This window comes from Streptomyces winkii (assembly GCF_032248595.1).
Taxonomy (GTDB): Bacteria; Actinomycetota; Actinomycetes; order Streptomycetales; family Streptomycetaceae; genus Streptomyces; species Streptomyces winkii.
The window spans coordinates 398967-511454 of record NZ_JASTTH010000001.1 but is presented as its reverse complement, the minus strand read 5'-3'; the positions used below and the strand labels follow the sequence as shown (position 1 = coordinate 511454).

Below are 112488 nucleotides of genomic sequence, written 5' to 3'. Positions count from 1 at the left end.
CACGGTGTTGCGGTCGACCGACAGGGCCTCCGCCAGCTCGGCCGCCGGAGGAAGCTGCTCGCCGACCGCCAGCTCCCCCGAAGCCACGTCCTGACGGACGCAACCGGCGATCTGGTGCTGAAGCAGCTCCCGCGACGAATGATCGATTACCCACCTCATGGTGCTAGCACTATTAGCACCATGAGGTCTCGGGTCAACCCCCCGGACCAGACCGGCGACAATCCCGCCTGGACAAGATCTGACCGGGTACGGCGTGTGGACGTCCGGGACACGACGTCAGAGCTTGTCCATTCCCGTGTACGGGCTGACGATCCGGGCCTGGAGAGAGCCGAAGTTGACAAGCATGGCGAGCCCCTCCTCGACGCCGATGATCGTGCCGAGGCCGTACCGGTCATGTGAGACGCGGTCTCCCAGCGCGAAGTCCTTGACCAACGGCTCGACCGGAGCTTTGAAGGGGCTTGTGGGCAGATGGCGCCGAGGCGCGGGTGGCTTCGTCATCGTGAGTTCAGTATGCGCCGCCCCAGCCCAAAGTGGTCAGGCGGGACAGCAGGGGAGGCGGGATTCGATGGCTGTTTCTCCCTCGGTCCTGGTGGACGGTCTTGAGAAGGAGGCGGTCGTCCCCTGGACGGGCCGGGCTGGAAAGCCCCCGCCTCAAGGCGGAGACGGGGCGGCGCCGGCCGTGCCTCGATCGCAACAACGCGGGCCACGGCGGATTCGGCCACCGCCATTAGCATCAGCGCATGGCAGATCAGCCATCGCAGAAGCCTCGACTGCTGTCGGGCGGCAACCCCCAGATCCCGAAGGGCGACGGGGAGGGGCCCGTGCAGGCCTACCTCGACGCGATGCCGGGCTGGAAAGGCGATGCCGGCCGGCGCCTGGATGACGTCATCGTGCGTACCGTGCCCGGCGTGCGCAAAGCCGTTCGCTGGAACTCGCCCTTCTACGGCACCGAGGGCAACGGGTGGTTCCTCAGTTTCCACTGCTTCACGAGGTACGTGAGGGTGACCTGGCACAACGGCTCGTCGCTGGATCCGCTGCCCCCGGGCGACTCCAAGCACGAGCACGTGCGCTACCTCGACATCCACGAGGGCGACGAACCCGAGGAGAGGCTCCTTGCGGGCTGGATCCGGCAGGCCGCCGGCATGCCCGGCGAGTACCTCTTCTGAGCAGACCGATGCGCCGCCGCGGGGCCCGTACGAACCCGCCCTCCCGGCTTCGTCAAGGAGGCCTCGCCCGTGTCACCGCTAGCGATCGATGCCGTCGTGTTCGACGTGCTCGGCACACTCGTCGACGAACCCGCCGGTCTCCGCGCGGGCATTCGCGAACTCGACGCGTCGCTCGACGAGTCCGGGACCGAGCGGCTGTTGTCGCTGTGGCAGCAGCACATCGAACGCGAACAGCGCCGCGTTCTCGACGGCGGCCGGCCCTACCTCCCCAGCAACGAACTCGACCTGGAAGCCGCCCGGGTCGTCGCCGACGCCGCGGGAGTGAGCGACCCCGCCACATTGGCCGAACTGGCCCTGGCGGGGCGGCGGCTCCCGCCGTGGCCCGACACCGCGACAGGCCTGGCCCGAGTCGCCGAGCGGTTCCCGCTGATCGGGCTCTCCAACGCGAGCCGGACCGCACTGCTGGAACTCAACGCCCACGCCGGACTGCGCTGGCACCAAGCGCTGTCCGCCGAGGACGCGCGGACCTACAAGCCGGACCCGGCGGTGTACCAGCTGGCCGTCACCGCCTCCGGACGGCCGCCGGAGCGACTGCTGATGGTCGCCACCCACTCCTGGGACCTGCGCGCGGCGCAACGTGCCGGCCTGCGCACCGCCTACGTCGAGCGCCCCGTCACCGACCCGCCCCTCTCGTCGGACCACTTCGACCTGCACGCGGACGGCCTGGCCGGCCTGGCGGACCGGCTCGGGGCCTGAAGTCGTCCTGGCGGACCATGGCAGCATGCCGCACATGGACGCTCCGGACGCGACAGCCGCAGCCCGCGAGGTACGCCGCCGGTGGCGTGCTCGTGAGGCGCCCGACGGGGACTTCGTCATGTTCGGCGACGGGTCTCTCCGCGTGATGGACCTCTTGCGTCTCCGCTCGCCGGGTCAGGTCGAGGAGCCACAAGCCGAACACTGGCAGTGGATCGAGCTCCTGCGAGCGACCGAGTGGAGTGCTGTCAACTGGGTGGACGTCGACGCTGTGCTCGCTTCGCACGCTCATGCCGGAAGCCGCGCCGTAGCGGGAGAGTCAGCCGCGCACGGAAGCATCGGCTATGTCGCCTTGACCCGGGACGACGACGAAGACGACCTGGAATGGGTCGCGATCTCCAGGTGGTCGAACCCGTTCTGCGGGGTGACGGTGGACGAGACCAGCGTGACCGCCGTCAGCACGGCAGGCCGGATCTGGACCTTCTCCCGGAACGCGCCCCAGCAAGTGGTGATCACCGAAGATCCCGACAACCCCTGGCGTCTCTGATCACGGTGTCCTCTCGTGGCGGACGCTCAGACGCTGAACCAGCACGGTTCGGAGTTGGAGCACTGCCGTATCTGCACCGTGTCGCCGCGGTATTCGGCCCGCGCGAACTCCAGCGGCCGCTCGCCGTCGCGCGTGCCGACGTGCTCCGTGGCTTGGACCAGGAAGACGCCCGAGCGGTGCGGGATGCCGAAGCGGTCGGCCTCGAACTGACCGCAGTGGCTCGTCTCGATCGAGACATGGGAGGACGACAGGGTGAGGCCGTGCTGCGCGAGCGTCAGCTCGGGGTCGATGTGGCGGCCTGTGTGCGCGTGCTCGTCGAGCCACGTGGCGTCCTGGTCGCGGAGGAACGAGTAGGTGATCGCCACCGGCTTGTCGCGGAACGACAGTTGCCCTCTTGCCGGGCCGGCCGATGCGGCGTAGGTGTGGATCGGCCACTCCGGGCGAACTCGATGGAACGCCTGCCCGGGACGACCGGCGCTGACCAGCACGTCGGTTGAACCAGACACGTCGGTCCAAGGAGCCCGGACGGCAGGACGACAAGAGAGAAGGAGCTGGCGCACGCCATATGTACCGACTGACCGTCCTCTACGGACATCCCGAGGACCCCGCGGCCTTCGACGAGTACTACGCCAACACGCACATCCCGCTGGCCAACAAGATGCAGGGGCTCACCGGCTGGACGATCGGCCACTGCGAGGCCACCGAGGACGGCGAGAAGGCGCCGTACTACATGATCGTCGGCCTCTACGCGGAGTCCCGCGAAGCGCTCGAGGCGGTCCTGGCCAGCCCGGAGGGTCAGGCGACCGTCGCCGACGTGCCCAACTTCGCCACCGGAGGCGCATGGTTCTTCTTCGACGACGAGCGGGCGATCATCCCGGTCAGCCTGGCCTGAACCTCGTCCGAACCTCTCCCCGCCTGCTCCGGCCGTGGGTTGTCGCCCGGGCGGGTCCGGGCCGTCCCACGGGGGTATGCAGCCCGGAGGAGCACACCGGCTCTCCACCGGCACCGCGCCGCATAAGGCGCCGACGACGGAGGCCCCATGCTGGACGACTTCACCGCACGGCTGCCCACTCCCGAGGAGGCGCTGCCCGGGCGCACCGAGCCGATGTTCTCCGTGCCGGAGGTGCACGCCGTGCTCGGGACGCGCCTGACGGGGCCGTACCCGGAGGGCTGCGAGATCGCCGACTTCGCGCTCGGCTGCTTCTGGGGAGCCGAGCGCCGCTTCTGGCGGACGCCCGGCGTGTGGACCACCCTGGTCGGCTTTCAGGGAGGCAGCACCCCCAACCCCATCTCCGAGGAGGTCGCCGACGGCAGGACCGGTCACGCCGAGACGGTACGTGCCGTCTTCGACCCGTCGCGGGTCTCGTACGACGCGCTGCTCCGGCTCTTCTGGGAGTCGCACGACCCGACGCAGGGCTTCCGTCAGGGCAACGACATCGGGACCCACTGCCGGTCGCTGGTCTTCTGCCACTCCCCCGCACAGCGAGCCCGCGCCGAGGAGACCCGCGACGCCTACCAGAAGGCCCTCCGCGAGGCCCGCTACGGCGACATCACCACCGAGATCCTCCCCGCCTCGGCCTTCCCCTTCTACCCGGCCGAGGCCCGCCACCAGCAGTACCTGGACAGGAACCCGGCGGGCTACTGCGGTCTCGGCGGGACGGGGGTGAGCTGCCCGACCGGGGCCGCGCACTCGGACGGCTGACGTCAGGTCAGGCGGCTGACCTGTGCCGATCAGGGGTGGCGGCCCGCAAGGACGCAGAACTCGTTCCCCTCCGGGTCGGCGAGGCAGACCCAGGTCTCGTCGCCGGTCTGGCCGACCTCGGCACGCCGGGCCCCCAGGTCGATCAGGCGGCGGACCTCGTCGTCCTGCTCCCTGTCGGTCGGGTTGACGTCGACGTGGAGCCTGTTCTTGGCGCTCTTGCCCTCGGGAACGCGCGTGAACGTCAGCGTCGGCGGCACAGGGCCGAGACGGACCTTGCCTTCCGGCACCGAGGGGGAGCCGATCGTGACGAGCCCGTCGTCCTCGTCCTGCACCTCGTAGCCGAGTACCGAGCACCAGAACCCGGCGAGACCGCCGGGATCGGCGCAGTCGATCGCAAGCTCGGTGAACTTACTGGTCATGTCAGGACCTCCCGGTCGCGTAGCGGGCCCACCGAAGGCCACACGCTAAATCGCGGGGTCCGGCAGCGAGGCGAGGCGCGGGTGCTGGTGCTGGTGCTGGTGCTGGTGCTGGTGGCCACGGCGTGAGAGCGGGCCCCGCTTCTCGCCCTTCGTGGCTGCCTGTCGTGCCTACTCGCCGTGCTTCCTGCGCACCATCTCGGTGATCCAGGCGGGCGCGTACGGAGACGTACAGCCCGGAGACGTCGGATAGTCCTTGAGCACTTCCAGGCGCTCACCGATGCCGAGCGCACGCGTGCGGTGCTCGGGGTGCTCGATCCCGATCTGGGCCAGGCAGTGGTTCATCGCCCACTGGAGGCGGTCCGGGGCGTCCTTCATCTCCGCCTCGATCGTGCCGAGCAGCCCGGCGAGGTCGAGACCCTCGGGCTTCTTGGCCACGCGTTCGGTGGTCAGCGCCCAGCCGGCGCTCGCGACCACCGGATCCGGATCGGCGGACCAGGCCACACGCAGCTCTTCGGCGTGCGGGCTCTTCTTCACCACGTAGTTCACGAGCCAGTCGTGGACCTTGGGTGCGCGCGCCTGGCGCAGCATGGCGTCCAGCTCGTCACGCTCGTACGCCTTCGGGCGGCAGATCAGAAGCGCCAGCAGTCTCGCCGCGGTGTCGTCCGTCTCCCAGAGCCGGCGCGCGAGTTCCTGCTGCGTCTTCAGCCGCTTCGCGATCGCGCGCAGCTTGCTGAGGTTCACACCGTGGTCGTCGCCGTGCTTCTCGTTCACCGCGCGTGCCTTCGGGTCCTCGAGCCCGGCCAGCTCGGCCATGACCTCGGACACCGTCGTCTCGGTCAGCGTCGTCTCGGACACCTCGGCCTCCTGTCCATCGCGCGGGAGATTCAGCGTACGACGGAAACCGGCCTCCACGACCGGCGAGAGGATGCCGCACCTCCCGGGATGCCGCTCCTCCCGGGATGCCGCTCGTTCCCGCGAGGTCCGGTCCGTATGAACCGGGTGGACCCGTGGCCGGGCGACCGGGAGGCCGGACGGGCCAACCGCGCATGCGGCGACCACGGGCTTCCTATACAGCTCTGAGTGTCGGTCCGTGCCGCCCAGGCGAAGGCCGCTCGGTGACTGGGCGTCACGAGGTCCCGTCCTTCCTGTCCGTCCGTCCCCCACACGCAAGGGAAGCCGCATGACTGACACGTTCAGACGCGTAACCGTCACCGCCGTCACGGGCCTCGGCCTGTGCCTGACCCTTCTGCCCGCCGGACAAGCGCAAGCCCAGGCGCCGACTCGTGTGCCGTGCAACGACATCGCCGCCCTCAAGGCGGCCATCAACGACGCGAACACCGGCGGCGGCAGCATCCTCCTCGCGCCCCGATGCGTCTACACCCTCAGGACGGCCGACAACGAGGGCGACGGCCTTCCGGAGATCACCGGTGACGTGCGCATCTCCGGTGACGACACCTCCATCGAGCGCAGCTCCACCGCGGCCTTCCGCATCTTCCACGTTCGCCAGAGCGGCAGTCTCAGCCTGAACGGGATCACCGTTCGCTACGGCGCGACCAGTGCCGCGGACAGCGACGGCGGGGGCATCAAGAACGACCGCGGCAGGCTCGCCCTGACCGACTCGACGGTCCGGAACAACATCGCCGGAACCGGCGGCGGGATCTGGAACCAGCGGGGAACGCTCACCCTGAAGAACTCCACGGTCAACAACAACCGGAGCGGGTTCGGCGGCGGCATCGCCACCAACGGCACGACGACGATGCGGGGCGGCTCCCTCCGCGACAACACCGGCGGCAGCTGGGGAGGCGGCCTCGCCAACGCGGGCGACACCAAGCTGAACCACGTGGAGGTCGACGGCAACGACGCCGGCGAGTACGGGGGCGGCATCGTCACCCTGGCCATCAACAACGAGACCGGGCCGCTCCGCCTCAACTCGACCGACGTCAGGGGCAACATCGCCCGGACCAACGGCGGCGGCATCATGACCGGATCGGACGAGCCGACGACTCTCTACCGCAGCACCGTCAGCCACAACACGTCCAACGGCGGACCCACCACGGGCGGCGGCATCGGGAACCCCGGCATCGACCTCGGCCTCTTCATCGGTACGGACGGCAGCACCCAGCACAAGGTGACCAAGGGCACCTCGGCCAAGCAGCAGCCGACACCGCACAAGGTCAACCTCATCGAGAGCCGCGTCTTCAAGAACCGGCCCACCAACTGCGCGCCGCCCAACAGCGTCCCGCGCTGTGACGCGGTCGGCTCCGCGCCGGCCACGACCACACCGGAGCCCGGCAGGAGCTGAGACCGCGGGAGTGTCCGCGGGACAACTCGGCCCCCGGCCAGGGAAGCCGGCCGGGGGCCACCTCGGCTCTCGGTTCCGGCTTCCGGCCTCCGTTTCCGGCTTCCGGCTTCCGGCTTCCGGCTTCCGGCTTCCGGCTTCCGGCGGCTCAGCGCTTCTTCTGCTCTTCGGCGGCCTTCTTGCGCTCCTCTTCCCGCTGCTTGCGCTCTTCTTCGGCCGCCCTCCGGGCCTCCTCGGCCTCCTTCTCGGCCTGCTTCCGGGCCTCCTTGCTCTGCTCGGTGCTCGTCTCCGAGGGCTCGCGCCGGTCCTTGCCGTCCCGTGGTCCTCCCGGTGCCCGCTCCTTGCCGCCGGGCGGCGCGGTGGTGGAAGGGGTGTCCGGTGACGGAGAGCGTGGTCCGGACTCGGACGGCTTGGTGGCCGGAGGCGCGTCGTCGTGGGAGGCGTTGAGCTGGAACCCGACGACGCAGGCGAGAAGGAACACCGCCGCCAGCGCCACGGACGCGAGGACCACCGAGCGGCGGGACCTTCTCCTCCCGCGGGCCACGGGCAGGCGGCGGGTGGTCTGAGAGGCGTCGGCTTCCTCCGCCGTCGCGAAGGCGCCCGCACCGGCGCGGGCGGGCTCGGTGTCCTCGGTGAGGAAGCGGGCCGCCTCCCCCGCGGTCGGCCGGGCGGCCGGGTCCTTGGCCAGCATCCCCAGAACCGACGCCGCCAGCGCGGCGGGCACGTCGGGGCGGAGTTCGGCCGGGTGCTGCGGCGGCTGGTCGACGTGCTGGTACACCACTGCCGCCGGGTCACCGGTGAACGGCGGACGGCCGCAGAGCATCTCGTACAGCACGCAGCCCAGCGCGTAGACGTCGCTCGCGGGTTCGGCGTCACGGCCCATGCCGCGCTCCGGAGCGAGGTAGTTGCCGGTGCCCAGCACGGCGCCGGTGGTGGTCATCGAGGAGCCGGCCTCCATGGCCGCACGTGCGATGCCGAAGTCCGCCACCTTCACGGTGCCGTCGGCGGTCAGCAGCAGATTGCCGGGCTTGACGTCCCGGTGGACGACTCCATGGGCGTGGGCGGCGGCCAGACCGGCGGCCGCCTGTGCGCCGGTACGGCGCACCTCGTCGATGTCGAGGGCCCCGCGTGCGGCGAGTTCGTGCCGCAGGCTGCGCCCCGGGACGAGTTCCATCACCAGGTAGGCGCGGCCGTCCTCCTCGTCGAAGTCGTACACCGCGACGACGTTGGGATGGTTCAGCCGGGCAGCCGTCTGTGCCTCGTGCCGGAACCGTTCGGCGGCGTTGTCCATCGCCACCTGCTCAAGGAGGAGCTTGACGGCGACCTCGCGTCCGAGCGCGGTGTCCTCGGCCCGCCACACCTCGCCCATGGCGCCGCGCCCCAGCAGTTCCAGCGTCCGGTACCGCTTCGCGACCAGCACGCCCTCACCTCCTTCAGTGCCGGCTTCAACACCGGCGGGCGGGCCGCAGCCCGACGCGACGGGACGGCGCACCGGGCTGCGACTCGGCCGCCCACGGCACGGGCGGGGTGCAGACCAGGGCCCCTGGGTCCCCTGAACCGCCCGCGCCGTGGGCACGGAGCAGGAAGGCGGGGGTCGCCCCTCCGCTCCGCATACGACCGGAACGACCGGCCGTGCTCTGTTCTGCGCCACAAGAGGGTGACTCCGTCACACCATTCCTGTGAACGAATCGTGGAATTCCCGCAACTAACTCGCAGGTCAGGCATAGGCGTCCCCGTAACGCTTTGAAGGCGTTCCCCGCAGAGTGCGGTGCGGAGAGGACACAGCCCACAACTGATCACGGCGAAGGCGGCCCCCCAGAAACCTCCGAAGCGTACGGGCACGCTCGCCGTGGTCCGCCTCCGTCCTTACTCCTGCCGTCAGGAAATTCGCACCACGGATTGGACCGTCATGAGCTACACCCCCGAGCCGGCCGCCACGCGTCATTCCCCTACGGACTCCCGCGGCGAACCGGCGTCGCAGCGGACAGCGCTGATCATCCACACGATCGCCGACATCGCGGCGGCGATACTCGGCCTCTGGATCGTGCTCTATCTCCTCAAGGCCAACCAGGCCAATATCTTCGTCCAGTTCGTCCAGGACATGGCCAACTGGCTGGCCGGATGGTCGCAGGACATCTTCACCATGGAGAACGAGCACGTGCGCTTCGCGCTCAACTACGGCCTTCCCGCGCTCGTTTACCTCTTCATCGGCCACGGAATCGCCGCGAAAGTCCGTCGCGGCTGACCGGATCCCCGTCGAGTTCCGCTCAGGAGCCGTACCTGCACGACGACGAGCAGGTACGGGAACGGCCGGCAGAGCCGCGGCGGCACCCTGCCCTTGCCCCTGCCCTGCCAGACCCATGCGCCCGGAGGTCATCCGGCCCTGTCCGCGCGCCGCAGAGATTGGAACGTCATGAGTCGCGAAGGCGAAACCGCGCCCGCAAGCCATCGATATGTCGAGCCCCGGGATGAATCGGCGTCGAAATGGACCGCTTTCGCGGTCCACACGGTCACCGACATCGCAGCCGCTTTCGTGGGCCTCTGGATCGTCTTCTATCTGCTTGAGGCCGACGAAGCCAACCTGTTCGTCCGCTACATACGCGACATGGCGTACTGGCTCGCGGGCTGGTCCGAGAAGCTTTTCACCGTGGGGAACGGCTATGCGCGGCTCGCCCTCAACTACGCGCTGCCCGCACTCGTCTATCTCCTCATCGGGCACGGCGCAGCGGCGAAGATCCGGCGCACGTGACGAATCCACCGGAGCCCGGACTCGTGCGAGTTCCGTGAACGTGCGGCGACATCCGCCTTCACCGGACGGGCACTTACCCGTCGACCGTCGTCACACCCGATCACCGAGTCCGGCGCGAATGCGGCGGGACGGAGGCCGCAGGGACCACGACAGGGCCGTGAGGGCGGTGAGGACGACCAGAAACGCGACCTCGCCGGTGCCGTAGCCCACGACGAGGTGGGAGGCGACGGCCCCGGTGTCGGCGAAGACCACGCCCGCGTACGCCCATTCCTTGAGCACCGGGAACCGCGGGGCGAGCAGCGCGGCCGCTCCGAGCAGCTTCCAGACGCCGAGGATGACGAGGAAGTACGGCGGATAGCCGAGGTGGCCGACGACTCCGCTGACTTGGGGGACGCGCAGCACGTCCCAGGCCCCGCCCACGACCAGTTCGGCCGAGACGAGCAGGGTGGCGGCCCAGTAGCCGAACTGCCTTCTTCTGGCTCTGACGCTGGTGAGATCCGTCATGGCGATCACCTCCGGGCCGATTCCGTCATCTCTATGACGAACCTCGGCGGGGCGATGTGACCGCAGCCCGGGAATCGTCGGCCCGCGGACGGAACGGAGGAGAGGACCGGGTACCCGTCGGTCAGGCCAGGACAGTCGGCGCCGCGGTGCGCGTGGCCGTAACGGCGACCGTGGTGTAGCGCACCGTGATGCTGCCGCCCAACTCGTCGACGGCGGCGCCGGCTCCCGCCAGCAGCTCCTCCAACTCGGCCGGTGTGAGCCTGCTGTTGGCCCCGTGCGTCGGCAACTGGTCGAGCCACTCCTCGCGTGTGTACGAGTGCTCCCAGTCGTATCGCCACTGCTCAGGGCCGGAGAACGTGCCTGCCTGCCGTATGCCGTCGGAGGCCTTGGTGAACATCTCGGCGTACACGTCGAGCGCGGGCTTCGCCCACAGATCGCCCGGCACCTCGGGCATGACCCGGCGGTAGACCGCGGACAGGGCCTCACCCACCTCGGGCGGGAGCTGGAAGACGTTCCAGAACACCGCCAACAGCCCGCCGGGACGGAGCACTCGGGCGGCGGCGGCCGCCCCCGCGACCGGGTGGATCCAGTGCCAGGCCTGGCCCGCGACGACCGCGTCGAATCTCCGGCCGCCGGGATCCCGGGCTTCGAACCTCTCCACGTCGACGTCGACCCCGAACTGCCGCGCCACCTCGGCCATCCGCTCGTCGGGCTCGACCCCCAGCACCCGGCAGCCGGCCGCCTGGAACTGCCGGGCGGCGATTCCCGTGCCGCAGCCGACGTCGAGGAGTTCGGGACCAGGACCGGGACCGGGAGCGGCGGCGACGATTCGCCGCACCAGGGCCTCGGGGTAGCGGGGCCGGGCGCGGTCGTAGCGTGCGGCGTCCGTACCGAAGGACTCGGCCATCTCCCGGTGCCGGTGAGGCTCGTTCCCGGACGGCGATAGAGTGGGCATGCGCCCACTATGAGTGGGCACGTGCCCACTCGTCAATCGGGAAGGCCTTACGAGGACGAACGGGCCCCGCGAGGACGGGAGAAGCGGGACGAGGAAGGAACGGAAAGCGGAAGAGGAAGGTACGGAGGGGAGCCGCATGCCGACAGGTGTGGCCATGCGCGACGTACGTCAGCAGCTGTTCGACGCCGCCGAGCGCGTCCTGCTCCGCGAGGGGCCGAACGCACTGACCAGCCGTGCCGTCACCGCGGAGGCCGGGTGCGCGAAGGGCGTACTGCACCGGCACTTCGCGGACTTCGACGCCTTTCTCGCCGAGCTCGTACTGGACCGCGCGGGACGGGTCGAGGCGCAGGCCGCCGCTCTGCGCTCCGCGGCGGGCACCGGCACCGTCGCCGGGAACGTCGCCGAGGCGCTGACGGAGCTCTTCGGCTCGGTCGCGGTGGCCGTCGTCGGCCTCATCACCTTCCGGGACGGCCTCCGCGCCCGGCTGCGGCAGCGCAGGCCGGTCGGCATCCCGGTGCTCGCGGAGGCCTCGGACATGGTCGCCTCGTATCTCACCGCCGAGCGGGAGTTGGGCCGCGTCGCGGCCGACGCCGACGTCGGGACGCTCGCACTCTCGCTCATCGGAACCGGGCATCTGCTCTTCGCCGGGCGGGGAGACGACCCGCCGGACACCGGCACCGTGAACAAGACGGTGGCCTCCGTCATCGCCGGAGTCGTACGGCGGCCGCCCGCATGAACCGCGGAGCGGGGCCCGCCGTTCACATGTCGCCGGCGCCGCCCGCCGTCTCCCCCGCGTAACCCAGCCGCTCGGAGAGCCGGCCCGCCGCCTCGCGGGCCTGGGGGACCAGCCGGAGCAGATCGTCGCGTCCGGCCCGTACGGAGGGGATCGAGATGCTCAGCGCCGCGGCGACCGCACCGCGGTGGTCGCGCACCGGAACAGCCATGGCCACGACGCCGGGCACGCGTTCCTGCAAGGACAGCGCGTAACCGTCCTCCCGGATCGACTCCAGCTCGGACGCGAGGTCCCCGGCGTCGAGTTCGGCGCTTCCGTCCGAGGTCGGCAACGGACCGTCCACCACGCGCCGCCGCAGCTCTTCGTCCGAGAAGGCGAGCAGCAGCTTCCCCGGCGCCCCCAAGAACGGGGGACGGGGTGCGCCGAGGCTCGGCGAGCGCGGCTTCACCGCACCGGAACAGCCGCTCGAAGGCCGCCGGGGTCTCCTCGCCCTGTTCGCGCCGACGGCCGAAGCCCCGGATCCGGTACGCGAGTTGGGGACGCGGTGGTGCGCCGAGGAGGTCCTCCAGGACACCCGCGGACAGGACACAGCGGACCGGCGCTCTGCCGTGGGCAGATCTGCCGCAGGGCGAGATCTGTGACGCGGGCGGCGGCACGGGCCAAGGGTGGGGTGAGCGCGGCGAACTGCGCCGCGGCACACCACCGTCAGGAGGACCGATGTCGCCACTCGCCATCCCCCGGGAAGAGGCGTCGCCCCCGCGAGCCGAGGAGGGTGACACCCTTCCGTCGCGGTTCGACGACCACCTCGCCGCCCAGCTCCTCACGCAGCGCATCGTCTTCCTCGGCAGCCAGGTCGACGACGTCTCCGCGAACCGCGTCTGCGCGCAGCTGCTCCTGCTCTCCGCCGAGGACTCCCGTACCGACATCAGCCTGTGCGTCAACAGCCCGGGCGGCTCGGTCACGGCGGGTCTCGCGATCTACGACACGATGCGGCTGATCCCCAACGACGTCTCCACGCTCGCCATGGGCTTCGCCGCGAGCATGGGGCAGTTCCTCGTCACCGTGGGAGCGGAGGGGAAGCGCTACGCGCTGCCCAACTCGCGGATCATGATGCACCAGCCCTCCGCGGGCATCGGCGGCCCCGCTGCGGACATCGCGATCCAGGCCGAGAACCTCGAGTACATGAAGAAGGCCATCGAGCGGATCACGGCCGAGCACACCGGCCAGAGCGAGGAGACGATCTCGCGGGACGGCGACCGCGACCGCTGGTTCACGGCCGAACAGGCCCTGGAGTACGGGATGGTCGACCGGGTCGTGAGCTCCCTCGACGACGTACGCCCGGCGGCCTCGAAGCGGAGGGTGGGTCTCTGAGATGAGCCAGTACACGATTCCGACCGTCGTCGAGCGCACTTCGCACGGGGAGCGCGCGTACGACATCTACAGCCGTCTGCTCTCCGAGCGCGTCATCTTCCTCGGGACGGAGATCGACGACGGCGTGGCCAACGTCGTCATCGCCCAGCTGCTCCACCTGGAGTCCTCGGCGCCCGAACGCGAGATCGCGATCTACCTCAACTCCCCCGGCGGCTCCTACACTTCGCTCACCGCGATCTACGACACGATGACGTTCGTCGGCGCCCCGATCTCGACGTTCTGCGTCGGCCAGGCGGCCTCGACCGCCGCCGTGCTGCTGGCGGGCGGCGATCCGGGGCGCCGCTTCGTGCTCGACCACTCGCGCGTACTGCTGGGGCAGCCCGCCAGCGGCGGCAGCCGGGGCACCGTCTCGGACCTGAGCCTCCAGGCCAAGGAGATGCTCCGGATCCGCTCCGAGGTGGAGGAGATCCTCTCCCGGCACACCGGGCACGACGTCGCGGAGCTGCGTGCCGACATGGACCGCGACAAGGTCTTCACCGCGCGCGAGGCGGTGGCCTACGGGCTGGCCGACGAGGTGCTGAGCCGCCGGCAGCCGGCGGCCGCCGCGGCTTGACCCGTGTCATGAGGCGCCTCGCGGCTCACGCTGCGAGGCGCACCTCGCCCTGGTACGGGGCCGCGGGCCGCGTACCGGTGCGGCGCGTGCCCAGCGAGGACACGGGCCTCGCCGTGCCGTCGCCGCCCTGCGGGACGGTGGCGGCACGGCCGTGGCGCACACGCGTGGGCGCGGCGAGACGGGTCAACTCGCTCTGGACCAGCGTCAGTACGTCGGTCAGTCCCAGCCCGAGGGCCTGGGCGGCAGCGGCGAGAACCTCCGAGGAGGCTTCCTTGCGCCCGCGCTCGACCTCGGAGAGATAGGGCATCGAGATCCGGGCCGCGTCGGCGACGTCCTTGAGCGTGCGCTCCTGTGCGAGGCGCTCGGCGCGCAGCACTCCGCCCACGACGTGCCGCCACAGCGGCTCCTTCGCGGAGGACGCGGACGGAGCGGCGGAGGGCACCGGCGCTCCGGGGCCCTGCGGCGCCTCGGGAGTCGGCGCCTCGGCGGCCGGTGCACCGGCGGCCGGACGCAGGGGAATGACGCGGGCTCGATCGGACGCGTGGCTGCTCACCACTTCAGATTAGAAGCGCGACCGCGCACGGGAAGGGGGCGGCGTCCACTTCCGCCACCGGCGAAACCCAGGGGGCACCGAGGCACCCGGCGCAACCCACCGCCCGCCCCCGGCCCGGCGCTCGACGCGCTGCGGGACCGGCCCGCGCCGGTCGGCGGATCGGGAGCCTGACTCCGGAGTCCGGAACCTGGCTCCGGCTGACGGCGGACAGCGGACGGCAGACGGCACCGGTGGCCCCGGTGCCGTCTGCCGTGGAGCGGGCTGCGGCCTGCGCACCTGGATCTGGACGTGGATCAGGACGCCGACAGGACGGCCGCTCGCCTCGTTCCGCATAGGGGAGCTCTGCTGCTCCCGCGGCCCTCGCATTCCTTGCGCGGCCCGTTCAGGACCGCCTCACACCCCGTGCCGGAGCCGAAATCGGCCCGGACCGTCAGCTGTTGGCAGCTGTGTCGATCATCTCCCGGGCCTTGGCCTCGCTCTGGTCGTAGCGGTCGGGGAAGGCCGAACGCTGGACGCTCTGCGCGAGCTGACCGGCGGTCATGCTCGGGTCTTCCTGGTCGTTCGGGATGGCCTGGTCGAGGAACGCGTTGGTGGCGTAGACCGGGTCCATGATCTGCTCGGGCGTGCCCCAACCGGCGCTCGGCCGCTGCTGGAAGACGCCGAGCGAGTCGCTGTCGCCACAGTTGAGGTTGTTCATGTGGGACTCGACCCAGCCGGCCTCGAAGGCGGCGAGCATCACCTTGTCGTTGACACCACGCTGGGTCGCCACGTCGTGCACGGTGTTGATGATCGCCGCGTCGAAGTCCGGCGGCACTGCGCACTTCTCGTCCAGGATCTCGGCGTTGGCGCGGTGGTCCTTGGCCTTGGGCTCACCGGCGCTGGCCTGAACCGCCAGGCCGCCCGCGACGAGCACGCCCGCGGCCAGAGCCGTGGCGCTGCGCATCACCGTCTTGCGTCTGATCTTCGCGGTAAACGTCATTGGGTCTTTCCTTCCAGGTGGGGACAGGAACGCGCGTAGATACGCATCCCTGCTGGCGCGGAACCCAGTAACCCCTCGCCACTCCCCCGGCCCTTGGGTGACCTGCGGAAGTGCGAGCAATCGATTTCGTTGCGGGACCGTACAAGTCTGACCGTGTCCCGTCAACGGACACTGGTTTTCACGCTTCGCGCACAAGGAGCAGATCCGAAAATGGCCCCAGGAAGCGGAAAATCAGGTGTCAACAAGCCACTGTCCCGGCGCGGAAATCGCAGGTCGCTGATCGCGATCTTCACGGAATCGATTTCTTGGACAGCCTTCGCGGGCAGACCGGTCTTGATCAACTCCCGCCCCACGACGGCACGATCGTGACACCTGTCATTTGTCTAGTTGTATCGGCCATCGATATTCTTACGTGCGGCGTACACCGAACTGAGTGGCGCCGAGCAGCCGCAACCGAGCAACGCCGGGAGCGGTTCCGCACCAAGCCGAAGGGACGCCCCTGACATGAACGGGCCTGACATAGCCGCGCCCGAAGCGACCGAGGCAGACGACGGGCCGACCCGCACCCACGACGGCGACGGCCGTCCGCCCTCCCCCGACGGCGCGAGTTCCGGAGCCACGCCGCCACCCGCTCCCCACGCCCCGCACCCGCCCGCCGAGAGCCCGTTCCGCCAGCCCAAGGCCGTCTGGGCCGTGGCTTTCGCCTGCGTGATCTCGTTCATGGGCATCGGGCTCGTCGACCCGATCCTGCCCGCGCTCTCAAGCCAGTTGGACGCGACTCCCAGTCAGGTCACGCTGCTCTTCACCAGCTATCTGGTGGTGACCGCCGTGGCGATGCTCGTCACCGGATGGGTCTCCAGCCGGCTCGGGGCCAAGCGGACCCTCGTGGTCGGCCTCGTCCTCATCGTCGTCTTCTCCGCGCTCGCCGGGGCCACGGGCAGCATCGACGGGATCATCGGATTCCGCGCGGGCTGGGGCCTGGGGAACGCCCTGTTCATCGCGACGTCCCTCGCGGTCATCGTCGGATCGGCCAGCGGCGGATTCGCGGGCGCGATCGTCCTGTACGAGACGGCGCTGGGCGTCGGCATCGCCACCGGGCCGCTGCTGGGCGGTCTGCTGGGGAACGTCAGCTGGCGCGGGCCGTTCTTCGGCGTGGCCGCGCTCATGGCCGTCGCGCTCGCCGCCACGTCCGTCCTTCTCCCCTCCACCAAGGCCACCGAGCGCCGCGAGTCCCTCATCGAACCGCTCGCGGCGCTGCGCCACCGCGCACTCGCGACCACGAGCGTCACCGGGCTCCTCTACAACTGGGGCTTCTTCACGATGCTCGGCTACGCGCCGTTCCTGATGAACCTCTCCGCGATCCAGCTCGGCTGGGTCTTCTTCGCGTGGGGCCTGCTCGTGGCCGTCTTCGCGGTGTTCGGAGCCCCGGCGCTGCGCGGCCGGTTCGGCACGCCCCGCACCCTCTACGGCAATCTGCTCTTCATGGCCGCCGATCTGGCCGTGATCGGCGCGTTCCCGGACGAGCGCTGGGTCGTGATCGGTGCGGTGATCGCTGCGGGCGCCTTCATCGGGGTCAACAACACCCTTGTCACCACTGCCGTGATGAGCATCGCGCCCGTTCCGCGGCCCGTGGCCTCCGCGACGTACGGCTTCGTCCGCTTCATCGGCGGCGGGCTCGCGCCCTTCGCGGCGGGCAAGCTCGTCGAGCACTACAACGCCCATGTGCCGTTCGTGCTCGGCGCGGTGAGCGTCACCGCCGGGGCCGTGCTGCTCGCGACGGTGCACCGCTCTCTCGACGAGGCGGACAAGACGGCCTGACCGGCGGGTTCACGCTGGCCGCTGCCTCCTGCCCGCTGCCGGGCAGAGGCGGGGGACACCGGCATGACATGCGAGACGGCGGGGACCCGTACTTCGCAACTGGAGTCCCTGTCGCGCCGTGCGCGCGGCTCGGAAGGAAGTGGCCAGAATGCGCATCGCCTTTCTCATGGCCCCGGAAGGGGTCGAGCAGGTCGAGCTGACGGAGCCGTGGAAGGCCGTGAAGGACGCCGGGCACACACCGCGGCTGATCTCCACGACGGCGGGCCGCATCCAGGCGTTCAACCACCTCGACAAGGGCGACACCTTCCAGGTGGACCAGACCGTCGACGAGGCGTCGGCCGAGGAGTACGACGCCCTGGTCCTGCCCGGCGGGGTGGCGAACCCGGACGCGCTGCGCCTCGACGACGACGCCGTGCGACTGGTGAAGACGTTCTGTGAGGCGGGCAAGCTCGTCGCGGCGATCTGCCACGCACCGTGGACGCTGATCGAGGCGGACGTCGTACGGGACCGCACGCTCACCTCATGGCCGAGCCTGGAGACGGATCTGCGCAACGCCGGCGCCCACTGGGTCGACGAGCAGGTCGTCGTCGACGAGGGCACGTACACGCTCGTCACCAGCCGGAAGCCGGACGACCTCAAGGCGTTCAACGACGCCGTCGTGGTCCAACTCGGCGGCTGACACGGAGACTTGAGGAGACGTGAGACCCCCGCCGGAGGGTGGAGGAAAGAAGGGCGGCGCACGGGCCCGAGAGCCCGTGCACCGCCCTTCTTCTCACTGCGCTGTCGCGGTGGGTGTCAGACGGCCGAGCCGGCCTTCCACTGCGCCCAGCTCATGTTCCAGCCGTTGAGGCCGTTGTCCGGCTGGACCGTCTTGTCCGGGGAGCCCTTGACCTCGACGACGTCGCCGACGATCGAGTTCGAGTAGAACCAGGCACCGTCGGTGCTGTTGTCGTGCGCACCACGTGTGTCCTTCAGGCCGATGCAGCCGTGGCTGGTGTTGCCCGAACCGAAGGGCGCGCCCCAGTAGTTGCCGTGGATGAAGGTGCCGGACGTCGACAGGCGCATCGCGTGCGGGACGTCCTTGATGTCGTAGCCCTCTTCGCCCTTGCGGCCGAAGCCGACGGTGTCGCCGTCCATCCGCGTCTCCTTGTGCTTCTCGGAGATCACCATCTTGCCGTTGTACGTCGGGTTCTTCTCGCTGCCGGCCGAGATGGGGATGGTCTTGAGCTGCTTGCCGTCGCGCACGACGCTCAGCTGGTGGCTGTTCACGTCCACCGTGCTGACCTGCGAACGCCCGATGTTGTAGGTGACCGTCTTGTTCTGCACGCCGGTCATGTTCGGGCCGCCCTTCACACCGTCGAGCTTGAGGGCGAGGGTGACCTTGGAGCCGGGCTTCCAGTACTCCTGCGGGCGGAAGTCGAGGCGGGTGTCGTTGAACCAGTGCCCCACGACCTCCTGGCCGCTCGTCGAATTGACCTTGATCGCGGACTGGACGGCCTTCTTGTTCGCGATCGCCTTATCGAAGTTGATCGACACGGGCATGCCGACGCCGACGGTCTGGCCGTCCTCACCGGCGTAGGTGCCGATGAAGCTGTTGTCGGGCGAGACCGTGGTGAAGGTCGAGTTCTCGACGGCCTTGCGGCCTCCCGAGTCCTTCGCCGTCGCCGTGATCTTGTACTGCGTGGCCCGCTCCAGCTGTTCGTTCGGCTTCCACGACTTGCCGTTGCCGGCCATGGTGCCGGCGACGGCAGATCCGCCTTCCACGGCGGTCAGCTTGACGGCGGTCAGCTTGCCGTCGGCCACCACGACATTGCCGCCGGTGTTGATGCTCGCGCCCTCAGAGCCGTCCTTGGAAGCGATCTTTATTCGCGCTTCCGAACTCTTCTTGCCGTGCGCCTCCGAGTTGGCGTTCTTCGCGTCGTCGCCGTTCGCGCCGGACGAGCCGCACGCTCCCAGGGCGAGTACACCGCCGAGCACCAGAGCCGTGGCCGATGCGGCCTTGCGGTGCTTACCCAGCGTCGTCACAGGCTTCTCCATATACGTCAGAATCCCAAGCTCCCCGATTTCGCCGCGTACACCCCCAGCCGGACCAACCCGGACATGTGTGGACCCAGCTCTAGGGGTTGGAACGCTCCCGGGCAGGTGACCGGTTCCACAAGTTGCAAAACTGTGTTCCAGGACACGTACCCGTGAGGAATGCGGCCGGAGAGCGTCTCTGACCTGGAGATACGAGGGTCAGCGGCGGGCGCCGTCCATGCCGTGCAGGCTCGCGTGGACGTCCTCGCCGATCTCCTCCGGAAAGTCCTCGTGCGCCTCCGCCATGAGGTCCCCGGCTGGATCTTCCTGGTCGTCGTCGAAGCCGTCCGCGGCGTCCGCGCCGTCAAGGAACGAGAACGCGTCCAGATCGTCGGAGTCCATCTCCTCGCTGCCCCAACTCGCGTGCGCGAGTTCGACTCCCGGCAGCTCCCTGACGAGATCGAACGGGTCGACGAGACACGCGAGGGCCTCCCCCGCGTCGCCCCGGATGATCTCCTCGGCGTGCGCGCGCTCCTCGTCCGGCATCAGCTCGTCACGGGCCACGTGCTCCAGTGCGGACCTGGTCAGGGCGTCCGCGTCGGCGATCTCCACGACGAGGTCGACGCGGAGCCGGATGTGCGGCGAGGGCTGTGCGGCGGAGTCGGACGGTTCGGGACGCGGTGTCTCGTCAGCAGCCATGTCCGGAGCGTAGGACGGAACGGAGGCGCGGCTTCCGTACGACCCGCGGCTGTCTATAACATCGGCCGACGTGCCGCCAGTTCATGGTGCGCCCGTCGCACCGCAGCGCTTGGAAGGGGCTTGCTCCGTGCCCGCAGCCGGACGATCAGGCATCTCCGCCCACCGCCGCTCGATGGTGACGGCCACCGCGGCGGGAGCGGTGCTGTGCGCGCTCTGGTTCGTGCCCTCCGCGAAGGCGACGCCGGACGCGGCGGGGGCGGGCGGCGGCGCGCGCCACGCGGTGACGTCGTCATCGAGCCCGGACTCCGCCTCGTACCCGGAGTCGTATTCCGGCTCGTCGTCCGATTCGGGCCCCGCGTCGTCGGGTCCCGGCTCCTCGGCCTCCGGCGAGGAGCGCGCGGCCGTCGCCGCCGAGCGCTCCGGCGAGGACGGCCTCACCTCGCCGTTCATCCTGAGCGCGCTCGGGCTCGCGGGGACGGCCGGCGTTCTGATCGTCCGCGCCCGGCGCAGGGCCTCCGCCGCGGCGGAGGCCGGGTCCCCGGGTGCTGTCTCTCAGGCGCGCTCTCAGGGGACCTCTCAGGCGAGTTCGCCCGTCACGGACTGAGCCGCACGCACGAGCGCGCCCGTACGCACGAATCCCTCGGCCACGGCCAGGTCCGGCGAGAGGAAGCGGTCGGGGCCCGGCCCGTCCACTCCGGCCTCGCGCAGCGCGTCAACGACGGCGCGCGAGGCGGCGGCGGGCGTCAGCCTGCCGCTCTCGGCGCGCAGTTGGACGGCGCGCGCCGCCGCGTACAGCTCGACGGCGACGACCCGGGTGAGGGCGTCGACAGCACTCCGCAGCTTGCGGGCGGCGGACCAGCCCATCGAGACGTGGTCCTCCTGCATCGCCGAGGACGGGATCGAGTCGACGGAGGACGGAACGGCCAGCCGCTTCATCTCGCTGACCAGCGCGGCCTGCGTGTACTGGGCGATCATCAGCCCGGAGTCGACGCCGGCGTCGTGGGCGAGGAACGGCGGCAGCCCGTGCGAGCGGTTCTTGTCGAGGAGGCGGTCGGTCCGGCGCTCCGCGATCGACGCGAGGTCGGCGGCGGCGACGGCGAGGAAGTCGAGTACGTAGGCGACGGGCGCCCCGTGGAAGTTGCCGTTGGACTCGACACGTCCGTCCGGCAGCACGACCGGGTTGTCGACGGCGGAGGCCAGCTCGCGCTGCGCGACGGTGAGAGCGTGCGCGAGCGTGTCGCGGCCGGCGCCCGCGACCTGCGGGGCGCAGCGCACCGAGTAGGCGTCCTGGACGCGGGGCGCGTCGTCCTGGTGGTGGCCGGTGAGTCCCGAACCGGCAAGCACCTTCAGCATGTTGGCGGCCGACGCGGCCTGGCCGGGGTGCGGGCGGATGGCGTGCAGTTCCGGCGCGAGGACCTTGTCGGTGCCGAGCAGCGCCTCCAGCGTCAGCGCGGCGGTGATGTCGGCTGAGGTGAAGAGGCGGGCGAGGTCGGCGCACGCGAGCAGGAGCATGCCGAGCATGCCGTCCGTGCCGTTGAGGAGGGCGAGCCCCTCCTTCTCGCGCAGCTCCACGGGTTCGATGCCGTGCGCGGCGAGGAGTTCCGCGGCCGGTGCCACGGTCCCGTCCGGGCCCTCGGCCTCGCCCTCGCCCATCAGCGTCAGCGCGCAGTGGGAGAGCGGCGCGAGGTCGCCGGAGCAGCCGAGGGAGCCGTACTCGTGGACGACGGGGGTGATTCCGGCGTTGAGAAGCGCCGCGATCGAGCGCGCCACCTCGGCTCGTACGCCCGTGTGTCCGGACGCGAGGGTCTTCAGACGCAGGAACATCAGCGCGCGCACCACCTCGCGCTCGACGTGGGGGCCCATCCCCGCCGCGTGCGAGCGGACGATGTTGCGCTGGAGCTGGGCGCGCAGCCCGGGGCTGATGTGGCGTACGGCGAGGGCGCCGAAGCCGGTGGAGACGCCGTACACCGGCTCGGGCTTCGCCGCCAGTTCCTCGATGTGGCGCCGCGAGGCGTCGAGGGCCGCGACCGCCTGTGCGGACAGCTCGACGCGGGCGCCGTCCCGGGCGACGGCGATGACGTCATCGGGGGTCGTGCCGGAGTCGCCCAGCACCACGGTGTGCATACTCATATTCAGGCACCCTAAAGAGTGAATCGATTCCTGTCACGGCCGGGGTCCGCACGAAGGGGACGCGAGGGTGCGAGAGGGCGGAACCAGGGGATCACGCGCAGGCGTTCACCGCCGAGAGGTTCGCTGCTCAGAGGTTCACGGCTCGGTGGTTCAGGGCTCAGTCGTTCACGGCTCAGTCGTTCACGGCTCAGTCGTTCACGGCTCAGGGCCACCTCACAGCCCGGGGCTGCGGACGCGGCGGCCGGGGCGCTCCGGGTCGCCGTGCGCGTGCCGGTGCTCGTCGGCCGGGGGCCGCCCCTCCGGGTCGGGATGCCCCTTCGGCGGGTCCTGCACATCCGGCCCGTCATGCGCGTCCGGCTCGTCATGCGCGTCCGGCTCGTCATGCGCGTACTGCCCGTTCGGGTCCGGCGCTCCCGCCTCGTCCGGCTTCGCGACGTGCCCGCGGAAGTGACGGCGGTCGCCCACCGGCGCCGACGGCGCGGCCTCCTCCGCCTCGGAGGCGTCCGCGAGGCGCACCACCGGGTCCTCGGTGCCGCCCTCCAGGCCCGCGACCACCGGCCTGAGCGCCCGCGCCGCCTTCGCCCGGTACTGCGCGGCGTCCGCGAGCCTGAGGAGCCGGGCGGCCGAACGTACGAGCCCGATCGGATGCCCCGTGGAGGCCACCCCGCACGAGACGCCGTCCCCGCCGCGGAGTCCGAGCGCCATGCGGCAGACCTCCTCCGCCGCCCGTACGACCTGATCGGCGGGCGGCCCCACCGTCAGCAGGCAGAACTCGTCGCCGCCCAGCCGGGCCGCCAGCGCGCCCGGCAACTTCGCGCCCGCGAGCGACAGCACCATCCCGAACCGCTCCAGCAGCCGGTCTCCCGCGGCATGGCCGTACTCGTCGTTGACGCGCTTGAGGCCGTTGACGTCGCAGACGACGAGGCTCACCACCGTGCCGTCCTCGCGGTACCGCTCCAGCCCGTCGTCGAGCTCGCCCTCGATGGCCCGCCGGTTGGCCAGGCCCGTCAGCTGGTCGGTGAAGGCGAGTCTGCGCACCTCTTCCAGCTGCTCGTTCTGCGCGATGCCCGCAGCGATGATCTCGGCAAGTATCGTCGCGAAGTGCGCGTCCGACCGGTCGAAGACCGGCTCCCCGGGGGCGCGGGCCACATACAGCTCGCCCCAGGCGCGTCCGCGCAGCACTATCGGCGCGACGACGCAGCAGCCCCGGCCACGGTGACGCAGAGCGGCGACGCGGGCGTTGCGGGGAGCGTCTCCGGCGGCGTCGCCCGCAGGAGCCCCGGCCTCTGAGCCGAGGCCGTCGGGACCCGGGGCCGCAGCGCCGGCGCCGTCGGCGGTCTCGATCCAGGCCAGGGGCTCGTCGTCGCCGTCCGCCGCCCACCGTTCGGGCAGCGGCCCGGTGATCTCGGGGAAGTCGTGCACCGGATACGACTCGTGCTCGGGGAACTCGGCCTCGCCGGGGGCGAGTTTGCCGACGTTGACCAGTACGTCCAGCCTTCCGCGTGCGCGGTCCCAGGCGGAGAGGGAGGCGAAGGCGCCGTCCATCGCGGCGCATGCCCGTACGGCCGCGGCGTGCGCGACCTCGCGGTGTGCGGGGTGGCGGGGGTGCGCCTCGCAGAAGCGCTGCGCGCCGGCCATGGCCTGTGCCAGCTCCACCACGGCCCGCAGGCGTATGTCCTCTCCCATGAGAGCCAGGCTAGGACCGGTCCGGACAATCTTCTCGTGTCGGCTGCTCCCTCCAGGCCTCCGCGGCGGCCGTGCCGGCCGCGCGGCTGCGGCCGTACAGGCGGGCGCGAGAAGCCTCCGGCCGGAGCTGCCGTACGGGTTACCCGGGCGGCCGGAGCGGTCCGCCCGGGGAGGCGGACGGCCGCTCTCGGGCCGGCTCCGTCAGCGCCTCACTCGCCCGGCCACTGCGGCTTCCGCTTCTCGTTGAAGGCGGCCACGCCCTCCGTCCGGTCGCCCGAGAAGGCGACGGTGCGCCAGGCCGCGTCCTCGACCTCCAGGCCCGCCCGCAGGTCCAGCCCCCAGCCCGTGCGCAGCGCGCGCTTGGCGGCCCGCAGGCCCACCGGGGAGTTCCCGGCGATGCGCGCCGCCAGCTCGAAGGCTTCGGCACGGTCCTGCCCGGCCTCCACCAGGTGGTCGACGAGGCCGAGTTCGCGTGCCTCGGCGGCCTCGACCCTGCGCGCGGAGAAGATCAGCTCGGCGGCGCGGGCCGCGCCGACCCTGCGGGGCAGCAGCTGCGTACCGCCGCCGGCGGGGATCACGCCGACCGAGACCTCGGGCAGCCCGACGACGGCGCTGGGATCGGCGACGATCAGATCGCAGGAGAGGGCCAGTTCGAACCCGCCGCCGAGCGCGAATCCGTGCACCGCGGCGATCGTCGGCATCGGAAGCTCCAGCACGCCGGTGTAGGCGGCGCGGGCGACGGGCCGCTGGCGGCCGAGGTCGGCGTCGCTGAGGGAGTTGCGCTCCTTGAGGTCGGCGCCCACGCAGAACGCGCGGTCGTTGCTGGAGGTCAGCACCGTGGCGCGTACGTCCCGGTCCGCGGCGAGGGCGGCGCAGGCCTCGGCGAGGCGGGCGGCGAGCTCCGCGGAGACGGCGTTCAGGGCCTTCGGCCGGTCCAGTACGAGCTCGGCGACGTGGGTGGCGGCGTCCCTGCGGACCGCGATCCACTCGCCGTAACGCTCTTCGCTCACCGTGCTCATGAGGTCCTCCGGGATCGACGCTCGGGATCGACGCGGATCACCCTACGGTCCGCCTCCGGGACGGCCGGGCCCCGGTGCGGTCCCGGACGGGGAGAACCGCAGCAGTGTCAACTCACCTGTCGCAGGCGGCAGTCAGCGGCGGCCCAGCATCCAGGGCTCGACGACGCCCAGCCCGCGCACCGGCCGCTGGTACAGCGGCTGAAGCGCGTACCGGTACTCCGAGAGGTCCTCGGTCTCCTTCTCCGACTCCGGTGCGTCGCCCGAGGCGACGAGCTCCGCGCGGAAGTCTCCGTCCACGAGCACCCGGTCCTTGGGCGCTATCGACGTCAGCCTGCTCGCGAGGTTGACCGTGTTCCCGAAGACGTCGCCCATGCGCGTCGTCATGGTGCCGAAGGCGATCCCGACGCGCAGCTCCGGCATCGTCGGGTCGTTCGCCATGGTCTCGATGAGCCGCAGCCCGATCTCCGCGGCGGTGCCCGCGTCCTCCGCGACGTAGAGGATCTCGTCGCCCAGTGCCTTGATCAGGCGGCCGCCGTTCGCCGCGACCAGATCTGCGGCCGTGGTCTCGAACGCCTCGACCAGCTCGCCGAGTTCGTCGTCCTCCAGACGGCGCGTCAGCCGCGTGAAGCCCACGAGGTCGGCGAAGGCGATCGCCTGCCGCCGGGCGACGGTGTCCTCGTCGTCCAGCGCCTGTACGACACGGCCCGTGGCCGCGGCGAGCTGGCGCCGCCACACGTACACCAGGAACTCCTCCAGCTCGGGGAGGAGCAGCTGCACCAGCGGATAGGTGACCTCGTTGCGCGTCATGCCCGGCTCGGGCGGCTCCGTCAGCCCCATCAAAAAGGAGTCGATCTGCCAGTCGGCCAGCCGCGACGTGGTCTGCCCGGTCGAGCGGGCGACCTGCACGGCCGTCGTCTCGCTCAGCAGACCCGCCTCGACGAGGCCCGCGAGCCGGCGCAGCGCCAGTACGTCGGCCTCGGTGAGCGCCCTTGCCTGCCCCACGTCGGCGAAGCCCATCGCGCGCCAGAAGCGGGAGGCCAGCTCCATGGAGACGCCTGCCGCTCGGGCCGCCTGGAAGGGGGTGTACTGCCGCTTCGAACCGAGGATCAGCTGCTCGATGCGGAGGGCGCTCGGGTCGTCCTCGTCGTCCTCCGGGAGGGCCGGGAGATCCGCGGCGTCCGAGGCGGCCGGGGTGTCCTCGGCGCCCGCGCCCTCAGAGCCCTCAGAGCCCTCCCGGGCCTCCGGACCTTCCGGCCGCTCTTCGCGCTCCGGCTCCGGCGCCGACTGCGACCCGGACCTGCGCGCGGGAATGTCCGGTTCATCGTCGGCCACTGTCCGCCCCTCGCCAGGTCCGGTCGTCCCTGCGCACTGCCCTTCCGTTCTCTTGCTGATCCCTTGCTGAGATCGTCCGGGGAGCACCGGGACGCGTCACATCCGTGTCCCCTCCGCCGCGTGCCAACAATACGGCAGCAGTGCGCTGAACTGGTCCCTCTGCGAACGGGGCATCAGAACCGGACCACCGGCTCGGCGGAACAACGGTGTTGTGCGCACCAGGCTCCGCGCCGGGACCCGTACCGCCGCGCATTGCGGTGCCGGGCGCCGCCCCGCGGTCACATCTCCGCGCCGTCGCCGCCCGCCCGGCCGCCGTGGCCCCCGTGCCCGCCGTGCCCTCGCAGATGGACGATGTCGCCCGCGGCCACCGGCCGCTGCACCCCCGACTCCGTGGCGATGACGAGCCGTCCGTCGCTGTCGACCGCCACCGCCTCGCCGACGAGCTCCTCGCCGCCGGGCAGCTCCGCCCGTACCTCTCGGCCCAGCGTCGCGCACCCGGCGGCGTACGCCTCCAGCACGCCCGCGGCCAGCGGGTCGCCGCCGACGGCGACCCAGCGCCCGTACCAGTCCTCGAAGGAGCGAAGCACCGCACGCAGCAGCGGATCGCGGTCCGCGGCGCGCGCGCCCGCGAGGACGAGGGAGCCCGCGGAGGGGACGGGCAGTTCCGCTTCGCGCAGCGAGACGTTGAGCCCGATGCCGAGGACGATCCCGGCACGGCTCCCCTTGCCGTTCGTGCCGCTCGCGCCTCCCCCGCTGTCCGCGCCTCTCGCGCCGTCCGCCTTGCCGCTTCCCGCGACCGGCGCCACGTCCGTACGTTCCGCGAGGATGCCGCCGGTCTTGCGTTCCTCTCCGCCGACGTCCACCAGGACGTCGTTGGGCCACTTCAGCTTCGTGTCGACCCCCGCCGTGCGGGCCAGCGCGCTCGCCGTCGCGACCCCCGCGATGAGCGGCACCCATCCCCAGCGCTCCTGCGGCACCGGCGGCACGACCAGCATCGACACGAAGACACCGGAGCGTGCCGGTGCGCTCCAGCCCCGCTCCAGCCGGCCGCGGCCCGCGGTCTGTTCCTCGGCGACGAGCACGGCGCCCTCCCCCGCGCTTCCGTCGCGTGCGCGGCGGACGAGGTCGGAGTTGGTCGAGCCGGTGCGCTCCAGCACGTCCAGGGACGTCCACATGCTGTCGTGGCCGGTCAGCCCGCGGCGCAGCGAGGCGGCGTCGAGCGGAGGCCGCCCCAGGTCGGACCAGCGGCTGCCCGGATCGTCGGACGGGTTCGGGGTCATGCCGCCAGCGTAGGCCGCGGCCGGAGGCGCCGCCCGCGCGGCCGGCGAGAGCGCGTACGACGAGTGTGTTCAACGCCGCACCGACGAAAGGGCTCTTCGCGGATAGCCTACGAACCGGTAGCCGCACGCTGACGAGTAGGAGCCGCACGCTGATGTCCGAGCAGGAGAGCCCAGACATCCACACGACCGCGGGAAAGATCGCGGACTTCGAGCGCCGCGCTGCGGAGGCGACGCACGCGGGCTCCCAGCGCGCGGTGGAGAAGCAGCACGCCAAGGGGAAGCTGACCGCCCGCGAGCGGGTCGATCTGCTGCTCGACGAGGGGAGTTTCACGGAGCTGGACGAGTTCGCCCGGCACCGCTCCACCAACTTCGGCCTGGAGAAGAACCGTCCGTACGGCGACGGGGTCGTGACCGGATACGGAACCGTCGACGGCCGCCCCGTATGCGTCTATTCGCAGGACTTCACCATCTTCGGCGGCTCGCTCGGCGAGGTGTACGGCGAGAAGATCGTCAAGGTCATGGACTTCGCGCTGAAGAACGGCTGCCCGATCATCGGGATCAACGACGGCGGCGGCGCGCGGATTCAGGAAGGGGTCGTGGCGCTGGGGCTGTTCGCGGAGATCTTCCGCAGGAACGTGCACGCCTCGGGCGTCGTACCGCAGATCAGCCTCATCGTCGGCCCGTGCGCGGGCGGCGCCGTCTACTCCCCCGCGATCACCGACTTCACGGTGATGGTGGATCAGACCTCGCACATGTTCATCACCGGGCCGGACGTCATCAAGACCGTGACCGGCGAGGACGTCGGCTTCGAGGAGCTGGGCGGCGCCCGCACGCACAACACCACCTCCGGCGTCGCGCACCACATGTCGGGCGACGAGAAGGACGCCGTCGAGTACGTCAAGGCGCTGCTGTCCTACCTGCCGTCCAACAACCTCTCCGAACCGCCCGTCTTCCCCGAGGAGGCGGACCTGGAGACCTCGGACGAGGACCGCGAGCTGGACACGCTCATCCCCGACTCCGCGAACCAGCCGTACGACATGCACTCCGCGATCGAGCACGTGCTGGACGACGGTGAATTCCTGGAGACGCAGGCGCTGTTCGCGCCGAACATCATCACGGGCTTCGGGCGGGTCGAGGGCCAGTCGGTCGGCGTCGTCGCCAACCAGCCGCTCCAGTTCGCCGGTTGTCTCAACATCGACGCCAGCGAGAAGGCCGCGCGCTTCGTGCGCACCTGCGACGCCTTCAACGTGCCGGTCATCACCTTCGTCGACGTTCCGGGCTTCCTGCCCGGCACCGACCAGGAGTACGACGGCATCATCCGGCGCGGCGCCAAGCTCATCTACGCCTACGCCGAGGCGACCGTGCCGCTGGTCACCGTGATCACGCGGAAGGCCTTCGGCGGCGCGTACGACGTCATGGGCTCCAAGCACCTGGGCGCCGACCTCAACTTCGCCTGGCCGACCGCGCAGATCGCCGTCATGGGCGCTCAGGGCGCCGTCAACATCCTGTACCGCAGGCGGCTCGCGGAGGTCGGGGACGACGGTGAACGCGAGGAGCTGCGTGCGGAGTTGACGCAGGAGTACGAGGACGCGCTGCTGAATCCGTATGCCGCGGCCGAGCGCGGGTATGTGGACGCTGTGATCATGCCGTCCGAGACCCGCCGCCACATCACGCGGGGCCTGCGCACCCTCCGCTCCAAGCGCGAGCAGCTGCCCCCGAAGAAGCACGGCAACATCCCGCTGTGAGGAGGCCGTTCGCCATGCTCGACCCGACGACGTCAGAGGAGCACGGGGAGCGCCCGCCGTTCCCGCCGATCAAGGTGGTGCGGGGCAACCCGACGCCGGAGGAGCTGGCCGCCGCGCTCGCGGTGGTCAGGGCGCGGGCGTCGGCGGTGGTGTCCCAGGCGCCGGCGTCCCGGTCCGCGCAGGAGTGGTCGGACCCGGCACGCACGGTCCCGCGGCGGGTACCGCACCCGGGCCCGAAGGCGTGGCGGACGACGTACTGGCCGGCCTGACGAGCGGGCCCGGCCGGGCCGCCTGACCGGCCTGCCCGGCCCGCCTGACTGGTCGGGTCGAGGGGCGCGAGGCGCGGGCCCGAAGTGCGCGCGCCCGCGCGGGAATGAGTACGCGTACTCAGGCGCGGTCCGCCATGCCGCAGCAGCATGGAACCCATGCTGTGGTCCGACCCCAGAGACGAGCCTCCGAAGGAGATGCGCGCGACCCTCGCGATGCTTCGGCGCCTGTGCTGGCTGCTGCCGGTCATCGTGATCGGCTCCCTCGTCCTGGCCAACGTCCGGCCGGACGCGTAGGGCCTCCCGGCCCGACCGTCGTGGGCGAGCGGGGTCCGGCATTCGGCTGCGGGTGCGCGAAGTCGCCGCGCCGCGCGGTCTCTACGATTGCCCGCATGGCCTCCCAGACACCGCAGCAGCAGCCGCAGCCGCCTCAGCCCGCGCCGGACGCGCCCGTGCGCCGGCTCGTCCTCGCCTCCGCGTCGCCCGCACGGCTCGGGCTGCTGCGGCAGGCCGGCTTCGACCCCGAGGTGATCGTCAGCGGCGTGGACGAGGACGGGCTGTCGGCGCCGACTCCGGGCGAGCTCGCGCGCGTGCTCGCGGAGGCGAAGGCCCGGGCGGTCGCGGCCCTCCCGCACGCCGCGGACTCCCTCGTCGTCGGCTGCGACTCGGTCCTGGATCTGGACGGGGAGCCGCTGGGCAAGCCCGCGGACGCCGAGGAGGCGACGGCGCGCTGGAAGGCGATGCGCGGCCGCTCCGGCGTGCTTCAGACGGGCCACTGCGTGCTCGACACCCGTGACGGCACGGGCACTTCGGCCACAGCGGCCACCACGGTGCACTTCGGCGAGCCCAGCGACGAGGAGATCGCCGCGTACGTGGCTACGGGCGAACCCGTGCACGTCGCGGGCGCGTTCACGCTGGACGGCCGCTCGGCGCCCTTCGTCAGGGGCATCGAGGGCGACCACGGAACGGTGATCGGGCTGTCGCTGCCGCTGCTGCGCGATCTCCTCGCCCGACTGGGCGTCCGCATCACCGACTTGTGGTCCTCCTGAGGGGACCGCGACCGGGACCGTCAGAAGCGGCCCGCGCCGGTTCAGCCTGCCGAGGGCTCCGGGTGGGGACCGCCGGAGGACGGCCCGGAGGAGCCGGAAGAAGGCGGGGTGTCCGCGGCCGTCTCCGAAGTCCCGTCCGCGGACGGCTCTTCGACGCCGTACGACAGCAGCGACCAGACGATCAGCCCCAGCACCACCATCATGAACAGGAACGCCACCCAGCCGACCAGCCCGACGGACGCCGCGCCCAGCAGCCCGTGCACCACGGCCGCGCTGATGAGGACGATGCGCAGCAGGCCGACGGGAGAGGTGTCGCGGATGGCCGTACGGGCCAACACCAGTGCGCACAGCAGCAGATAGGCGCCGAAGAGCGCCCCCGCGACGACGGCCGACAGGGACATCGAGCGAGGCTCGAGGCCCGCCATAGACATCTGCTGCTCGTCCACGACCATGCCGAGAAAGATGTTCAGCAGAACGATGCCGACCGCCTCGACCACAAGTATCAGTGCCGCAGCCGCGGCCACCCATCGTCGGAGCCCCACCCCGCCCACCTACTTCCGCGTTTCACCGGCCATGGCCGATGTAGTTCGTTACCTGGAGTACGCGCCATGGCACCGTTGAACGCTACTTACGGGTATCACAGTGGGCAAGAGGCCCGGCGCGAAGCAAAGTTTCCGCTCGCGATTCATAGGAACCCCACAAAGACCGGCGCCTCCTCCACGCCGTGCCGCACGGAGACCTTGACCACATCCGGAGATCCCCGGGCTTCGCCGGAAACCCGGCGTACCTTGGGATGCCGGGGAGTACGGAGGGCTGTGACGGCCGCACGTCACAGTCCGTGTGGGAAAGCTCACGCCTGTGGGCGACTCGGCCAGTGGTGTCGCCAGTACCTAAACTCTCACCACACTCACCACTACAAATCCTCTTGCGGCGCAGCGCCAAGTAGGGAGTCATCGTGCGCAAGGTGCTTATCGCGAATCGCGGAGAGATCGCAGTTCGCGTTGCGCGTGCCTGCCGGGACGCGGGGATCGGCAGTGTCGCGGTCTATGCCGAGCCGGATCGGGACGCGGTGCACGTCCGGGTGGCTGATGAGGCGTTCGCGTTGGGCGGTGACACCCCGGCGGCCAGCTATCTGGACATGGACAAGGTGCTGAAGGCCGCGGCCGATTCCGGTGCCGACGCCGTGCATCCGGGCTATGGGTTCCTCTCGGAGAACGCCGAGTTCGCGCAGGCCGTCATGGACGCGGGCCTGACCTGGATCGGGCCGCCGCCGGAGGCGATCCGCGCGCTGGGCGACAAGGTCGCCGCCCGCCACATCGCCCAACGCGCCGGGGCACCCCTGGTCGCCGGCACCACCGACCCGGTCTCCGGTGCCGCCGAAGTCGTCGCCTTCGCCGAGGAGCACGGGCTGCCCATCGCCATCAAGGCCGCCTTCGGCGGCGGCGGACGCGGGCTGAAGGTCGCCCGCTCCCTGGATGAGGTCGAGGAGCTGTATGACTCCGCGGTCCGCGAGGCGGTGGCCGCCTTCGGCCGCGGAGAGTGCTTCGTGGAACGCTATTTGGACCGTCCGCGGCATGTGGAGACCCAGTGCCTGGCCGACCAGCACGGCAACGTCGTGGTCGTCTCCACCCGCGACTGCTCCCTCCAGCGCCGCCACCAGAAACTCGTGGAGGAAGCCCCGGCGCCGTTCCTGACCGACGCGCAGGTCGCCGAGCTCTACCGGGCGTCGAAGGCCATCCTCAGCGAGGCCGGCTATGTCGGGGCGGGCACCTGCGAGTTCCTCGTCGGGCAGGACGGCACCATCTCCTTCCTGGAGGTCAACACCCGCCTCCAGGTCGAGCACCCGGTCACCGAGGAAGTCACCGGCATCGACCTGGTACGGGAGATGTTCCGCATCGCCGACGGCGAGTCGCTGGACTACCACGACCCTCAACTGCGCGGTCACTCCTTCGAGTTCCGCATCAACGGTGAGGACCCCGGCCGTAACTTCCTGCCCGCGCCCGGCACCGTCACCACCTTCACCCCACCCACCGGCCCCGGCATCCGCCTGGACGCGGGTGTGGAGTCCGGGTCGGTGATCGGCCCGGCATGGGACTCACTGCTGGCCAAACTCATCGTCACCGGCGCCACCCGCCAGCAGGCCCTCCAGCGCGCCGCCCGCGCCCTGGAGGAGTTCACCGTCGAGGGCATGGCCACCGCCATCCCCTTCCACCGCACCGTCGTCACCGACCCCGCCTTCGCCCCCGAGGTCACCGGACGCGACGGCGAGCCCTTCACCGTCCACACCCGCTGGATCGAAACCGAATTCGTCAACACCATCACCCCGTTCACCCCGCCCGAGGCCGGCAACGAGGCCGAGGAAGACGAGGCCGCACGCGAGACCGTCGTCGTCGAGGTCGGCGGCAAACGCCTGGAAGTCTCCCTGCCCTCATCCCTCGGCATCACCACGCCCACCGCCGCGGGCAGCAAGAAGCCCAAGCGCAAGGCCGCCAAGAAGACCGGCAGCGCCGCCTCCGGCGACGCCCTGGCCTCGCCCATGCAGGGCACCATCGTCAAGGTCGCCGTGGAGGAGGGCCAGCACGTCGAGGAAGGCGAACTCGTCGTCGTGCTGGAGGCGATGAAGATGGAGCAGCCTCTCAACGCCCACCGCACCGGCACCGTCAAGGACCTCCACGCCGAGATCGGCGCCTCCCTCTCCGCCGGCACCGTCATCTGCGAAATCAAGGACTGAACAGCGGCGTACGCGATCGCCCGCCGTCCCCGGCATCAGGGGGCGGCGGGCGATCGCGTACGGAACAGACCGCGCTCAGCGGCGCCTGGGAGCCAGATCGGCCACACGCCCCGCCACGGGCGACTGTTCGGGCAGCGCCGGAGCGCTGCGCAGCTGCGGTGCCGGTGAACCGCCGCCGCCCGGCGGGAGGTTGCGCCGCTGGCCCGGCATCGGCACGTCCCTGCGGCCGCGGCCCTTCTCACCGGAGCCGCCGCGCGCGCCGCCCGCGCCCTGCACGGGAGCCGGCGCCTCGGCGGCGCCCGCCGGGGTCATCCCCGCCACGGTGATCTGCACGCCCTGATCGGCCAGCGCCTGCAACTCCGTGCCCGCGCGGTCCTCGTGGGGCGGTGGCTTGTCCGTCACCAGGCGCGTCATGACGTCCGTCGGGACCGTCTGGAACATCGTGTCCGTGCCGAGCTTGGTGTGGTCGGCGAGGACGACGACCTCCGCCGCCGCCTGCACCAGCGCCCTGTCGACGCTGGCCGAGAGCATGTTGGACGTGGAGAGGCCCCGCTCGGCCGTCAGCCCGCTTCCGGAGAGGAACGCTCGGGAGACGCGCAGCCCTTGCAGGGACTGCTCGGCACCGCTGCCGACCAGCGCGTAGTTCGAGCCGCGCAGCGTGCCTCCCGTCATCACCACTTCGACGCGGTTGGCGTGCGCCAACGCCTGTGCGACGAGGAGGGAGTTGGTCACGACCGTCAGGCCCGGCACCCGCGCGAGTCTGCGGGCGAGCTCCTGCGTGGTCGTGCCCGCGCCCACGACGATGGCCTCGCCCTCCTCGACGAGGCCGGCGGCGAGATCGGCGATGGCCGTCTTCTCCGCCGTCGCCGTGTGGGGCTTCTGCGGGAACCCGGTCTCACGGGTGAATCCACCCGGCAGGACCGCACCGCCGTGCCGGCGGTCGAGCAGCCCTTCTGCCTCCAGCGCCCGTACGTCTCGGCGCACGGTCACTTCGGAGGTCTGGACGACGCGGGCGAGCTCACGGAGCGACACCGCTCCGTTGGCGCGCACCATTTCCAGGATCAGTTGGCGACGTTCTGCAGCGAACACGGGACTGACAGTAACCCCAACGACCGTCTGCTTTCAGCAGTTTTCGTCGATTTTTGGAAGTTGTCCATAGCTGCACTTGCCGCGTGATATAGACACAACCGGACGAACCGGCAGGCTTGTTCAGCTCTCCTCGGCCGTCTTCCGCGTGTGCAGCTGCCGCGCGACCTCGCCGATCGAGCCGGTCAACGACGGGTACACGGTGAAGGTGTTCGCGATCTGGCCCACCGTCAGGTTGTTGTCGACCGCGACCGACAGCGGGTGGATCAACTCGCTCGCGCGCGGGGCCACGACGACGCCACCGACCACGATGCCCGTGCCCGGCCGGCAGAACAGCTTCACGAAGCCGTCCCTGATGCCCTGCATCTTGGCGCGCGGATTGCGCAGCAGCGGCAGCTTGACGCACCAGGCGTCCATGCGGCCGCTGTCCACGTCGGCCTGGCTGTAGCCGACGGTGGCGATCTCGGGGTCGGTGAAGACGTTCGCCGAGACCGCCTTGAGGTTCAGCGGGGTGACCGTCTCGCCGAGGAAGTGGTACATCGCGATCCGTCCCTGCATCGCCGCGACCGACGCGAGCGCGAAGACGCCGGTGCAGTCGCCCGCCGCGTAGACGCCCGGCGCGGACGTACGGGAGACCTTGTCGGTCCAGATGTGCCCCGAGTCCTTCAGCCGCACCCCGGCCTCCTCCAGGCCCATCTCGGCGGTGTTGGGCACGGCGCCGACGGCCACCAGGCAGTGGCTTCCGGTGATCGTGCGGCCGTCCTGGAGCTCCACCTCGACCTTGTCGCCCACGCGCTTCGCGGAGGCCGCGCGGGAGCGTGCCATCACGTTCATCCCGCGGCGCCTGAAGACGTCCTCCAGCACGGCCGCGGCGTCCGGGTCCTCACCGGGAAGCACCCGGTCACGGGACGAGACGAGCGTGACGTGCGAGCCCAACGCGCGGTAGGCGCCCGCGAATTCGGCGCCCGTGACGCCCGAGCCGACCACGATCAGCTCCTCCGGCAGCTCGTCCAGGTCGTACAGCTGCTTCCAGTTGAGGATCCGCTCGCCGTCCGGCTGCGCGTCCGGGATCTCACGCGGGTGCCCCCCGGTCGCGACCAGTACGGCGTCGGCGGCGAGCCGCTCCTCGTCCTCGCCGGCGGCCTCGCCGGTCGGCGTGACGACGACCTCGCGCGAGCCGTCCGCTGCCTGCGACGGCTCAAGGCGCCCCCGGCCGCGCAGCACCCGTACGCCCGCACGCGTCACGGACGCGACGATGTCGTGGGACTGCGCGAGCGCGAGCCGCTTCACGCGGCGGTTGACCTTGCCGAGGTCGACGCCGACGACACGGGCGGGGTCGTCCGGGTCGTGAGTGCTGTCCTCGACGCGGATGCCGAGCTCCTCGTACGAGGAGTCGAAGTTCGTCATGACCTCGGCCGTGGCGATGAGGGTCTTGGAGGGCACGCAGTCGGTCAGCACCGACGCTCCTCCCAGGCCGTCGCAGTCCACGACGGTCACTTCGGCGCCGAGTTGCGCCGCCACGAGGGCGGCCTCGTAGCCGCCGGGTCCGCCACCAATGATCACGATCCGAGTCACATGGACCATTGTCCCGCACATCCGTGCGGGCTCATCCCGGGCCCCCGCACGGGATGAGCACCCTGCGGCGGCCCCGGTCCGAGCGCCGAGGCGGGGAGAGAGCCCGAGGGGTGTGAGGGCAGCGCGAGCGGGGGCCGACGCCGCGTCACCATCGTGTGACCCCCGTGCGGCCGGGCCACCCTTGCGCCACCCCCGCCCCGGCGATGGACTCCCGTACCCTCATCGTCATGTCCCTCTACGCCGCTTACGCCGCGAACCTCGACGCGCGGCTGATGTCGCGCCGAGCCCCGCACTCCCCGCTGCGCGGCACCGGATGGGTCACCGACTGGCGGCTGACGTTCGGCGGCGAGCAGATGGGCTGGGAGGGCGCGCTGGCGACCGTCGTCGAGGCGCCCGTGGCGCAGGTCTTCGTGGCCCTGTACGACATCGCGCCCATGGACGAGGAGGCCCTCGACCGCTGGGAGGGCGTCGGCATGGACATCTACCGGCGCACCAAGCTGCGCGTCCACACGCTGGACGGCGAGGTGACGGCCTGGTGCTACGTCCTCAACGGCTATGAGGGCGGCCTGCCCTCGGCCCGCTACCTGGGGGACATCGCCGACGCCGCCGAATCGGCGGGCGCACCGCACGACTATGTCATGGAGATCCGCAAGCGCCCCTGCTAGGGCGTTCCGCGGGGTCCATCGACGGGCCCCCTGGCCCCCTGGCCACGGCTCCACCGCAGCGGTCCCCCCTCGGCCCGGAAGGCCCCTCGCGTCACATACGGGACGCAGCCCGAACTCCCCCCAACCGCGGGCTCCCTCTACGCGCGTAGGCTCGAAACCGCTACGCTCATCGCGTGAACGAATCAGCCTCGAACACCGCCGACGATCCGTACCGTTCAGCCGATTCGGCCGCCACGCGGCTGCGAGAGCTGACCGGGACGGACAGCCACGACGTCGTTCTCGTGATGGGCTCCGGATGGGTGCCCGCCGCGGACGCGCTCGGGGTCCCCCAGTCCGAGTTCCCGGTGACGGAGCTGCCCGGATTCCCCGCACCGGCCGCCGAGGGCCACGCGGGCACCGTGCGCTCCCATGAGCTGGGCGACAAGCGGGTGCTCGTCTTCCTGGGCCGCACCCACTTCTACGAGGGGCGTGGTGTCGCCGCCGTCACGCACGGCGTCCGTACGGCCGTCGCCGCGGGCTGCAAGACCGTCGTACTGACGAACGGCTGCGGCGGCCTGCGCGGCGACATGGTCCCGGGCCAGCCCGTGCTCATCAAGGACCACATCAACCTCACGGGCACCTCCCCGATCGTCGGGGCCAACTTCGTCGACCTCACCGATCTGTACTCTCCGCGGCTGCGCGCCCTCTGCCAGGAGGTCGAGCCGTCACTCGAAGAGGGCGTCTACGTGCAGTTCCCGGGCCCCCACTACGAGACCCCCGCCGAGATCGGCATGGTCCGGGCGATCGGCGGGGACCTCGTCGGCATGTCCACCGTGCTGGAGGCGATCGCGGCCCGCGAGGCGGGCGCGGAAGTGCTCGGCATCTCTCTCGTCACCAATCTCGCAGCGGGAATGACGGGTGAACCCCTCAACCATGAGGAAGTGCTTCAGGCGGGCCGTGAATCGGCCGCCCGTATGGGTTCGCTTCTCGCACAGGTGCTGAGCCGCATGTGAGCGGCGGGCCCCGGGCCGCAGGCAGTGACCGGGCCGCCCCACCGCCCGGCCGGACGGCCGCCCCGCGAGGGCCCACTCGCGTCCCCGCACGCGGGACGCTGAAGAGAGAGGCAGAGCTGTGCACGACGACCTGACCGAGCTGGTGGCCCGCGCCCGGGCCTGGCAGGCCGAGGACCCCGACCCGGAGACGCGTGAGGAGCTGGCCAAGCTCATCGAGGTCGACGGCGGCACCGACCGGGCCGCGGGCTCCGGGGGAGGCAACGAGCTGGCCGCCCGCTTCTCCGGCACCCTTCAGTTCGGCACTGCCGGGCTCCGCGGCGAACTGGGCGCCGGGCCCATGCGGATGAACCGTTCGGTCGTGATCCGTGCCGCGGCCGGGCTCGCCGCGTACCTGCGCGACCAGCGCTCCGAGGCCGGCGGCCAGGAGGGCGGGGAGCCCGATCTGGTCGTCATCGGCTACGACGCCCGTTACAAGAGCCACGACTTCGCCCGCGATACGGCCTCCGTGATGACGGGCGCGGGCCTGAGGGCCGCCGTGCTACCCCGCCCGCTGCCCACGCCGGTGCTGGCGTTCGCCGTGCGCCGGCTGCGGGCCGCCGCGGGCGTGATGGTCACCGCGAGCCACAACCCGCCCCGCGACAACGGCTACAAGGTCTATCTGGGCGGAGGCTCGCAGATCGTCCCGCCCGACGACGCCGCGATCGCCGCGAGGATCGAGGCGGTCGGGCCGCTCGCGGGCGTCCCCCGGCCGGAGTCGGGCTGGGAGGAGCTCGGCGAGGAGATCGTCGAGAGCTATCTGGCCCGCACGGGGTCGGTGCTGACGGAGGGCACGCCCCGTGACGTACGCATCGTGCACACCGCGATGCACGGCGTCGGCTCGGACACCCTGCTCGCCGCCTTCCGGCGCGCGGGCTTCCCGGAGCCGGTGCCGGTGCATCAACAGGCCGCTCCCGACCCGGACTTCCCCACCGTCTCCTTCCCCAATCCGGAGGAGCCGGGAGCCATGGACCTCGCCTTCGCCACGGCGCGCGGGACGGCCGCCGCGTCCGGCCCCGTCGATCTCATCGTCGCCAACGACCCGGACGCCGACCGCTGCGCCGTCGCCGTTCCCGACCCCGCGGCCGACGGCGGCTGGCGCATGCTGCACGGCGACGACGTCGGCGCGCTGCTCGCGACGCATCTGGTGCACAAGCGGGCGCGCGGCACGTTCGCCACGTCGATCGTCTCCTCGTCGCTGGTCTCGCGGATCGCGCACGCCGCGGACCTGCCGTACGAGGAGACGCTGACCGGCTTCAAGTGGCTCGCCCGCGTGGACGGTCTGCGGTACGCCTTCGAGGAGGCCCTGGGCTACTGCGTCGATCCCGAGGGCGTGCGCGACAAGGACGGCATCACGGCCGCCCTCCTCGTCGCCGAGCTCGCCGCCGAACTCAAGCAGGCGGACCGCTCGTTGACGGATCTCCTGGACGACCTGGCCGTCGAGTACGGGCTGCACGCGACCGATCAGCTCTCGGTGCGCGTCGACGACTTGTCGCACATCGCCTCGGCGATGGAGCGGCTGCGGGCCGCTCCGCCGGTCAGGCTCGCGGGCCTCGCGGTCGTCTCCGCGGAGGACCTGAGCGAGGGCTCCGATCTGCTTCCGCCCACGGACGGCCTCCGCTACGGGCTGGCAGGCGATCCCGGGGCGGGGGTGGAGAAGGCCCGCGTGGTGGTCCGGCCCAGCGGTACGGAGCCGAAGCTCAAGTGCTATCTGGAGGTCGTGGTGCCGGTCCGCGACCAGGCGGCGCTGGCGGCGGCCCGTACGGACGCGGAGACCGTACTGGCGAAGCTCAAGGCCGATCTGGCGGCCGCGGCCGGCGTCTGACGCGGACCCGTGCGGACCGTCGCGGGACCGGCACCGTATGTGATCGCCCGCTGACCAGTTGTCGTCTTCACTGGGCGCACGATATTGTGCGTCCAGTGAAGACTTCGCCTCGCTTGCTGCCGCTGCTGCGCTCCCAGTTGCAGGGAGAACTGCTGGCCCTGGTCCTGCTGCACCCCGAGCGGGAGTACAGCCTGACCGAGATCGCCCGTGAGCTCGGTGCGTCGCACACCGCGGTCCTGCGGGAGGTCAACCGTCTCGGAGAGGCCGAGATCCTCGCCTCACGGCACGTCGGCCGGACCCGGCTGGTGTCCGTGCGTTCGGACACGCCCCTGGTGCGTCCCCTCACGGAGCTGATCGCGGTCTCGTTCGGCCCCGTCCCGCTGCTGACCGAGAACCTGCGCGAAGTCAGCGGTGTGGAACGGGCGTTCATCTACGGTTCTTGGGCGGCGCGCTACCGCGGCGAGCCGGGGCAGCAGCCGGGCGACGTCGACGTGCTCGTGGTCGGCCGTCCCGATCCCGACGAACTCTTCGACGCGGCCGAGCGCTCGGAGCGCCGCCTCGGACGCGAGGTGAACATCCACCGCGTCTCGGCCTCGTCGTGGGACTCGGATACGAGTGACCCGTTCCTCACCAGTGTCCGCGAGCGCCCGCTGGTCGAACTTCAACTGGGCAAGCCGGGCAAGGGGGAAACGGCATGAGCCGATGGAATCAGGGCCGGTCGACGGTGGACGAGATGATCTCGCGGCGCGAACTGGAGCGCGTACCCCCGTCCCGGCAGTCCGCGGAGGCCGAACTGGAACGCAGCCGCACCCACGCCGGCTCCGCGCGAGAACTCATGGAGTCGGACCCCGAGGGCGCCTACACGCTCGCGTACGACGCGGCGCGCAGGGCGCTGGCGGCGGTCCTTCAGAACCAGGGTCTGCGCGCGACCAGCCGCGGCGGCCACAGGGCGGTCTACGAGACCGCGCGGGCGCAGCTCGACCCTCCGCTGGGCTCGGTCATCCGGCCGTTCAACCGCATGCGCGTCCGGCGGAACGAGGTCGAATACCGCTCGTCCGAGGCGCCGTCGGTGACCCCCGAGGAGGTCGCCGCGGATCTGCCGAAGGTCGAGGCGCTGATCGATCTCGCCGAGAAGACGATCCCGCAGATGTCGCAGTTCTGACCGTGTCGAGCTCGCCGTCGTCGCCGCCCGGCACGGCGAAGGCCCGCTGAGGGCTTCGGTCGAAGTCCTCAGCGGGCCGATGGAGCCGGGCTCAGGTGCGCCGGTTCAGCGGCCGTACGCGCCGCCGCGCACCGCGCGGGTGCCGGCGGGGCAGTGGACGGCCACGCGCTTCGTGCCGTACAGCGCCGGCGTGACGTAGCGGTTGTCGTCGGTGCAGTCGGTGAAGACGCGCCAGTACGTCCCGGAGCACGAGACGGCGAACGTCCGGCCCGAGATGTAGGGGTTCCAGCAGCGCAGGGACGAGGCGGAGTACGGCGGATCCACGGCGTCTCCGCCCGGCGACGCGTAGGCCGTCCCGGTGCGCACGGCACCGGTCCGCAGGTCGGACTGCGTGTAGCTGGCGTCGCCCCAGACCGGGGTGTGTGCTTGGGCAGAAGGCGCCATCACTCCGCCGAACCCGAGCGCCAGCGCAGCGCCCGCACCCAGCACTGCCAGAGATTTTCTGATCTTCACTTCTGTCTCTCGCTTTCTCATTGCTCGGCCGGCTTGGCCGAAAGCCCCGGTGAAGGGGTGCGCTCAGATTCCCCACCGAATGGCAACGAAACAAGAGAACTCGATTCTGCTGACGATATGCATTCGCATCGCCGGATCTGGATTTTCCTTTACGGCCAACTAGAGAACCGATTCGCCAGTTGGGCGCCGCCGATCGTGATTTCACCCGTACGAGCCATGTACGCGGCCGTGGCGCGACGCGCGACGGCCGCGGCCCCAACGCGCAGGCCACGGAGGCCTCCTGAGGAAGTGGACGCCGAATTCACGGCGCTGTGCGGTGAGTCGGGCACCGAAACGGACGCCCGGCCGAACACCGGACCGAACACCGTGCTCATTCCTCGTTCTTGGGGCTCGACGCGGGCGGCTCCGAGACGTCGTGAGCTCCGTGGTCCTCAATCGGCGGCACCCCGGCGGGAATTCGCCAGGCGGCTTCCCGGGGAGACAGTCCGGGGCGGCCGGAATCCGAGCGCGTCTCAGCCCATCGCGAGAAGGACCGCGAGGGCGACGGCTCCGGCGAGGGCGGGGGCGGCGATCTCGTAGGCCCAGCGGACGGTGACCTCGCCCTGGGCGGCCGGGTCCTTGCCGTTGTCGGCGGCGAGGCCGCGCAGCTCGTCGATGGCCTGGTCCGACGGCGCGCGGCGCTCCCCGACGTCGTCCCCGCCGGGCACGCCGCCCAGCCCGAACAGGCCCATGGGCCGGGCCGGGGCGGCGGCCACGGCGGCGCCTCCGCGGGCCGCGGCACGCTCGGCGCGTTCGGTCCGCCGTGCTGCGCGCTTGCGGGCGCGCAGCGACACCGGGATCGACCACAGCTGGTACTTGGTGCCGTCGGCGACGACCTCGCTGGAGTAGCCCGCTCGTACGGCCTCGACCGACCCCCATGGGACCGTGATCGTGCGGAAGGGGTTCCGCACGCGCATCCGCTGCCGCCCGGCGTACACGGCGGGCCGGAGCGTGAAGGCGACCACGAGCGGCACGGCGAGGACGAGCCCGAAGACGGCGGTCAGGCGCGTGTGATTGTCGCCGTTGATGAGCGCGTCCGTGCCGAGCCAGAGGCCGAGGAGGAGCAGCAGTACGCCGCCGGCGAGAGCGCCGGGCGAGCGGTAGCAGCGGTCGGCGTACACGGGCGCCTCGGGCTGCGGCGACGGGTCCGGTGCGGAGTCTGGTGCTGCCTCCGGGCCGGGCTCGGGCCCGGGCGCCGATTCGGGCTTCCGCTCGGCGTCCGGCTCGGACTCGGACCCGGACTCGGGCTCGGCGGGCTCGCGTTCCGCCTCGGGCGCGGTCGCCTGTGCGTCGGCGCCGGTGCCGGGCGGGGGCTGCTCCTCCGGCCCGTTCCGGGGTTCGCGTTCGCGCTCGCGCTCGGGTCGGGACTCGCTACTCATGGGGCCTGATTCTGCCGGACCGTCCGTATGGCGGACATTGCGGCTCGGCATCGATCCGCCCGCACCCGCCTCGATCGCCGCATCCCGTATGCGATGGCCCCTACCGGCGGCGCTACGCGTGTAGATATGCTCCTCTGGTGACCATGTCTTCAGCGTCCACAGCCACAGCGGCCCCCACCTCCGCATCCGCATCCGCGCTCGCGGACGTGACCGCGTCCGACGCAGCGCTGCGCCGCTATCTGCACGGCCTGCCGGGCGTCGACGCGGTCGGGCTCGAGGCCCGTGCCGCGACCCTCGGCACGCGCTCGATCAAGACGACGGCCAAGGCGTACGCCCTCGACCTCGCGATCTCGATGATCGACCTGACGACCCTCGAAGGGGCCGACACCCCCGGCAAGGTGCGGTCCCTGTGCGCCAAGGGCGCCAGCCCCGACCCGAGCGACCGCACCACGCCCCAAGTCGCGGCGATCTGCGTCTACTCGGACATGGCGGCCATCGCGAAGCGGGCCCTCGCGGCGGGCGGCGGCGAGGGGATCAAGGTCGCCTCCGTCGCGACCGCCTTCCCGTCCGGCCGCGCCGCGCTCTCCGTGAAGCTCGCCGACACCCGTGAGGCCGTCGCCGCGGGCGCCGACGAGATCGACATGGTGATCGACCGCGGCGCCTTCCTCGCCGGCGACTACGGCAAGGTCTTCGAGGAGATCCAGGCCGTGAAGCAGGCGTGCGAGCGGCCCGGAGGAGCAGAGCCCGCCCATCTGAAGGTGATCTTCGAGAACGGCGAGCTGTCGACGTACGACAACATCCGCCGCGCGTCCTGGCTGGCGATGCTCGCGGGCGCCGACTTCATCAAGACCTCGACCGGCAAGGTCGCCGTGAACGCCACGCTCCCGAACACGCTCCTCATGCTGGAGGCCGTGCGCGACTTCCACGCCGCGACCGGCACCCGGATCGGGGTGAAGCCCGCAGGCGGCATCCGCACCGCCAAGGACGCCGTCCGGTACCTGGTCGTGGTCAACGAGACGGCCGGACCGGACTGGCTGAGCCCCGACTGGTTCCGCTTCGGCGCCTCCAGCCTCCTCAACGACCTGCTGATGCAGCGCCAGAAGCTGAGCACCGGCCGCTACTCCGGTCCCGACTACGTGACGGTGGACTGAGGCAGAGATGACAGAGCAGATCTTCCAGTACGCACCCGCGCCCGAATCCCGCGCGATCGTCGACATCGCCCCGTCCTACGGGCTGTTCATCGACGGCGAGTTCCGCGAGGCGGCAGGCGGCAAGGTCTTCAAGACCGTCTCGCCCGCCACCGAGGAGGTCCTCTCCGAGGTCGCGCAGGCGGGCGCCGAGGACGTCGACGCCGCGGTACGCGCGGCGCGTTCGGCCTTCTCCGGCTGGTCGGCGCTGCCGGGCGCCGAGCGCGCGAAGTACATCTTCCGCATCGCCCGCGTCCTTCAGGAACGCTCCCGTGAGCTGGCCGTCCTGGAGACGCTGGACAACGGCAAGCCGATCCGCGAGACGCGCGACGCCGATCTGCCGCTCGTCGCCGCGCACTTCTTCTACTACGCGGGCTGGGCCGACAAGCTCGCACACGCGGGCCTGGGCCACGACCCGAGGCCGCTCGGCGTCGCCGGGCAGGTCATCCCGTGGAACTTCCCGCTGCTGATGCTGGCCTGGAAGATCGCCCCGGCGCTGGCCACGGGCAACACCGTGGTGCTCAAGCCCGCCGAGACGACGCCGCTCTCCGCGCTCTTCTTCGCCGACGTCTGCCGCCAGGCGGGCCTGCCGAAGGGCGTCGTCAACATCGTGACCGGGGACGGCTCGACGGGCGCCGAGCTCGTCGCGCACCCGGGCATCGACAAGGTCGCCTTCACCGGTTCGACGGCGGTGGGCAAGCAGATCGCCCGTACGGTCGCCGGTACGCGCAAGAAGCTCACCCTCGAACTCGGCGGCAAGGGCGCCAACATCGTCTTCGACGACGCGCCTGTCGACCAGGCCGTCGAGGGCATCGTCAACGGCATCTACTTCAACCAGGGGCAGGTCTGCTGCGCGGGCTCGCGGCTGCTGGTGCAGGAGTCCGTGCAGGACGAGTTGCTGGACGCGCTGAAGCGGCGCCTGCGCACGCTCCGCGTCGGCGACCCCATGGACAAGAACACCGACGTCGGCGCCATCAACTCCGCCGAACAGCTCGCCCGCATCCAGGAGCTGGCCGACTCCGGTGAGGCCGAGGGCGCCGAACGCTGGTCCGCGCCCTGCGAGTTGCCCGGCAACGGCTACTGGTTCGCGCCGACGCTCTTCACCGGCGTCAGCCAGGCGCACCGGATCGCCCGCGAGGAGATCTTCGGGCCGGTGCTGTCCGTGCTGACGTTCCGTACGCCGGACGAGGCGGTGGCGAAGGCCAACAACACTCCGTACGGGCTCTCGGCGGGCATCTGGACGGAGAAGGGCTCGCGCATCCTGGCCATGGCGAACAAGCTCCGCGCGGGCGTCGTCTGGGCCAACACGTTCAACAAGTTCGATCCGACCTCGCCCTTCGGCGGCTACAAGGAGTCGGGTTTCGGCCGCGAAGGCGGGCGTCACGGTCTGGAGGCGTACCTCGATGTCCGATAACTCGAAGAACCCGCAGAGCGCGAAGAGCCCGAAGAGCCCGAAGAAGGAGACCGCGAAGGCCGCGAAGAGCGCGAAGACCGCGGCCTCGGCCGGCAAGTCCCCCGCGCCGGCGCGGACTTCGGTCCGTACTCCGGCCCGGATCGATGTGATGAAGACGTACAAGCTCTTCATCGGCGGCAAGTTCCCGCGCAGCGAGAGCGGACGGGTGTACGAGGTGACCGACTCCGAGGGCAACTGGCTGGCCAACGCACCGCAGTCGTCCCGCAAGGACGCGCGCGACGCGGTCGCCGCCGCGCGCAAGGCCTTCGGGGGCTGGTCGGGCGCGACGGCCTACAACCGCGGTCAGATCCTCTACCGCGTCGCCGAGATGCTGGAGGGGCGGCGCGAGCAGTTCGCCGCCGAAGTCGCCGCGGCCGAGGGCCTGTCGGGACGGGCCGCCGCGGCGCAGGTCGACGCGGCGGTGGACCGCTGGGTCTGGTATGCGGGCTGGTCCGACAAGATCGCCCAGGTCGCCGGGGGTGCCAACCCCGTGGCGGGGCCCTTCTTCAACCTCTCGACACCCGAACCGACCGGCGTCGTCGCCGTGTTGGCCCCGCAGGAGTCGTCGTTCCTCGGGCTGGCCTCCGTCCTCGCACCGGTGATCGTCACGGGCAACACGGCCGTGGTCGTTCCTTCGGAGAGGGCACCGCTGCCCGCGCTGTCGCTCTCGGAGGTGATGGCCACCTCCGACGTGCCGGGCGGCGTGGTCAACGTCCTCTCGGGCCGCACGCGCGAGGTCGCCGCGACGCTCGCGGCGCACCAGGACGTCAACGCGCTGGACCTGGCGGGCGCGGCGGCGGACCCGGAGCTGGCGAAGGAGCTGGAGACGGCGGCGGCGGAGAACCTGAAGCGGGTGCTGCGCCCGTACGAGGGGAACGGGAGCGGCGAGGCCGCCGACTGGTCCGCCGACCCGGGAACCTCGCGGCTGCTCGCCTTCCTGGAGACCAAGACGGTCTGGCACCCGATGGGGGTCTGAGGGCGCGCCGCGCCTGCGTCCGCGAGGAGTGAGGTGCGTGCGGCGCCCCGGTCGTCCGTCCGCTGCGAGCCGGGGGGGGGAGCGAACAGGCCCTGCCCCCGGGCCCGTTGCCGAAGACCGGCGAGCTGCGGACGGACGGGTGCGGGCGGTACGTTCTGCCGCATGAACGACGAGACCTCCGAGCCGCGGACCTGCTCAGTGGCCCAGGCGGAAAGCATGCTCGACAGCCTGGTGAGGCGGGTCGCCCGCACGCGGGAGCGGATCACGATCACGGACCAGGGGCGCGAAGCGGCCGTTCTCATCAGCCCCGAGGAACTGGCCGGCCTCGACCGTGCGCTGGCAGCGGCCGAGTACCGAGCGCTGTTCACCGGAGGCGTGACAGAGCACAGCAAGATCAGCGAGGTGCTCGGCCGCGATGGGGACGAGAGCTGAGACCTCCGGCCGGTCCGGCCGGTTACGCCGCGGGCGCCATGGCCGACAATGGTCTCTCGTGACCGATCCCCGAGACATACCGCGCTCGCCCGGCGTCATTCTGCTCACCGGGCCCTCCGGCTCCGGGAAGTCCCGGCTCTCCGCGCGCAGCGGGCTGCCCGTCATGCGTCTCGACGACTTCTACAAGGAGGCGGGCGACCCGACGCTGCCCCTGCTCCCGCACGGCATCGGCGTGGACTGGGACTCGCCCGGCTCCTGGGACGCGGACGCCGCCGTCGCCGCGGTGCGCGATCTGTGCGCGACGGGACGTACGACGGTTCCGCTGTACGACATCTCGCTGAGCGCACGCGTCGGCAAGGAGACGCTCACGCTCGACGGCGCCTGGCTCTTCATCGCCGAGGGCATCTTCGCCGCCGACATCGTGGCCCGCTGCCGCGAGCTCGGGCTGCTCGCCGACGCGATCTGCCTGCGCGGGCGCCCGTCGACGACGTTCCGGCGGCGCCTGCTGCGTGATCTGCGCGAGGGGCGCAAGTCGGCGCCGTTCCTGCTGCGCCGGGGCTGGCGGCTGCTGCGGGCCGAGGGCTCGATCGTGGCGCGGCACCAGGAGCTGGGCGCGTATCCGTGCGCGCGGGACGAGGCGGCCGAGCGGATACGGCGGCTGCGCGAGGCGCGTGCCACGCGTACGGCGATGTGAGGACGGACGGACCGCACGGCGGCGGTGCGCGCACCGGGCCCGCGTCCAACTGCCCGCGGGAGAACGGCAGAACAGGGCGTTAAATGGAACGAATCGTGAACGAATCGCACAAACAGCTGGAATCGCCCCGCACATGAGGAGAGAGCGGGTTCGGGCAGACCCCCCGGTTGCCCGTACCCGCTCTCTCGTCCCGTCCCCCCGGACGGGTCCCCGTTTTTCCCCTCTGTTCCCCCGTGCCCCCCGGTGCACCCCCTCGGGGCTCCCCAGCCCCTCCCGAGGTCCCCGTCAAGGGCCCATCCCCGGCCCTTGCCCCTCAGGTCTGTGCGGTCAGGCGACCAGCTCTCCGAACGACTCCTCCTGGTCCCTGCCGAAGCTGAGCACCTCGTCGTCGCGCAGGCGGCGCAGCGAACGCCAGATGCTGCTCTTCACCGTGCCGACGCTGATGTTCAGTATGTCCGCGATCTCGGGGTCGGTACGGCCCTCGTAGTAGCGCAACACCAGCATCGTGCGCTGGAGTTCGGGAAGCCGGGCGAGCGCCTGCCAGAGCACGGTGCGCAGTTCCGTGCCGCGCATCGCGTCCTGGTCGCCGGCGGTCTCCGGCAGCTCCTCCGTCGGGTATTCGTTCAGCTTGCGGCGGCGCCACGCGCTGATGTGCAGGTTCGTCATGGTGCGGCGCAGGTAGCCGCCGAGTGCCGCCTTGTCGCTGATGCGGTCCCAGGCGCGGTACGTCGAGAACAGCGCGCTCTGCAACAGGTCTTCGGCCTCGAAGCGGTCGCCCGTGAGGTGGTAGGCGGTGGCGTACAGGGAGGCGCGGCGCTCGCGTACGTAGGCTGTGAACTCAGCCTCCGACGCGGCCTCCTGCCGTGCTCCCGGCTCCTCCCTGTACTCACCGTCCCCCGTGCTGCGGGCCTCCCCTCGAAGGCCCTCCACCGCGGTGATGTGCGGCGGCCGTGCACGCCCGGCCGAGCGGGCGCACCCTCGCCCGATCGTCGCGGACTTGTCGGCGACGCGGTTCGCCGGAACCGACGGGGTGTGCAGGCGCGTGTGAATGACTGCGCTGACGTTCTCGCTGTGCAGTGTGTTCATCTTGCGCCCCCCTCGGGCAAACCTGGTCGCTCACTGATGACGTACACACTGCACGGTCGATTTCATCGCCAGGTCCCCCGACTGTCACAGCGGTGTCACAAGGGCGGGAGTGGCCGTGTCCCGCCGTGTGAGCTGCGGACTCCCGCGGCCCGCGGGACGCCGTCACGGTGCCGGGCGGTGAGCTGAGCAGCACGCACGGTCGAAGTGGGAGGGGGGCATGGGACAGAATGGCCCGCGTGCCTTTCCTGTTGCTGATCGAGGACGATGACGCTGTCCGTACGGCCCTTGAGATGGGCCTGACCCGGCAGGGTCACCGCGTGGTGACCGCCGCGTCCGGTGAGGACGGCCTCAAACTGCTGCGCGAGCAGCGGCCGGACCTGATCGTGCTCGACGTGATGCTGCCGGGCATCGACGGTTTCGAGGTGTGCCGCCGCATCCGGCGCACCGACCAGTTGCCCATCATCCTGCTGACGGCGCGCAGCGACGACATCGACGTGGTGGTGGGGCTGGAGTCCGGCGCGGACGACTACGTGGTCAAGCCGGTGCAGGGCAGGGTGCTGGACGCCCGCATCCGCGCGGTGATGCGCCGCGGCGAGCGCGAGTCCAACGACGCGGCGACTTTCGGCAGTCTGGTCATCGACCGCTCGGCGATGACCGTGACGAAGAACGGCGAGGACCTCCAACTCACGCCCACGGAGCTGCGGTTGCTGCTGGAGCTGAGCAGGCGGCCGGGCCAGGCGCTGTCGCGGCAGCAGCTGCTGCGGCTGGTGTGGGAGCACGACTACCTCGGCGACTCGCGCCTCGTCGACGCGTGCGTGCAGCGGCTGCGCGCCAAGGTCGAGGATGTGCCGTCGTCGCCGTCGCTGATCCGTACGGTCCGCGGCGTCGGATACAGGCTGGACGCCCCGCAGTGACGGAACCGGCGCAGCCGGGGCCGGAACGGGGACGCGACCCCGGAAGCCGGGGCCAGGAGGACGGGGAGCGCCAGGACGGAGGCCGCCCGGGCCGTGCGCCGGGAAAGTGGATACACAGGGACCGCTCACGTGTGAACCGGGAGCGTGAGGAGCGGATGCGCGGCTGGGTTGCCGGGATGCTACCGACGCTGCGGCTGCGGCTCGTCGTGGTCTTCGCCCTCGTGGCGCTGACCGCGGCGGTCTCGGCGTCCGGGATCGCGTACTGGCTCAACAGGGACGCCGTCCTCACCCGCACTCAGAACGCCGCGCTCAACGACTTCCGCAAGTCCATGGAGGACAACGCCGGAAGCCTGCCCCGCCGCTACGACTGCCGCCAACTGCGCGACGCGGCCGAGAAGATGAGCGGCAGCTCGCAGAACTACGAGGTTCTGCTCACCGGCGAGGACGCCGACGGCATCCGCTGCGCCGTCGCCTCGGACCCGGCGTCCTTCAGGATGACGGACGTACCGGCGCGGCTGCGCACGGCCGTCGCCAAGCGCCGTACCGTCGACAGCGGCAACTCCTACCCGTACCACCTCTATTGGCAGCGGACGGCGGAAGGCGGCGGCAACGAGCCGTTCCTCGTCGGCGGCGCGAAGATGATCGGCGAGGGGGCGACGCCCTCCGGTTACATGCGCAAGTCGCTGGCGCAGGAGCGGGACGATCTCAACTCCCTCGCCTGGTCGTTGGGCATCGCGACAGGGCTGGCGCTGGTGGGCGCGATGCTCCTCGCGCAGGCCGCGGCGACGACCGTGCTGCGTCCCGTACGGCGGCTCGGCGACGCGGCGCGCCGGCTGGGCGAGGGGAAGCTGGACACCCGGCTGAAGGTCTCGGGCACGGACGAACTCGCCGAACTCTCCCGCACGTTCAACCGGACCGCGGAGTCGCTGGAGCACCGCGTCGCCGATCTGAGCGCGCGGGAGGAGTCCTCGCGGCGCTTCGTCGCCGACATGTCCCACGAGCTGCGCACGCCCATGACGGCGATCTCCGCGGTCACCGAGGTGCTGGAGGAGGAGCAGGACAACCTCGACCCGATGATCGCGCCCGCCGTGCAGCTCGTGGTCAGCGAGACCCGCCGCCTGAACGACCTGGTGGAGAACCTGATGGAGGTCACCCGCTTCGACGCCGGCACGGCGAAGCTGGTCCTCGACGACGTCGACGTGGCCGACCAGGTCACCGCCTGCATCGACGCCCGCGCCTGGCTGGACGCCGTCGAACTCGACGCCGACAGGGGCCTGATGGCCCGGCTCGATCCCCGCCGGCTGGACGTCATCCTGGCGAATCTCATCGGCAACGCGCTCAAGCACGGCGGCTCGCCGGTCCGGGTCTCGGTCCGTACGGAGGAGCCGCCGGCCGGCGGCGCAGGCGAGCTGCTGATCGAGGTGGCGGACCGCGGTCCGGGCATCCCGGAGGAGATGCTGCCGCACGTCTTCGACCGCTTCTTCAAGGCCAGCGCGTCCCGGCCCAGGTCCGAGGGCAGCGGCCTCGGGCTGTCCATCGCCCAGGAGAACGCGCACATCCACGGCGGCTCCATCTCCGTACGCAACGACAGGGAGCACGGCGGTGGTGCCGTCTTCACGCTCCGTCTGCCGCGCGACTCGGCACGGCACGATGCACGCGAGGGCGAGGAGGAGGACGGCGGGCCGGACGGCGGCCGCGGGGACGGCGGGAACGACGGGAAGGGCAGCGGCAAGGGCGACGGGAAGGGGTCGGACCGTTGAGGAGTACGGCGCAGCGCGGCGGGGCGGTCCGAGCGCGGATCCCGTGGGTCCTGGGACCGGGCCGCGCCCGGCTTCCCGCGGTCTTCACGGGCCTGGCCCTGCTCGGCGTGCTGGCCTCCGGCTGCGGCATCCGCTCCACGTCCGTGCCCGTCGACGCGGGGGCGGCGCCGTCGCGCGTGAGCTGTGTGCTGCCCGGCGAGCGGGAGAGCGGAGACGGGGGCGACGGCGGCAACCTGCCGGTGCGCGTGTATCTCTCGTGCGGCTCGCGCGTCTCGCCAGTCGACCGGCGCGTGGCCCTGCCCGACGGCGACGACTCGGAGCGGCTGCCCGTCGCCCGCGGCCTGCTCGACGCGCTGCGGGCACAGCCCGACTCGGACGAGGAGGCCGCGGGGTTCAAGACGGCCGTGCCGCGCGACCTGGAGATCTCCGGCCCACGGGAGGGCGATCCGCCGGCGGCGCTCCGCCTGAGCAGACCGGTCAAGGATCTCCCGTCGTTCGCGCTCGCGCAGATCGTCTGCACGTACGCGGACACGGCCGCTGCGGGCACCGACCGCTCGGTGATCCTGGGCGGCCCCGCGGACGGCGACGGAGGGGAGGACGCCGCGCGACGCTACGAGTGCGACACCGCGCTGCGCACACACCCGGAAGCCGCCGCGACGGCCGGTACACGGCTGTGACCTCGCCCCGGAACCGCGCACAGGACCGCGGCGTCCTTGCTGGTGTGCAGCGTCATGGCCGTGGCGGCGGTACCGCCGCTCCCGCTCCCCGAATCCGCGTCGCAGGACTCGTCCTGCTGATCGCGTATATGGCCGTCGTCGCATGGGTGGCGCTGCGTCCGCTCTCGGTGCCGTGGGTCGCGCCCCCGAACCTCCAGCCCTTCGCGACGATCCGCACCGACCTGCACGAGGGCTCGCCCGACGCGCTCGGCGGCCTGGTCCGCCAGCTGGCGCTGCTGGCTCCGCTGGGTGTGCTGCTGCCGCTGGCCTCAGGGCGTACGGAGCGTCCGCTGGCCGGGACCTGCGCGCGCACGGTCTCCGTCAGTGCGCTGATCTCGTCCGCGATAGTGCTCCTGCAGTCGGGAGTGCCGGGCCACTCGGTGAACGTCGACGCCGTGCTGCTCAACACCGCGGGCGTGAGCCTCGCCTGCCTGCTGGTCTTCCCTCTCGTACGGGCATGGCTGCGGCGCAAGGACGGGCACGGGCCCCCGTGGGGCGGCTCCGCCCAGCGGACGGGGGCGCCCGACGCCCTCCCCCTGCGGGACGAGTCCGGCGGGAGCGCTCCCCCGAGAGCGGCCAGGGTCGGGATCGCCCCCTAGACCGACGCCGCAGGTGTGGAGGGCGCCTAGCGTGGAAGCCGGACGTCGAGGGACGACACGGAGTGAAGGAGTCGCGCCATGCCCGCACTTGTCCGCCCGCGCGAAGGCCGGATGATCGGCGGCGTCTGTGCCGGTCTGGCACAGCGCTTCGGAACGAAACCGAGCACGATGCGCCTGATCTTCGTGCTCTCCTGCCTGCTGCCCGGCCCGCAGTTCCTGCTCTACCTGGCGCTGTGGATCCTGCTGCCGAACGGCGAGGAGCGCACGGCCTGGTGACCACGGTGGCGTCCGGCAGCCGGGGCGCCGGACACGGCCACGGGCCGCGCATCGTCATCGATGCGCGGCCCGCTGCATGCCCGGGTCGTGCCGTGTCGGGCGGGGAGCGTCAGAGCCCCCGGGCGTCGCCGAGCGTGTGGCCGACGGGGCCGCGGAGGTGGACCGCCTTCTTCTGCTTCTTCAGCACGTCCTTCTCCGCACTCCGCACGGAGCCGGCAGCGGCGTCCGCGGCCTGGTGACCCTCGTGCATCGCCTGAGCGGGGCCCTTGGCGACGGAGTCGAGGGTGTCGGCCGAGGCGGCCCCCGTACCGGCGGAGGCGAAGGCGGCGCCGAGGACCGCGACTCCGAGGATCTTCCTGGTTACCTGCTGCATCGTGGCTACGTCCTGTCGTATGGCTGGTGCGGTGCCGTGAACGTAGCGATCTACGCGAACCACCGGCAAACACTCCGAAGCTCCCCGAAGGCGGCCCGCACGGGCGCGTGACCACAGCCGCCGACCCGGGCACGTGTGCCCACCGGGTCGGCGAAAGCGCAGGTCACGAGCCGTATGGAGCGTCAGTCGCGGAAGAGCCACTCGGACTTCAGCGCGGCGTAACCGGGCTTGATCACCTCGTTGATCATCGCGAGACGTTCGTCGAAAGGGATGAACGAGGACTTCATCGCATTGACCGTGAACCACTGCATGTCGTCGAGCGTGTAGCGGAACGTGCGCACCAGGTGCTCGAACTCCTGGCTCATGCTCGTACCGCTCATGAGCCTGTTGTCCGTGTTCACGGTGGCGCGGAAGTGCAGCCTCCGCAGCAGCCCGATGGGGTGCTGCTCATAGGAAGACGCCGCCCCCGTCTGCAAGTTGGACGACGGGCAGAGCTCGAGCGGGATGCGCTTGTCCCGTACGTACGACGCGAGGCGGCCCAGCTTCACGGGGCCGTCGCCGTCCTCCTGGATGTCGTCGATGATGCGCACCCCGTGCCCGAGCCGGTCGGCACCGCACCACTGGAGCGCCTGCCAGATGGAGGGCAGGCCGAAGGCCTCGCCGGCGTGGATGGTGAAGTGGTTGTTCTCGCGCTTGAGGTATTCGAAGGCGTCGAGGTGACGGGTGGGAGGGTAGCCCGCCTCGGCGCCCGCGATGTCGAAGCCGACGACGCCCAACTCGCGGTAGCGATTGGCGAGTTCGGCGATCTCCAGGGCGCGCGCCGCGTGCCGCATCGCGGTGAGCAGCGCACCGACGCGGATGCGGTTGCCCTCGGCGCCGGCACGCCGCTCGCCCTCGCGGAAGCCCTCGTTGACGGCCTCGACGACCTCTTCGAGGGTGAGGCCCTTCTCCAGGTGCTGCTCGGGCGCGAAGCGGATCTCCGCGTAGACCACGCCGTCCGCGGCGAGGTCCTCCGCGCACTCCGCGGCGACCCGGGTCAGCGCCTCACGGGTCTGCATGACCCCCACGGTGTGGGAGAACGTCTCCAGATAGCGCTCCAGCGAACCGGAGTCGGCGGCCTGGCGGAACCAGCGCTCCAGCTGCTCCGCGTCGGTCTCCGGCAGTGCTTCGTACCCCGTCTCGGCGGCCAGTTCGACGATCGTCGCCGGCCGCAGACCGCCGTCGAGGTGGTCGTGCAGCAGGGCCTTCGGTGCGCGGCGGATCTGCTGCGGGGTGGGAACGGTGTTGAGGGTCTGGCTCGTCATCTGCGTACTGTAGCTCCTACGCGCGTAGATGGCATCTGCACCCTAACTTCCGTTTCGCGATGGGTGGTTGGGGAGAGCCCCCGGCTTCGATACGCAATGGTGATCCCGGGACACCCTACGTGCACTCCGGCTTCTGCCATCGTCTTCCTTATGGCTCAGCAAGCTTTGCCCGCGCGGGAGGCCCGACTTGGGCGGGCGCTGGGAGCGGACGCCTCCGGAGCCGCACCGCACGCGGTGGTCCTGCTGCTGCCCGGCGGCGGCATGGAGCACAGTGCGCGGCGGCGCTCCGCGGTCGCGGCGGCGGCGGTACGGCCGCTCGCGCGGCGGTTAGTGCGCAGCGCACAGCAGGGGGAGCCGGAGACGTCACTGGTGGCGCACGTCGTGCACTACCGCTACCGCGGCTGGAACGGCGAGGCGGCACACCCCGCGAACGACGCGGAATGGGCGGTGGCGGAGGTGGTGCGGCGCTACGGGGACGTTCCGGTCTGCCTCGTGGGGATCGACGTGGGGGCTCGTGCCGCGCTCCGCGCGGCGGGACATCCGATGGTCACGTCGGTGCTGGCGCTCTCGCTCTGGCTTCCGGGCTCCGCGGGCCGCGCCCCGGGCGACTCCGGCACGCCGGGCACTCCGGGAACGCCGGGCAGCGGCGCCCGGAACGGCTCGGGGACCGGTGCCGGGCACCGGCACCCCGCCGCGGGCGCCGCGGCCCCCGAACAGGAGCCGGTGCGCCAACTCATCGGCCGCCAGGTGCTGTTCGTCCACGGCACCGACGACGAGCACACCGACCCGGAGCTCTCGTACCGGCTCGCGGAGCGCGCCAAGAAGGCCAATCCGGACGTGTGCCGGTTCGAGGTCCACACCGACGGCCACCGGCTGCACCAGCACAACGCCGAGGTCGCCGCGCTCGCGGAGAACTTCGTCCTGGGCACGGTGTGCGGGCGGGACTTCGCACGCCCGCTCGTCGACGCGATGGCGGCCCCGCCGCCACTGGGCCTGCGCATGCCGCTCGCGACGGGCTTCGGGCAGAGCCTGCGGCGCTAGGCCAGACAGAGCCCAAGTCCGCGAGGCCCCCGCCCGGGCCACGGGCCACGGGCGCTGGCCGGTCCCCGGCCGGGCTCTGTTGATCAATAGGAGTGCACCGGCCCGGCCTTGTCGTTTCGCTGCCCGGGCGAGGCCCGTGGCCGGACATACGATGCCGGGCCAGAGCAGACGGCCACCAGACAGCAGCAGAGCCGAGGGCAGCGATGCGACAGACCAACCTCACCGGGGAGTCGGCCGAGTACGTCAGCGCCCGCGAGGCGCTGCGGCACGCCGAGATCGAGCTGATGCGCCACGTGGAACGGGTCGCGGAGCGGCGCCGCCGGATGCCTCCGGGCCCGATCGTGGACGACTACGAGTTCGAAGAGGGCCCGGCGGACCTGGAGTCCGGCGACACTCCGGTCAAGAGAGTGCGGCTGAGCGAACTGTTCACCGGCCCCGGGCGTGACCTGGTCGTCTACCACCTCATGTACGGCAAGAAGCAGACCGACCCGTGCAACATGTGCACCATGTGGCTCGACGGGTTCAACGGAGTGGCCCGCCACGTGACGCAGAACGTCGACTTCGCGATCGTCGCCGCCGCGGACCTGCCGGCGCTCCGCACCCACGCCCGCAACCGCGGGTGGACGAATCTGCGTCTGCTGAGCGCCGGGTCCGGCCCCTTCAAGTACGACCTCGGAAGCGAGGACGCCGAAGGCAACCAGGACTCCACGGTGTCGGTGTTCACCCGCGACGCGAGGGCCCGCGCCGAAGGCGCAGGGGGAGGCTCGGTACGCCACGTCTACTCGGCGCACCCGCGGATGTCCGGCGACATCGCCGAGCGGGGCATCGACCTGCTCAGCCCCGTATGGCACATCCTCGACCTCACCCCGCAGGGCCGCGGGGACTGGTACCCCGCGCTCGAATACCAGGCCCGGAACGGCTGAGCCCGGAACAGCCAGGCCCAACGACTAGGCCCCGTCCGCCGGTTCGGCGGGCCGGCCGGCACGGCGGTTGTGGGTGCCGGGCGTGTGGCCGAAGGCGCGGCGGAAGACGTCGATGAAGGCGCTGGTGGAGGACCAGCCGCAGTGATGGGCCACGCTGGTCACCGGGCTGCCGTCCGCGAGCATCTTCAGCGCGTGGTACAGGCGCAGTTGAGTGCGCCACTGCGGGAACGTCATGCCGAACTCGGAGCGGAAGAGGCGGCTGAGGGTGCGTCCGCTGACCCCGGCACCCTCCCCGAGCGCGGCGAGCGTGCGGGCGTCCGCGGGATCACGGTGCAGGACGTCGCAGACGGAGGCCAGTCGCGGGTCCGTGGGCGCGGGCAGCTGCACGGGCTGCTGCGGGGCGGCACGCAACTGGTCGAGCAGTACGGCGTGCAGCCGCCGGCGCTCCGGGCCCTCGTCGTGCGGCGCACGGGTGTAGGCGAGGATCAGCTCGCGCAGCAGCGGCCCGACGGCCAGCACGGTGGGCGCCTCCAGCCCCAGCGGGTTGTGCTCGGCGGGCACTCCGACCATGTGCAGGTCGAGGTGGCCGTGGGCGCGGTGTTCGTGCACCGTCCCGGCCGGGACCCAGATGGCGCGGGTCCCGGGGGCGAACCAGGTGCCCGCCTCCGTACTGATGGCGAGCACGCCCGAACCCGCGTACAGGATCTGGTGGTCGTCGTGGCGGTGCGCGTCGATGCGCTCCCCCGCGGCCAGGGCCTGGAACCGGGTCGGTGCCACGGGGGTGTGGCGGATGTTCGGCATACTTTGGCAATTTATCGGAAGCGGGACGCCGCTCACAGCGGTCAGGATCGCAGGGTGCCGAGGAACAAACCCATCGCCCTGCTGTCCATGGGGCACGCCTGCGTCGACGTCTACCAGGGTGCTGTGGCCGCCCTGGTGCCGTTCTTCGTCGCGGAGCGCGCCTATACGTACGCCGCCGCGTCCGGCGTCGTCCTCGCCGCGTCGCTGCTGTCGTCGGTGGTGCAGCCGCTGTTCGGGGCGCTCACCGACCGATGGGCGATGCCCTGGCTGCTTCCGGTGAGCACGCTCGTCGGCGGGGCGGGGGCCGCGCTCAGCGGGGTCAGCGGGTCCTATCCGGTGACGCTGGCGGTGGTGGCTCTCTCCGGGATCGGCGTCGCCGCGTACCACCCGGAGTCCGCTCGCGTCGCGAGGGCCGCGAGCCGAGGCAGTCACACCGCGATGAGCTGGTTCTCCCTCGGCGGCAACATCGGGTTCGCCACCGCTCCGCTCATGGTCGCCGCCGTCGTCGCGACGGGCGGACTGCGGGCCACGCCGCTGCTGATGGTTCCCGCGCTGGCCGGCGCCGCACTGTGCATGGCCGCGCTGCGCTCCGTCACCCCGCCCGGGCCCACGGCCTCGCCGTCGGGCGGCGCCGAAGGCACCGACGACTGGCGCTCGTTCATGACGCTGGCCGGAGCGGTCGTCTGCCGCTCGATCGTCTTCATCGGCCTCAGCGCGTTCATCTCCCTCTACGCGCGCGAGCGCACGGGCGGCGGCGAACTGGCGGGCACGGCCGCCCTGTTCGTGCTCTACCTCGGCGGGGCCGTCGGCACGGTCGCCGGAGGCAGGCTGGCCACGCGCTGGGGACGGGTGACGGTGGTGCGCTGGTCGTACGCGCTCACGGTGTTCGCCGTCGCGGGCGTGGTGTTCGTGCCCGGTCCGCCGCTGTTCCTCTTCGTCGCCCTGACGTCCGCCGGTCTGTACGTGCCCTTCTCACTGCACCTCACCCTCGGCCAGGACTATCTGCCGCGGCACGTCGGCACCGCCAGCGGCGTCACGCTGGGGCTGACCGTCAGCGTCGGCGGCATCGCCAGCCCCGCCATCGGCGCGATCGCGGACGCGACGTCGCTGCGGACCGCGCTCACGCCGCTGATCGTGCTGCCCGCCGTGGGCTGGCTGCTGCTGCGCCTGGTGCGGGAACCGGCCGTGCCCGGGCCGGGACCGGGCGGGACGGCGGACGCGGATGCTGCGAACGCCGGGACGGAAGCGCCGTCCCGCGACGGGAGTTGACCAGCGGCCGCGGCGGTACGGGGCCGTGGGCGCCCCTCGCCGCCCCGTACCGCTCACCGCCACCCTCGCCTTCGCGGTCGCAGTCACTGTCCCGTTGTCGCAGCCACTGTCCCGTTCAGGAGGCTCGTCCGGTGTGGACCGTCGTCGCGGCGAGATAGAACGCGTCCGGGCGGTGCAGGATGCCCGTCGGAGCCTCTCCGTCGAGGAGGGCGTCGAGGACGAGTGCGTCCTCCGCCGCGAGCCACTCCCCCAGCGTCTCGCGGGCCCGAGTCAGCCTGTCGTGCAGATGCGCGCGGGCGTCAGCGCCGAGGGGCGCCGGGAGGTCGGTCAGGAACGTGCGGGTGCCGGCCGGGACCAGACCCGCGCGCCCCAGCATCGCGGCCCAGTCCTCCACGACCGGCGTGTGTTCCGGCAGGGCCTCCCGCATGGCGGTGTAGCGCTCCTCGTTCGCCGCCTCCAGGCGGGCGAGCAGGCCGGGCCGTCCGATGCCGATGTCGCGCGGCAGAAAGCGGGGCGAGAGGCCGCGCTCGACGACGGCGAGCAGCCCGCCGGGCCGTACCGAGGCGGCGAGCGCGTCCAGCGCGGCCCGCTGGTCGCCGATGTGGTGGAGGACGTTGCTCGTCCAGATGACGTCCGCGCTGCCCAACGTGCCCAGATCGTCGGGGAACCGGGCCTTGTGCGTGGCCACGTTCGCGGCGACGCCCTCACGTTCGGCGCGGTCGCGTGCGCGCTCCAGGAGGCCGGGTTCACCGTCGACGGCGACGACCTCGGCCTGCGGGAACGCCCGGGCCAGCAGCGACGTATGGACGCCGGGGCCGCTGCCGACGTCCAGCACGCGGCCCGCGATCTCGGGACCGCAGCCGCCCTCCAGCAGCAGGCCGCGCAGCCAGGCGACGGCCTCTTCGACGAAAGGGATGCGCAGTTCGGCCTCCCGTTCGAGGTGGGCGGCCATGGCGTCCCAGTCGATGTCGCCGTGGTCGTGGTCATGCCCGTGGCCGTGGCCTTGCTCCTGGCTGTGGCCGGTGTGTGTGCTCACGTTGTCCTCCTCGTACGTACGGGAACGGTCATCCCGCAAGCAGCCTGCCGCGACGGCTCAGCAGAAAGCTCTTGAACGCGGCGACCGGCGGCGTGTCGGGACGGCCCGCGAGCCAGGCCACCCCGATCTCGCGCACCGCCCGCGGCGCGGTGACGGTCAGTTCGCGTACGCCGGGCCGCGGCACCGTCGGCGGAGGCAGCAGTGCGACGCCCAGGCCCGCGGCGACGAGCCCGCGGATGGTCTCGGCCTCCTCGCCCTCGAAGGCGATCCGCGGGCTGAACCCGGCCTCCGCACACAGGGATTCGAGGATGCGGCGCATGCCGTAACCGCGTTCCAGGGTGACGAAGTGCTCGTCGGCGGCCTCGGCGAGACGGACGCGGCGGCGGGCGGCCAGCGGATGGTCGTCCGGCACGACGAGGCGCAGCCGCTGCTCGTCGAGGCGCCGGCCGACGAGGTCGGGAGCGTCCGGCACGGGCGAGGTGAGGCACAGGTCGAGCTCGCCGGCGCGGAGCCGCTCCAGCATGGCCTCGCCGTAGTTCTGCACGAGGGCGAAGCGGACTCGGGGATGGTCGGCACGGAAGGCGCGGATGAGGACGGGCACGGTCTCCCACCCGAGCGTGTGCAGGAACCCGAAGGCGACCTTGCCCTTCGCGGGGTCGGCGTCGGCCCGTACGGACTCGGCGGCCTGCTCGACCGCCGCGAGGGCGCGCTCGGCGGAGGCGAGGAAGGTGCGCCCGGCGGGCGTGAGAGAGACGGTGCGGCCGCGCCGGGCGAAGAGGGCCACTCCGAGATCGCTCTCCAGCCGCGTGATGGCGCGGCTCAACGTGGACTGGGGGACGCCGAGTTCGTTCGCGGCACGGGTGACGTGTTCGTGCCGCGCGACGGCCGCGAACTGCGCGAGCCGGGGGGTGAGCGCTGCGCCCCAGTCCGATGTGACAGGGATGTCTTTCTCGTTGCGCGCCGGTGACATACCTTCCTCAGCTCGGCTGATGCGTGAGAGGAACGGTTATCCGGGTTCTGTGCATTGGACGCATCAGTGACCGGATCGTAGCGTCGAAGCATGCCCTCCGCCGATACCGGCGCGTCCGCGGGCGCGGGCGCCGCAGCCGATTCCCGTCCCGACCCCACACCCGAACCCATACCCGGCTCTGGACCCGACGGCGGACCCGGCTCCGGACCCGGCCGCGGATCCGAATCCGGCCGCGACTCCGGTCAGGACACCTCCAAGCTGAGCCCCGGCGACCCGGGCCACGGCAGGATGCGTCTCGCGCTCTTCGCCGCGGGCCTCGCGACCTTCGCGCTGCTGTACTCCACGCAGGCGCTGCTGCCGGAGATCTCCCGCGATCTGCACGCCGATCCCGGCCTCGCGAGCTGGACGGTCTCCGGCGCGACCATCGGTCTCGCCGTGGCGGTGCTGCCGCTGGCGGCGCTCTCCGAGCGCTTCGGGCGGCGCCGCATGCTGACGGTGTCCATGTCGGTCGCCGTCGCGCTCGCGCTGGCGGTGCCGCTCGCGCCGGACCTGGGCACGCTGATCGCGCTGCGTACGCTCCAGGGCGCGGCGATCGCGGGCGTACCGGCGTCGGCGATGGCCTATCTCGCGGACGAGGTGCGCGGCAAGCATCTCGTCGGCGCGACGGGCCTGTTCGTCGCGGGCAACAGCGTCGGCGGCATGAGCGGCCGCATCCTCAGCGGCTGGGTCACCGAGGCGTGGGGCTGGCGCATCGGGCTCGCAGCGGTGGCCGTCGCGTCGCTGCTGTGCGTCGTGGCGTTCCGGCTGCTGGCACCACCGGCCCGGCACTTCCGGCCGAGCCCGCTGAACGCCCGCGCCCTGACGCGTACGGTCTCGGCACATCTGCACAACCCGCTGCTGGTGCGGCTGTACGCCATCGGGCTGCTGTTCATGGTCGTCTTCGGCGGCGTCTACACGGTGATCGGATACCGGCTGGTGGCCGCGTCGTTCGGTCTCTCACAGGGGCTCGTGGGCTCCGTGTTCGTCATCTACCTCGTGGGCGCGGCGACTTCGGCGACCGCGGGCAAGCTCAACGCCCGGCTGGGGCGGCGCGGCCTGATCTACGCGGGCATCGTCACGGCGTCGTCCGGTCTGCTGCTGAGCCTCGCCGACAGCCTGGTGGCGGTCGTCGCCGGGCTCGTGCTGATCACGGCGGGCTTCTTCGCGGGACACGCGGTGGCCTCCGGCTCCGTCAGCCACACGGCGACGGAGGGCCGTGCGCAGGCCTCGGCGCTCTACCAGATGGCGTACTACACGGGCAGTTCGCTCGGCGGCGCCCTCGGTGCGGCGGCCTTCGCCGCGGGCGGCTGGGAGGCGACGGTCGCGCTGACGCTCGGCGCGATGGTCCTCGCGGCAGGTGTGACGTACTTCGGCACGCGCAGTGCGGCGGCCGTTCACCGCCGCCGCCTCCACGAGGCGCGCGCCTGACGGACCGGCCCCGACGGGCGCTGCGGTCGGCGTCAAAAGCGGACGGGGAAGTCCGCGCGTCACCCCGTCACGCGCTCCAGCACGATCGGCGTGACCGCGAACTCCGTGCCCTCCGGGGCGATCTCGTACGCGCCGGCCAGTGCCTCCAGCGCGTACGCGAATTTCCCGGGGGTGTCCGAGTGCAGCGTCATCAGCGGGCGTCCCGCCGTGACGGGGTCGCCCGGCTTGGCGTGGAGTTCGATGCCCGCACCCGCCTGCACCGGGTCCTCCTTGCGGGCACGGCCCGCGCCGAGCCGCCAGGCGGCGAGGCCGACCGCGTAGGCGTCGAGGCGGGTGAGGACGCCCGAGGCGGGCACCATCACGGGCTGCTTCTCCCGGGCCGAGGGAAGGACCGCGTCCGGATCCCCGCCCTGGGCGGCGATCATGCGGCGCCAGTGGTCCATCGCGGTGCCGTCGGCGAGCGCCTTGGCCGGGTCGGCGTCCGGCAGCCCGGCGGCGGCGAGCATCTCGCGGGCCAGTGCGAGGGTCAGCTCGACGACGTCGGCAGGGCCTCCGCCCGCCAGCACCTCGACGGACTCGCGCACCTCCAGGGAGTGTCCGACGGTGGCGCCCAGCGGGGTGTCCATGTCGGTGAGCAGCGCGCGCGTCCGCACGCCGTGGTCGTTGCCCAACTCGACCATGGTGGAGGCCAGTTCACGCGCGTCGTCGAGGGACTTCATGAACGCGCCGGAGCCCGTCTTCACGTCGAGGACCAGCGAGTCCGTGCCCTCGGCGATCTTCTTGCTCATGATGGAGCTCGCGATGAGCGGGATCGACTCGACGGTGCCCGTGACGTCGCGCAGCGCGTACAGCTTCTTGTCGGCCGGCGCCAGGCCGGCGCCCGCGGCGCACACCACCGCACCGACCTCGCCGAGTACGCGCAGCATCTCGTCGTTGCTCAGCGACGCGCGCCAGCCGGGGATCGACTCCAGCTTGTCGAGGGTGCCGCCGGTGTGGCCGAGGCCCCGGCCGGAGAGCTGCGGCACCGCCGCGCCGCAGGCGGCGACCAGGGGCGCGAGCGGCAGGGTGATCTTGTCGCCGACGCCGCCCGTGGAGTGCTTGTCGGCGGTGTGGCGGCTGAGGGCGGAGAAGTCCATCCGCTCACCGGAGTTGATCATCGCTCCGGTCCAGCGGGCGATCTCCTGCCGCGACATGCCGTTGAGCAGGATCGCCATCGCCAGCGCCGACATCTGCTCGTCCGCGACCTCGCCGCGCGTGTAGGCGTCCACCACCCAGTCGATCTGCTCGGGCGTCAGCGTGCCGCGGTCACGCTTCGTACGGATGACGGAGATGACGTCCATGGACATAGAGCGGAAGTCTCCTTCACACGAAGAGCCCGGCAGGTGAGGACAAGCCGGAGAACGGGCGCGCGGGCGGCACGCGCTCAGCGTTTCAAATCGACGGCCCCGAAGGCGTCCGGCAGCAGCTCGCCCAGCGTGCGGATGCCGCCTTCGGTCTCCATCAGCAGCTCCGGGCCGCCGTGTTCCCACAGCAATTGGCGGCAGCGCCCGCACGGCATCAGCAGCTCGCCGTGCCGGTCGACGCAGGTGAACGCCGTGAGACGGCCGCCGCCCGAGGCGATCAGCGAGGAGACCAGGCCGCACTCGGCGCACAGCGTCATGCCGAATGCGGCGTTCTCCACGTTGCAGCCCGAGACGGTACGGCCGTCGTCGGCCAGCGCCGCCGCGCCGACGGGGAACCCCGAGTAGGGGGCGTAGGCCCGGGTCATCGCCTCCCGGGCCGAGGCTCGCAGCGCCGCCCAGTCGACATCCGCGGAGCCGACCGGGGCGGGCGTCATGTGCCTTGCCCCCGGCGGTAGGACCTTCCGATGGCCTTGGGCGGTCGCAGCCGCTGCGCGGCGAGCGAGAGCACCAGCAGGGTGGTGATGTACGGGCTCATCTCGACGAACTCCAGGGGGACGGTGTCCGTCATCAGATACCACACCAGCAGCCCGACAGCGATCACGCCGCTGATCGCCGCCTGAATGACGCCGCCCTTGCGCAGCTTCCACAGCGCGAGCGCCGCCAGCATCACCGCGACGAGCAGCAGCAGCGCGTGCACCGTCGGGCCGCCGGCGCGCAGCTGGAGCGCGTCCATGAAGCCGAAGAGGCCGGCGCCCATGGCGACGCCGCCCGGGCGCCAGTTGCCGAAGATCATGGTGGCGAGGCCGATGTAGCCTCGGCCGCCGGTCTGCTGGTCCTGGTAGATGTGCACGCCGATGGCGAGGAACGCGCCGCCGAGGCCCGCGAGCGCGCCGGAGACCGTCACCGCCGCGTACTTGTACTTCAGTACGTTGACGCCGAGCGTCTCCGCCGCGACAGGGCTCTCACCGCACGAGCGCAGCCGCAGACCGAACGCCGAACGCCACAGCGCGTAGAAGCTGCCGACGAAGAGCGCGGCGGCCAGCACCGTCAGCCACGAGACGTTGCTGACGAGCGAGCCGACGATGCCCGCGAGGTCGGAGACGAGGAACCAGTGGTGTTTCTCCACCGCCTGGAGCCCTTCGGCGAGCCCCGGCACCGTGAACGTCGGCATGTCCTCCATCGGCGGCGACTGCTTGTCGTTGCCGCCGGCGTTCGCCGCGGCGCTGCCCTCCGCGCCGAACCACAGCTTCGCGAGGAACTGCACGACGCCGAGCGCCAGGATGTTCACGGCGACACCGGAGACGATGTGGTCCACGCCGAAGGTGACGGTGGCGATCGCGTGGATGAGGCCGCCGAGCGCGCCGCCCACGATGCCAGCCAGCGCCGCCACCCACGGCCCGTGCTGCCACCCCATCCAGCCGGCCGCGAAGGTGCCGAGCATCATCATGCCTTCGAGGCCGATGTTGATGACGCCCGCACGCTCCGACCACAGCCCGCCGAGCCCCGCGAGGCCGATCGGCACGGCCGCGGCGAGCGCGCTGGAGTACTGGCCGCTGGAAGTGACCTGGTCCGAGCCGGTGACGATGCGCAGCAGCGAGAGGGCGACCAGTGCGCCGGCGACGGCCAGCAGCACGACCGGGTAGGAGACCCGGGGGCGTCCGCCGCCGGGCTTCCGGCCGCCCGCGGCGGTGCCGTTCGTCTTGCCCTCGGCGCTGCCTCCGCCGCGCGCGCCCCCCGCGTCCCTGGGAGTCTCGGCAGTGATGTTCGTGCTCATGCGGACACCTCCGCCTTCTTCTCGCTCGTACGGGCCTGGGCGGCCAGCTCCTCGCCGACCTGACGTTGCTGCCTGCGGAGCCCGTAGCGGCGTACGACCTCGTAGGCGATGACGACGCACAGGACGATGACGCCCTGCATGACGCCCACGATCTCCTGGGCGTACTCCTCGAACTCCAGCTGTGTGCCCGTGCGTTCGAGGAAGCCCCACAGCAGCGCGCCCAGCGCCATGCCGACCGGGTGGTTCCGTCCGAGGAGGGCGATGGCGATGCCGGTGAATCCGATGCCGGCGGGGAAGTCGGTGCCGTAGTTGTACGACGCGTTGAGCAGCGTCGGCATGCCGACCAGGCCCGCGATCGTGCCCGAGAGCACCATCGACGTGACGACCATCCGCTTCACGCTCACGCCGCTCGCGGAGGCAGCCGACTCGGACTGGCCCACGGCACGCAGGTCGAAGCCGAAGCGCGTGCGGCCGAGCACGAACCAGTAGGCGACGCCGACGAGTACGCCGATGACGATCGTCCCGTAGATCGGGTCGGGATCGGTGGGGATGAAGAAGAAGTGGCTGGAGGCCGGGATGTCCGCGGTGTGGAAGAGGTTTCCGTCCTTGACCGCGAGCCTGCCGTCCTGGAGGAAGAAGCCGACGGTCGAGGCCGCGATGAAGTTCAGCATGATCGTGGTGACGACCTCGTGGATTCCACGAGTGGTCTTCAACAGCCCCGCGATGCTGGACCAGATCGCCCCGACCACCATGGCGACGACGATCATCAGCGGAATCTGGAAGATGCCGGGCAGCGTCAGCGCACCGCCGACGACGGCCGCGAAGAAGGCCGCGATGCGGTACTGGCCGTCGACGCCGATGTTGAAGAGGTTCATCCGGAAGCCGATGGCGACGGCCACCGCCGAAAGGTAGTACGGGATCGCCTTGTTGATGATCCAGACCTGACTGTCGCTCTTGGAGCCGAAGTCGATCATCACGTAGAAGGCGTGGAACGGGTCCTTGCCCGTCACGAGGATGACGCCGGACGTGATCACGAGCGCGGCGACGATCGCGAGCAGCGGGGCGCCGAGCGCCAGGACCAGCCTGTCCTTGTCGAGCTTCTTCACCGCTCCTCGCCCCCCTCGGATGCCTGCGGCGCCGCGTCCTGGACGGAGTCCCCGGAGCCTCCCACCGGATCCTGAACTTCCGCGCCGTCCCCGGTGTGTTCGAGGTGACCGCTGGCCGCACCCGTCATGGCGGAGCCCAGCTCCTCGGGGGTGATGGTGGCGGGGTCGGCGTCCGCGACGAGGCGTCCCCGGTACATCACGCGCAGGGTGTCGGAGAGCCCGATCAGCTCGTCCAGGTCGGCGGATATCAGCAGCACGGCCAGGCCCTCGCGCCGCGCCTCGCGTATCTGGTCCCAGATCTGCGCCTGCGCGCCGACGTCCACGCCGCGCGTCGGATGCGCCGCGATCAGCAGCTTCGGACGGTGGCTCATCTCCCGTCCGACGATCAGCTTCTGCTGGTTTCCTCCGGAGAGCGAGGCCGCGGTGACCTCGATGCCGGGCGTGCGGACGTCGTAGTCGGCGACGATGCGGGCCGTGTCGCCGCGCGCCCCCGCCAGGTCGAGCAACCGGCCCTTGCTGTTGGGCGGTTCGGTGACGTGCCCGAGCATGCGGTTCTCCCAGAGGGTGCCCTCCAGAAGCAGCCCGTGGCGGTGCCGGTCCTCGGGGATGTAGCCGATGCCGCCCTCGCGGCGCTCACGCGTGGAGCGCACGGTGATGTCCTCGCCGTCGAGGACCACCTTGCCCGCGTCGGGCACGCGCATCCCCATGACGGCTTCGACCAGTTCGGCCTGCCCGTTGCCCTCCACGCCCGCGACGCCGAGGACTTCGCCCTTGTGGATCGTGAACCCGATGCCGTCCAGCACCGCGCGCACCGGGCCGTCGGCGTCGTCCGCGGAGAGCCGCAGGCCCTCGACGGTCAGCATCGGCGTCGTCGTCACCGTCGACTCGCGCGTCTCGGGCGAGGGCAGTTCGCTGCCGACCATCAGCTCGGCCAGCTGCTTGGGCGTCGTCTCCGCGGGCTTCACCGAGGCGACCGTGGTGCCGCGCCGTACGACGGTGATGTCGTCGGCCACGGACAGGACCTCGCCGAGCTTGTGCGAGATGAACAGCACCGTGAGGCCCTCGGCCTTCAGCTCCCGCAGATTCTCGAAGAGGGCGTCGACCTCCTGCGGGACGAGGACGGCCGTGGGCTCGTCCAGGATCAGCGTCCGGGCGCCGCGGTAGAGGACCTTGAGGATCTCCACGCGCTGCCGGTCGGCGACGCCCAGGTTCTCGACGAGCACGTCGGGGCGTATGCCCAGCCGGTACGCGTCCGACAGCTCCTTGATCTTCTTACGGGCGCGGCCCCCGATGCCGTACAGCCCCTCGGCGCCCAGCACGGTGTTCTCGAGCACCGTGAGGTTGTCGGCGAGCATGAAGTGCTGGTGCACCATGCCGATTCCGCGCGCGATGGCGTCGCCGGGGGTGGCGAAGGAGACCTGTTCGCCGTCGACGGTGATGGTGCCCTCGTCCGGCTTCTGCATGCCGTAGAGGATCTTCATCAGGGTCGACTTGCCCGCGCCGTTCTCCCCGACGAGGGCGTGCACGGTGCCGCGGCGGACGGCGAAGTCGATGTCGTGGTTGGCCACGACACCCGGGAACCGCTTGGTGATTCCGTGCAGTTCGACGGCCGGCCGGGAGGCCGCGCCGTTCTCGGGCTCCGCCGCGCCGGCGGCCGCCGGCGGGCTGCTGCTGGACGTTGAGATGACGCACTCTCCTGAAACGCCGGTGTTCAGTGGAGGGTTCGGCCCGTGGCGGAGACGGGGACGGGACGGTCACGGGCGTATCCACAGGCGGTGGCTGCCTGTGGATACGCCCGATCGCGGACTCCGCGCCCTCCCCCGCTCCGTGTACGGGAGTCGCTGCCGGCCCGCCGTCACGGGCGGCGGGCCGGCGGCGGGGTCACGGAGTGTCCTTGACCTTGATCTTGCCTTCGACGATTTCCTTCTTGGCCTTGTCGATGTCGCTCTGGATGTCGTCGATGAAGCCGCCGGAGGTGGCCAGCGAGACGCCGTCCTCCTTCAGGTCGAAGGCGGTGGTGCCCTTCATCGGCTTCTTGTCCTTGACGCTCTTGACCAGGTCGTACACGGCGACGTCGACGTTCTTGACGGCCGAAGTGAGGATCGCGTCCTTGTACTTGGACAGACCGGGCTGGTTGTACTGGTCGGAGTCGACCCCGATCGCCCAGGCGCCCTTCTTCTTGCTGATCTCCTCGATGGAGCCGACGCCGGACTGGCCGGCCGCGGAGTAGATCACGTCGTTGCCGGAGTCGAGCATGCCCTTGGCCTTGTCCTTGGCGGCGGCCGGGTCGTTGAAGCCCTTGGTGTTGGTCGGGTACAGGTACTGCGAGGTGACCTTGACCTTCGGGTCGGTCTCCTTCACGCCCTGCTCGAAGCCCGCCTGGAACTTCTGGATCAGCGCGTTGTTGACGCCGCCGATGAAGCCGACCTCCTTGGTCTTGGTCTTCTTCGCGGCGGCGACGCCCGCGAGGTAGGACGCCTCGTGCTCGGCGAAGACCAGGCCCGCGACGTTCTTCCCCTCCGAGGGGGAGTCGACGACGCCGAACGTGGTCTTGGGGAACTTCTTGGCGACCTTGTTGACGGACTTGCCGTAGTCGAAGCCGACACCGATGACCGGGTTGTACCCCGCCTCGGCGAGCGAGGTTATGCGCTGCTCGCGGTCGGCCTCGGTCTCGTCGTTACTGGCCGTCATCTCCTTGAAGTTGACACCCAGGTCCTTCTTCGCCTTGTCGACACCACGGGCGGCTGCCTGGTTGAAGGAATGGTCGTCACGCCCGCCGACGTCGAAGGCCAGGCCGACTCCCTTGTCCTTCTTGCCGGCGGACTCTGTTGAACTCTCACCGCACGCGGTGGCGGTCAGGGCGAGGGCCGCGGTGGTGGTGACCGCGGCTGCAAGCTTGGTTACCCGACGCAAGAGGACGTCCCCTTCGGCTCTTGGAAGCGCCTCTTCCGGCGCTGGCTTCCGGCACAGATTAACGCGCGTAGATTTCAGGTAAAGGGGTGCTGGAATGCTGTTATCGGATCGGTGCGAAGGGGGCTGCGCCGCAGGCCAGGAAGGGGTATGGGGGCGGTTCGGGTTGGGGGTTCGCGGGTTCGGGGTGCGGGGTTCGCTTCTGGTGGGTGCGTGGTGCCAGGTGCGGGGCGCTCCGGGGGTCAGTCCGGACGGCATGATTTACGGCCTTTCGCCCCTCGGAACACCCCCGAACCCTCTGGCTAGCGGGCCGCAAATCACGCTTGAGTGTCCGGACATGCCCCCCTGCGCACCCCGCCCCCTCCCGCCGTCCGGCGACTCTCCCTCGGGGCCACAGGGGACCCACCGTTGTCATACTCCCCCCGGGCCCGGCCGCCCGTACGCGTACGTCCAACCGCCCCCGATCAGGGGCCGGTTGAGAGCCGCGGCCGGTCGCCGATCCCGTACGGGAGTGAGGAACTGCCGACCGGAGCCACGAACGGAGACCCGCCGACGGACGGGAGGGGGTGGGGCGCGCAGGCGGTGGTTCCGGGAAACTCAAGCGTGATTAGCGGACCGCAAGCCAAAGAGATCAAAACTGTTCCAGGGGCGAAGGCCGTAAATCATGCCTTCCCGGAGCCGCCGCCGGAGCGGCCCGCCCCCGGCACCAAGAACGCACCGGAAGCGAGCCAACCCGAAAAGGCCACGGGCCGCCCCGTCAGGCCGGAGCCGGAGGGTCCAGGAGCGCGGCCGCCGTGAAGAGTTCGACGCCGACCGTGATCGCCGTCTCGTCGACGTCGAAGTCGCCCTGGTGCAGATCCCGCGAGTGCCGATCCCCCGGCACACGAACCCCGAGCCTCGCCATCGCGCCGGGAACATGCTCCAGGTACCAGGAGAAGTCCTCGCCGCCCAGGCTCTGTTCGGTGTCCTCCACCGTCGGCGTCCCGCGCCGCGCCGTCATCGCCGTACGCAACAGCTCCGTCGTTCCTGCCTCGTTGACGACGGGCGGCACCCCCCGCACGTACGTGATCTCCGACTTCGCACGGTGCAGCGTCGCCGTCTCGTCGATCGCGGCGTGCACCAGATCCGGCGCGTCGCGCCATGCCGCGATGTCCAAGCAGCGGAGCGTGCCGGAGAGTTCGGCCCGCTGCGGCACGACGTTGCACGCGTGGCCTGATTCGATGCGTCCCCATGTCAGCGCCATCCCGGCGCGCGCGTCGACGCGGCGGGAGAGCAGGGCCGGGACCTCGGTGACGAGCTTCGCCGCGGCCGTGACCAGGTCGGTCGTCAGGTGCGGGCGCGCGGTGTGGCCGCCGGGCCCGCTGAGGCTCACCTCGACGCGGTCGCAGGCCGAGGTGATGGGACCGGGGCGCACGCCGATGCGGCCGGCGTCGACGCGAGGGTCGCAGTGGACGGCCAGGATGCGGCCGACCCCGTCGAGCGCGCCGCCGTCGATCGCGTCGGTCGCACCGCCGGGCAGGACCTCCTCGGCGGGCTGGAAGAGGAGCCGCACGGAACGCGTCAGATGGCCCGCGCGCGCGAGATCGGCGAGGACGAGCCCGGCGCCGAGCACGACCGTGGTGTGGACGTCGTGGCCGCACGCGTGGGCGCGGTCGGGGACCGTGGAGCGGTAGGGGACCGACTTGGTGTCCGGGATCGGAAGCGCGTCGATGTCCGCGCGCAGCGCCAGCATCGGACGTACGCCGTCCCACCGCTCGGCGAGACCCGGGTGGATGTCGCAGAGGAGGCCCGTGCCCATCGGCAGGGTGCGGGGCCGCAGACCTGCCTGCTCCAGGCGGGTCTTGATGGCGGCGGTCGTGCGGAACTCCTGGTTGCCCAGTTCCGGATGCATGTGCAGGTCGCGTCTGAAAGCGACCAGTTCCTCGCGAAGTGCGTCGGGAAGTCTGCCGGGCAGTTCTGGGACCACGCCCAGCAGGGCTGCTTCGACTGCTGCTTCGCCGGTCGGATCCACCTCCGGCTCAGGGGACAGGACTCTGTTCATAACCGCAGGGTAGGCGTATTCAGGCCATCGCATGCAGCCGATCCCCCAAAGTTCAGCCCCCCAGGGGACCAAAAATCTTTGGGGACGGCGATTATGTCCCGATGGAGGTGGGTATACCTACGCGCTTCCTCGGGCCGCCTCCGTAGACATGGACGTCCGTGACGGTTGCTGGGAAGCGGGTGCCCCCTGCGGCGGGGCGGGAGCCGTTCCGGTTCCGCCCCCGTGCCGGGGCGGCGGGGGAGCGTCCGTCCCGCCGAGCTTGCGCACCCGGCGGGCGCTGTCCGTGACGCCCGAGAGGAAGCCCTCCGCGCGAGGTGAGGCGCCGGCCGTGAACCACGTGCGGTCCACCTCGCAGACCGCGACCGAGACCGGCGTCCCGGCCAGCGCGAGCGGCAGGGTGTGTACGACGGTGGACGGGAAGCTCACCACGGTCCGGCCGATGGGCCCGCGCCGGGCGACGAGCTCCAGCGGAAGGTCGGGCCGGACGATCTCCAGGCCTGTGGCCGACTTCACGCGGTGAAGTTTCTCGCTGCTCTCGCGGCGGTGCGCGAAGTAGCGGGTGGCGCCGTGCGTACGGGCCAGCGCCGCGACCCCTTCGAGATAGCGCTCGAGGTCGACGACGCCCGTCTCCACGAGGGAGGTCCCCACGAGGTCGGTGCCGCGGGTCAGCCGGGGCGGCCCGAAGCGTGAGCGGGTCCAGGCGAAGTCGTTGGCGGAGACGGTGACGCCCAGCTCGCGCAGCCGCTTGTCGGTCGCGTCGACGGGCATCGAGCTGAAGATCTCGACTCGGCGGACACGGCCCTCGTCGCGCTCACCGGAATCCGCAGGGAGATCCGCCGCCCGCGCCGGTGAGGCCCCCGGGATGAGGCGCGAGCGGGCGCGCCGCGCGAACGGGGCGAAGAGCACGGCCTGTGCCGCCGCCTGCACTCCGGCCGGTGCCGAGCCCTTGCGGTGCCAGCGCACCAGCCTTTCGCCGCCCGCGAGTTGGGAGACGAACTCCATGGTGGCGGTGCCGTCGTCGACCACGACGACGCTGCGGGCGGAGGTGAGCGTGAGGAGCAGCTGCACGTAGCGCGAGAACGGGTCGCCGATGACGACCCGGCGCGCGCGGCGCAGTTCACGCGCGAGCGAGCCGATGGTCTTGAGCGGAGCGGTGGGACCGCCGCGCGCGTCCTCCCAGCGGACCGTGACGCCCTCGTCCCGGGCCAGCTCGGCGACCCTGCGCAGCTGCCCGCGCGTCATCGGGTCGTGCGGCGAGAGGACGACGACGGTCAGGCCGTGCGCCCCCGCGGAGGGCCTCCCGGAAGCGGTCTCCGCGGTGGTCGCCTCCGCGGCAGGCTCCCCGGAATCGGCCTCCGCGGCAGGCTCCCCCGCGGCGGCCTCCTCCCGGCCGCGCGCAGCCGGGAGCGCCGCCGCGGAGTGCGCCCACTCCAGGACGTTGAGGAGCTGTACGGGGCTCTCGACGAAGGCGAGCGTTCCGCCCGTCCTTCTTCCCCGGGTGCTCCCCCGGCGTCCCCCGTCCCGTCCGCTTCGGCTCACGGCGCGGCTCCGTCAGACCCCAGCCGGCTCGGCGGCCGACTCCGCCTCCGCGACGACGCCCTTGACGCGGCGCAGCTTCTCCATGGGCTTCAGCTCGCTCTCGTAGACCTTCTTCACGCCGTCGCCCAGCGACTCCTCGATGGTGCGGATGTCGCGCACCAGCCGCTGGAGGCCGCCCGGCTCGACGGAGGCGGCCTGGTCGGAGCCCCACATCGCGCGGTCGAGGGTGATGTGCCGCTCGACGAAGCACGCGCCGAGCGCGACGGCGGCGAGCGTGGTCTGGAGACCGGTCTCGTGGCCGCTGTAGCCGATGGGCACGTTCGGGAACTCGCGCTCCAGGGTGTGGATCATCCGCAGGTTCAGCTCGCCCGCCTGCGCCGGGTACGTCGAAGTGGCGTGGCAGAGCACGATGTTGGCGCTGCCGAGCACCTCCACCGCGTGCCGGATCTGCTTCGGGGTGGACATGCCGGTGGAGAGGATCACGGAGCGGCCGGTGGCGCGCATGGCGCGCAGCAGCTCGTCGTCGGTGAGCGACGCGGAGGCCACCTTGTAGCAGGGCACGTCGAACTTCTCCAGGAAGGCGACGGATTCGACGTCCCACGGCGAGGCGAACCAGCTGATCCCCCGCTTGCGGCAGTGCTCGTCGATGGCGCGGTAGCCGTCCTCGTCGAACTCGACGCGGTGCCGGTAGTCGATGTAGGTCATCCGGCCCCAGGGGGTGTCGCGTTCGACGTCCCACTGGTCGCGCGGCGTGCACACCTCGGGGGTGCGCTTCTGGAACTTCACGGCGTCGCAGCCCGCTTCGGCCGCGGCGTCGATGAGCGCGAAGGCGTTCTCCAGCTCCCCGTTGTGGTTGATGCCGATCTCGCCGGTGACGTACACGGGGTGTCCGGGGCCGACGGTCTTCTCACCGAGGGTGCGCAGACGGTTGGTGCTCATGAGGACGGTTCTCCTCCATCTCTCTTCATGCTGAGGTGAGTTACAGGGACGGGCCGAGAAGCCAGGAGGCGATCTCGCGGATCGCGCCCTCGCCGCCGGGCGTCGAGGTGATGGCGCGTGCCGCCTCGCGCACGACCTCGTGCGCGCCCGCGACGGCCACAGGCCAGCCGACGAGGTTGAAGCAGGGCAGATCGTTGACGTCGTTGCCCGCGTAGAGCACGCGCTCGGGCCCGATGCCCTTCTCCTCGCACCACTGCTTGAGTGCGAGGTCCTTGCGGTCGATGCCGTGCAGTACGGGGATCCGCAGCTTGCGGGCCCGCGCGGCGACGACCGGGTTCTCTTCCGTGGAGAGGATCAGCAGCTCCAGACCGTCGCGGCGGAGCGCCGCGACGCCGAGGCCGTCGCCGCGGTGCACGGCGACCAGTTCCCGTCCTTCGGAGTCGATCAGCACCCTGTCGTCCGTCTGGGTGCCGTCGAAGTCGAGTACGACCGCGTCGACGTCGTCGCGGGCGGGCAGCGCGCGCGGGTGCGGCTCGTCGAGCAGCGGCGCGAGCGCGCGGGCCCGCGCGAGGTCGTGCGGGTCGTCGATCTCCAGGACCCGCGCCGGGTCCGTACGGACCGGCTCGGTGCGCCCGAAGAAGCGGTGTCCGGCCTTGCGGAAGCCGGCGGCGTCCATGGCGTAGGCGGCGCCCGTCTCCAGCAGGTCCTGAGGACGGTCCTGGCGGCGCGGCCGGAAAGCCTTGTCGTGGTTGACGCCGAAGCCGCCCGTCGCCTCCTCGTCGGTGCCGTCGCGCCACACGAAGCCGTGGAAGGGAGCCACGGTCAGGGCGCTGTCCGCGCCGCCCTCGACGACCGCGCCGGCCACGGCGTCGATGTCGTCACGGGTGATGAACGGGCTGGTGCACTGGACGAGCAGCACCGCGTCGACCTGCGCTCCCGTACGGGCCTCGCAGACGTCCACGGCGTGCAGGACGGCGGCCTCGCTCGTCGCGGTGTCCCCGGCTATCTCGCCCGGCCGCTCGACGACTTGGGCGCCGGCGGCGCGTGCCGCGTCGGCTATCGCGGAGTCGTCCGTCGACACCGCGACGTCGGTGACGAGCTCCGCGCCGAGACAGGCCCGTACGGCCCTGGCCACCAGGGGTTCGCCGCCCACGGTCGCGAGGTTCTTCGCGGGCACGCCCTTCGAGCCGCCGCGGGCGGGGATCACGGCGAGCACGCGGCGGACGCCGGCTCCGGAGGCCGCTGTCCCCGCCGGTCCCGTCTCCGGGCCCGTCGCCGTCCCTGGCCCTGTCTCGGGACGTGTCCCGGTGTCGGACAGCTCGGTCATGTCAGCTCCTCGGCGGTGAGTGGGGGGATTCGGCGCGCGCCGGCGGACGGGCCGCGCGGCGCGGAGTGGCAGGGCGCCCGGCGCCCGTGTCCCGTCACAGCTCCCCCATGCGGCGGATCACGGGCGCCACGCGCTGGACGCCGTGCCGGTACGCCCCGCGCGCCGCGTCCCGTACGGCGCCGCGTACGGCCGCCCGTACACCGGTGGCGGCGCCCGCCGCGGCGGCCTTCGCGGCCCCGGGCAGCAGCGCGCCATCGGCGTCGAAGCCGTAGCGGGCCAGGACGCCCGGCAGATATCCGGGCGCGGTCGTGGGCGTGTAGTACGGCGCGATCGCGGGCAGCCGTTCGCGCTCCGCGAGCGCGGCGACCCGGTCACGCGCGGCGTCGAAGGCGCGCTCGTACGGGCCACCCGGCAGCACTCCCTGCCGCGCCGTCCACCCGGCGTCGGCCGACGGCAGATGCCCGGCGTCGAGCTCGTCCCACGAGGCGAGGCAGCCGGAGCCGAGGAAGTGGTGGTTGCCCAGCGCTTCCCGTACGCCCAGGTCGGTCAGGACGGCGGTGGGGATCGCGCGGTGCAGCGACTCCAGCGCGGCGGTCGAGCTGACGGTGACGAGCAGGTCCGTACGGTCCAGAACCTCGCTCATGTGCCCGTATACGAGGCGGCAGTTGGGCGGCAGGCCGCCGGGCAGCCGGTCGGCGAGCCGCTGGTACGGCTGCTCCTCGATGTGCGTGGTGTGCTCGCCCGGGCGGCTGCGGAGCTTGATCAGCACCTCGCGCCCGGGGTGTGCGCGGGCGTGCTCGGCGGCACGGCGCAGCAGATAGGCGCGGTCGTCGCGGCCCGCGGGCACCGACGGCTGCGCCGCGAAGACGACGGTGAACGGCCGCTGCGTGCAAGGGCCTTCGTAGTGCGCGCCGCCGAGGAAGGGCAGCGCGCCCTCCGTGACGGCGGAGGCGTCGGCCCCGACGCCCTCGTAGACGCCGCGGAAACGCTCGGCGTCGTAACGGGAGTTGGCGAGGACGACGTCCGCACCGTGGCGCAGCAGCAGCCCGTCGGCGAGCTTCTCGTAGACGACGCCGACGTAGCCGGTGACGGTGACGGGGCGGCGCACGCCGTCGCGTGCGGCTTCCGGCGCACCTTCCCCTTCTTCTTCCTGCTTCCCTTCCTGCTCCCCGTGCGCGCGCGACGCGTGCGCCATGCCGTGCAGCATCGCCTGCACGGCGCCGCCGACGCAGGCGAGGACGACCACGTCGTAGGCGCTCCGGTCCGCGGCCTCCCCCACGAAGGCCGCGCCGGTCGTCTCCCGCAGCGAGTCCACGTCGACGCCGACCTCGGCGAGCTGCCGGGGCGTCGGGGTCGCACGCCCGCGCAGCAGCCGCCCGTCGACGCGGGCGCCGGGCGCGATGCGGCGGGCGGTGAGCGCCCCCCATTTCCAGCGGGTATCGGAATCCGCGAGCACCACCGCGCGCAGCGGCCGGAGCGGGGAAGCGGAATCCGCGGAATGCTCCCCGGAAGCAGAAGGGATGTGTGATGGCACGTCTACGACGCTAGAAAGCAATTCCGGAGCCCGGCCCAACGGCAATACAACAACTGGTTAACAGCGCACCGCCGACCGGCCAACTGGCCCGCCGGAATGCGGATTCACCATCCCGCCACGCGCCGTTCACCGGTGATTGCCGCGCAGGCCACAATCGGGGCGGGGGGCGGCTCTATGGTCGGCCGGGTGGTCAATCTCTCCGTCATCGTGCCGTTCTACAACGTGCAGTCCTTCGCCCCGGAAGCAATCAGAAGCCTACGCGCGAATGCGCGCGAGGACATCGAATTCATTCTCGTCGACGACTGTTCGACGGATGACACCCCGGAGATTCTCGCCGAAGCGGAGCGGGAACTGAGCGGGGCCGTCCTCGTACGGCACGAAAGCAACGGCGGCCTGGCGACGGCACGCAACACCGGCCTGGACGCATCCCGCGGCAGATATCTCACGTTCCTCGACGGCGACGACTGGCTCGCGCCGGGCTACTACCCCAGGCTGCTCGCCACGATCGAGAAGCTGGGCTGCGACTTCGTACGCACCGACCATGTGAGCTGCACCGCCCGCGCCCGCACCATCGCGCGCGTCCCGCACGGCCGCCGCGGCGTGGTCATGGACCCGCGCGATGCGATCCTCCCGGCAGAACGCACCACGTCCGTCGACTACGCCTACGCCTGGGCGGGCATCTACCACCGCCGGCTGCTGGACGACGGGCTGCTCCACTTCACCCACGGGCTGCGCACCGCCGAGGACCGGCCGTGGATCTGGCGGCTGCACCGCGAGGCGAAGTCCTTCGCCGCCGTCGGGCTGATGGGCGTGTACTACCGGCGCGGTGTCGCGTCCTCGCTGACCCAGATCGGCGACGTACGGCAGCTGGACTTCATCCGGGCCTTCGACCAGGTCATCGAAGAGACGGCACGGGACCGGGACGCGGAGTCGCTGCTGCCGAAGGCCGTACGCACGTACTGCGCGATCATCTCCCACCATCTGACGAGCGGAAGGTTCCAGCCCCGCGTCGAGCGCGAACTGCGTGCGCGCAGCGCGGCGGCGCTCCGGCGGCTTCCCTCCGGGGTGCTCTCCGACGCCCTGGACTCGATGGACGTCGAGCGCGCCTCCCGGCTGCGCAGGCTGCGCCGCCGCCCCGCCGTCTTCCGCCACGCGCCGGGACAGGCAGCGTGAGAGCAACAGACCCCACAGGAGCGACCGACCGCATGCGTACGCAGATCTTCTTCGCCTCCACCCTCTACGGCGCCGCGACGCTCGCCGCCGCCATCGACGCCGGGAGCTTCCGGGACGGCGACCGGCGCCTGCTGCTGGTGAGCAACAACGCGGCCAGCCCGGAGACCGTGCCGCCGCTGGACGCCACACCCGGATTCGAGCGGCTGCGCGGCCGCTTCGACCGCGTGCTGTCGTGGAACGAGGCCATCTGGCCCTTCCATCCCGGGGGTTGGTCGCCGCGTACGGACGACGTGCCGATGTGGGAGCGGTATCTGCGGCTGCTGTGGGGCCTCGGCGACGACGAGGTGGAGCTCGTCGTCGAGTCCATCCAGGTCGAACCCGCCCTCGCCGTCGCCCGGATGTTCCCCGACGCGCCCCTGGAGGTGTACGCGGACGGGCTGATGAGCTACGGGCCCACCCGCAACAAGCTGGAGCCGCTGGTCGGTTCGCGCGTCCGGCGGCTGCTCCATCTCGACCTGCTCCCCGGTGTTGAGCCGCTGCTGCTCACGGAGTTCGGCGTCGAGAGCGAGGTCGTGCCGACCGACGCCTTCAAGTCCGTACTGGGAGAGCTGGCGCAGGACGTGCCGCCGAGCGTGTCTGCCGCGCCGCAGGGCGGCGCGCTGCTGCTCGGGCAGTACATGTCGGCGCTGGAGATCCTCACGCCCGCGGAGGAGGAGCAGCTCCATCTCCAGATGCTGCGGGGCGCCGCGCGGCGCGGGCACAGCAGCGTGGTGTTCAAGCCGCACCCCGTCGCTCCGGCCCGCTTCTCGCGGGCCCTGGAGAAGGAGGCCGGCGAACTCGGCGTCGAACTGCTGGTGTTGAACACTCCCATGCTGGCCGAGGTGCTGTACGAGCAGATGCGGCCGGAGCTCGTCGTGGGCTGCTTCTCGACGGCGCTGCTGACGGCCGCGTCGTTCTACGGGCTGAACGTCGCCCGTACGGGGACGGGGCTGCTGCTTGAGCGGGTCGCGCCGTACCAGAACAGCAACCGGGTTCCGGTCACGCTCGTGGACGCGCTGCTGCCGGACGTCGGCGAGGACACGGCGGGGGCCGGGGACGCGAACAAGACCGGTGCCGGCAACGAGGCCGCGTCCGGGGCCGGTTCGGGCTCCTGGCGCATGCCGGACGCCGCGGAGACCGAGCGGAGGCTCACCGGGCTGCTGCGTGCGGTCGGCTACTGCATGCAGCCCGAGATCCAGCCGGGGCTGCGCGGCGACGCGGAGCGGTATCTCTCCGCGGAGCTCAACTCCCGTACGCGGCGCTACTTCAAGCGGCGCCGCCTCACGGCGCTGGCCCTGCCGGGCGGCATGACACGGCAGTTCGCGTTCCTGCGGCGCAGGCCCACGGTGCGCAGGGCGGCGCGGCGCGTACGTGCGCTGAAGCGCGCGGCGATGGGCTGACGGCCCGGCCGGCCTCCTGGACGGCCGGACACCTGGCCGCCTGGCCGCCTGGCCACCTGCACAGAGACGCGAAAACGCCGCCCCTTCCCCGGAGTTGGAAGCCCGTGGGAAGGGGCGGCGTTCTGCCGTACGGACGCTAGACCACGAGCCAGAGGAGCAACAGGAAGATCAGGGCGACGACGGAGATCAGCGTCTCCATCACCGACCACGTCTTGATCGTCTGGCCGACGCTCATCCCGAAGTACTCCTTCACCAGCCAGAAGCCCGCGTCGTTGACGTGGCTGAAGAAGAGCGAGCCCGCCCCGACCGCCAGCACCAGCAGCGCGGACTGCGCGGTGCTCATGTCGCCCGCCAGCGGCGCGACGAGGCCGGCGGCCGAGATGGTCGCCACCGTCGCGGAACCGGTCGCGAGCCGGATGCACACCGCGATCAGCCAGCCCAGCAGCAGCGCCGGAACGGACCAGCTCTTGGAGAAGTCCAGGATCATCTCGCCGATCCCCACGTCGACCAGCGTCTGCTTGAAACCGCCTCCCGCCGCGACGATCAGCAGGATTCCGGCGATCGGCATCAGAGACGTCTCGACGGTGGAGGTGATCCGTCCCTTCGTGAACCCGGCGGCCCTGCCCAGCGTGAACATCGCGACGATCACCGCGGCGAGGAGCGCGATCAGCGGCGATCCGGCCACGTCCATGATCCGCTGCACGGTGTTGCCGGGGTCGTCGATGACGATGTCCGTCAGGGCCTTCGCGAGCATCAGCACCACGGGCAGCAGCACCGTGCCGACCGTGACCGCGAACCTCGGCCGCTGCTCCAGGTCTTCGGACGGGCGCTGCGGGACGATCCCCTCCGGAGGCTGCACGTCGACCCACTTCGCCGCGAAGCGCGCGAAGAGCGGCCCCGACACGACGAGCGTCGGGACGCCGACGAGCACGCCGAAGGCGAGCGTCACGCCGAGGTTGGCGTGTACGGAGTCGATCGCGGCGAGCGGGCCGGGGTGCGGAGGCACCAGGCCGTGCATCACGGAGAGCCCCGCGAGGGCGGGTATTCCGATGCGGATGAGGGAGAGGTTGCCGCGCCGTGCGACGAGCAGCAGCACGGGGATCATCAGCACGAGGCCGACCTCGAAGAAGAGCGGCAGCCCGATGATTCCCGCGATCAGCGCCATCGCCCACGGCATGGCGCGCTCGCTCGTCCTGGCGAGGATCGTGTCGACGATCTCGTCGGCGCCTCCGGAGTCCGCGAGGAGCTTGCCGAGCATCGCGCCCAGCGCGATGAGGACGCCCACTCCGGAGACCGTGTCGCCCAGTCCCGTGGAGAAGCTCTCGATGGTCTTCTCCAGCGGGGCGGCGGCCACGGCACCCAGTACGAGCGTGCCGAGGGTGAGCGCCAGGAACGCGTGGACCTTGAAGCGCGTGATGAGGAGGACGATGACGGCGATACCGGCCAGGGCGGCGAGCCCCAGCTGAAGGTGGCCGGCGGAGCTGATCGGATCTATCGGCTCCGGACCGGCCGCCAGTATCTCGGCACTGAGATGGCGCACGGCTCTTCCTTGTCGACGTACGGACGGGGGTTAGGGGATGTGGGGGATGGCTGTGGTTGTGGGGCCCATGGCGGCCCGCGCCGGCACAGATGCCGGGAAACCCGAGGAAAACTGGGGTGGTTGGGGCCGCCGCGCCTACGGCGGGGCGGCGGGCGACTCCTCCGGCAGACCCGCGCGGAGCCCCTCCCGTGCCGCGGGCCGCTCACGGAGCACCGCGAGAGCCCGCCGGGTCACGGCCTCCGGACCCGCAAGCACCGGGACGGCAGCCCCGGGCTCGTCCGGCTCCAGCGGCTCCAGCGTCGCGAACTGCGAATCCAGCAGCGTCAGCGGCATGAAGTGGTCGCGGCGCTCCGCCATGCGCCGGGCGATGAGGGCCCGGTCTCCGGTGAGGTGCACGAAGAAGACGCCGGGCGCGGCCGTGCGCAGCCGGTCACGGTAGGCGCGCTTGAGCGCCGAGCAGCTGACGACCCCGCCGCTGCGCTCCCGCTCGGCCGCCCACTCGCCGATGGCGTCGAGCCAGGGCGCGCGGTCGGCGTCGTCCAGGGCCTGGCCCGCGGTCATCTTGGCGACGTTCGCCGGCGGGTGGAAGGCGTCGGCCTCGGCGTAGGGCACGTCCAGCGCCTCGGCGAGCAGCGCCCCCACGGTGGTCTTGCCGGTACCGGCGACCCCCATGACGACCACGGCGCCGAGCGGCGCGCTCTCCGCGGAACCCATGTGCACCTCGCTGTCTCCACATCCGGACCTCGTCCGGGCTTGTTCCGGGCTTGTTCCGGGCTTCGTCGGGCGCCGCACACTCAACCCCATTACGTCACACGTATTCAATAGGTCGAGCGCAATTCGTCATACTTAATTGCCGTGACGGCCACCACGTACGCTGAGTCCGACGGAGGCCGGCGACGGGCGGGGCCAGACGACACGGGAGACTCATGTCCAGCCAGGCTGCGGAGAGCCGGGGGCGGGGGCTGCACGCGCGGCTGCTCGGCCGGCTCGGGCCCGCGATCACCGCAGGCGACTATCCGCCGGGCACGGTCCTGCTCACGGACGAGCTGGCCGAGCGGTACGAGGTCTCGCGCACGGTCGTGCGCGAGGCGGTGCGGGTGCTGGAGTCCATGCATCTCGTGGAGTCGCGCCGCCGGGTCGGCGTGACCGTCCTGCCGACCGAGCAGTGGAACGTCTTCGACCCGCAGGTGATCACCTGGCGGCTCGCCGGCTCCGACCGGCCGCGGCAGCTGCGCTCGCTGACGAGGCTGCGTTCCGCCGTGGAACCGGTGGCCGCGCGGCTCGCGGCGGAGCTGGCCACACCCGAGGAGTGCGCCGAACTGACCGAGCACGCCCTGGGGATGGTGCGCACCTCACGCGGCCAGCAGCTGGAGAACTACCTCGTGCACGACGTCGCGTTCCACCGCGTGATACTGCGGGCCTCGCGCAACGAGATGTTCGCGCGGCTCGGCGATGTGGTGGCCGCCGTCCTCACCGGACGCACCGAGCACGAGGTGATGTTCAGCGATCCCCGCCAGGAGGCCGTCACCATGCACGTCCAGGTCGCCGAGGCCGTACGGGAGGGGGACGGCGCGAACGCCGAGCGCGTGATGCGGACCATCACCGAGGACGCCCTGGCCGAACTGGACGTCCTCGCGCCGTGACCGCCCGCCCCGCCGGCGGCGTCATGCGCCCGCGACCCTCCGTACGACGCGCAGCAGATACTCCTTCCTGTTGAGCGGGTCGTGGTCGGTGCGCGGGCGCGAGGGGATCTCCCCCACCACCGGCCGGTAGTGGGCGAATTCGCACTCCAGCACGCCCTCCCCGCTTGTCAGCGTGGGGAGTTGCTGCTCCAGCTCGTGCACGCGCGCCGCCGGGATCTCGCCCTCCAGGAGATACGCGTCGCCCTTCGTCACGGGCGCCTGCGGCACCGCGCGCAGACGCGAGAGCACCGGCAGTACGGCGCCGAAGGACTCCGCGGGGATCTCCAGCCGGAAGTGGTTCATCGGCTCGTGCACCGTCGTTCCGGCCCGCCGCAGGGCCTCCATCACGACGAGCGGGGTGAGTTGGCGGAAGTCGGCGCCCGTGCTCGACATGCTCTTGTCGAAGACGGCGTGGGCGTGGCTCTGGCGCGGTGCGTAGCCCGAGTGCGTCATCGTCACGGTGCAGTCCGGGATCTGCCAGCCGTGGACGCCCTCGCGCAGCGTCTCGCGGACGGTGTCCTCGACGGCCCTCATGAACGCGTAGGGCATGGAGCCGAGTTCGACCTCCAGCCCGTACCGCACGCCGCTGCCCGGCGGCGCCGGTTCGATGCGCAGCCCGACGGTCGCGAGGAACGGATTGGGATCCTTGTTCATGATCTCCGCGGCGGAGCCGGGCCCGTCGAGCCGTTCGATGCAGATGGTGGTGGACTCGCGGAAGGCGACGTCGAGGCCGAACTCGTCGGCGAGCGTGGCCTGTACGACCTCCTTCTGCACCTCGCCGTAGAGCGACAGGTGGATCTCGCCGCGCAGTTCGTCCTGCCGCAGTCCGATCAGCGGGTCCTGCTCGGCGAGTTGGGTGAGCGCCGTGTGGAGTGCGCCCCGGTCCTCGGGCCTGGCGGGAGTGACGACGGTCTCCAGCGTGGGCGGCGCGAAGTGGTGCTGTTCGCGCGCCGCGCCGCGCACCACCTCGGCCGCGCCGACCGTGTCGCCGATCCGGACGCCGGCGAGGCCGCGCAGCTTGCCGATGCGTCCGGCCGCGACGTACGGGCGCGGGACGTCCTTCCCCTGCTCGAAGACGTCGATGCCGGTGACCTTGCCCTCACGTCCGTCACCGGCGCCGCGGTCGTCCTGGTCGTCGCCGGCGCCGCCGTGCGGCAGCCGGTCGCGCACGCGGACGGTCCCGGCGAACATGCGCACGTAGGCGCACTTCTGCCCGCCCGCGGTGCGCTCGACCTTGAAGACAGTTCCGTGGGCGGGCGCGCGGGGGTCCCCCTCGGCGGCGGGCAGCAGCTCCCTGAGCCCCGCCGTCAGCGCGTCCACGCCCGCGCCGGTGATGGCCGAACCGAAGAAGACCGGGTGGACCACGCCCCGTCGGGACTGGGCAGCCAGCTCCTCGCGCAGCCGCCCGGGAGAGAGCGCCTGCTCGTCCTCGACGTACGCGGCGAGCAGCTCGTCGTCGTGCTCGGCGAGCACCTCGGCGAGGCGCGCGGCGAAACCGGCGTCGGACGCGCCGTACGGGGTGAACTCGGCGGCGCGCGTGCCGAGCCGGCGCACCCGCCCCATCGGGACGGCGGCGGGCGTCAGCTTCTCCGCGATCCTCCGCAGAACCGGCCCGTACCTCGCTCCGGCGCGGTCGATCTTGTTGACGAAGAGAAGGGTGGGGATGTTCAGGCGCAGCAGCGTCCGCATCAGTACGCGGGTCTGCGGCTGCACCCCCTCGACGGCGGAGATCACGAGCACGGCGCCGTCGAGCACGCTGAGGACCCGTTCCACCTCGGCGATGAAGTCGGGGTGGCCGGGGGTGTCGATCAGATCGACGGTCACGTCGCCGAGAGCGAACGAGACGACGGCGGACTTGATGGTGATCCCCCGCTGCCTCTCCAGCGCCAGGGAGTCGGTCAGGGTGCTGCCGTCGTCGACGCTGCCGACCTCGTCGATGACACCGGCGGCGTGCAGCAGCCGCTCGGTCAGGCTCGTCTTACCGGCGTCTACATGCGCCAGGATTCCCAGGTTGAGCGTTTTCACAGAGCGTCATGTCCTCGGAGTGGATGGAGATTCCGTTCGGGATGGACATGAACGCTCGCCGCATTGCCTCTCCTCGGGTCAGCCTGTGCTGTCGCCGTGGAGCACAGCAGAGCCGGGCCACGGAGAGCAACCGGTTTTCGGCCCGCCCACGGGCCGTCGCGAGGCGGCCGTCACGGCGCGGCCGTCACGGGGCCGTGCGCGGGCCGAGGCTCGCGGCGACGCCGGCGATGACGACCGCCAGGCCCTCCTCGAACCGCGCGTCGTAGTCGCGGAAGAGGTCGGCGCCCGCCTGGGCGGCGAGGGGGAACTCCGATCCGATCGAGCCGGACCGCTGAGCCACGTCGTAACCGGGGTCGCGCTCGCCGGGCATGGGCTCCACGGCCTGCTGCTCGATCACGAAGCCCTCGGTGAAGACGAAGACGATGAAGAAGGCGCGCGCGGCGGCTCCCGGTGAGAAGCCCGCCGCCACCAGGCGCCGCAGATACGCCTCCTGGTGCGCGGCGTGGCCCGTGTCGGTGAGGCGGGTGCCCGCGAAGACCTTCGCGCCGTCCCGGTAGCGCAGCAGCGCGCGGCGCAGACCCCGTCCGGTCTCCGCCAGCAGCTCCTGCCAGCTCGTGTCCGCGGGCGGGGCCTCTCCGGGCGCGGAGCCCTCCCCGGCGCTCATGTCCCGCAGCATCGCGGTGGCCATCTCGTCCAGCAGCTCCTGCTTGTTCCGCACGTGCCAGTAGAGCGCGGGCGCCTGGACGTTCAGCTCCTTGGCCAGACGGCGCAGGGTGAGCCCGTCGAGACCCACTTCGTTCAGCAGTCGCAGCGCCGTGCCCACGACACGTGAACGGTCCAGCGCCGGCTTCCCTTTCGCCTTCACCACGTTGACAACTTAACACCGTTAAGCGCATTCTCTCGCCATGGAGCGATTTAACAGCGTTAAGGAACCGGCCGGGGCCCCGGATGTGCTCGTCGTCGGCGCGGGCCCGGTAGGGCTGACCCTCGCGTGCGACCTCGCCCGCAGAGGCGTACGGGTCCGGCTCGTCGAACAGGCCGGGACGCTCTTCCCCGGATCGCGCGGCAAGGGCCTCCAGCCCCGCAGCCTGGAGGTCCTGGACGACCTGGGCCTCGGAGAGGCCCTGCGGCGCGAGAGCGGTCCGTACCCGCGGATGCTGCCGTGGGACGGCGACAGACCCGGCGAGCCCTTCGATTTCGTGGAGCCCTCCGAACCCCGGCCCGGTGAGCCGTACGGCGAGGGCCGGATGCTCCCCCAGTGGCGCACGCAGGAACTGCTCCACGAGCGGCTGCGCTCGCTGGGCGGCGAGGTGGAGTTCGGCACCCGGCTCACCGGCCTCGGTCAGGACGAGGACGGCGTGACCGCGCGCCTCACCGGGCCGGACGGCGGCGGAAGCACGGTGCGCGCGGCGTTCCTGGTCGCCGCGGACGGCGGCCGCAGTACCGTACGGACCTCGCTCGGCATCGACATGACCGGCGAACAGGTCGAGCCGCAGCCCTCACTCGTCGCCGACGTGCGGCTGACCGGACTCGACCGGGATCACTGGCACGTCTGGCCGCACGCCGAGGGCGGTGCTCTGGCGCTGTGCCCGCTGCACGGCACGGACCTGTTCCAGATGGCCGCCCGCTTCGACGACTTGGGGCACTCCCCGCGCCGAAGCCCGTGGGGGAAGGCGGAGCCCGGCACCTCACCGGCCGACGTCCGCGCCCTGGTCTCCGAGCGCAGCTTCCTGTCCGCCGACGACGTGCGCGAGGTGCGCTGGGCGTCCGTGTTCCGGCCGAACGCGGCACTCGCCGAGCGCTTCCGGCAGGGCCGCGTCCTCCTCGCGGGCGACGCGGCGCACGTGCACTCCCCCGCCGGCGGCCAGGGCCTCAACACCGGCATCCAGGACGCCTACAACCTCGGCTGGAAGCTCGGTCAGGTGCTGCGGCACGGCGCGGAGGACGCCCTTCTCGACACGTACGAGGAGGAACGGCTGCCCGTGGCCGCCGAGGTCCTCGGGCTCAGCACCCGCATCCACCGCGGCCGTCAGCAGCGCGGGCGCGCGACACAGCAGCTCGACATCGGCTACCGCGACGGCTCCCTCGCCCACGAGCTGCGCACCGCGCCCGGCGGCGAGCTGCGCGCGGGCGACCGCGCGCCCGACGCTCTCGTCGTGTCCCCGCCGAGGGCGGGAGACGCCTCGCGGAGCGAACGGCTGCGGCTCTTCGACGCCTTCCGCGGCCCGCACTGGACGCTGCTCGCCTTCGGCGGAGCGCGGCTGCCGGAGCGCGTACCGGCGGGCGTCCACGCGTACGGGATACGCGACGCGGAGGCGCATGCCGAAAAGGCGTACGGCGAGGGCCTGTTCCTCATCCGCCCCGACGGCCACCTCGGCGTCGCCGCCGACGCGTGGACGGACGGGCTCAGCGCTCTGCTGGCCCGCTTCGGCCTGCGTTGACGACGGCGCTAGTTCCGCGCGCCTTCCGAGTCGGCCGCCTCGGGGGGCGCTTGGGCCGGCCAGTGCTCGAACCACCGCTGGTCCGCCTCCAGTTGCGCGGCCAGCTGGACGAGCAGGGGCTCGCTGCTCTCCGGCCCGAGCAGCTGCGCCCCCAGCGGAAGCCCCGAAGTGGTGAAGCCCGCGGGCACGTTGACGCCGGGCCAGCCCAGCACGTTCCACGGCCACGCGTACGGGCAGTGGGCGATCATCGTGCGGTCCGTCTGCCAGCCGGAGAGATGCGCGAGGTCGCCGATCCGCGGCGGCGGCGTCGCCGTCGTGGGAGCGAGGACCACGTCGTACCGGTGGAAGATCCGCCCCACCCGCCGGTGCAGCGGCCCCTCGGCGGCGCGGGCGGCACGCAGCACGGAACCGCCGAGCAGCCTTCCCGTACGGGCGGCGCCGCGCGTACGGGCGTCCAGCAGGTCGAAGTCCGGGACGCGGCCGGTCCATTCGCGGATGCCGGCGGTGGCCCGCGGCACGAACGTCAGCCCGACAGGGCCGTAGTGCGGGTCGGCCTCCTCGACCTCGTGCCCGAGCGCCGCGATGCGCTCCGCGAGGCCGGTGACCGCTGCCCGTACCACCGGATCGAGTGACTTCCGCGTCGCCGTCCACGGTGGCCGCAGCGACAGCGCGACGCGCAGCCGGCCCGGGTCCCGGCCCACCGCGGGCAGCACCTCGACCGGCGACGGGCGGTGCAGATCCCCGTCCGCGCTGCCGGCGGCCACGTCCAGCAGCAGCGCCGCGTCCCGCACCGTGCGGGCCAGCGGCCCGAACACCGTGATCCCCTTGAACGCCTCGGGCTCGGGCATCGTCGAGATCCGGCCGCGCTGCGGCTTGATGCCGACGAGATGGCTCCAGGCCGCCGGGATACGGATCGACCCGGCCCCGTCCGAACCGAGCGCGGCGGGCACGAGCCCCGCGGCGACGGCGGCGGCCGAGCCGCCCGACGACCCGCCCGGCGTGTGCTCCAGGCTCCACGGGTTCCGGGTGTCCCCGAAGGCGGGCCCCTCGGTGAAGGGCCACTGGCCGAGCTCGGGGGAGTTGGTCTTGCCGACGACGACGGCACCGGCCGCGCGCAGGCGGCGCACGGCCTCGCTGTCCGCGTCCTTGGCCGGGAAGTCGCCGGGGCAGCCGAACGCCGTCGGCTCCCCCGCCACGTCGACATCGTCCTTGACGGCGAGGGGCACGCCCAGCAGGGGCAGGCGCTCGCCGCGCGCCAACCGGCCGTCCGCGGCGTCCGCTTCGGCGAGCGCGGCGTCGCGGCGGACGCGGCGGAACGCGTTGAGCGTGGGCTGCGTCGCGGCGATGCGGGCCAGGGCGCGCTCGGTCAACTCGCGCGCCGTCACCTCCCCGGCGGCCAGCGCCGCGGCCTGCTCGGCCAGCCCCCGCGACTCGCGTGGCTCGACCTGCGTTCCGACTTCAGCAGTCACCAGGACTCCCCATACTCGCCGGTAATCAGACCCTCATCCTCCGCCTCTGCGGGCGGCTCGGCAACGGGGGTTCGCGTGTTCGGGGTGTGGGGTGCGCCTCGGGGTTCGCCTCGGGTTCGCTTCCCGTGGGTGCGTGGTGCCGGGGGCGGGCCGCTCCGGGGGTCAGTCCGGACGGCATGATTTACGGCCTTTCGCCCCTCGGAACACCCCCGAACCCTCTGGCTAGCGGGCCGCAAATCACGCTTGAGTGTCCGGACATGCCCCCCTGCGCACCCCGCCCCCTCCCGCCGTCCGACGACTCTCCCTCAGGGGCACAGGGGCCCCACCGTTGCCGTACTCCCTCCGGGCCCGGCCGCCCGTACGCGTACGTCCAACCGCCCCCGATCAGGGGCCGGTTGAGAACCCGGAGACCGTGCCCGCGCTGGTCGGAGGCCACAAGGGGAGAGCCGCCGACGGACGTGAGGGGGTGGGGCGCGCAGGCGGTGGTTCCGGGAAACTCAAGCGTGATTTGTGGCCCGGCATCAAAGATCAACTCATCTGTTCCGTGAGGCCTGGGGCCAAAAATCATGCCTTCCCGGAGCCGCCGCCGGAGCGTCCCGCCCCCGGCACCACCCACGCACCGAAAGCGAACTCGCCCCGGAAAGACCAAAGCGCGCGAGCCACAACCCCTCAGAACGAGTCCGTCGGCACGTACGCCCCCCAGATCTCCCGGAGCGTGTTGCACACCTCGCCCACCGTCGCCCGCGCCCGCAGCGCCTCCTTCATCGGATACAGGACGTTGTCCGTCCCCTCCGCCGCCTTGCGCAGCGCCGCCAACGCCCCGTCCACAGCCGCCTGATCCCGCTCCGCCCGCAGCCGCGCCAGCCGCTCGCACTGCTGCTGCTCGATCGCCGGGTCGACGCGCAGCGGCTCGTACGGGTCCTCCTCGTCGCGCTGGAAGCGGTTGACCCCGACGACCACCCGCTCACCGCTGTCGGTCTCCCGCGCGATCGCGTACGCGCTGCGCTCGATCTCCTCCTTCTGGAAGCCCTGCTCGATCGCGTCGACCGCACCGCCCCGGTCCTCGACCTGTTCCATCAGGGCGACGGCCGCCGCCTCGACCTCGTCCGTCATCGACTCCACGACGTACGAACCCGCGAACGGGTCGACGGTCGCCGTGATGTCCGTCTCGTACGCGAGGACCTGCTGCGTGCGCAGCGCCAGCCGCGCGGACTTGTCGGTCGGAAGCGCTATGGCCTCGTCGTAGGAGTTGGTGTGCAGCGACTGCGTGCCGCCGAGCACCGCGCCCAGCGCCTGCACCGTGACCCGTGCGAGGTTCACCTCGGGCTGCTGCGCCGTGAGTTGGACACCCGCGGTCTGCGTGTGGAAGCGCAGCATCAGCGACTTGGGGTTCTGCGCCCCGAACTCCTCGCGCATCACCCGCGCCCAGATCCGCCGCGCCGCGCGGAACTTGGCGACCTCCTCCAGCAGCGTCGTGCGCGCCACGAAGAAGAACGAGAGCCGCGGCGCGAAGTCGTCCACGCTCATCCCGGACGCGACGGCCGTACGCACGTACTCGATGCCGTCGGCGAGGGTGAAGGCGATCTCCTGCGCGGGCGTCGCGCCCGCCTCGGCCATGTGGTAGCCGGAGATGGAGATGGTGTTCCACTTGGGGATCTCCGCGCGGCAGTACTTGAAGATGTCGGCGATCAGCCGCAGCGACGGCTTGGGCGGGAAGATGTACGTGCCCCGCGCGATGTACTCCTTGAGCACGTCGTTCTGGATGGTGCCCGTGAGCTTCGCCGGGTCCGCGCCCTGCTCCTCGGCCACGAGCTGGTAGAGCAACAGCAGCAGCGCGGCGGGGGCGTTGATCGTCATCGACGTCGAGACCTCCTCCAGCGGGATCCCGTCGAAGAGGACGCGCATGTCGTCGATGGAGTCGATGGCGACGCCGACCTTGCCGACCTCGCCGTGTGCGAGGGGCGCGTCGGAGTCGTGGCCCATCTGGGTCGGCAGGTCGAAGGCGACGGACAGGCCCATCGTGCCGTTCTCGATGAGCTGCTTGTAGCGGGCGTTGGACTCGGTGGCCGTGCCGAAGCCCGCGTACTGCCGCATCGTCCAGGGCCGCCCGGTGTACATCGTCGGGTAGACGCCCCGCGTGTACGGGTACGCGCCGGGCTCGCCCAGCTTCTCCCCGGCGTCCCAGTCACGCAGCGCGTCCGGACCGTAGACGGGCTCGATGGGCAGACCGCTCTCGTTGAACCGCTGGTTGCCCGACTGGCGTGCCATGGACTGTGCCTCCGTACCGTCTGGGGGTCGCGCCGGGGTCCTCTCCGGCGGCGGGCAGCAGCACTGCGCGCGCCCCGCTCTTGTGAGCCGGGGGCCGCTCGGGCTGATGCTCTCGGCTGCCACGGACTGTAGCGATCCGCGTCCGGCCGTTGCAGGGCCACCGGCTGGGACCTTGCTCACAGCGTGCCGCGCCGCCCTCACAGGATGCCGCCAGGGGGTGGGGTTCGCGCGCGGACCACGCGGGAAGAGAAGGGGCGATCGGTGTGGAGAATTCCGTGATGTCCGCTGAGGTTCCGGGGGTTGGGATGGCGGGGGTTCGAACGTCCAGAGGGTCCGTACGTGTACGGCGCGGCAGCGTGTGGGCGGTGACGGCGGCGCTGGTCGTCGGCGGGGGCGCGGCGGCCGGCTGCAAGGCGCAAGCCGCCGGGAGTGCGCCGATCCGCGTGACGAAGACCTCGGTTCCGCCGGAGACACCGGACGAGCGGCGGCGCTCGTCCGTGAGCAACAGCACACCGGGCGAGGGCGACGGCGAACCCGCGAAGCCGGTCCGGCGGACGAACCGGGCCGCACCCGCCGACCCCGTACTCCTGACCTTCGGCGCGCGTGGCGCACAGGTACGCGAACTCCAGGCGCGGCTGCGCAAGTTGGGCCTCTTCGACCGCAACCCGACGGGCTACTACGGCCCGGTCACGACCGCTTCGCTGCGCGTCTTTCAGCGGCAGCAGGGCCTGCGCGGCGACGGCACTCTCACATCGAGCGCGTGGACGGCGGTGCGCGCCCGCACGTCGCCCCCGTCGCACGACGAGTTGTACCCGCCGACGACGCTTCCGCTCGACGATCCGGACCCGCGCTGCCTGACGGGGCGCGCGCTGTGCGTGAGCAAGAAGAGCCGCACGCTGGCCTGGTACGTGAACGGGCGGATGCTCTCGGCGATGGACGTGCGCTTCGGTTCGGCCTACACGCCCACGCGGGAAGGGCAGTTCGGCGTCGACTTCAAGAGCCGTCACCACGTTTCGACGATCTACCACACACCGATGCCGTACGCGCTGTTCTTCAGCGGCGGCCAGGCGATCCACTACTCCTCGGACTTCGCGGCCCGTGGCTACGGCGGAGCGTCGCACGGCTGCGTCAACGTACGGGACAAGAAGAGGATCGCGGCCCTCTTCGCGCAGGTACGCAAGGGCGACAAGGTCGTCGTCTACAAGTGACGGCGGCCGGCGAGTGATACCCGGTCGATGAGCGGCGCCCGGCGGCGCCAAGGCACGCGGCCAAGGGGCCACTGCGGCGCGGATTCGCGGGAACGCGGAGGAAGAAGAAAGGTGAAGAGATGGGGCGCGGGCGGGACCGGGGGAACGTGTCCCGCCCGCGCCATTCGCGCGAGCCCGAAGGTACGGGGGGAACCTCGGACTTGTCGCGCAGCCGATGACCAGTCGGCTCACTTGTTACTGCGTCGTCCGCGCCGAAAGTGTCACACCAGGTTTCAACTAAATCGTGTGACGTGCGTCACATGTGCGAGGCAGGCGCGGCCAGTTGCCGAAATCCCTGTCCAGAGCCTCCGGCACGAAATGAAACACCCCCGGCGGTGAACCGGAGGGAAGTTGACGCCCGGGCGTCCGAACGGGCCCCGCGGGAAAGGACGTTCGCGGATCAGCCTGCCGACTGCGGCGCCTGCCGGGCCGGAAACCAGGAACCGGCGCCGGGTGCTGGGTGCTGTGGCGCTGTGGCGCTGAGCGCCGGGAACGAGCGCCTGGCCCCAGGGATCTAGGAACCGGCCGAAGGGCTCGCGTCCGCGCTCGGCGAAGCGTCCGCGTCCGGAGACGACGTGGCGTCCGGAGACGAGGTCGTGTCCGAGTCGGCGGTCGGGCTGTCCGGGTCCTGCTGCCCGCCACTGTCGGGCCTGCTGCCGCCGCTGTCGGAGCCGTCGGAGTCACCGGTGTCGCCCGACTCCCCGCCGGTGTATCCGCCGCTGTCGCCGTCCTGGCCGCCGCTGTCACCGCCGTCTTCACCGCCCCCGTCGTTTCCCGAGGACGTGCCGCCCGAGTCGTCTCCCGGCTCTCCGGGCTTGCCGACACCGCCGGAGGCGGTCTGCTCGTCCCGCCCGGTGTCGTTCTTGTCGCAGAAGTCCTTCACACCGTCGGGGCCGCCGGCCACCCACTCCAGGCGGAGCCGGTCGTTCACGGAGAGATCGCCGCTCTCGTACCGGTCGCACAGCGCGTGCGCCATCGCCTTCTTGTCGGACTGCGACAGGCCGTTGCCGTTGCCGTGCCACCAGTCCTCATAGCCCCTGGGACCCTTGGAGTTCTTCCCGTCCCGTCCGCGCTCCTTGCCCGCGAGGTCCTCGCCGCTCGGCGAGTCGGACGGGGACCCACCCTCGCGGGTGCCGCGTCTTGGACCGTTGCCGTCGTACGGGCTGCCGCTTCCGCCGACCGTTTCCTGGCGGTCGTCGTCGGGGCTGGCAAGCGGCGAAACGCTCGCCGCCGGTGAGTCCCCGCCGCCGAACGGCGTGGGCAGCACGCCCGTTCCGGCCGCGACCGCGGCACCGCCGAGCGCGCATCCCGCGACGGCCATGGCGAATCCGGCGCGCAACGGGCGCCCCACAAGTGAGTTGCGGCGGGCCGCTCCCGGGCGGCGCTCGCCGGAGCGCCGGCGGGCCTCCCGCATGGCGGCACGCCGGCCGACGACTGTTTCGGCCTCGGTGGGCCCCGCCGTGATGTGGACGGTCCCGCTGTGTTCGTCCACTTGCGGGTGCGCCGCGCGGAACGCCTCCACCGCGGCGGCCTCTCCGGGGAGTTCGGCGGTCGCATCGCCCTGCGCCCGCCCGCCGCGGCCGGCGCCGAGCGCGTGCAGCGTCGCTGTCTGCTCCGCGACGAGCGCGTCGAGGAGGGAGGCGAGACGTTCTTCACCGGAGCCGTTGGCGTCGCCCTGCCGCGGTACGGAACCGGCGGGTCCGGCGGCGCGCGCCCAGGACGGCGTGGCCGCCGCGGGACGCCCGTAAGCGCTGGTGGGACCGGCTTCAACGTTGTCGCGGCCAGCAGCATGACGTCCGCCGCGCCGCGCGCTACGCGCATTGACCGCCGAGCCGCGCAGCAACCGCTCCGCCGCTTCGTCGTCCAGCCACCTGTACCGGTCGTCGTCCGCCATCACGTTTCCCTCAGCGTTCGCGAGGCCTTATGCGTCACACCGCGCGCCGTAGGAGACGCATCCGGACCCCCTGGCGGTTCTGCCGGATCGGGGAGTCCTTCCGCGGACTCCTCCAGCAACTGTGCGAGCTTGCGCAGGCCACGGTGCGCTGCGGTACGTACGGCGCCGGCGCGCTTGCCCAGCACCTCGGCGGCGCTCTTGGCGTCCAGCCCGACGACCACGCGCAGCACCACGGCCTCGGCCTGGTCCTGCGGCAGAAGGGATATGAGCGCCATCGTGCGGCCGGTGCCGAGCGCTTCGAGCGCCTCGTCGGCGGTGTCCGCTCCGGCCGGCAGCACGGCGAGATCGCTCTCGTCGCCGCCGATGACGGGACGGCGGCCTCTCGTACGCAGATGATCGAGCGCCCTGTTGCGGGCTATTCGCGCGGCCCAGCCGCGGAAGCGGTCCGCGTCGCCGCTGAATCTGCTGATGTCGCGGGCTATCTGAAGCCATGCCTCGGACGTGACGTCCTCGGCGTCGGGATCACTCACGAGCGTGCGGACATAGCCGAGCAGCCGCGGGTGCACAGTGCGGTACACGGTGCGGAAAGCAACTTCGTCCCCGCCCTGTGCCGCACGCACCGCGGCGGTCAACTCCGCGTCGTCCCCCTGCACGGCCGTCTCTCGCCCCACTCCGCGATGTCCCAACGGATCTGGTCACGCCCCTGGTCGGACGTCTGTCGTCGTCTCGCTGATGCCTGCGTATGCCTTACGCAAAGACCAGCATCGATGCGAGAGCACGCTAAGGCCAAGTGTGCGTCATAGTCCACGCAAGTTGACCAGGTAACAGAATGCGGATCGCGAACGCTGTAAGAGGTACGGGCCTGCCCCTGGCGTGGTGCGCCCGTTCTCGAGGGCGATCGGGGTCTCTCCTGTGGGGGGTGGCGACCCCGGTCGCCTTCGCATTTTCCGGCGGGCCCGCCGGGGCTTCTCAGCTCACGCGCTCGCCGAGCCGCTTGAAGTCCTCCCAGCTCAGGGCCGGTTTCGCCGGGTCCCACAACTTCTGCGCGGTCGCGCGGAGCGGTGGCCTGATGCCGGCGGCGACCTGTTCCGGCGTCTGCGCGCCGGCGCGGTCGCACCACACGGCGAAGCGGCCGCCGAGGATGTGCTCCGGACCGGAGAGGGATTCCCGAACCGGTTTGGTGCCGCGCAGCACCGCCGGAGTCCAATCGTCGTAGATGCGGCGACCTGTCGGATATGTGAAGTTGTTGGGCTGGCCGAGAACGTAGTAGAGGAACTCGTCGTTCACGTTGATCAGCTTCCAGCCGTCCTTGAGATACGACTCGGGGCTCCGCTCGCCCGGCTCCTTGCCCGTCCAGTAGGCGACCTCGCGGTCCTGGTCGGCGGGAACCTCGCCGCCCGCGTGGATGCCGTCGTTCCACGCCTGCGGCGTCTTGCCCTTCTGCCGTACGACGTTCGCGCGGTCGTTGAGCCACGCGGTCGCCAGATCCTGCACGCGCGCGCCGCGGCCGTGCTCCTCGCGGGCCTTCGCCGCGAGAGCGGGATAGGAGGCCTCGGGATCCCGCTGCGCCAGGGCGAGGTACTCGTCGCCGCCCAGATGCCAGTACTTGCCGGGGAAGAGGTCGGCGTACTCGCGCAGCAGATCGTCGATGATCCGCGCCGCACGCGGGTCGGAGACGTCGACGGCGCCCTCGGTCGGCCTCCCCGCGGCGTTCCTCAGCTGGATCTCCGGGTGCGCCTTGATGACGGCGCCGAGGTGCCCCGGCGAGTCGATCTCCGGAATGACGTCGATGTGCCGGGACTCGGCGACCTTGACGATGTGCCGCACTTGCGCCTTGGTCAAATGCGGCCGCGAGACGACCTCGGGGTGCGTGCTGCTCTCGACCCGGAACGCCTGGTCGTCCGAGAGGTGCAACTGGAGCTGGTTCAGCTTGAGATCGCCCATCTCGCGGATGCGGTCCTCGATCCACTCGGCGCTGAAGTGCTTGCGCGCGATGTCGAGCGAGAGCCCGCGCTGCGGACGGTCCGGTTCGTCGTGGACCACGCCGTCGGCCACGCCGCCGCGGGCACGCACCGACTGGAGCAGCGTGCGGGTGCCGTAGAAGACGCCGGCGTCGGTGCCCCCGGCGATCCGCACCCGGCCCTGGCGGCTGTCCATCACGTATCCCTCGCGCGCGGTCTTCAGACCGGTGTCCAGGCTCAGTTGGACGTCCGCCGTGCGGGCCGGGCCCTTGGAGAAGGGGACCTTCAGCTCCCGGGCCAGCAGCCTGGCCTCGTCGGCGAGCGGCCCGCCGGGGTCGGCCACGACGCGCGTGAACTTCGACGGCTTCCACTCCGGGCCGTGCACCGGCCTCCACTCCCGTACGGACGGAACTGCCGCCGGTGCGGGGCCTGTTCGGGCGGGCTCGGTCGGCTTCGGCACCCCGGGTGCGTGGCTGTTCGCGACGCCGCTCCCGCTCGCGCCGGAGCCTCCGTCACCCGCGTCCTCGGTGGAGCAGCCGCCGAGGGTGAGAAGGCCCGCCGTGCTCGCCACGAGCACGGCTGCCGAAACCGTCCGTTTCTTTGGCCGCTTAGGTCCCATACGGATACGTTATTGCCCCTTTTCGACTCGCACTCGCCGGGTATGCGAGCGGGATCGTTCCCGTCCGGGTGAAATTCCCATACTCGTCGTATCGTTCGCACTCCGCCTCGTTACGGTGGCCGAGGCCCGATCGCGCAGCTGTATCGGAAATCACAGCGGCGGCCGGTCGGGCGGGGGCGAGCCGGGCCGGTCGAGGCCTCATCTCTCCCCCACCGGTCCACCGACGGGTCCGGGTCGGGGTTCGCCACGCGTACGCCGGAGCCGGGCCCTCACGTCAGCCCGCAGTCCGAGGAGCCCATGCCGCCGCCCAGTCCGCGAAGCGACGAGAAGGCCGCGCCCCAGCCCGTCGTGGGCGCCTCCGGAGGCTCCACGGGCCTCAGGCTGGGAGAGGGCATGCCCGCTCTGCCCGCGCCGCAACCGGCTCGGCACGGGCCGTCCGGCAGGTCCCCGAAGATGCCGCCGCCCCCTCCGATGCCGCTGTCCCGGTTCAACGCCGCGCCCGCGGAGCCGGCCTCCGCGGTGCTGCTGCGCTGCTGCGGCAGTGGCCGCTGGGCGGCATGCATCGCCGCCTGCCGCCCGTACCCGGACATGGAGTCGCTGCTCGCGGCCCTGGACGAGGCGAGTTACGACATGACGGCCGCCGATCTGGCGGAGGCGCTCGCCGCGGAGTCGCCGGTGGTGCCGGCCCCCGGCGAGGGCGCGGCGCACACCTCGTCCGGCAGGCGCGACCGGTCACCCGGCAGGCCCGACCAGCGCGTCCACCGGGACCAGCGCGGAGTCCTGGCGGCACACACCGCCCTCCGGGCCGCTCACGCCGCGTACGAGAACCGCTTCGGTCACGCCTTCCTCGTCTGCCTCGACGAGTGTGCTCCCGGGGAGCAGCTCGACCGGGCCCTCGCGGCCGTGCGCGACCGCCTGGCCAACGACGTGGAGGAGGAGCGTCTGGTGGTGACGGAGGAGCTCCGGCGCCTCGCGCGCGGCAGGCTCCTGCGGTTGGTGAGGGGCGCCGGGAAGGCCCTCCCGCGGCCCTCGTCCGAGGGGTCCTGAACACCCCCGCGACCCCGCCGCTCAAGTTCCGCCCGGCTCTGCCTGATTGATCACATCCGCCCCTCCCGGGACCGATGTACCGACAAAGCGTCGCTACGATGGCCCAGGCCGGTGGTCCGTACCCGGCCGAGCCCGACCGACACCGCTGCACTCTCAGCCGAAGATGGCGGCCGGCTCTGACACCGCACCCGGAGGGGTTTTTTTCCGTGCCGGCTGGAACGCTGTACCGCGGCCGGGAAGGCATGTGGTCCTGGGTGGCTCACCGAGTCACCGGTGTCCTCATCTTCTTCTTCCTGTTCGTGCACGTGCTGGACACCGCGCTCGTCCGCGTCTCGCCCGAGACGTACGACAACACGGTGGCGATCTACAAGACGCCGATCGTCAATCTCATGGAGTACGGCCTCGTGGCCGCGGTCCTCTTCCACGCGCTGAACGGTCTCCGCGTCGTCGCCGTGGACTTCTGGTCGAAGGGCCCGAGGTACCAGAAGCAGATGCTGTGGAGCGTCATGGCCGTCTGGGGCGTGGTGATGATCGGCGCCTTCTACCCCGTCCTCCGGCACACTCTGCACTCGCTGTTCGGGAGCTGATGAACATGTCGACCCAGACCGCGAACGCACCCTCCGAAGGGTCCGGCGACTCCGGCAGCTCCGGTAGCGGCCCGTACAGCGTGGACAATCCGGCCCCGCTCATCACGCCGCCCCGCGCCCGCACCACCAGGACGCCGAAGGCGACCCGCACCAACTTCGAGCTGTACGGCTGGCTGTTCATGCGGCTGTCCGGCATCGTCCTCGTCGTGCTGGTCCTCGGCCATCTGCTGATCCAGCTCGTGCTGGACGGCGGCGTGACCAAGATCGGCTTCGCCTTCGTGGCCGGCCGCTGGGCCTCCCCCTTCTGGCAGGTCTGGGACCTGCTGATGCTGTGGCTCGCGATGCTGCACGGCGCGAACGGCCTGCGGACCGTCATCAACGACTACGCGGAGCGGGACGGCGCACGCCTGTGGCTGAAGATGCTGCTGTACACCGCCACCGTCTTCACCGTCCTGCTGGGCACGCTGGTGATCTTCACCTTCGACCCGAACATTCGCTGACGTACGTACGGGGCTGAGGTAACCCAATGAAGATCCACAAGTACGACACCGTGATCGTCGGCGCGGGCGGCGCGGGCATGCGCGCGGCCATCGAGGCCACCAAGCGCAGCCGCACCGCCGTACTGACGAAGCTCTACCCGACCCGCTCCCACACCGGCGCCGCACAGGGCGGCATGGCGGCGGCCCTCGCCAACGTCGAGGAGGACAACTGGGAGTGGCACACCTTCGACACGATCAAGGGCGGCGACTACCTGGTCGACCAGGACGCCGCCGAGATCCTGGCGAAGGAGGCCATCGACTCCGTCCTGGACCTGGAGAAGATGGGCCTGCCGTTCAACCGCACCCCGGACGGCACCATCGACCAGCGCCGCTTCGGCGGCCACAGCCGCAACCACGGCGAGGCGCCGGTGCGCCGGTCCTGCTACGCGGCGGACCGCACGGGCCACATGATCCTCCAGACGCTGTACCAGAACTGCGTGAAGGAGGGCGTGGAGTTCTTCAACGAGTTCTACGTCCTGGACCTGCTGATGGGCGAGGTCGACGGCGTGCGCAAGACCGCCGGCGTCGTGGCGTACGAGCTGGCCACCGGAGAGATCCACGTCTTCCGGGCCAAGGCCGTCGTCTTCGCCTCGGGCGGCAACGGCAAGTTCTTCAAGGTCACTTCGAACGCGCACACCCTCACCGGCGACGGCCAGGCCGCGGCCTTCCGGCGCGGACTGCCGCTGGAGGACATGGAGTTCTTCCAGTTCCACCCGACGGGCATCTGGAAGATGGGCATCCTGCTCACCGAGGGCGCCCGCGGCGAGGGCGGCATCCTGCGCAACAAGGACGGCGAGCGCTTCATGGAGAAGTACGCGCCGGTGATGAAGGACCTCGCCTCGCGTGACGTCGTCTCCCGCGCGATCTACACCGAGATCCGCGAGGGGCGCGGCTGCGGCGCCGACAAGGACCACGTCTTCCTCGACCTGACGCATCTGCCGCCCGAGCAACTGGACGCGAAGCTCCCGGACATCACGGAGTTCGCCCGTACGTACCTGGGCATCGAGCCGTACACCGACCCGGTGCCGATCCAGCCGACCGCGCACTACGCGATGGGCGGCATGCCGACCAACGTGCAGGGCCAGGTGCTCGCCGACAACAGCACGCCCGTGCCGGGTCTGTACGCCGCGGGCGAGGTCGCGTGCGTCTCCGTGCACGGCGCGAACCGGCTCGGCACCAACTCGCTCCTGGACATCAACGTCTTCGGGCGGCGAGCCGGCATCGCCGCCGCCGCGTACGCCGCCACCGCCGACTTCACCGAACTGCCGGAGAACCCGGCCGCGTTCGTCGAGGGCGAGGTGGAGAACCTGCGCGACGCGACGGGCAACGAGCGGGTGGTGGAGATCCGCAAGGCGCTCCAGGAGTGCATGGACAAGAACGTCATGGTCTTCCGCAGCGAGCAGACGCTGAAGGAGGCCGTCGAGGAGATCGGCGAACTGCGCAAGCGCTACCGGAACATCAGCGTCCAGGACAAGGGCAAGCGCTTCAACACCGATCTGCTGGAGGCCATCGAGCTGGGCAACCTGCTGGACCTGGCCGAGGTGACGGCTGTCTCCGCGCTGGCCCGCAAGGAGTCCCGCGGCGGTCACTACCGCGAGGACTTCCCGAACCGCGACGACGTCAACTTCATGCGCCACACCATGGCGTACCGCGAAGTGGGCGACGACGGCACAGAGTCGATCCGGCTGGACTACAAGCCGGTCGTGCAGACCCGCTACCAGCCGATGGAGCGTAAGTACTGATGAGCACCGCAGTCATGGACAAGTCCGGGGAGCCGGCGGCCGGTTCGCAGCCGGCCTCGCACCTGGTCACCGTCACCTTCCGGGTCCGCCGCTTCAATCCGGAGGTCTCGGCGGACTCCCGGTGGGAGGACTTCACCCTCGACATCGATCCCAAGGACCGCGTCCTGGACGCGCTCCACAGGATCAAGTGGGAGCAGGACGGGACGCTCACCTTCCGGCGCTCGTGCGCGCACGGCATCTGCGGCTCGGACGCGATGCGCATCAACGGGCGCAACCGGCTCGCGTGCAAGACGCTGATCAAGGACATAACGGAGATCAAGGACGGCAAGGGCGTCAAGCCGATCCTCGTCGAGGCCATAAAGGGCCTGACGGTGCTCAAGGACCTCGTCGTCGACATGGAGCCGTTCTTCCAGGCGTACCGGGACGTCATGCCGTTCCTGGTCACCAGCGGCAACGAGCCGACGCGCGAGCGCCTCCAGTCCGCGAAGGACCGCGAGCGCTTCGACGACACGACCAAGTGCATCCTGTGCGCCGCGTGCACGAGTTCGTGCCCGGTGTTCTGGAACGACGGCCAGTACTTCGGGCCGGCGGCCATCGTCAACGCGCACCGGTTCATCTTCGACAGCCGCGACGAGGCGGCCGAGCAGCGCCTGGAGATCCTCAACGACAAGGACGGCGTGTGGCGTTGCCGCACGACGTTCAACTGCACGGACGCCTGCCCCCGCGGCATCGAGGTGACGAAGGCGATCCAGGAGGTCAAGCGCGCTCTGATCACGCGCCGCTTCTGAGCTGCGGAATCCGAGCGGCAGAATCCGGCAGGCAAGGGGCGGGCGCACGCGCGCCCGGCTCACACGCGCACGCGACAGCGCCCGGGGCACCGCCCCGGGCGCCTTGTTGTGCGGGTCCGGCGGCTTTGTCGTGCCGGTGAGCCGACTCCCGTTCGGCGGGGCCGATTTCGGGGCACGCTATCGACGCAGCACGCACCACCGCGATACGTACGACGCACACGTACCACCGCAACACGCACGTCTGTCCGCACCACTCGTCTGCCCCATCCCAGCAGAAGGAGTACGCGTGAGACGCACACGACGCACGCGCCGAGGCGCCGGCGCCCTGCTAGCCGTAGGCGCCCTGCTCGGCCTCGCGCTACAGACCACCCCCGCAAGCGCCGACTCCGGTGACACGACGCCCGGTTCGGCGATACCCAAGGCCGCGCAGGAGCGTGCCGCCGGGCAGTGGACCGCCGACCGCATGCGTGCGGCCACTCCCGTCGAAGACCTCCTCGACATCGGCACCCGCGCCGTCGAACGGGCCGGCAAGGCCGTGCCGCGCGGCGACGAGTTGAAGATCCCGCCGCTCGACACGGACGCCGTCACCAAGGCGCTGCCGGAACCGGGCGGCCCCTGGTCGGGCGGCGGCGACGTCGTGAAGACCTCCGGCCGGGTCTTCTTCAAGTTCGACGGACGCGACGCCTCGTGCTCCGGCGACGCCGTCACGAGCGACAACGGCAGCACGGTCATCACCGCCGGCCACTGCGTGAAGTACCAGGGCAAGTGGCACACCGACTGGGTCTTCGTGCCCGGCTACCACGACGGCGAGGCCCCACACGGCAAGTGGACCGCGTCCAAGACGCTGACCACTCCGCAGTGGGAGGCCAGCGAGGACATGAACTTCGACGTCGGCGCCGCCGTGGTGAACCCGCTCGACGGCAAGAAGCTGACGGACGTCGTGGGCGGCCAGGGCCTGTCCTTCAACGCCGACTACAACACCAAGATGTACGCCTTCGGCTTCCCGGCCGCCGATCCGTACGACGGCGAGAAGCTGATCTATTGCAGCGGCACGACCTTCCAGGACGTGCTGCTCACCAAGGACCACGGGCTCTCGTGCAACATGACGGGCGGCTCCAGCGGCGGACCGTGGTTCACGGAGTTCGACGAGGCGTCGGGCAAGGGCCTCCAAGCCTCGGTGAACAGCTTCGGCTACACGTTCCTTCCGGACACGATGTTCGGCCCGTACTTCGGGGAGGACGCGAAGAAGCTGTACGAGACGGCGCAGGCGAGCTGACCGGCCGGACGACGGCCGGCCGCGCGACCGCGACCGGAGCTCCCGCCGGCACAGCGCCGGCATGGACGCCGGCACCGGCACTCCCGCCGGTGCCGGCGTCGCGGCTGCTGATCCTGACGGCTACTGATCCTGCGGGCCGCGCAGCCGCACGTCGCACTCGCCGTCGTACGACTGGTACGAGGTCACCGTCTCCGGCACCCGCAGGCTCGGGGTGTCCCGGTACAGCGCGCGCACCTCGTCGAAGTCCGCGGTGACCGTGGCGCGTGCCGCCTCGTCGAGCACCGCGAGCGCCTCGTCGCCCGCCTCGTGCTCCCCGTCGCGCCCGGCGTCGCCGACGCCCCAGGCGTCCCAGGGCAGCACCTCCGCCCTGTTGAGTGCGGCCAGGTCGCGTACGACGTTGGCGCGCACCATCCACATGCCCATCAGCCCCAGCACGCTGACTCCGAACGTCTTCGGATCGGCCTCGCCCTCGCGGCAGCGGCGCCAGCTCTCGCCGGCGACGATGAAGCGGTCGCGGGGCACGTCGAGCGGGTCGAAGTCCAGCTCGTACGGGGACTCGATGCGCACGTCCGGCACCATCTGCGGATCGCTGAGGATCCAGCCGCGCTCGGGATGCGCGTACTCGGTGACCCAGTGGTCGTCGTGGAAGCCCTCGGCGAAGTACGTCGCGTAGCCGCAGCGGATGCGGGCGGGAGTCCCGGTGTGCCGCAGCAGCGCGCAGTGCAGCAGGGCGAAGTCCCGGCAGGTGCCGGCGAACCGGTCGAGGGGCCGGCGGGGCGCGGTGAGCGGCGCCTTGTCGAGCCGCAGGACGATGTCGAGGATGTCGTCGATGTAGCGGGTCTCCGCTTCGGAGCGGTAGCGCGATTCGGGCAGGGCACAGCCGAACCGGCCCGCCTCCTCGCGGTGGATGAGCAAGTGCCGTACGAGCAGGGCCAGTTCATCGGGACCGCCGGGCAGTTCCGCGAGCCTGTCCGCCGTACCCGGATCACTGTGCACGCTCTGTGTTAAGTAGAAGTCACGCTCTGCGGGCAGCATGCGCGACAGGGTCGCCGATTTCCCGGCGGATTTCCAGCCGCCAGGAATGACCGGTTCCGTGGATCCGCCCCTAGGTGCGTAGGGTGCCCCGGGTGGGACGCAAACCGACAGCACGCGCGGGCCTCGCCGCACTGCTGATGCTGGCCGCGACGGCGGCCTGCTCCGGCGGCAGCGGCGGCGGCTCGGACGACGCCCGTAAGCCGGACGGCGACCGCGCGGCGATCCACGTGGACCGCCCCGTGGCCCTCGCCGACCAGGATGTGAAGGTGCGCATCGGCGGTCTCGGCGCGCACGACCGCGTCAGCGTCACGGCGCACGCCGTCGACCGGCGCGGCCAACCGTGGAGCGCGCGCGGCGAGTTCAGCGCCGACGCTCACGGCCGCATCGACCTGGACGAGCAGGCGCCGCGCGGCGGCCGCCCGTACGCGAAGGCGGACAGCGGCGGCCTGTTCGGCGCGATGCTCCCGACGGCCGGCCGGAGCGTGAAGATGATCGGCAGCGGCGACGCCTTCTCCTTCCACCCGCCGGCACCGGCACAGAAGCGCTCGTACCGGCTGCGCCTGACCGTGAGCGAGAAGGGCAAGCAGGTCGCCGACCGGACCCTCACGCGCGAGTGGCTGACCGGCGGGGTCCGGCACCGCAAGCTCACGGTCGCCGAACACCGCGTGGACGGCGAGATGTTCACGCCGCCGAAGGGCGATCGGCGCCGGGCACCCGTCCTCGTCTTCGGCGGCTCGGAGGGCGGCAACTCCGGTGAGTACGCTGCCGCGTTGCTCGCCGCGCACGGCCATCCGGCGCTGTCGCTCTGCTACTTCCGCTGCGGCGAGGGCTCGGGACGTCCCGACGCCATCAACATGATCGACACGAGGTACTTCCTGCGCGCCGCGCGCGTACTGGCACACGAGCCGGGCGCCGACCCCGAGCGCCTCGCGGTGATGGGGAATTCGCGCGGCAGCGAGATCGCGCAGCTGCTCGGCCAGCGCCATCCGGCCGTCTTCCGCGACGTCATCGCCTACGCACCCTCCGCCAGGGTCAACGGCCCCTATCTGGCGGGCGCTTCGGGCCGCGCCGCCTGGGCCGAGAACGGCACGCCGATCCCCGCGGGGCCGATCCGGCTGGACGCCGTACGCGGCACGGTGCTGGCGATCGCGGGCGGCAACGACAAGATGTGGGGCTCCGCGGAGGCCGCCCGCGTGATCGCCTCGCAGCGCAACGCGTCCGGCGCGAGCCACCGGCAGATCACCTACCCGAAGGCGGGCCACCACGTGAACTGGTTCCCGTACGGGCAGCCGGGCCAGGAAGGCGGTGCGGACGGCGGCGTCGCCGGCACCTCCGGCTCCGACCAGGCGGCCCGCAAGGACGGCTGGGCACGCGTGCTCAAGCTGCTGGAGAGCTAGCCGCGTCCTGGCCGGGCAGGGGCCGGACTGAACCCGACGCCCCCGCCCAGCCGCCGGCGTCAGCTGCTCAGCACGGCCTCCAGCTGCTCCAGGCCCCAGTCGAGGTCCTCCTTCGAGACCACCAGCGGGGGCGCGATACGGATCGTCGAGCCGTGCGTGTCCTTCACCAGGACTCCGCGCTGCATCAGCTTCTCCGACAGCTGCCTGCCGGTCCCGTGCGCCGGGTCGATGTCCACGCCGGCCCACAGGCCGCGCCCGCGTACCTCCCGCACGGCGTCGCCGCCCGCCAGCACGCCCAGCTCGTGGTGGAGGTGCTCGCCGAGCTCCTTCGCGCGCTGCTGGTACTCCCCGGTGCGCAGCATCGCGATCACCTCCAGCGCGACGGCGCACGCGAGCGGGTTCCCCCCGAACGTCGACCCGTGCTCGCCCGGCTTGTAGACGCCCAGCACGGCCCGCGACGAGACCACCGCGGAGACCGGCACGACACCGCCGCCGAGCGCCTTGCCCAGTACGTACATGTCGGGGTGCACGCCCTCGTGCTCGCACGCGAACGTCGCGCCGGTGCGCCCCAGCCCGGACTGGATCTCGTCCGCGATCATGAGCACGTTCCGGCTGCGCGTCAGGTCACGCACGCCCGGCAGATAGCCGGCCGGCGGCACCAGCACGCCCGCCTCGCCCTGGATGGGCTCCATGAGCACGGCCACGGTGTCGTCGTCGACGGCGGCCTCCAGGGCGGCGAGGTCTCCGTAGGGGACGATCTCGAATCCGGGTGTGTAGGGGCCGAAATCGGCGCGGGCCTCCTCGTCGGTGGAGAAGGAGACGATCGTCGTCGTACGCCCGTGGAAGTTGTTGTCCGCGACGATGATCTTCGCCCGCCCGTCGGGCACGCCCTTGCTCCGGTAGCCCCACTTCCGTGCGGTCTTGACGGCCGTCTCGACCGCCTCCGCGCCGGTGTTCATGGGCAGGACCATCTCCATGCCGCACAGCTCCGCGAGCTGCTCGCAGAAGTCGCCGAAGCGGTCGTGGTAGAAGGCGCGGGACGTGAGGGTCACCCGGTCCAGCTGGGCCTTGGCCGCGTCGATGAGCCGCTGGTTGCGGTGCCCGAAGTTGAGCGCCGAGTAACCGGCGAGCATGTCGAGATAGCGCCGTCCGTCGGCGTCCGTCACCCAGGCCCCTTCGGCGGAGGCGACGACGACGGGCAGGGGGTGGTAATTGTGGGCGCTGCGCGCTTCGGAGGCGGCGATCAGCCTTTCCGAGGTGGACATCCGGGGTCTCCGTTCGTCTCGTGTGGTCCCGCGGCGCCTCCCGCTGCGTCTCACGTCTTCCCGTGGCGGCGCGGAGGGCTGCCTCTTTCTATCGTCCACCCGCCGTACGGTGAAGAAACTTTGCTGCCGGTGCGGGGTTCCCACGGGACGGCCGGGGGCCGGGTGACGGCCCGGAGCGGCGCCGACGCCCCGCAGCGATCCCTGCGCCACCCGCGCTCTCGGCTGCGAGCGGGGCGCTGCCCCGGCGCACGAGGACACGGGCACCGCGCGACGGCGGCGCGCACGAGCGACACGGTGCCTCAGGTCACTGGACAACTGTGCACGCCCGGCCCGGGAGACCTGAGACAATGGGCGCATGGCCAATGACCGTCCGCGTGTACTCTCCGGAATCCAGCCCACGTCGGGTTCGTTCCACATCGGCAACTACCTGGGCGCCGTTCGCCAGTGGGTCGCGCTCCAGGAGACCCACGACGCCTTCTACATGGTGGTCGATCTACACGCGCTGACGCTCCCGCAGGACCCGAGGCAGCTGACGGAGAACACCCGCCTCGCCGCGGCTCAACTGCTCGCGGCCGGCCTCGACCCAGAGCGCTGCACGCTCTTCGTGCAGAGCCATGTGCCCGAACACACCCAGCTGAGCTGGGTGATGGAGTGCATGACGGGCTTCGGCGAGGCCTCCCGCATGACGCAGTTCAAGGACAAGTCGGCGCGGCACGGCACGGACCGCACGTCGGTCGGCCTCTTCACGTACCCGATCCTCCAGGTCGCCGACATCCTGATCTACCAGGCCAACCAGGTCCCCGTCGGAGAGGACCAGCGGCAGCACATCGAGCTCACGCGGAATCTGGCGGAGCGGTTCAACGGCCGCTACGGCAAGATCTTCACGCTTCCCGAGCCGTACATCCTGCGCGAGACGGCCAAGATCTTCGATCTTCAGGACCCGTCGATCAAGATGAGCAAGTCGGCGTCGTCGCCGAAGGGCATCATCGACCTGCTGGACGACCCGAAGGCCTCCGCGAAGAAGATCAAGAGCGCGGTGACGGACACGGGCACCGAGATCCGTTTCGACCCGGAGAACAAGCCCGGGATCAGCAACCTGATCACGATCCTCGCCACGCTGACGGACTCCGCAGTCGCGGAAGTGGAGCAGAAGTACGAAGGCAAGGGTTACGGTGCGCTGAAGACCGACCTCGCCGAGATCGTGAGCGACTGGGCCGCGCCGTTCCGCACCCGTACACGGGAGTATCTGGAGGACCCGGAGACGCTGGACGCGCTCCTGGCCGAGGGCGCGGAGAAGGCACGGGCCGTCGCGGCGGAGACGCTCGCGCAGGCCTACGACAAGGTGGGCCTGCTGCCCGGCAAGCACTGACAGACGACGGACCGCCGCCCGGCAGCGACCCGCGGACCGGCAGGCGGACACAGCTCACACCACACAACCTCAGACGGGCCGGGGACCGGCCATCGAGCAGGAAGGAGCACGAGGTGGGGACCGTCACGCTCGGCGTTTCGATCGCCGTCCCCGAGCCGCACGGCAGTCTGCTCCAGCAGCGTCGTGCGAGCTTCGGCGACCCGGCGGCCCATGGCATCCCCACCCACATCACGCTGCTCCCGCCGACGGAGGCCGACCCGGCCGACCGTCCGCGGATCGAGGCGCACCTGGCGCGGGTGGCGGCGGCGGGGCGCGCGTTCGGGCTGCGCCTGTCGGGCACGGACACCTTCCGTCCGCTCTCCCCCGTAGTCTTCGTACGGCTCGTCGAGGGCGCCGCGGCGTGCTCCTGGCTCCAGGAGCAGGTGCGGGCGCCGGAGGGCCCGGTGGCGCGCGAGCTGGCGTTCCCGTACCACCCGCATGTGACCGTCGCGCACGGGATCTCCGAGGAGTCGATGGACCGGGCGCAGGAGGAGCTGGCCGGCTTCGAGGCGTCCTGGACTGCGACGGGCTTCGCGCTGTACGAGCAGGGCTCCGACCTGGTGTGGCGGCTTCAGCGGAAGTTCACCTTCGGCACGGGCGAGGAGACACCGTTGTCGGTCTCCGGCGTGCCCCGGCAGGTGCCGCAGCCCTTCCCCGTCTGCGAGGACGGCGCGGACTCCTTCGCTCCGCTGCACTGAGCGCCCGGCCCCGGGCGCGGCGCTCCCGGCCGGATGAGAGGGCGCGCAGCGGGTAACCGGCGATCATGGACTGGCTGACGAAGCTGCCGGTGATCGGCCCCGTGGCGGCGTGGTTCTTCCGTACCCGCGTCTGGCGGGTCTACCAGCACCTGGACGAGCACAAGTGGACCAGGCACGCCGCGTCCATCACCTTCACCAGCTTCATCTCGCTCTTCCCCATGCTCGCGGTCTTCGCCGCCGTCGGGGCGTCGCTGCTCACGCCCGAGCGGATGCGGACCGTGCAGCACACGATCGACCGCCAGGTGCCCGGCATCTCCGGCGAGCTGGACCTGCGGTCGCTCGCCGACAACGCCGGCACCGTCGGGCTCGTCGCGGGGCTGCTGCTGGTCGTCACGGGCGTCAACTGGGTCGGCACGCTCCGGGAGAGCCTGCGCGCGCTGTGGGACCTGGAGGAGGACCCGGGCAATCCGGTCCTGCTGAAGCTGAAGGACCTCGGGGCCCTCGCGGGACTGGGCGCCGTGGGGCTCGTCTCGCTCGCCGGGTCCGCCTTCGCGGTCTCCGTGGCCGGCTGGGCCGCGGGTCAGGTGGGCGTCCGCGAGAACGGCGTCGGCTCGTTCCTGCTCAGCGCCGCCGGATACGGGGCCGCCCTGGCCGCCGACTTCGCGCTGCTGTGGTACGCGCTGAGGGTTCTGCCCGGCGTGCGCCCGCCGCGCCGCGCGACGCTCCTCGCGTGCACGATGGGCGCGGTCGGCTTCGAGCTGCTGAAGCTGCTGCTGGGCGGCTATCTCCAGGGCGTCGCGACGAAGAGCGTGTACGGGGCGTTCGGGACGCCCATCGCGCTGCTGCTGTGGATCAGCTTCATGGCGAGGCTGATGCTCTTCTGCACGTCGTGGACGGCGACGGAACGCACCGGCAAGCCGATCGAGGAGATCGACGCACTGGGGAGCGGCACGTCCGAACCGGTGGAGTCCGAACGGGCCGCTCCCGTACGAGAAGAGGAGGCCGGACGGAGCGTCAGTCCGGCTCGCGCGCACCCACGCGGTCCGAGCCCGACGCGGGATCGGACCCGGAGTCAGAACCGGAGTCAGCGGAACCAGAGCCCGAACCGGAACCGGAGCCCGAACCAGAACCGGTCTGAGCGCCCGGACCCGCCGCGCCGGACCCCTGACCGAACGGAAGACGACGCAGCCGCGCCAGATCCGGAATCGGCCACCGGCGGTGGACGCCGTAGGCCACCGCAGCCACCAGCACCAGGCAGCCCGCGGTGATGCCGAGGGCGACACCGGCGCCGCCCGAGCCGTCGCCGTCGTCGCCGCTGCCGGCCGAGGCCTGACCGGCCGCCTTGTTCCGGTCCTTGCTGTCGCCGGACTTCCCCGAGGCGCCGGCGCCGCTGGGCGCGACGAGTTCGCCCACCGGCTCGACCTTCCCTACGGCCTTGAAGCCCCAGTCGAAGAGCTTCGCGGTCTCCTTGTAGACCTCCAGCCCGCCCTGCTCGTCGTCCGGGTGCATGCAGGTCACCAGCAGGACGCGGTCGCCGTGCTGGGCGACCCCGGTGAAGGTGGCGCCCGCGTTCGTCGTCGAGCCGTTCTTCACGCCCGCGATGCCCGGGTAGGGGTCGAGGCCGACGTCACCGGTGAGCAGGCGGTTGGTGTTCTGGATCTCGTACGTCTCCCGCTTCTTGCCCTTCTTCTCCTCGCCGGGGAACTGGGCGCGGGCGGTGGAGGCGTAGTCGCGGAAGTCGGCCTTCTGCATCCCGGAGCGAGCGAAGAGCGTCAGGTCGTACGCCGAGGAGACCTGGCCCTTCTTGTCGTAGCCGTCGGGGCTGACGACGTTGGTGTCACCGGCGCGGAGCTTCTCCGCCTGCTGGTTCATCTCGCGCACCGTCTTCGGCTTGCCGCCGTTCATCGCGGCGAGCACGTGCACCGCGTCGTTGCCGGAGCGCAGGAAGACACCCCGCCACAGATCGCGCACGCTGTACGTCTGACCTTCCTTCACGCCCACGAGGCTGCTGCCCTCGCCCATGCCTTCGAGGTCGGACGCCTCGACCTTGTGCGTCTTCGTCTTCGGGAACTTCGGCAGCACGGTGTCGGCGAACAGCATCTTCATGGTGCTTGCCGGGGGGAGCTTCCAGTGGGCGTTGTGCGAGGCCAGCACCTCGCCCGACTCGGCGTCGGAGACGATCCAGGACCGCGCGGTGATGTCGCCGGGGACCTCGGGCGGCTTCTGCCCGGGCTTCGCCTTCATCTGCGTACCCGGAGAGCCGAGCAGCTTGCCGCCGACGCTCGACATGCGTGCGGGCGGCTTCGGACTCTTGCCGTCGTCCGCCACGGCGCCCACGGGTGCTCCGGCGGGCGGTGCGCCCTGGGACGCGGCGTGAGCGGTGCCGCTTGGAGACGGGGGGACGAGGAACGCGAGGGCCAGGGCGGCTGCTGCTGTCGCGGGCACGCGTACGGCGCGAAGTGAGGAAGTCGGCACAGGGCGAAATTACATGCCTCTCGAACACTTGTGGACATCGCACTCCCCAGTGGCGCCGGGCAGTTGGCCCCTCCCGAGCTACACCGTTGGGCCGATAGCCATACTTGACCCATGAGCCAGTCTCCGGGCGCGCGGTCCTCGCCGCGCCCCCTCTCCCTCAGCCGTCGCGTCTCCTGGTTCCTGCTCGCCTTCGGAATCTGGTCCTGGTTCGTGTGGATCACGTTCGTCAAGAACCTCTGGAAGGACAGCAGCGGGCTGGCCTTCGACGACTCCGGCGACCCGACCGGTTACTTTTGGGTTCATCTGCTGCTCGCGAGCGTGTCGTTCCTGCTCGGCACCGCGATCGGCGCCATCGGTTTCCGGGGGCTGAGAGCTCTGCGGGGCAGACCCGGAGAGTAGGGGGAGGGGGGCATGGCCGTGGTCTTCGTGGTCATCGCGCTGACCGTCTTCGTGCTGGCGGGGTTCGCCCACCTGTATCTGTGGCGGCGGCTCGTACGTGACGTGTCCGCGCCGGGCAGCGCATGGCGCCGTACGGGGACGGTTCTCGCCTTCGTACTGCCCGTGGTGATGATCGCCAACGTCGCCGTGGGGCGCAGCGGCGCGCCCTTCACGCTCCAGCGCGTGCTGGCGTGGCCGGGCTACATGTGGCTGGCGCTGCTGCTGTATCTGCTCATGGCTCTGGCGGTGGGCGAGGCCGTACGGCCGCTGCTGCGGCGGGCCCTCGAGCGGCGGGCGGCGAGAGGACCAGGGGACGCGGTCCTGGGAGCGCCCGCGGCCACGTCCGCCGCCGACGCGGTGCCGGCACCCGCCGGTGCGGTTCCGGGCGGGACGGCGGCCACCGTCACGGCGACGAGGTCGGAGGCGGGAGCGGGCGCGGCATCGGAAGCGAGCGAGGGCTCCGGAGACGAGCCTGGTGAGCGCGGCGGGCCCGCGGAGCCCGGTGAGCCGGGCGAGCCCCGCGAGCAGTCCCCGGCGGTCACCTCCCGGCGCCTCTTCGTGGCCCGCACGGTCGCCGCCGGTGCCGCCGTCGCCGCGGCGGGAACGGTCGGGGCCGGCGCGTACAACCTGCTGAACGGGCCCACGCTCAAGCGCGTCACCGTGCCGCTGGCCAAGTTGCCGCGCGCCGCCCACGGTTACCGCATCGCGGTCGTCAGCGACATCCATCTCGGGACGGTACTGGGCCGCTCCCACACCGAGCGCATCGTCCGTACGATCAACAGCGCACAGCCCGATCTGGTCGCCATCGTGGGCGACCTCGTCGACGGAAGCGTGGCGGACCTCGGTCCGGCGGCGGAACCGCTGCGCCGGCTGCGGCCGCGGCACGGCTCGTTCTTCGTCACCGGCAACCACGAGTACTTCGGGGACGCCGACGAGTGGGTGGACCACGTACGCGAACTCGGCGTGCATCCCCTGGAGAACGCCCGCCTGGAGCTGCCGCACTTCGACCTGGCCGGGGTCAACGACCTGCGCGGCGAGGACAGCGGCGAGGGCCCGGACTTCGAGAAGGCTCTCGGCGACCGCGACACCTCGCGCACTTCGGTGCTGCTCGCGCACCAGCCCGTGCAGATCCACGAGTCGGTCGAGTACGGCGTGGACCTCCAGCTGTCCGGCCACACCCACGGCGGCCAGCTCTTCCCCTTCCACCTCGTCGTGGCGCTCGCCAACCCGACCGTCGCGGGCCTGGACCGCTACGGCGACACCCAGCTCTACGTCACGCGCGGCGCGGGCGCCTGGGGCCCGCCGGTCCGCGTGGGCGCCGACCCGGACGTGACGATCGTCCGGCTGGCGTCGAAGCAGGCCTGACCTGGGTGCATGCTGCGTGCATGACGAGCACGTATCCCATCGCCGAGGCCCGGGGAAGGCTCGGAGTCCTCGCGCGGCGAACAACGCCCCGGGACCCGTCGGCTCCCTGCTTCACGCCCCCATCAGCTGGCTGGGAGACCCGACTGGAGGCCGCTTGACTGTGGGGTGCCGATCACGGGCACTTCCGTCAGTCGGACCTAAGTAGCCGTCGCCATCAGGGTCGGCAGGCAGTCGGCAGTTGCTTGTACAAGTGGGTCAGTGCCTGAAGGCCGGCCCGGAGTGACGCCAAGACGCCCCACGACCTCGGGGACCCGCAAGGGTTTCGTCCGGGGAGACAAGCATTGCGCCTTCCCGCCGGTGGCCTAGTCCTTCTGGAAAACCACAGGTCGTTGAAATTCCCCTGGGCTCCTGTGAACCGGTCGGACTCGATGCCT

105 protein-coding genes and 2 pseudogenes (1 of these 107 cut by a window edge) are annotated in these 112488 nt (G+C 71.4%); 55 read left to right on the top strand and 52 right to left on the bottom strand.

The annotated features are described in order from the left end of the window. Positions 1–159 carry the 5' end (the start) of a GntR family transcriptional regulator gene (locus tag QQM67_RS02380; RefSeq protein ID WP_314171823.1) on the bottom strand. It extends 189 nt beyond the left edge of the window, so the window shows 159 of its 348 coding nt (coding positions 1–159); the start codon lies at positions 157–159; its stop codon lies beyond the left edge, outside the window. 117 nt (positions 160–276) lie between these two features. Then, on the bottom strand, positions 277–498 hold the full coding sequence (locus tag QQM67_RS02375; protein ID WP_314171822.1) for a hypothetical protein: 222 nt from the start codon (positions 496–498) through the stop codon (positions 277–279). Positions 499–740: 242 nt separating this feature from the next. Here QQM67_RS02375 and QQM67_RS02370 point away from each other — a divergent pair, with 242 nt between their 5' ends. The 3 genes from QQM67_RS02370 (at position 741) to QQM67_RS02360 (ending at position 2466) form a co-directional block, all read left to right on the top strand. Then, complete coding sequence (locus QQM67_RS02370) at positions 741–1166, top strand: DUF1801 domain-containing protein (protein WP_314171821.1); 426 nt, start codon at positions 741–743, stop codon at positions 1164–1166. A 69-nt stretch (positions 1167–1235) separates the two neighbouring features. Next, positions 1236–1922, top strand: coding sequence for a haloacid dehalogenase type II (locus QQM67_RS02365; RefSeq protein ID WP_314171820.1), 687 nt, complete (start codon positions 1236–1238; stop codon positions 1920–1922). A 34-nt stretch (positions 1923–1956) separates the two neighbouring features. Continuing rightward, on the top strand, positions 1957–2466 hold the full coding sequence (locus QQM67_RS02360) for a hypothetical protein (protein ID WP_314171819.1): 510 nt from the start codon (positions 1957–1959) through the stop codon (positions 2464–2466). Positions 2467–2492: 26 nt separating this feature from the next. Here the strand turns inward: QQM67_RS02360 and QQM67_RS02355 are convergent, their stop codons facing one another. Continuing rightward, the gene (locus tag QQM67_RS02355) at positions 2493–2972 is read right to left on the bottom strand and encodes a hypothetical protein (RefSeq protein ID WP_314171818.1); all 480 of its coding nucleotides are present in this window, start codon (positions 2970–2972) and stop codon (positions 2493–2495) included. 59 nt (positions 2973–3031) lie between these two features. On the opposite strand from QQM67_RS02355, the gene QQM67_RS02350 reads away from it, so the two are divergent. Both QQM67_RS02350 and msrA read left to right on the top strand, forming a co-directional pair. Beyond that, positions 3032–3358, top strand: a complete 327-nt coding sequence (locus QQM67_RS02350) for an EthD family reductase (protein ID WP_314171817.1) — start codon at positions 3032–3034, stop codon at positions 3356–3358. Between the two features lie 147 nt (positions 3359–3505). Further along, complete coding sequence (msrA, locus tag QQM67_RS02345) at positions 3506–4168, top strand: peptide-methionine (S)-S-oxide reductase MsrA (protein ID WP_314171816.1); 663 nt, start codon at positions 3506–3508, stop codon at positions 4166–4168. A 29-nt stretch (positions 4169–4197) separates the two neighbouring features. Here msrA and QQM67_RS02340 read toward each other — a convergent pair whose 3' ends face one another. Together QQM67_RS02340 and QQM67_RS02335 are read right to left on the bottom strand one after the other, a co-directional pair. Then, positions 4198–4587: a VOC family protein gene (locus QQM67_RS02340; RefSeq protein WP_314171815.1), complete on the bottom strand. Its 390-nt coding sequence runs from the start codon at positions 4585–4587 to the stop codon at positions 4198–4200. A 168-nt stretch (positions 4588–4755) separates the two neighbouring features. Continuing rightward, positions 4756–5400, bottom strand: a complete 645-nt coding sequence (locus QQM67_RS02335; protein WP_314172220.1) for a DNA alkylation repair protein — start codon at positions 5398–5400, stop codon at positions 4756–4758. A gap of 367 nt (positions 5401–5767) precedes the next feature. On the opposite strand from QQM67_RS02335, the gene QQM67_RS02330 reads away from it, so the two are divergent. After that, on the top strand, positions 5768–6889 hold the full coding sequence (locus QQM67_RS02330; protein WP_314171814.1) for a hypothetical protein: 1122 nt from the start codon (positions 5768–5770) through the stop codon (positions 6887–6889). Between the two features lie 145 nt (positions 6890–7034). On the opposite strand, the gene QQM67_RS02325 is transcribed toward QQM67_RS02330, so the two are convergent. Beyond that, the gene (locus QQM67_RS02325) at positions 7035–8306 is read right to left on the bottom strand and encodes a serine/threonine-protein kinase (RefSeq protein ID WP_314171813.1); all 1272 of its coding nucleotides are present in this window, start codon (positions 8304–8306) and stop codon (positions 7035–7037) included. A gap of 489 nt (positions 8307–8795) precedes the next feature. On the opposite strand from QQM67_RS02325, the gene QQM67_RS02320 reads away from it, so the two are divergent. Further along, entirely contained in the window at positions 8796–9131 is a 336-nt protein-coding gene (locus QQM67_RS02320; protein ID WP_314171812.1) for a hypothetical protein, read from the top strand. 288 nt (positions 9132–9419) lie between these two features. After that, the gene (locus tag QQM67_RS02315) at positions 9420–9635 is read left to right on the top strand and encodes a hypothetical protein (protein WP_314171811.1); all 216 of its coding nucleotides are present in this window, start codon (positions 9420–9422) and stop codon (positions 9633–9635) included. A 90-nt stretch (positions 9636–9725) separates the two neighbouring features. On the opposite strand, the gene QQM67_RS02310 is transcribed toward QQM67_RS02315, so the two are convergent. Together QQM67_RS02310 and QQM67_RS02305 are read right to left on the bottom strand one after the other, a co-directional pair. Further along, positions 9726–10139, bottom strand: coding sequence for a DoxX family protein (locus tag QQM67_RS02310; RefSeq protein ID WP_314171810.1), 414 nt, complete (start codon positions 10137–10139; stop codon positions 9726–9728). 121 nt (positions 10140–10260) lie between these two features. Further along, positions 10261–11094 carry a class I SAM-dependent methyltransferase gene (locus QQM67_RS02305; RefSeq protein WP_314171809.1) on the bottom strand — a complete coding sequence of 278 codons (834 nt, stop codon included), beginning with the start codon at positions 11092–11094 and terminating at the stop codon, positions 10261–10263. Positions 11095–11230: 136 nt separating this feature from the next. Between QQM67_RS02305 and QQM67_RS02300 the strand changes: the two genes are divergently transcribed. Then, entirely contained in the window at positions 11231–11830 is a 600-nt protein-coding gene (locus QQM67_RS02300; protein WP_314171808.1) for a TetR/AcrR family transcriptional regulator, read from the top strand. A 22-nt stretch (positions 11831–11852) separates the two neighbouring features. On the opposite strand, the gene QQM67_RS02295 is transcribed toward QQM67_RS02300, so the two are convergent. Beyond that, positions 11853–12275, bottom strand: a complete 423-nt coding sequence (locus QQM67_RS02295; protein ID WP_314171807.1) for an IclR family transcriptional regulator — start codon at positions 12273–12275, stop codon at positions 11853–11855. 269 nt (positions 12276–12544) lie between these two features. On the opposite strand from QQM67_RS02295, the gene QQM67_RS02290 reads away from it, so the two are divergent. Together QQM67_RS02290 and QQM67_RS02285 are read left to right on the top strand one after the other, a co-directional pair. Then, complete coding sequence (locus tag QQM67_RS02290; protein WP_314171806.1) at positions 12545–13198, top strand: ATP-dependent Clp protease proteolytic subunit; 654 nt, start codon at positions 12545–12547, stop codon at positions 13196–13198. Between the two features lies 1 nt (position 13199). Beyond that, positions 13200–13811, top strand: coding sequence for a ClpP family protease (locus tag QQM67_RS02285; protein WP_314171805.1), 612 nt, complete (start codon positions 13200–13202; stop codon positions 13809–13811). Between the two features lie 25 nt (positions 13812–13836). On the opposite strand, the gene QQM67_RS02280 is transcribed toward QQM67_RS02285, so the two are convergent. Both QQM67_RS02280 and QQM67_RS02275 read right to left on the bottom strand, forming a co-directional pair. Then, positions 13837–14364 (bottom strand): helix-turn-helix domain-containing protein, encoded by a 528-nt coding sequence (locus tag QQM67_RS02280; RefSeq protein ID WP_314171804.1) that lies wholly within the window; start codon positions 14362–14364, stop codon positions 13837–13839. A gap of 430 nt (positions 14365–14794) precedes the next feature. Further along, positions 14795–15343 carry a hypothetical protein gene (locus QQM67_RS02275; protein WP_314171803.1) on the bottom strand — a complete coding sequence of 183 codons (549 nt, stop codon included), beginning with the start codon at positions 15341–15343 and terminating at the stop codon, positions 14795–14797. 504 nt (positions 15344–15847) lie between these two features. Here QQM67_RS02275 and QQM67_RS02270 point away from each other — a divergent pair. Continuing rightward, positions 15848–17161 (top strand): MFS transporter, encoded by a 1314-nt coding sequence (locus QQM67_RS02270; RefSeq protein ID WP_314171802.1) that lies wholly within the window; start codon positions 15848–15850, stop codon positions 17159–17161. Positions 17162–17309: 148 nt separating this feature from the next. Further along, complete coding sequence (locus QQM67_RS02265; RefSeq protein WP_314171801.1) at positions 17310–17840, top strand: type 1 glutamine amidotransferase domain-containing protein; 531 nt, start codon at positions 17310–17312, stop codon at positions 17838–17840. Between the two features lie 116 nt (positions 17841–17956). On the opposite strand, the gene QQM67_RS02260 is transcribed toward QQM67_RS02265, so the two are convergent. Both QQM67_RS02260 and QQM67_RS02255 read right to left on the bottom strand, forming a co-directional pair. After that, the gene (locus QQM67_RS02260) at positions 17957–19198 is read right to left on the bottom strand and encodes a L,D-transpeptidase (RefSeq protein ID WP_314171800.1); all 1242 of its coding nucleotides are present in this window, start codon (positions 19196–19198) and stop codon (positions 17957–17959) included. 198 nt (positions 19199–19396) lie between these two features. Then, on the bottom strand, positions 19397–19876 hold the full coding sequence (locus QQM67_RS02255; protein ID WP_314171799.1) for a hypothetical protein: 480 nt from the start codon (positions 19874–19876) through the stop codon (positions 19397–19399). A gap of 127 nt (positions 19877–20003) precedes the next feature. Here QQM67_RS02255 and QQM67_RS02250 point away from each other — a divergent pair, with 127 nt between their 5' ends. After that, the gene (locus QQM67_RS02250) at positions 20004–20480 is read left to right on the top strand and encodes a hypothetical protein (protein ID WP_314171798.1); all 477 of its coding nucleotides are present in this window, start codon (positions 20004–20006) and stop codon (positions 20478–20480) included. Here the strand turns inward: QQM67_RS02250 and hutH are convergent. From hutH to QQM67_RS02225, 5 genes and pseudogenes are all read right to left on the bottom strand, one after another. After that, entirely contained in the window at positions 20453–22006 is a 1554-nt protein-coding gene (hutH, locus tag QQM67_RS02245) for a histidine ammonia-lyase (RefSeq protein ID WP_314171797.1), read from the bottom strand. The genes QQM67_RS02250 and hutH overlap by 28 nt on opposite strands. Before the next feature lie 435 nt (positions 22007–22441). Then, positions 22442–23692: pseudogene (locus QQM67_RS02240) on the bottom strand (GGDEF domain-containing protein); the annotation flags it as partial. Between the two features lie 209 nt (positions 23693–23901). Continuing rightward, the gene (locus QQM67_RS02235) at positions 23902–24711 is read right to left on the bottom strand and encodes an enoyl-CoA hydratase/isomerase family protein (protein ID WP_314171796.1); all 810 of its coding nucleotides are present in this window, start codon (positions 24709–24711) and stop codon (positions 23902–23904) included. Between the two features lie 132 nt (positions 24712–24843). Continuing rightward, complete coding sequence (locus QQM67_RS02230; RefSeq protein WP_399065216.1) at positions 24844–26022, bottom strand: adenylate/guanylate cyclase domain-containing protein; 1179 nt, start codon at positions 26020–26022, stop codon at positions 24844–24846. Positions 26023–26321: 299 nt separating this feature from the next. Beyond that, positions 26322–27323, bottom strand: coding sequence for a biotin--[acetyl-CoA-carboxylase] ligase (locus QQM67_RS02225; RefSeq protein ID WP_314171794.1), 1002 nt, complete (start codon positions 27321–27323; stop codon positions 26322–26324). A gap of 152 nt (positions 27324–27475) precedes the next feature. Here QQM67_RS02225 and QQM67_RS02220 point away from each other — a divergent pair, with 152 nt between their 5' ends. The 4 genes from QQM67_RS02220 to QQM67_RS02205 all read left to right on the top strand — a co-directional run bounded on the left by QQM67_RS02220 (position 27476) and on the right by QQM67_RS02205 (position 30383). Beyond that, positions 27476–29068: an acyl-CoA carboxylase subunit beta gene (locus tag QQM67_RS02220; RefSeq protein ID WP_314171793.1), complete on the top strand. Its 1593-nt coding sequence runs from the start codon at positions 27476–27478 to the stop codon at positions 29066–29068. A gap of 14 nt (positions 29069–29082) precedes the next feature. Next, a complete protein-coding gene (locus QQM67_RS02215; protein ID WP_314171792.1) occupies positions 29083–29337 on the top strand; it encodes an acyl-CoA carboxylase subunit epsilon in 255 nt (84 codons plus the stop codon). A 156-nt stretch (positions 29338–29493) separates the two neighbouring features. Further along, complete coding sequence (mmpB, locus tag QQM67_RS02210) at positions 29494–29631, top strand: morphogenic membrane protein MmpB (RefSeq protein ID WP_314171791.1); 138 nt, start codon at positions 29494–29496, stop codon at positions 29629–29631. 95 nt (positions 29632–29726) lie between these two features. After that, positions 29727–30383 carry a nucleoside triphosphate pyrophosphatase gene (locus QQM67_RS02205; protein ID WP_314171790.1) on the top strand — a complete coding sequence of 219 codons (657 nt, stop codon included), beginning with the start codon at positions 29727–29729 and terminating at the stop codon, positions 30381–30383. A 41-nt stretch (positions 30384–30424) separates the two neighbouring features. Here the strand turns inward: QQM67_RS02205 and QQM67_RS02200 are convergent, their stop codons facing one another. After that, positions 30425–30925 (bottom strand): hypothetical protein, encoded by a 501-nt coding sequence (locus QQM67_RS02200; RefSeq protein WP_399064906.1) that lies wholly within the window; start codon positions 30923–30925, stop codon positions 30425–30427. Between the two features lie 413 nt (positions 30926–31338). On the opposite strand from QQM67_RS02200, the gene QQM67_RS02195 reads away from it, so the two are divergent. Then, the gene (locus QQM67_RS02195) at positions 31339–33114 is read left to right on the top strand and encodes an acetyl/propionyl/methylcrotonyl-CoA carboxylase subunit alpha (protein ID WP_314171789.1); all 1776 of its coding nucleotides are present in this window, start codon (positions 31339–31341) and stop codon (positions 33112–33114) included. 75 nt (positions 33115–33189) lie between these two features. Here QQM67_RS02195 and QQM67_RS02190 read toward each other — a convergent pair whose 3' ends face one another. Both QQM67_RS02190 and QQM67_RS02185 read right to left on the bottom strand, forming a co-directional pair. Then, a complete protein-coding gene (locus QQM67_RS02190; RefSeq protein ID WP_399065213.1) occupies positions 33190–34167 on the bottom strand; it encodes a DeoR family transcriptional regulator in 978 nt (325 codons plus the stop codon). 156 nt (positions 34168–34323) lie between these two features. Beyond that, positions 34324–35784: an NAD(P)H-quinone dehydrogenase gene (locus QQM67_RS02185; RefSeq protein ID WP_314171787.1), complete on the bottom strand. Its 1461-nt coding sequence runs from the start codon at positions 35782–35784 to the stop codon at positions 34324–34326. A gap of 218 nt (positions 35785–36002) precedes the next feature. Between QQM67_RS02185 and QQM67_RS02180 the strand changes: the two genes are divergently transcribed. The 5 genes from QQM67_RS02180 to QQM67_RS02160 all read left to right on the top strand — a co-directional run bounded on the left by QQM67_RS02180 (position 36003) and on the right by QQM67_RS02160 (position 40455). Further along, positions 36003–36440, top strand: coding sequence for a gamma-glutamylcyclotransferase (locus QQM67_RS02180; RefSeq protein ID WP_314171786.1), 438 nt, complete (start codon positions 36003–36005; stop codon positions 36438–36440). Between the two features lie 173 nt (positions 36441–36613). Continuing rightward, positions 36614–37432, top strand: coding sequence for a purine-nucleoside phosphorylase (locus QQM67_RS02175; protein ID WP_314171785.1), 819 nt, complete (start codon positions 36614–36616; stop codon positions 37430–37432). A 118-nt stretch (positions 37433–37550) separates the two neighbouring features. After that, the gene (locus QQM67_RS02170; RefSeq protein WP_314171784.1) at positions 37551–39293 is read left to right on the top strand and encodes a phospho-sugar mutase; all 1743 of its coding nucleotides are present in this window, start codon (positions 37551–37553) and stop codon (positions 39291–39293) included. Between the two features lie 95 nt (positions 39294–39388). Next, positions 39389–39991, top strand: coding sequence for an ArsR family transcriptional regulator (locus tag QQM67_RS02165; protein WP_314171783.1), 603 nt, complete (start codon positions 39389–39391; stop codon positions 39989–39991). Continuing rightward, a complete protein-coding gene (locus QQM67_RS02160) occupies positions 39988–40455 on the top strand; it encodes a hypothetical protein (RefSeq protein WP_314171782.1) in 468 nt (155 codons plus the stop codon). Before QQM67_RS02165 ends, QQM67_RS02160 begins: the two co-directional genes overlap by 4 nt. A 105-nt stretch (positions 40456–40560) precedes the next feature. Here QQM67_RS02160 and QQM67_RS02155 read toward each other — a convergent pair whose 3' ends face one another. Beyond that, the gene (locus tag QQM67_RS02155; protein WP_314171781.1) at positions 40561–40968 is read right to left on the bottom strand and encodes a hypothetical protein; all 408 of its coding nucleotides are present in this window, start codon (positions 40966–40968) and stop codon (positions 40561–40563) included. A gap of 512 nt (positions 40969–41480) precedes the next feature. Further along, positions 41481–42386, bottom strand: a complete 906-nt coding sequence (locus QQM67_RS02150; protein WP_314171780.1) for a PH domain-containing protein — start codon at positions 42384–42386, stop codon at positions 41481–41483. Between the two features lie 143 nt (positions 42387–42529). On the opposite strand from QQM67_RS02150, the gene deoC reads away from it, so the two are divergent. The 5 genes from deoC (at position 42530) to QQM67_RS02125 (ending at position 47128) form a co-directional block, all read left to right on the top strand. Continuing rightward, positions 42530–43537: a deoxyribose-phosphate aldolase gene (deoC, locus tag QQM67_RS02145; RefSeq protein ID WP_314172218.1), complete on the top strand. Its 1008-nt coding sequence runs from the start codon at positions 42530–42532 to the stop codon at positions 43535–43537. A gap of 7 nt (positions 43538–43544) precedes the next feature. Beyond that, entirely contained in the window at positions 43545–44987 is a 1443-nt protein-coding gene (locus QQM67_RS02140; RefSeq protein ID WP_314171779.1) for an aldehyde dehydrogenase family protein, read from the top strand. Positions 44988–45135: 148 nt separating this feature from the next. Beyond that, entirely contained in the window at positions 45136–46002 is an 867-nt protein-coding gene (locus tag QQM67_RS02135) for an aldehyde dehydrogenase family protein (RefSeq protein WP_314172217.1), read from the top strand. Between the two features lie 162 nt (positions 46003–46164). Beyond that, positions 46165–46434, top strand: a complete 270-nt coding sequence (locus QQM67_RS02130) for a type II toxin-antitoxin system Phd/YefM family antitoxin (RefSeq protein ID WP_314171778.1) — start codon at positions 46165–46167, stop codon at positions 46432–46434. A 58-nt stretch (positions 46435–46492) separates the two neighbouring features. Beyond that, complete coding sequence (locus QQM67_RS02125; RefSeq protein ID WP_314171777.1) at positions 46493–47128, top strand: ATP-binding protein; 636 nt, start codon at positions 46493–46495, stop codon at positions 47126–47128. A gap of 327 nt (positions 47129–47455) precedes the next feature. Here QQM67_RS02125 and QQM67_RS02120 read toward each other — a convergent pair whose 3' ends face one another. Further along, positions 47456–48214: a SigE family RNA polymerase sigma factor gene (locus QQM67_RS02120; RefSeq protein WP_314171776.1), complete on the bottom strand. Its 759-nt coding sequence runs from the start codon at positions 48212–48214 to the stop codon at positions 47456–47458. A 236-nt stretch (positions 48215–48450) separates the two neighbouring features. Between QQM67_RS02120 and afsQ1 the strand changes: the two genes are divergently transcribed. From afsQ1 to QQM67_RS02095, 5 genes are all read left to right on the top strand, one after another. Next, positions 48451–49128, top strand: a complete 678-nt coding sequence (afsQ1, locus tag QQM67_RS02115; protein ID WP_314171775.1) for a two-component system response regulator AfsQ1 — start codon at positions 48451–48453, stop codon at positions 49126–49128. Further along, the gene (locus tag QQM67_RS02110) at positions 49125–50888 is read left to right on the top strand and encodes an ATP-binding protein (RefSeq protein ID WP_399064896.1); all 1764 of its coding nucleotides are present in this window, start codon (positions 49125–49127) and stop codon (positions 50886–50888) included. The genes afsQ1 and QQM67_RS02110 overlap by 4 nt, the downstream gene beginning before the upstream one ends. Further along, complete coding sequence (locus QQM67_RS02105; RefSeq protein ID WP_314171774.1) at positions 50885–51565, top strand: hypothetical protein; 681 nt, start codon at positions 50885–50887, stop codon at positions 51563–51565. The genes QQM67_RS02110 and QQM67_RS02105 overlap by 4 nt, the downstream gene beginning before the upstream one ends. Before the next feature lie 44 nt (positions 51566–51609). Beyond that, positions 51610–52203 (top strand): VanZ family protein, encoded by a 594-nt coding sequence (locus QQM67_RS02100; protein WP_314171773.1) that lies wholly within the window; start codon positions 51610–51612, stop codon positions 52201–52203. Between the two features lie 78 nt (positions 52204–52281). After that, entirely contained in the window at positions 52282–52479 is a 198-nt protein-coding gene (locus QQM67_RS02095; RefSeq protein WP_314171772.1) for a PspC domain-containing protein, read from the top strand. Positions 52480–52588: 109 nt separating this feature from the next. Here the strand turns inward: QQM67_RS02095 and QQM67_RS02090 are convergent, their stop codons facing one another. Both QQM67_RS02090 and QQM67_RS02085 read right to left on the bottom strand, forming a co-directional pair. Continuing rightward, the gene (locus QQM67_RS02090; protein ID WP_314171771.1) at positions 52589–52852 is read right to left on the bottom strand and encodes an ATP-binding protein; all 264 of its coding nucleotides are present in this window, start codon (positions 52850–52852) and stop codon (positions 52589–52591) included. Positions 52853–53034: 182 nt separating this feature from the next. Next, positions 53035–54156 carry an adenosine deaminase gene (locus QQM67_RS02085; RefSeq protein ID WP_314171770.1) on the bottom strand — a complete coding sequence of 374 codons (1122 nt, stop codon included), beginning with the start codon at positions 54154–54156 and terminating at the stop codon, positions 53035–53037. A 150-nt stretch (positions 54157–54306) separates the two neighbouring features. On the opposite strand from QQM67_RS02085, the gene QQM67_RS02080 reads away from it, so the two are divergent. Together QQM67_RS02080 and QQM67_RS02075 are read left to right on the top strand one after the other, a co-directional pair. Beyond that, positions 54307–55197 (top strand): alpha/beta hydrolase, encoded by an 891-nt coding sequence (locus tag QQM67_RS02080; protein WP_314171769.1) that lies wholly within the window; start codon positions 54307–54309, stop codon positions 55195–55197. A gap of 203 nt (positions 55198–55400) precedes the next feature. Next, entirely contained in the window at positions 55401–56120 is a 720-nt protein-coding gene (locus tag QQM67_RS02075; RefSeq protein ID WP_314171768.1) for a DUF899 family protein, read from the top strand. Between the two features lie 24 nt (positions 56121–56144). On the opposite strand, the gene QQM67_RS02070 is transcribed toward QQM67_RS02075, so the two are convergent. After that, the gene (locus QQM67_RS02070) at positions 56145–56921 is read right to left on the bottom strand and encodes an AraC family transcriptional regulator (RefSeq protein WP_314171767.1); all 777 of its coding nucleotides are present in this window, start codon (positions 56919–56921) and stop codon (positions 56145–56147) included. Between the two features lie 87 nt (positions 56922–57008). Between QQM67_RS02070 and QQM67_RS02065 the strand changes: the two genes are divergently transcribed. Continuing rightward, positions 57009–58190: an MFS transporter gene (locus tag QQM67_RS02065; protein ID WP_314172215.1), complete on the top strand. Its 1182-nt coding sequence runs from the start codon at positions 57009–57011 to the stop codon at positions 58188–58190. 115 nt (positions 58191–58305) lie between these two features. Here the strand turns inward: QQM67_RS02065 and QQM67_RS02060 are convergent, their stop codons facing one another. Next, complete coding sequence (locus tag QQM67_RS02060; RefSeq protein ID WP_314171766.1) at positions 58306–59226, bottom strand: class I SAM-dependent methyltransferase; 921 nt, start codon at positions 59224–59226, stop codon at positions 58306–58308. Between the two features lie 28 nt (positions 59227–59254). Continuing rightward, on the bottom strand, positions 59255–60196 hold the full coding sequence (locus QQM67_RS02055; RefSeq protein WP_314171765.1) for a LysR family transcriptional regulator: 942 nt from the start codon (positions 60194–60196) through the stop codon (positions 59255–59257). Between the two features lie 90 nt (positions 60197–60286). Here QQM67_RS02055 and QQM67_RS02050 point away from each other — a divergent pair, with 90 nt between their 5' ends. Next, positions 60287–61663 (top strand): MFS transporter, encoded by a 1377-nt coding sequence (locus tag QQM67_RS02050; RefSeq protein WP_314171764.1) that lies wholly within the window; start codon positions 60287–60289, stop codon positions 61661–61663. A 59-nt stretch (positions 61664–61722) separates the two neighbouring features. Here the strand turns inward: QQM67_RS02050 and QQM67_RS02045 are convergent, their stop codons facing one another. From QQM67_RS02045 to QQM67_RS01995, 11 genes are all read right to left on the bottom strand, one after another. Beyond that, positions 61723–63003, bottom strand: coding sequence for a thymidine phosphorylase (locus QQM67_RS02045; RefSeq protein ID WP_314172214.1), 1281 nt, complete (start codon positions 63001–63003; stop codon positions 61723–61725). Between the two features lie 83 nt (positions 63004–63086). After that, a complete protein-coding gene (locus QQM67_RS02040; RefSeq protein WP_314171763.1) occupies positions 63087–63500 on the bottom strand; it encodes a cytidine deaminase in 414 nt (137 codons plus the stop codon). Continuing rightward, entirely contained in the window at positions 63497–64840 is a 1344-nt protein-coding gene (locus QQM67_RS02035) for an ABC transporter permease (RefSeq protein ID WP_314171762.1), read from the bottom strand. The genes QQM67_RS02040 and QQM67_RS02035 overlap by 4 nt, the downstream gene beginning before the upstream one ends. Further along, positions 64837–65946, bottom strand: coding sequence for an ABC transporter permease (locus tag QQM67_RS02030; RefSeq protein WP_314171761.1), 1110 nt, complete (start codon positions 65944–65946; stop codon positions 64837–64839). The genes QQM67_RS02035 and QQM67_RS02030 overlap by 4 nt, the downstream gene beginning before the upstream one ends. Continuing rightward, positions 65943–67514, bottom strand: coding sequence for an ABC transporter ATP-binding protein (locus QQM67_RS02025; RefSeq protein WP_314171760.1), 1572 nt, complete (start codon positions 67512–67514; stop codon positions 65943–65945). Before QQM67_RS02025 ends, QQM67_RS02030 begins: the two co-directional genes overlap by 4 nt. A gap of 313 nt (positions 67515–67827) precedes the next feature. Then, positions 67828–68859, bottom strand: coding sequence for a BMP family lipoprotein (locus QQM67_RS02020; RefSeq protein WP_314171759.1), 1032 nt, complete (start codon positions 68857–68859; stop codon positions 67828–67830). Between the two features lie 754 nt (positions 68860–69613). Further along, entirely contained in the window at positions 69614–70897 is a 1284-nt protein-coding gene (locus tag QQM67_RS02015; RefSeq protein WP_314171758.1) for an amidohydrolase, read from the bottom strand. A gap of 117 nt (positions 70898–71014) precedes the next feature. After that, complete coding sequence (locus QQM67_RS02010) at positions 71015–72436, bottom strand: hypothetical protein (protein ID WP_399064884.1); 1422 nt, start codon at positions 72434–72436, stop codon at positions 71015–71017. Positions 72437–72448: 12 nt separating this feature from the next. Beyond that, complete coding sequence (locus tag QQM67_RS02005; protein ID WP_314171757.1) at positions 72449–73375, bottom strand: N-acetylneuraminate synthase family protein; 927 nt, start codon at positions 73373–73375, stop codon at positions 72449–72451. A 40-nt stretch (positions 73376–73415) separates the two neighbouring features. Continuing rightward, positions 73416–74702, bottom strand: coding sequence for an acylneuraminate cytidylyltransferase (locus QQM67_RS02000; protein WP_314171756.1), 1287 nt, complete (start codon positions 74700–74702; stop codon positions 73416–73418). 94 nt (positions 74703–74796) lie between these two features. Next, positions 74797–76158, bottom strand: a complete 1362-nt coding sequence (locus tag QQM67_RS01995; protein WP_314172212.1) for a DUF6716 putative glycosyltransferase — start codon at positions 76156–76158, stop codon at positions 74797–74799. Between the two features lie 264 nt (positions 76159–76422). On the opposite strand from QQM67_RS01995, the gene QQM67_RS01990 reads away from it, so the two are divergent. Together QQM67_RS01990 and QQM67_RS01985 are read left to right on the top strand one after the other, a co-directional pair. Continuing rightward, entirely contained in the window at positions 76423–77409 is a 987-nt protein-coding gene (locus QQM67_RS01990; protein WP_314171755.1) for a glycosyltransferase family 2 protein, read from the top strand. 32 nt (positions 77410–77441) lie between these two features. Continuing rightward, positions 77442–78848 (top strand): polysialyltransferase family glycosyltransferase, encoded by a 1407-nt coding sequence (locus QQM67_RS01985; protein ID WP_314171754.1) that lies wholly within the window; start codon positions 77442–77444, stop codon positions 78846–78848. A gap of 136 nt (positions 78849–78984) precedes the next feature. Here the strand turns inward: QQM67_RS01985 and QQM67_RS01980 are convergent, their stop codons facing one another. Beyond that, a complete protein-coding gene (locus QQM67_RS01980) occupies positions 78985–80388 on the bottom strand; it encodes a GntP family permease (RefSeq protein ID WP_314171753.1) in 1404 nt (467 codons plus the stop codon). A gap of 135 nt (positions 80389–80523) precedes the next feature. Next, complete coding sequence (locus tag QQM67_RS01975) at positions 80524–81102, bottom strand: gluconokinase (RefSeq protein ID WP_314171752.1); 579 nt, start codon at positions 81100–81102, stop codon at positions 80524–80526. A 212-nt stretch (positions 81103–81314) separates the two neighbouring features. Between QQM67_RS01975 and QQM67_RS01970 the strand changes: the two genes are divergently transcribed. After that, a complete protein-coding gene (locus tag QQM67_RS01970) occupies positions 81315–82031 on the top strand; it encodes a FadR/GntR family transcriptional regulator (RefSeq protein WP_314171751.1) in 717 nt (238 codons plus the stop codon). A gap of 21 nt (positions 82032–82052) precedes the next feature. Here QQM67_RS01970 and QQM67_RS01965 read toward each other — a convergent pair whose 3' ends face one another. Next, positions 82053–84095: a TetM/TetW/TetO/TetS family tetracycline resistance ribosomal protection protein gene (locus QQM67_RS01965; protein ID WP_314171750.1), complete on the bottom strand. Its 2043-nt coding sequence runs from the start codon at positions 84093–84095 to the stop codon at positions 82053–82055. Between the two features lie 184 nt (positions 84096–84279). After that, positions 84280–84963 (bottom strand): TetR/AcrR family transcriptional regulator C-terminal domain-containing protein, encoded by a 684-nt coding sequence (locus QQM67_RS01960; protein WP_314171749.1) that lies wholly within the window; start codon positions 84961–84963, stop codon positions 84280–84282. Positions 84964–85000: 37 nt separating this feature from the next. On the opposite strand from QQM67_RS01960, the gene QQM67_RS01955 reads away from it, so the two are divergent. After that, on the top strand, positions 85001–86536 hold the full coding sequence (locus QQM67_RS01955) for an FAD-dependent monooxygenase (protein WP_314171748.1): 1536 nt from the start codon (positions 85001–85003) through the stop codon (positions 86534–86536). Between the two features lie 8 nt (positions 86537–86544). Here the strand turns inward: QQM67_RS01955 and QQM67_RS01950 are convergent, their stop codons facing one another. Next, the gene (locus QQM67_RS01950) at positions 86545–88005 is read right to left on the bottom strand and encodes an amidase (protein WP_314171747.1); all 1461 of its coding nucleotides are present in this window, start codon (positions 88003–88005) and stop codon (positions 86545–86547) included. Positions 88006–88674: 669 nt separating this feature from the next. Further along, complete coding sequence (locus QQM67_RS01945) at positions 88675–90273, bottom strand: acyl-CoA mutase large subunit family protein (protein ID WP_314171746.1); 1599 nt, start codon at positions 90271–90273, stop codon at positions 88675–88677. Positions 90274–90638: 365 nt separating this feature from the next. On the opposite strand from QQM67_RS01945, the gene QQM67_RS01940 reads away from it, so the two are divergent. Continuing rightward, positions 90639–91481: a L,D-transpeptidase family protein gene (locus QQM67_RS01940; RefSeq protein ID WP_314171745.1), complete on the top strand. Its 843-nt coding sequence runs from the start codon at positions 90639–90641 to the stop codon at positions 91479–91481. Between the two features lie 553 nt (positions 91482–92034). On the opposite strand, the gene QQM67_RS01935 is transcribed toward QQM67_RS01940, so the two are convergent. From QQM67_RS01935 to QQM67_RS01925, 3 genes are all read right to left on the bottom strand, one after another. Further along, complete coding sequence (locus tag QQM67_RS01935; protein WP_314171744.1) at positions 92035–93414, bottom strand: hypothetical protein; 1380 nt, start codon at positions 93412–93414, stop codon at positions 92035–92037. Further along, positions 93414–94067 carry an RNA polymerase sigma factor gene (locus QQM67_RS01930; protein WP_314172211.1) on the bottom strand — a complete coding sequence of 218 codons (654 nt, stop codon included), beginning with the start codon at positions 94065–94067 and terminating at the stop codon, positions 93414–93416. The genes QQM67_RS01935 and QQM67_RS01930 overlap by 1 nt, the downstream gene beginning before the upstream one ends. 316 nt (positions 94068–94383) lie before the next feature. Continuing rightward, the gene (locus QQM67_RS01925) at positions 94384–95994 is read right to left on the bottom strand and encodes a beta-N-acetylhexosaminidase (RefSeq protein WP_314171743.1); all 1611 of its coding nucleotides are present in this window, start codon (positions 95992–95994) and stop codon (positions 94384–94386) included. Between the two features lie 453 nt (positions 95995–96447). On the opposite strand from QQM67_RS01925, the gene QQM67_RS01920 reads away from it, so the two are divergent. The 6 genes from QQM67_RS01920 to QQM67_RS01895 all read left to right on the top strand — a co-directional run bounded on the left by QQM67_RS01920 (position 96448) and on the right by QQM67_RS01895 (position 101973). Then, positions 96448–97041, top strand: coding sequence for a 2-oxo-4-hydroxy-4-carboxy-5-ureidoimidazoline decarboxylase (locus QQM67_RS01920; RefSeq protein WP_314171742.1), 594 nt, complete (start codon positions 96448–96450; stop codon positions 97039–97041). Between the two features lie 206 nt (positions 97042–97247). Continuing rightward, entirely contained in the window at positions 97248–97628 is a 381-nt protein-coding gene (sdhC, locus tag QQM67_RS01915) for a succinate dehydrogenase, cytochrome b556 subunit (RefSeq protein ID WP_314171741.1), read from the top strand. Positions 97629–97633: 5 nt separating this feature from the next. Next, entirely contained in the window at positions 97634–98128 is a 495-nt protein-coding gene (locus QQM67_RS01910; protein ID WP_314171740.1) for a succinate dehydrogenase hydrophobic membrane anchor subunit, read from the top strand. Between the two features lie 26 nt (positions 98129–98154). Continuing rightward, positions 98155–99909, top strand: coding sequence for a succinate dehydrogenase flavoprotein subunit (gene sdhA, locus QQM67_RS01905; protein WP_314171739.1), 1755 nt, complete (start codon positions 98155–98157; stop codon positions 99907–99909). Continuing rightward, complete coding sequence (locus QQM67_RS01900; protein ID WP_314171738.1) at positions 99909–100697, top strand: succinate dehydrogenase iron-sulfur subunit; 789 nt, start codon at positions 99909–99911, stop codon at positions 100695–100697. Before sdhA ends, QQM67_RS01900 begins: the two co-directional genes overlap by 1 nt. A gap of 286 nt (positions 100698–100983) precedes the next feature. Beyond that, the gene (locus QQM67_RS01895; protein WP_314171737.1) at positions 100984–101973 is read left to right on the top strand and encodes a trypsin-like serine peptidase; all 990 of its coding nucleotides are present in this window, start codon (positions 100984–100986) and stop codon (positions 101971–101973) included. 120 nt (positions 101974–102093) lie between these two features. Here the strand turns inward: QQM67_RS01895 and QQM67_RS01890 are convergent, their stop codons facing one another. After that, complete coding sequence (locus tag QQM67_RS01890; RefSeq protein ID WP_314171736.1) at positions 102094–103008, bottom strand: transglutaminase-like domain-containing protein; 915 nt, start codon at positions 103006–103008, stop codon at positions 102094–102096. A 92-nt stretch (positions 103009–103100) separates the two neighbouring features. On the opposite strand from QQM67_RS01890, the gene QQM67_RS01885 reads away from it, so the two are divergent. Next, positions 103101–104405, top strand: a complete 1305-nt coding sequence (locus QQM67_RS01885) for an acyl-CoA thioesterase/bile acid-CoA:amino acid N-acyltransferase family protein (RefSeq protein ID WP_314171735.1) — start codon at positions 103101–103103, stop codon at positions 104403–104405. Positions 104406–104464: 59 nt separating this feature from the next. On the opposite strand, the gene rocD is transcribed toward QQM67_RS01885, so the two are convergent. Further along, entirely contained in the window at positions 104465–105670 is a 1206-nt protein-coding gene (gene rocD, locus QQM67_RS01880) for an ornithine--oxo-acid transaminase (RefSeq protein ID WP_314171734.1), read from the bottom strand. Positions 105671–106025: 355 nt separating this feature from the next. Here rocD and trpS point away from each other — a divergent pair, with 355 nt between their 5' ends. From trpS to QQM67_RS01865, 3 genes and pseudogenes are all read left to right on the top strand, one after another. Continuing rightward, a complete protein-coding gene (trpS, locus tag QQM67_RS01875; RefSeq protein WP_314171733.1) occupies positions 106026–107039 on the top strand; it encodes a tryptophan--tRNA ligase in 1014 nt (337 codons plus the stop codon). Positions 107040–107152: 113 nt separating this feature from the next. Further along, on the top strand, positions 107153–107776 hold the full coding sequence (locus tag QQM67_RS01870) for a 2'-5' RNA ligase family protein (protein WP_314171732.1): 624 nt from the start codon (positions 107153–107155) through the stop codon (positions 107774–107776). A gap of 65 nt (positions 107777–107841) precedes the next feature. Then, positions 107842–108666: pseudogene (locus QQM67_RS01865) on the top strand (YihY/virulence factor BrkB family protein); the annotation flags it as partial. A gap of 124 nt (positions 108667–108790) precedes the next feature. Here QQM67_RS01865 and QQM67_RS01860 read toward each other — a convergent pair. Beyond that, on the bottom strand, positions 108791–110251 hold the full coding sequence (locus QQM67_RS01860) for a D-alanyl-D-alanine carboxypeptidase family protein (RefSeq protein ID WP_314171731.1): 1461 nt from the start codon (positions 110249–110251) through the stop codon (positions 108791–108793). 111 nt (positions 110252–110362) lie between these two features. Here QQM67_RS01860 and QQM67_RS01855 point away from each other — a divergent pair, with 111 nt between their 5' ends. Continuing rightward, a complete protein-coding gene (locus tag QQM67_RS01855) occupies positions 110363–110650 on the top strand; it encodes an SCO4848 family membrane protein (RefSeq protein WP_314171730.1) in 288 nt (95 codons plus the stop codon). A gap of 12 nt (positions 110651–110662) precedes the next feature. Continuing rightward, positions 110663–112054, top strand: a complete 1392-nt coding sequence (locus tag QQM67_RS01850; protein WP_314171729.1) for a metallophosphoesterase — start codon at positions 110663–110665, stop codon at positions 112052–112054. Positions 112055–112488 lie beyond the last annotated feature (434 nt).

Coding starts and splice junctions, on each gene's coding strand:
- QQM67_RS02065 (WP_314172215.1), top strand. CDS start 57,009: ATGGGGCACGCCTGCGTCGACGTCTACCAGGGTGCTGTGGCCGCCCTG.
- QQM67_RS01975 (WP_314171752.1), bottom strand. CDS start 81,102: ATGGGTTCCGCGGAGAGCGCGCCGCTCGGCGCCGTGGTCGTCATGGGG.
- QQM67_RS02005 (WP_314171757.1), bottom strand. CDS start 73,375: ATGAGCACCAACCGTCTGCGCACCCTCGGTGAGAAGACCGTCGGCCCC.
- msrA (WP_314171816.1), top strand. CDS start 3,506: ATGCTGGACGACTTCACCGCACGGCTGCCCACTCCCGAGGAGGCGCTG.
- QQM67_RS02160 (WP_314171782.1), top strand. CDS start 39,988: ATGAGCCGATGGAATCAGGGCCGGTCGACGGTGGACGAGATGATCTCG.
- QQM67_RS02140 (WP_314171779.1), top strand. CDS start 43,545: ATGACAGAGCAGATCTTCCAGTACGCACCCGCGCCCGAATCCCGCGCG.
- QQM67_RS02190 (WP_399065213.1), bottom strand. CDS start 34,167: ATGGTGCGCGCCAACGGAGCGGTGTCGCTCCGTGAGCTCGCCCGCGTC.
- QQM67_RS02130 (WP_314171778.1), top strand. CDS start 46,165: ATGAACGACGAGACCTCCGAGCCGCGGACCTGCTCAGTGGCCCAGGCG.
- QQM67_RS02015 (WP_314171758.1), bottom strand. CDS start 70,897: ATGAACAGAGTCCTGTCCCCTGAGCCGGAGGTGGATCCGACCGGCGAA.
- QQM67_RS02075 (WP_314171768.1), top strand. CDS start 55,401: ATGCGACAGACCAACCTCACCGGGGAGTCGGCCGAGTACGTCAGCGCC.
- QQM67_RS02070 (WP_314171767.1), bottom strand. CDS start 56,921: ATGCCGAACATCCGCCACACCCCCGTGGCACCGACCCGGTTCCAGGCC.
- trpS (WP_314171733.1), top strand. CDS start 106,026: ATGGCCAATGACCGTCCGCGTGTACTCTCCGGAATCCAGCCCACGTCG.
- QQM67_RS02035 (WP_314171762.1), bottom strand. CDS start 64,840: ATGAGCACGAACATCACTGCCGAGACTCCCAGGGACGCGGGGGGCGCG.
- QQM67_RS02285 (WP_314171805.1), top strand. CDS start 13,200: ATGAGCCAGTACACGATTCCGACCGTCGTCGAGCGCACTTCGCACGGG.
- QQM67_RS01855 (WP_314171730.1), top strand. CDS start 110,363: ATGAGCCAGTCTCCGGGCGCGCGGTCCTCGCCGCGCCCCCTCTCCCTC.
- QQM67_RS01970 (WP_314171751.1), top strand. CDS start 81,315: ATGTCCAGCCAGGCTGCGGAGAGCCGGGGGCGGGGGCTGCACGCGCGG.
- QQM67_RS01900 (WP_314171738.1), top strand. CDS start 99,909: ATGAGCACCGCAGTCATGGACAAGTCCGGGGAGCCGGCGGCCGGTTCG.
- QQM67_RS02330 (WP_314171814.1), top strand. CDS start 5,768: ATGACTGACACGTTCAGACGCGTAACCGTCACCGCCGTCACGGGCCTC.
- QQM67_RS02205 (WP_314171790.1), top strand. CDS start 29,727: ATGGCCTCCCAGACACCGCAGCAGCAGCCGCAGCCGCCTCAGCCCGCG.
- QQM67_RS01920 (WP_314171742.1), top strand. CDS start 96,448: ATGCCGCCGCCCCCTCCGATGCCGCTGTCCCGGTTCAACGCCGCGCCC.
- QQM67_RS02050 (WP_314171764.1), top strand. CDS start 60,287: ATGCCCTCCGCCGATACCGGCGCGTCCGCGGGCGCGGGCGCCGCAGCC.
- QQM67_RS02370 (WP_314171821.1), top strand. CDS start 741: ATGGCAGATCAGCCATCGCAGAAGCCTCGACTGCTGTCGGGCGGCAAC.
- QQM67_RS02290 (WP_314171806.1), top strand. CDS start 12,545: ATGTCGCCACTCGCCATCCCCCGGGAAGAGGCGTCGCCCCCGCGAGCC.
- QQM67_RS02270 (WP_314171802.1), top strand. CDS start 15,848: ATGAACGGGCCTGACATAGCCGCGCCCGAAGCGACCGAGGCAGACGAC.
- QQM67_RS02000 (WP_314171756.1), bottom strand. CDS start 74,702: ATGACCGAGCTGTCCGACACCGGGACACGTCCCGAGACAGGGCCAGGG.
- deoC (WP_314172218.1), top strand. CDS start 42,530: ATGTCTTCAGCGTCCACAGCCACAGCGGCCCCCACCTCCGCATCCGCA.
- QQM67_RS02275 (WP_314171803.1), bottom strand. CDS start 15,343: ATGACGTTTACCGCGAAGATCAGACGCAAGACGGTGATGCGCAGCGCC.
- QQM67_RS02045 (WP_314172214.1), bottom strand. CDS start 63,003: ATGGACGTCATCTCCGTCATCCGTACGAAGCGTGACCGCGGCACGCTG.
- QQM67_RS01850 (WP_314171729.1), top strand. CDS start 110,663: ATGGCCGTGGTCTTCGTGGTCATCGCGCTGACCGTCTTCGTGCTGGCG.
- QQM67_RS02235 (WP_314171796.1), bottom strand. CDS start 24,711: ATGAGCACGGTGAGCGAAGAGCGTTACGGCGAGTGGATCGCGGTCCGC.
- QQM67_RS01890 (WP_314171736.1), bottom strand. CDS start 103,008: ATGCTGCCCGCAGAGCGTGACTTCTACTTAACACAGAGCGTGCACAGT.
- QQM67_RS02040 (WP_314171763.1), bottom strand. CDS start 63,500: ATGACGCCCGCCCCGGTCGGCTCCGCGGATGTCGACTGGGCGGCGCTG.
- QQM67_RS02150 (WP_314171780.1), bottom strand. CDS start 42,386: ATGAGTAGCGAGTCCCGACCCGAGCGCGAGCGCGAACGCGAACCCCGG.
- QQM67_RS02225 (WP_314171794.1), bottom strand. CDS start 27,323: ATGACCCCGAACCCGTCCGACGATCCGGGCAGCCGCTGGTCCGACCTG.
- QQM67_RS02220 (WP_314171793.1), top strand. CDS start 27,476: ATGTCCGAGCAGGAGAGCCCAGACATCCACACGACCGCGGGAAAGATC.
- QQM67_RS02340 (WP_314171815.1), bottom strand. CDS start 4,587: ATGACCAGTAAGTTCACCGAGCTTGCGATCGACTGCGCCGATCCCGGC.
- QQM67_RS02255 (WP_314171799.1), bottom strand. CDS start 19,876: ATGGCTGCTGACGAGACACCGCGTCCCGAACCGTCCGACTCCGCCGCA.
- QQM67_RS01985 (WP_314171754.1), top strand. CDS start 77,442: ATGCGTACGCAGATCTTCTTCGCCTCCACCCTCTACGGCGCCGCGACG.
- QQM67_RS02080 (WP_314171769.1), top strand. CDS start 54,307: ATGGCTCAGCAAGCTTTGCCCGCGCGGGAGGCCCGACTTGGGCGGGCG.
- QQM67_RS02135 (WP_314172217.1), top strand. CDS start 45,136: ATGAAGACGTACAAGCTCTTCATCGGCGGCAAGTTCCCGCGCAGCGAG.
- QQM67_RS02185 (WP_314171787.1), bottom strand. CDS start 35,784: ATGGTCCATGTGACTCGGATCGTGATCATTGGTGGCGGACCCGGCGGC.
- QQM67_RS02310 (WP_314171810.1), bottom strand. CDS start 10,139: ATGACGGATCTCACCAGCGTCAGAGCCAGAAGAAGGCAGTTCGGCTAC.
- QQM67_RS02090 (WP_314171771.1), bottom strand. CDS start 52,852: ATGCAGCAGGTAACCAGGAAGATCCTCGGAGTCGCGGTCCTCGGCGCC.
- QQM67_RS02320 (WP_314171812.1), top strand. CDS start 8,796: ATGAGCTACACCCCCGAGCCGGCCGCCACGCGTCATTCCCCTACGGAC.
- QQM67_RS02095 (WP_314171772.1), top strand. CDS start 52,282: ATGCCCGCACTTGTCCGCCCGCGCGAAGGCCGGATGATCGGCGGCGTC.
- mmpB (WP_314171791.1), top strand. CDS start 29,494: ATGCTGTGGTCCGACCCCAGAGACGAGCCTCCGAAGGAGATGCGCGCG.
- QQM67_RS02180 (WP_314171786.1), top strand. CDS start 36,003: ATGTCCCTCTACGCCGCTTACGCCGCGAACCTCGACGCGCGGCTGATG.
- QQM67_RS02300 (WP_314171808.1), top strand. CDS start 11,231: ATGCCGACAGGTGTGGCCATGCGCGACGTACGTCAGCAGCTGTTCGAC.
- QQM67_RS01955 (WP_314171748.1), top strand. CDS start 85,001: ATGGAGCGATTTAACAGCGTTAAGGAACCGGCCGGGGCCCCGGATGTG.
- hutH (WP_314171797.1), bottom strand. CDS start 22,006: ATGAGTATGCACACCGTGGTGCTGGGCGACTCCGGCACGACCCCCGAT.
- QQM67_RS02375 (WP_314171822.1), bottom strand. CDS start 498: ATGACGAAGCCACCCGCGCCTCGGCGCCATCTGCCCACAAGCCCCTTC.
- rocD (WP_314171734.1), bottom strand. CDS start 105,670: ATGTCCACCTCGGAAAGGCTGATCGCCGCCTCCGAAGCGCGCAGCGCC.
- QQM67_RS02265 (WP_314171801.1), top strand. CDS start 17,310: ATGCGCATCGCCTTTCTCATGGCCCCGGAAGGGGTCGAGCAGGTCGAG.
- QQM67_RS02215 (WP_314171792.1), top strand. CDS start 29,083: ATGCTCGACCCGACGACGTCAGAGGAGCACGGGGAGCGCCCGCCGTTC.
- QQM67_RS02350 (WP_314171817.1), top strand. CDS start 3,032: ATGTACCGACTGACCGTCCTCTACGGACATCCCGAGGACCCCGCGGCC.
- QQM67_RS01925 (WP_314171743.1), bottom strand. CDS start 95,994: ATGGGACCTAAGCGGCCAAAGAAACGGACGGTTTCGGCAGCCGTGCTC.
- QQM67_RS01935 (WP_314171744.1), bottom strand. CDS start 93,414: ATGGCGGACGACGACCGGTACAGGTGGCTGGACGACGAAGCGGCGGAG.
- QQM67_RS02085 (WP_314171770.1), bottom strand. CDS start 54,156: ATGACGAGCCAGACCCTCAACACCGTTCCCACCCCGCAGCAGATCCGC.
- QQM67_RS02120 (WP_314171776.1), bottom strand. CDS start 48,214: ATGAACACACTGCACAGCGAGAACGTCAGCGCAGTCATTCACACGCGC.
- QQM67_RS02055 (WP_314171765.1), bottom strand. CDS start 60,196: ATGTCACCGGCGCGCAACGAGAAAGACATCCCTGTCACATCGGACTGG.
- QQM67_RS01910 (WP_314171740.1), top strand. CDS start 97,634: ATGTCGACCCAGACCGCGAACGCACCCTCCGAAGGGTCCGGCGACTCC.
- QQM67_RS02335 (WP_314172220.1), bottom strand. CDS start 5,400: ATGGCCGAGCTGGCCGGGCTCGAGGACCCGAAGGCACGCGCGGTGAAC.
- QQM67_RS01945 (WP_314171746.1), bottom strand. CDS start 90,273: ATGGCACGCCAGTCGGGCAACCAGCGGTTCAACGAGAGCGGTCTGCCC.
- sdhA (WP_314171739.1), top strand. CDS start 98,155: ATGAAGATCCACAAGTACGACACCGTGATCGTCGGCGCGGGCGGCGCG.
- QQM67_RS02305 (WP_314171809.1), bottom strand. CDS start 11,094: ATGCCCACTCTATCGCCGTCCGGGAACGAGCCTCACCGGCACCGGGAG.
- QQM67_RS02360 (WP_314171819.1), top strand. CDS start 1,957: ATGGACGCTCCGGACGCGACAGCCGCAGCCCGCGAGGTACGCCGCCGG.
- QQM67_RS02260 (WP_314171800.1), bottom strand. CDS start 19,198: ATGGAGAAGCCTGTGACGACGCTGGGTAAGCACCGCAAGGCCGCATCG.